General features: G+C 40.3%; 95 protein-coding genes and 5 tRNA genes (1 of these 100 running past the window's edge). 33 read left to right on the top strand and 67 right to left on the bottom strand.

What is annotated here, in order from left to right:
- Window positions 1-776 precede the first annotated feature (776 nt).
- Entirely contained in the window at window positions 777-1184 is a 408-nt protein-coding gene (locus FHW88_RS23495; RefSeq protein ID WP_090528441.1) for a LiaF transmembrane domain-containing protein, read from the top strand.
- Window positions 1185-1499: 315 nt separating this feature from the next.
- Here FHW88_RS23495 and FHW88_RS23490 read toward each other — a convergent pair whose 3' ends face one another.
- Window positions 1500-2705, bottom strand: a complete 1206-nt coding sequence (locus FHW88_RS23490; RefSeq protein WP_176628082.1) for a hypothetical protein — start codon at window positions 2703-2705, stop codon at window positions 1500-1502.
- Window positions 2706-2732: 27 nt separating this feature from the next.
- Window positions 2733-2873, bottom strand: coding sequence for a hypothetical protein (locus tag FHW88_RS23485; protein ID WP_176628081.1), 141 nt, complete (start codon window positions 2871-2873; stop codon window positions 2733-2735).
- Window positions 2874-2923: 50 nt separating this feature from the next.
- Between FHW88_RS23485 and FHW88_RS23480 the strand changes: the two genes are divergently transcribed.
- The 6 genes from FHW88_RS23480 to FHW88_RS23455 all read left to right on the top strand — a co-directional run bounded on the left by FHW88_RS23480 (window position 2924) and on the right by FHW88_RS23455 (window position 8338).
- On the top strand, window positions 2924-3778 hold the full coding sequence (locus FHW88_RS23480) for a LiaF transmembrane domain-containing protein (protein ID WP_176628080.1): 855 nt from the start codon (window positions 2924-2926) through the stop codon (window positions 3776-3778).
- Window positions 3779-3811: 33 nt separating this feature from the next.
- Window positions 3812-4147 (top strand): DUF4288 domain-containing protein, encoded by a 336-nt coding sequence (locus FHW88_RS23475; protein WP_090528450.1) that lies wholly within the window; start codon window positions 3812-3814, stop codon window positions 4145-4147.
- A gap of 27 nt (window positions 4148-4174) precedes the next feature.
- Window positions 4175-5209: a sensor histidine kinase gene (locus FHW88_RS23470; RefSeq protein WP_218117274.1), complete on the top strand. Its 1035-nt coding sequence runs from the start codon at window positions 4175-4177 to the stop codon at window positions 5207-5209.
- A complete protein-coding gene (locus FHW88_RS23465; protein ID WP_090528453.1) occupies window positions 5206-5952 on the top strand; it encodes a LytR/AlgR family response regulator transcription factor in 747 nt (248 codons plus the stop codon). The genes FHW88_RS23470 and FHW88_RS23465 overlap by 4 nt, the downstream gene beginning before the upstream one ends.
- 218 nt (window positions 5953-6170) lie before the next feature.
- The gene (locus tag FHW88_RS23460) at window positions 6171-6869 is read left to right on the top strand and encodes a L,D-transpeptidase family protein (RefSeq protein ID WP_090528456.1); all 699 of its coding nucleotides are present in this window, start codon (window positions 6171-6173) and stop codon (window positions 6867-6869) included.
- Between the two features lie 425 nt (window positions 6870-7294).
- Window positions 7295-8338: a two-component regulator propeller domain-containing protein gene (locus FHW88_RS23455; RefSeq protein WP_176628079.1), complete on the top strand. Its 1044-nt coding sequence runs from the start codon at window positions 7295-7297 to the stop codon at window positions 8336-8338.
- Window positions 8339-8382: 44 nt separating this feature from the next.
- On the opposite strand, the gene FHW88_RS23450 is transcribed toward FHW88_RS23455, so the two are convergent.
- Window positions 8383-9273 (bottom strand): flavin reductase family protein, encoded by an 891-nt coding sequence (locus tag FHW88_RS23450; RefSeq protein WP_176628078.1) that lies wholly within the window; start codon window positions 9271-9273, stop codon window positions 8383-8385.
- A gap of 367 nt (window positions 9274-9640) precedes the next feature.
- On the bottom strand, window positions 9641-10636 hold the full coding sequence (locus FHW88_RS23445) for a fumarylacetoacetate hydrolase family protein (protein ID WP_176628077.1): 996 nt from the start codon (window positions 10634-10636) through the stop codon (window positions 9641-9643).
- A gap of 695 nt (window positions 10637-11331) precedes the next feature.
- Between FHW88_RS23445 and FHW88_RS23440 the strand changes: the two genes are divergently transcribed.
- From FHW88_RS23440 to FHW88_RS23415, 6 genes are all read left to right on the top strand, one after another.
- The gene (locus FHW88_RS23440; RefSeq protein WP_176628076.1) at window positions 11332-12489 is read left to right on the top strand and encodes a homogentisate 1,2-dioxygenase; all 1158 of its coding nucleotides are present in this window, start codon (window positions 11332-11334) and stop codon (window positions 12487-12489) included.
- An 84-nt stretch (window positions 12490-12573) separates the two neighbouring features.
- On the top strand, window positions 12574-13719 hold the full coding sequence (gene hppD, locus FHW88_RS23435; protein WP_176628075.1) for a 4-hydroxyphenylpyruvate dioxygenase: 1146 nt from the start codon (window positions 12574-12576) through the stop codon (window positions 13717-13719).
- 125 nt (window positions 13720-13844) lie between these two features.
- Window positions 13845-14315, top strand: coding sequence for a YciI family protein (locus tag FHW88_RS23430; protein WP_176628074.1), 471 nt, complete (start codon window positions 13845-13847; stop codon window positions 14313-14315).
- Window positions 14316-14972, top strand: a complete 657-nt coding sequence (locus FHW88_RS23425) for a DNA alkylation repair protein (RefSeq protein ID WP_176628073.1) — start codon at window positions 14316-14318, stop codon at window positions 14970-14972.
- Window positions 14973-15415: 443 nt separating this feature from the next.
- Window positions 15416-16897 (top strand): PAS domain-containing protein, encoded by a 1482-nt coding sequence (locus FHW88_RS23420; RefSeq protein ID WP_176628072.1) that lies wholly within the window; start codon window positions 15416-15418, stop codon window positions 16895-16897.
- Between the two features lie 16 nt (window positions 16898-16913).
- On the top strand, window positions 16914-17318 hold the full coding sequence (locus tag FHW88_RS23415) for a response regulator (protein ID WP_090528481.1): 405 nt from the start codon (window positions 16914-16916) through the stop codon (window positions 17316-17318).
- A gap of 56 nt (window positions 17319-17374) precedes the next feature.
- On the opposite strand, the gene FHW88_RS23410 is transcribed toward FHW88_RS23415, so the two are convergent.
- From FHW88_RS23410 to FHW88_RS23400, 3 genes are all read right to left on the bottom strand, one after another.
- Window positions 17375-17845 (bottom strand): hypothetical protein, encoded by a 471-nt coding sequence (locus FHW88_RS23410; RefSeq protein ID WP_176628071.1) that lies wholly within the window; start codon window positions 17843-17845, stop codon window positions 17375-17377.
- A gap of 25 nt (window positions 17846-17870) precedes the next feature.
- Window positions 17871-18851 (bottom strand): type I phosphomannose isomerase catalytic subunit, encoded by a 981-nt coding sequence (locus FHW88_RS23405; protein ID WP_176628070.1) that lies wholly within the window; start codon window positions 18849-18851, stop codon window positions 17871-17873.
- A 139-nt stretch (window positions 18852-18990) separates the two neighbouring features.
- Window positions 18991-20220 carry an NADP-dependent isocitrate dehydrogenase gene (locus tag FHW88_RS23400; RefSeq protein ID WP_090529643.1) on the bottom strand — a complete coding sequence of 410 codons (1230 nt, stop codon included), beginning with the start codon at window positions 20218-20220 and terminating at the stop codon, window positions 18991-18993.
- 212 nt (window positions 20221-20432) lie between these two features.
- On the opposite strand from FHW88_RS23400, the gene FHW88_RS23395 reads away from it, so the two are divergent.
- Complete coding sequence (locus tag FHW88_RS23395; RefSeq protein ID WP_176628069.1) at window positions 20433-21143, top strand: hypothetical protein; 711 nt, start codon at window positions 20433-20435, stop codon at window positions 21141-21143.
- 82 nt (window positions 21144-21225) lie between these two features.
- The gene (locus tag FHW88_RS23390; protein WP_129571867.1) at window positions 21226-21660 is read left to right on the top strand and encodes a hypothetical protein; all 435 of its coding nucleotides are present in this window, start codon (window positions 21226-21228) and stop codon (window positions 21658-21660) included.
- A gap of 61 nt (window positions 21661-21721) precedes the next feature.
- On the opposite strand, the gene FHW88_RS23385 is transcribed toward FHW88_RS23390, so the two are convergent.
- The 4 genes from FHW88_RS23385 to FHW88_RS23370 all read right to left on the bottom strand — a co-directional run bounded on the left by FHW88_RS23385 (window position 21722) and on the right by FHW88_RS23370 (window position 26408).
- Window positions 21722-23515 (bottom strand): DNA polymerase III subunit gamma/tau, encoded by a 1794-nt coding sequence (locus FHW88_RS23385; RefSeq protein WP_176628068.1) that lies wholly within the window; start codon window positions 23513-23515, stop codon window positions 21722-21724.
- A gap of 95 nt (window positions 23516-23610) precedes the next feature.
- Window positions 23611-25062, bottom strand: a complete 1452-nt coding sequence (locus tag FHW88_RS23380; protein WP_176628067.1) for a capsule assembly Wzi family protein — start codon at window positions 25060-25062, stop codon at window positions 23611-23613.
- Between the two features lie 402 nt (window positions 25063-25464).
- Window positions 25465-25701 carry a hypothetical protein gene (locus FHW88_RS23375; RefSeq protein WP_176628066.1) on the bottom strand — a complete coding sequence of 79 codons (237 nt, stop codon included), beginning with the start codon at window positions 25699-25701 and terminating at the stop codon, window positions 25465-25467.
- A gap of 86 nt (window positions 25702-25787) precedes the next feature.
- Entirely contained in the window at window positions 25788-26408 is a 621-nt protein-coding gene (locus FHW88_RS23370) for a hypothetical protein (protein ID WP_176628065.1), read from the bottom strand.
- Window positions 26409-26556: 148 nt separating this feature from the next.
- Here FHW88_RS23370 and rpsF point away from each other — a divergent pair, with 148 nt between their 5' ends.
- The 5 genes from rpsF (at window position 26557) to FHW88_RS23345 (ending at window position 29848) form a co-directional block, all read left to right on the top strand.
- Entirely contained in the window at window positions 26557-26925 is a 369-nt protein-coding gene (gene rpsF / locus FHW88_RS23365; protein ID WP_090528512.1) for a 30S ribosomal protein S6, read from the top strand.
- Window positions 26925-27188, top strand: a complete 264-nt coding sequence (gene rpsR / locus FHW88_RS23360; RefSeq protein ID WP_022833472.1) for a 30S ribosomal protein S18 — start codon at window positions 26925-26927, stop codon at window positions 27186-27188. The genes rpsF and rpsR overlap by 1 nt, the downstream gene beginning before the upstream one ends.
- A 15-nt stretch (window positions 27189-27203) precedes the next feature.
- The gene (gene rplI, locus FHW88_RS23355; protein ID WP_090528515.1) at window positions 27204-27647 is read left to right on the top strand and encodes a 50S ribosomal protein L9; all 444 of its coding nucleotides are present in this window, start codon (window positions 27204-27206) and stop codon (window positions 27645-27647) included.
- Window positions 27648-27975: 328 nt separating this feature from the next.
- Entirely contained in the window at window positions 27976-28647 is a 672-nt protein-coding gene (mtgA, locus tag FHW88_RS23350) for a monofunctional biosynthetic peptidoglycan transglycosylase (protein ID WP_218117281.1), read from the top strand.
- A gap of 115 nt (window positions 28648-28762) precedes the next feature.
- Entirely contained in the window at window positions 28763-29848 is a 1086-nt protein-coding gene (locus tag FHW88_RS23345) for an alpha/beta hydrolase (protein ID WP_176628064.1), read from the top strand.
- 2 nt (window positions 29849-29850) lie between these two features.
- Here the strand turns inward: FHW88_RS23345 and FHW88_RS23340 are convergent, their stop codons facing one another.
- The 3 genes from FHW88_RS23340 to gyrB form a co-directional block, all read right to left on the bottom strand.
- On the bottom strand, window positions 29851-30147 hold the full coding sequence (locus FHW88_RS23340; RefSeq protein ID WP_176628063.1) for a YciI family protein: 297 nt from the start codon (window positions 30145-30147) through the stop codon (window positions 29851-29853).
- Window positions 30148-30180: 33 nt separating this feature from the next.
- On the bottom strand, window positions 30181-30792 hold the full coding sequence (locus FHW88_RS23335) for a YdeI/OmpD-associated family protein (protein WP_176628062.1): 612 nt from the start codon (window positions 30790-30792) through the stop codon (window positions 30181-30183).
- A 157-nt stretch (window positions 30793-30949) separates the two neighbouring features.
- The gene (gene gyrB / locus FHW88_RS23330; RefSeq protein ID WP_176628061.1) at window positions 30950-32908 is read right to left on the bottom strand and encodes a DNA topoisomerase (ATP-hydrolyzing) subunit B; all 1959 of its coding nucleotides are present in this window, start codon (window positions 32906-32908) and stop codon (window positions 30950-30952) included.
- A 576-nt stretch (window positions 32909-33484) separates the two neighbouring features.
- Here gyrB and FHW88_RS23325 point away from each other — a divergent pair.
- Window positions 33485-34078 carry an OmpH family outer membrane protein gene (locus tag FHW88_RS23325; protein ID WP_090528531.1) on the top strand — a complete coding sequence of 198 codons (594 nt, stop codon included), beginning with the start codon at window positions 33485-33487 and terminating at the stop codon, window positions 34076-34078.
- A gap of 124 nt (window positions 34079-34202) precedes the next feature.
- Complete coding sequence (locus tag FHW88_RS23320) at window positions 34203-34682, top strand: nucleoside deaminase (RefSeq protein WP_090528535.1); 480 nt, start codon at window positions 34203-34205, stop codon at window positions 34680-34682.
- A gap of 139 nt (window positions 34683-34821) precedes the next feature.
- Here FHW88_RS23320 and FHW88_RS23315 read toward each other — a convergent pair whose 3' ends face one another.
- From FHW88_RS23315 to FHW88_RS23305, 3 genes are all read right to left on the bottom strand, one after another.
- Window positions 34822-35229 (bottom strand): RNA-binding S4 domain-containing protein, encoded by a 408-nt coding sequence (locus FHW88_RS23315; RefSeq protein ID WP_112657759.1) that lies wholly within the window; start codon window positions 35227-35229, stop codon window positions 34822-34824.
- Between the two features lie 5 nt (window positions 35230-35234).
- Window positions 35235-36179 (bottom strand): ADP-ribosylglycohydrolase family protein, encoded by a 945-nt coding sequence (locus tag FHW88_RS23310; RefSeq protein ID WP_176628060.1) that lies wholly within the window; start codon window positions 36177-36179, stop codon window positions 35235-35237.
- Between the two features lie 76 nt (window positions 36180-36255).
- Window positions 36256-36450 (bottom strand): hypothetical protein, encoded by a 195-nt coding sequence (locus FHW88_RS23305; protein WP_090528540.1) that lies wholly within the window; start codon window positions 36448-36450, stop codon window positions 36256-36258.
- Window positions 36451-36998: 548 nt separating this feature from the next.
- Here FHW88_RS23305 and FHW88_RS23300 point away from each other — a divergent pair.
- The 8 genes from FHW88_RS23300 to miaA all read left to right on the top strand — a co-directional run bounded on the left by FHW88_RS23300 (window position 36999) and on the right by miaA (window position 45216).
- Window positions 36999-37757, top strand: a complete 759-nt coding sequence (locus FHW88_RS23300) for a DUF6602 domain-containing protein (protein ID WP_176628059.1) — start codon at window positions 36999-37001, stop codon at window positions 37755-37757.
- A 199-nt stretch (window positions 37758-37956) separates the two neighbouring features.
- Window positions 37957-38772 (top strand): 2,3,4,5-tetrahydropyridine-2,6-dicarboxylate N-succinyltransferase, encoded by an 816-nt coding sequence (locus FHW88_RS23295; RefSeq protein ID WP_090528546.1) that lies wholly within the window; start codon window positions 37957-37959, stop codon window positions 38770-38772.
- A 141-nt stretch (window positions 38773-38913) separates the two neighbouring features.
- Window positions 38914-40038: a glycosyltransferase family 4 protein gene (locus FHW88_RS23290; protein ID WP_176628058.1), complete on the top strand. Its 1125-nt coding sequence runs from the start codon at window positions 38914-38916 to the stop codon at window positions 40036-40038.
- Complete coding sequence (locus FHW88_RS23285) at window positions 40031-40600, top strand: L-threonylcarbamoyladenylate synthase (RefSeq protein WP_091166671.1); 570 nt, start codon at window positions 40031-40033, stop codon at window positions 40598-40600. Before FHW88_RS23290 ends, FHW88_RS23285 begins: the two co-directional genes overlap by 8 nt.
- 349 nt (window positions 40601-40949) lie before the next feature.
- Entirely contained in the window at window positions 40950-42362 is a 1413-nt protein-coding gene (locus tag FHW88_RS23280; RefSeq protein ID WP_176628057.1) for a CCA tRNA nucleotidyltransferase, read from the top strand.
- A 41-nt stretch (window positions 42363-42403) separates the two neighbouring features.
- Window positions 42404-43063 (top strand): IS1096 element passenger TnpR family protein, encoded by a 660-nt coding sequence (locus FHW88_RS23275; protein ID WP_090528559.1) that lies wholly within the window; start codon window positions 42404-42406, stop codon window positions 43061-43063.
- Between the two features lie 104 nt (window positions 43064-43167).
- The gene (locus FHW88_RS23270; protein ID WP_176628056.1) at window positions 43168-44256 is read left to right on the top strand and encodes a mannose-1-phosphate guanylyltransferase; all 1089 of its coding nucleotides are present in this window, start codon (window positions 43168-43170) and stop codon (window positions 44254-44256) included.
- A 36-nt stretch (window positions 44257-44292) separates the two neighbouring features.
- Window positions 44293-45216, top strand: coding sequence for a tRNA (adenosine(37)-N6)-dimethylallyltransferase MiaA (miaA, locus tag FHW88_RS23265; RefSeq protein WP_317171380.1), 924 nt, complete (start codon window positions 44293-44295; stop codon window positions 45214-45216).
- A gap of 5 nt (window positions 45217-45221) precedes the next feature.
- Here miaA and rfbA read toward each other — a convergent pair whose 3' ends face one another.
- Complete coding sequence (gene rfbA, locus FHW88_RS23260) at window positions 45222-46085, bottom strand: glucose-1-phosphate thymidylyltransferase RfbA (RefSeq protein ID WP_090528569.1); 864 nt, start codon at window positions 46083-46085, stop codon at window positions 45222-45224.
- 305 nt (window positions 46086-46390) lie between these two features.
- On the opposite strand from rfbA, the gene cysD reads away from it, so the two are divergent.
- Both cysD and cysN read left to right on the top strand, forming a co-directional pair.
- Entirely contained in the window at window positions 46391-47296 is a 906-nt protein-coding gene (cysD, locus tag FHW88_RS23255) for a sulfate adenylyltransferase subunit CysD (protein ID WP_090528572.1), read from the top strand.
- Window positions 47297-47306: 10 nt separating this feature from the next.
- On the top strand, window positions 47307-48593 hold the full coding sequence (gene cysN / locus FHW88_RS23250; protein WP_176628055.1) for a sulfate adenylyltransferase subunit CysN: 1287 nt from the start codon (window positions 47307-47309) through the stop codon (window positions 48591-48593).
- A 63-nt stretch (window positions 48594-48656) separates the two neighbouring features.
- Here cysN and rfbD read toward each other — a convergent pair whose 3' ends face one another.
- Window positions 48657-49520 (bottom strand): dTDP-4-dehydrorhamnose reductase, encoded by an 864-nt coding sequence (rfbD, locus tag FHW88_RS23245; protein ID WP_176628054.1) that lies wholly within the window; start codon window positions 49518-49520, stop codon window positions 48657-48659.
- 40 nt (window positions 49521-49560) lie between these two features.
- Window positions 49561-50115, bottom strand: coding sequence for a dTDP-4-dehydrorhamnose 3,5-epimerase (rfbC, locus tag FHW88_RS23240; protein WP_090528581.1), 555 nt, complete (start codon window positions 50113-50115; stop codon window positions 49561-49563).
- A gap of 409 nt (window positions 50116-50524) precedes the next feature.
- Between rfbC (FHW88_RS23240) and FHW88_RS23235 the strand changes: the two genes are divergently transcribed.
- The gene (locus tag FHW88_RS23235) at window positions 50525-51934 is read left to right on the top strand and encodes an endo-1,4-beta-xylanase (protein ID WP_176628053.1); all 1410 of its coding nucleotides are present in this window, start codon (window positions 50525-50527) and stop codon (window positions 51932-51934) included.
- Between the two features lie 205 nt (window positions 51935-52139).
- On the opposite strand, the gene FHW88_RS23230 is transcribed toward FHW88_RS23235, so the two are convergent.
- From FHW88_RS23230 to FHW88_RS23000, 47 genes are all read right to left on the bottom strand, one after another.
- The gene (locus FHW88_RS23230; protein ID WP_090528588.1) at window positions 52140-53084 is read right to left on the bottom strand and encodes a GDP-L-fucose synthase family protein; all 945 of its coding nucleotides are present in this window, start codon (window positions 53082-53084) and stop codon (window positions 52140-52142) included.
- 1 nt (window position 53085) lies between these two features.
- Window positions 53086-54201 carry a GDP-mannose 4,6-dehydratase gene (gmd, locus tag FHW88_RS23225; protein WP_090528591.1) on the bottom strand — a complete coding sequence of 372 codons (1116 nt, stop codon included), beginning with the start codon at window positions 54199-54201 and terminating at the stop codon, window positions 53086-53088.
- A 103-nt stretch (window positions 54202-54304) separates the two neighbouring features.
- Window positions 54305-55051 (bottom strand): WecB/TagA/CpsF family glycosyltransferase, encoded by a 747-nt coding sequence (locus FHW88_RS23220; protein ID WP_090528594.1) that lies wholly within the window; start codon window positions 55049-55051, stop codon window positions 54305-54307.
- Window positions 55052-55238: 187 nt separating this feature from the next.
- Complete coding sequence (locus tag FHW88_RS23215; protein ID WP_090528598.1) at window positions 55239-56084, bottom strand: 6-hydroxymethylpterin diphosphokinase MptE-like protein; 846 nt, start codon at window positions 56082-56084, stop codon at window positions 55239-55241.
- Between the two features lie 35 nt (window positions 56085-56119).
- The gene (locus tag FHW88_RS23210) at window positions 56120-56794 is read right to left on the bottom strand and encodes a cyclase family protein (RefSeq protein WP_090528601.1); all 675 of its coding nucleotides are present in this window, start codon (window positions 56792-56794) and stop codon (window positions 56120-56122) included.
- Between the two features lie 84 nt (window positions 56795-56878).
- Complete coding sequence (locus tag FHW88_RS23205; RefSeq protein WP_090528604.1) at window positions 56879-57331, bottom strand: YhcH/YjgK/YiaL family protein; 453 nt, start codon at window positions 57329-57331, stop codon at window positions 56879-56881.
- Between the two features lie 7 nt (window positions 57332-57338).
- Window positions 57339-58403, bottom strand: a complete 1065-nt coding sequence (locus FHW88_RS23200; RefSeq protein WP_176628052.1) for an AroB-related putative sugar phosphate phospholyase (cyclizing) — start codon at window positions 58401-58403, stop codon at window positions 57339-57341.
- A complete protein-coding gene (locus FHW88_RS23195; RefSeq protein ID WP_176628051.1) occupies window positions 58396-59157 on the bottom strand; it encodes an SDR family NAD(P)-dependent oxidoreductase in 762 nt (253 codons plus the stop codon). Before FHW88_RS23195 ends, FHW88_RS23200 begins: the two co-directional genes overlap by 8 nt.
- A gap of 9 nt (window positions 59158-59166) precedes the next feature.
- The gene (locus tag FHW88_RS23190; RefSeq protein ID WP_176628050.1) at window positions 59167-59772 is read right to left on the bottom strand and encodes an SIS domain-containing protein; all 606 of its coding nucleotides are present in this window, start codon (window positions 59770-59772) and stop codon (window positions 59167-59169) included.
- A 30-nt stretch (window positions 59773-59802) separates the two neighbouring features.
- Window positions 59803-60795, bottom strand: a complete 993-nt coding sequence (locus tag FHW88_RS23185; protein WP_090528616.1) for a Gfo/Idh/MocA family protein — start codon at window positions 60793-60795, stop codon at window positions 59803-59805.
- A gap of 8 nt (window positions 60796-60803) precedes the next feature.
- Window positions 60804-61721 carry a phosphoglycerate dehydrogenase gene (locus FHW88_RS23180; RefSeq protein WP_176628049.1) on the bottom strand — a complete coding sequence of 306 codons (918 nt, stop codon included), beginning with the start codon at window positions 61719-61721 and terminating at the stop codon, window positions 60804-60806.
- 62 nt (window positions 61722-61783) lie between these two features.
- Window positions 61784-62500, bottom strand: a complete 717-nt coding sequence (locus tag FHW88_RS23175; RefSeq protein ID WP_090528621.1) for a cytidylyltransferase domain-containing protein — start codon at window positions 62498-62500, stop codon at window positions 61784-61786.
- A 208-nt stretch (window positions 62501-62708) separates the two neighbouring features.
- A complete protein-coding gene (locus FHW88_RS23170) occupies window positions 62709-63803 on the bottom strand; it encodes a glycosyltransferase family 4 protein (protein ID WP_176628048.1) in 1095 nt (364 codons plus the stop codon).
- Window positions 63800-64480, bottom strand: coding sequence for a hypothetical protein (locus FHW88_RS23165; protein WP_176628047.1), 681 nt, complete (start codon window positions 64478-64480; stop codon window positions 63800-63802). Before FHW88_RS23165 ends, FHW88_RS23170 begins: the two co-directional genes overlap by 4 nt.
- Window positions 64481-65055: 575 nt before the next feature.
- Window positions 65056-66483 (bottom strand): oligosaccharide flippase family protein, encoded by a 1428-nt coding sequence (locus tag FHW88_RS23160; RefSeq protein ID WP_090528630.1) that lies wholly within the window; start codon window positions 66481-66483, stop codon window positions 65056-65058.
- A 62-nt stretch (window positions 66484-66545) separates the two neighbouring features.
- A complete protein-coding gene (locus tag FHW88_RS23155; RefSeq protein WP_090528633.1) occupies window positions 66546-67451 on the bottom strand; it encodes a glycosyltransferase family 2 protein in 906 nt (301 codons plus the stop codon).
- A 106-nt stretch (window positions 67452-67557) separates the two neighbouring features.
- Window positions 67558-68154: an acyltransferase gene (locus FHW88_RS23150; RefSeq protein ID WP_167516050.1), complete on the bottom strand. Its 597-nt coding sequence runs from the start codon at window positions 68152-68154 to the stop codon at window positions 67558-67560.
- Window positions 68155-68253: 99 nt separating this feature from the next.
- Complete coding sequence (locus tag FHW88_RS23145; protein ID WP_090528640.1) at window positions 68254-69171, bottom strand: NAD-dependent epimerase/dehydratase family protein; 918 nt, start codon at window positions 69169-69171, stop codon at window positions 68254-68256.
- Between the two features lie 12 nt (window positions 69172-69183).
- Window positions 69184-69717 (bottom strand): dTDP-4-dehydrorhamnose 3,5-epimerase, encoded by a 534-nt coding sequence (rfbC, locus tag FHW88_RS23140; protein WP_090528643.1) that lies wholly within the window; start codon window positions 69715-69717, stop codon window positions 69184-69186.
- 31 nt (window positions 69718-69748) lie between these two features.
- Window positions 69749-70825 (bottom strand): CDP-glucose 4,6-dehydratase, encoded by a 1077-nt coding sequence (gene rfbG / locus FHW88_RS23135; protein ID WP_090528646.1) that lies wholly within the window; start codon window positions 70823-70825, stop codon window positions 69749-69751.
- 42 nt (window positions 70826-70867) lie between these two features.
- Window positions 70868-71638 (bottom strand): glucose-1-phosphate cytidylyltransferase, encoded by a 771-nt coding sequence (gene rfbF / locus FHW88_RS23130; protein ID WP_090528649.1) that lies wholly within the window; start codon window positions 71636-71638, stop codon window positions 70868-70870.
- A 27-nt stretch (window positions 71639-71665) separates the two neighbouring features.
- Window positions 71666-72907 (bottom strand): acyltransferase family protein, encoded by a 1242-nt coding sequence (locus tag FHW88_RS23125; protein ID WP_176628046.1) that lies wholly within the window; start codon window positions 72905-72907, stop codon window positions 71666-71668.
- 87 nt (window positions 72908-72994) lie between these two features.
- Window positions 72995-75394 carry a GumC family protein gene (locus FHW88_RS23120; RefSeq protein ID WP_176628045.1) on the bottom strand — a complete coding sequence of 800 codons (2400 nt, stop codon included), beginning with the start codon at window positions 75392-75394 and terminating at the stop codon, window positions 72995-72997.
- A gap of 9 nt (window positions 75395-75403) precedes the next feature.
- Window positions 75404-76225 (bottom strand): polysaccharide biosynthesis/export family protein, encoded by an 822-nt coding sequence (locus FHW88_RS23115; protein ID WP_090528659.1) that lies wholly within the window; start codon window positions 76223-76225, stop codon window positions 75404-75406.
- Window positions 76226-76385: 160 nt separating this feature from the next.
- Window positions 76386-76697, bottom strand: a complete 312-nt coding sequence (locus tag FHW88_RS23110) for a DUF3467 domain-containing protein (protein WP_090528662.1) — start codon at window positions 76695-76697, stop codon at window positions 76386-76388.
- A gap of 225 nt (window positions 76698-76922) precedes the next feature.
- A complete protein-coding gene (rpoC, locus tag FHW88_RS23105; RefSeq protein ID WP_176628044.1) occupies window positions 76923-81212 on the bottom strand; it encodes a DNA-directed RNA polymerase subunit beta' in 4290 nt (1429 codons plus the stop codon).
- 145 nt (window positions 81213-81357) lie between these two features.
- Window positions 81358-85161, bottom strand: coding sequence for a DNA-directed RNA polymerase subunit beta (rpoB, locus tag FHW88_RS23100; protein WP_090528667.1), 3804 nt, complete (start codon window positions 85159-85161; stop codon window positions 81358-81360).
- 193 nt (window positions 85162-85354) lie between these two features.
- Window positions 85355-85738 carry a 50S ribosomal protein L7/L12 gene (gene rplL, locus FHW88_RS23095; RefSeq protein ID WP_022833154.1) on the bottom strand — a complete coding sequence of 128 codons (384 nt, stop codon included), beginning with the start codon at window positions 85736-85738 and terminating at the stop codon, window positions 85355-85357.
- Window positions 85739-85802: 64 nt separating this feature from the next.
- Entirely contained in the window at window positions 85803-86321 is a 519-nt protein-coding gene (gene rplJ / locus FHW88_RS23090) for a 50S ribosomal protein L10 (protein WP_090528670.1), read from the bottom strand.
- A 2-nt stretch (window positions 86322-86323) separates the two neighbouring features.
- Window positions 86324-87022: a 50S ribosomal protein L1 gene (rplA, locus tag FHW88_RS23085; protein WP_090528673.1), complete on the bottom strand. Its 699-nt coding sequence runs from the start codon at window positions 87020-87022 to the stop codon at window positions 86324-86326.
- Window positions 87023-87050: 28 nt separating this feature from the next.
- Window positions 87051-87491, bottom strand: coding sequence for a 50S ribosomal protein L11 (gene rplK, locus FHW88_RS23080; protein ID WP_090528676.1), 441 nt, complete (start codon window positions 87489-87491; stop codon window positions 87051-87053).
- A gap of 195 nt (window positions 87492-87686) precedes the next feature.
- Complete coding sequence (nusG, locus tag FHW88_RS23075; protein ID WP_090528679.1) at window positions 87687-88229, bottom strand: transcription termination/antitermination protein NusG; 543 nt, start codon at window positions 88227-88229, stop codon at window positions 87687-87689.
- A gap of 17 nt (window positions 88230-88246) precedes the next feature.
- Window positions 88247-88441: a preprotein translocase subunit SecE gene (gene secE / locus FHW88_RS23070; RefSeq protein WP_090529653.1), complete on the bottom strand. Its 195-nt coding sequence runs from the start codon at window positions 88439-88441 to the stop codon at window positions 88247-88249.
- A gap of 18 nt (window positions 88442-88459) precedes the next feature.
- A tRNA-Trp gene (locus FHW88_RS23065) sits at window positions 88460-88530 on the bottom strand.
- Window positions 88531-88613: 83 nt separating this feature from the next.
- Entirely contained in the window at window positions 88614-89801 is a 1188-nt protein-coding gene (tuf, locus tag FHW88_RS23060) for an elongation factor Tu (RefSeq protein ID WP_090528682.1), read from the bottom strand.
- 58 nt (window positions 89802-89859) lie between these two features.
- Window positions 89860-89931: transfer RNA gene (locus tag FHW88_RS23055), tRNA-Thr, on the bottom strand.
- A gap of 96 nt (window positions 89932-90027) precedes the next feature.
- Window positions 90028-90100 (bottom strand) — tRNA-Gly (locus tag FHW88_RS23050).
- 146 nt (window positions 90101-90246) lie between these two features.
- A tRNA-Tyr gene (locus FHW88_RS23045) sits at window positions 90247-90327 on the bottom strand.
- A gap of 65 nt (window positions 90328-90392) precedes the next feature.
- Window positions 90393-90465, bottom strand: a tRNA-Thr gene (locus FHW88_RS23040).
- 241 nt (window positions 90466-90706) lie between these two features.
- The gene (hpf, locus tag FHW88_RS23035) at window positions 90707-91054 is read right to left on the bottom strand and encodes a ribosome hibernation-promoting factor, HPF/YfiA family (protein ID WP_090528685.1); all 348 of its coding nucleotides are present in this window, start codon (window positions 91052-91054) and stop codon (window positions 90707-90709) included.
- Between the two features lie 12 nt (window positions 91055-91066).
- Window positions 91067-91978 (bottom strand): tyrosine-type recombinase/integrase, encoded by a 912-nt coding sequence (locus FHW88_RS23030; protein WP_176628043.1) that lies wholly within the window; start codon window positions 91976-91978, stop codon window positions 91067-91069.
- Between the two features lie 91 nt (window positions 91979-92069).
- On the bottom strand, window positions 92070-92261 hold the full coding sequence (gene rpsU / locus FHW88_RS23025) for a 30S ribosomal protein S21 (protein WP_090528691.1): 192 nt from the start codon (window positions 92259-92261) through the stop codon (window positions 92070-92072).
- 616 nt (window positions 92262-92877) lie between these two features.
- Complete coding sequence (locus FHW88_RS23020) at window positions 92878-94377, bottom strand: SusD/RagB family nutrient-binding outer membrane lipoprotein (protein WP_176628042.1); 1500 nt, start codon at window positions 94375-94377, stop codon at window positions 92878-92880.
- 14 nt (window positions 94378-94391) lie between these two features.
- Window positions 94392-97595 (bottom strand): SusC/RagA family TonB-linked outer membrane protein, encoded by a 3204-nt coding sequence (locus tag FHW88_RS23015; protein WP_176628041.1) that lies wholly within the window; start codon window positions 97593-97595, stop codon window positions 94392-94394.
- Window positions 97596-98174: 579 nt separating this feature from the next.
- Complete coding sequence (locus FHW88_RS23010; protein WP_176628040.1) at window positions 98175-98447, bottom strand: cytochrome b5 domain-containing protein; 273 nt, start codon at window positions 98445-98447, stop codon at window positions 98175-98177.
- Window positions 98444-99124, bottom strand: a complete 681-nt coding sequence (locus tag FHW88_RS23005) for a lycopene cyclase domain-containing protein (RefSeq protein WP_176628039.1) — start codon at window positions 99122-99124, stop codon at window positions 98444-98446. The genes FHW88_RS23010 and FHW88_RS23005 overlap by 4 nt, the downstream gene beginning before the upstream one ends.
- Window positions 99121-99496, bottom strand: partial view of a hypothetical protein gene (locus FHW88_RS23000; protein WP_090528709.1) — the 3' portion only. Its footprint extends 170 nt past the window's final position; the window shows 376 of its 546 coding nt (coding positions 171-546); its start codon lies beyond the right edge, outside the window; the stop codon is at window positions 99121-99123. The genes FHW88_RS23005 and FHW88_RS23000 overlap by 4 nt, the downstream gene beginning before the upstream one ends.

Raw genomic sequence — 99496 nt, 5'->3', positions numbered from 1 at the left:
AAACGCGATGCTGCGGCCCGTAATGGTGTCTGCTTATAGGAGATTGATTGGTATTTATCGGTGCATTAACGTAATTGAAAATCGGTGAAGGTTTTTTTAGCCATAGGCGAAAAAGATAAAATAAAAAAGTCTCCTGTTACAGAGACTTCTTTTATCTGATTCGGCAGATCATATTGCTGGCAGGTTGCTCCCCAGCAGAGCCTGTTTCCTCTTCTGATCTGCAAAGGAAAATTAAGAAAACATGGTCACGGTTTGCTTAGTCATTTATATATTATAACTTTATATAATCTATTACCACGCTTTTTAGGACTTTTTGCCTTTCTGTAGCAGATTTTCATCATAGGAGATTTCTTTTATCTGATTCGGCAGATCATATTGCTGGCAGGTTGCTCCCCAGCAGAGCCTGTTTCCTCTTCTGATCTGCAAAGGAAAATTAAGAAAACATGGTCACGGTTTGCTTAGTCATTTATATATTATAACTTTATATAATCTATTACCACGCTTTTTAGGACTTTTTGCCTTTCTGTAGCAGATTTTCATCATAGGAGATTTCTCCTCACACCACCCCATGCCCCCACCGGTTCGTCGAAATGACAATTTGATTTTTGAATAAGAACCTACTCCTTCTTTTCTTGCTTCTTTGATCTTGACTTCTTGACTCTACCTTTCACCGCCTTTATCCCCTACTTTACCGACATCTCCCCTTACATCGCCAACAATTGATTGACCCGCCTGCCCTGTTGCTGTAGTTTTGGGTAACATTAAAACTTAAAGCGATGAACAACGATATAATAAACACCGAAAACAAAAGAAATGGCAAAATCATGTTAGGAATAATTTTACTGGCCGCCGGTGGTTTATTTCTGATAGATCAGCTCAATGCCTTCCTTATTCCCGACTGGCTTTTTAGCTGGCCAATGTGGTTCATAGCCTGGGGCGCTTACATGGGTGCCAAACATGACTTTAAGAAACCATCATGGATCTTTATGATACTGTTAGGCATCATATTCCTGGTAAATGATAACGTTTATAACGCCGACCGCATAACCTGGCCAATTGCATTGATGCTGCTTGGTACCTGGATAGCCATCAAACCGGCCAAACAAACCGACCGGGACTTCTGGGAAAAGAACGAAAAAGCTAAACAACACTTCGACTTTGAACAACCCAAAACCGAAGCTTAAACTCAATCATCCATCATATATCAAAGCCGGGGCATTTTTAAAAAGCCCCGGCTTTTTGTTGATATTTCCGGGTGTTCAACTGTTTTAGGTGTAAACACTTGTATTTTTTACCGAAAGCAAACAGCATTACTAATCAACAACTTAGCTTTTTCATTTATTTTCAATTCATCAAAAATGAACACATCAACGCTGACAATCAACAACTTATTTTTTTTAAAAATAAAAAATTGAACACCCGTTTTTCAAAAGTTGAACACCCTGTTTTTTTGAAAGTGGAACACTGGTTCGTGTCCCTGAATGCATCGAATATTTATGCTACTTACTGATATAAAACCATGGCATTTTAAAAAGTCCGGGCTTTAGATTTATGTATACAGTATCCCCAACTTTGGCCTGGTAATAAAGCGATTTGGATACTTCGGTTTCTTCGCTTTCTTTCGGCCCCCATTTGCTTAGTGTTAATTCATATGAAGTATGTTTCCCCGTCAATACCCTTTGGTTAAGCACCCGTGCTGTGTACACTTTTGGTTCGGCGTAATCAAAATTACAATTGATCAGGATAGGTGCTGTAAAACCATATAACAGAACAAACATCACAGCGCTGAACCAGGTAGTTCTGTTGGCACGTGCTTTTTCCTTCGCGCTCATTATTATCCCAATAAAAGCTGCGCCTAAAACAACCATAATTACGGCTGCAGGCAAAAGTGCATCTGTTAAATGCATTAACTTAAAATCAACAAAAGTTCTTACCAGAAGCGCAAACGGCGGCAGTATAAGTGCAGTGTTCAGTGATGGATATATAGCCTGTTTTTTCTTATCGGCACTGTTAAGCGTAACCACATCTCTCTTTGAATAAAACACAAACATCACTACTAAAGGCCACACAATGCCTGTTAAAACAGCAAAATCATAAGGCCGGGGATATATAAACACCCAAAAGCACACAGCTGCTCCGGCATAATTAAAGTACGAGCAAAATCGCTTTAACCGTTTTAACTCGGCCAACCGCTCTTCGCCGGTGTAGCCGTAACTATCGTCATTTTGGATCTCCTCTATTCCTATCCGTTCCTGTTCGGCATCAAGATCCTTACAATTTGCCAATATCCATTCCAATATCTCGCGATGGTCAGAAAAGTAGCTGTAATCGCTTAAAACTATTGCTTTATTTGATTTATCGACAGGCCGTATTGTTATCCTTTTACCCTGGGCGGTATCGTAACCTTTAATATCATTCGTCAACAGTTCCCGGCTGCTAAAATATCCTACTCTTTTTATACCGTTATTGGATATAATTATCTTACTTGCTTTTAATTCGAGATAACAATAAATACCCAGCGCTATCAGCGCAATACCGATTAACGACAGCCACCAACTTTTATCGGCTATAGAAGTATAAGTCAGATAAGCCCCTCCGATGATCATCGTCGCAATAAAGATGTATAAGAATATTTTCCATCCAATACTGAGGGTGTATTCCTTTTCAAACATCGTGCCGCGGATTGGGCTAAAGTCCTGTTCCATTTTTTAATATGATAAAGTTTAGTACGGTTATTTACGATAAAAAACCGTCACAACATACAAATTTTTATTTTTGCCGGATGTTAAAAAATCAACCGCAACTTTTTCACCGCCAAAACATCCCCTTTTACCGATTTCTTTAAATACATCGCCAATTTTTGTTTGGCTCAACTATAATGTTACCTTAGTTTTGGATATGATTTCAATTTGCAGATAATACAATGAACAACGATATAGAACGTCCAAAAGATCCTAACAAGGGCAAGTCTGTTGCCGGGATCATTTTACTTGCTGTAGGCAGCATACTGCTGCTTCAGCAATTCAACCTCTTCTTTATACCACATAATATTGTTTTGTGGCCATTTTGGCTTGTCTTCTGGGGGCTTTATATTGGCTCAAAGCATCAGTACAAAAAAGCCTCATGGCTTTTGCTGGTAGGCTTAGGTGTATTGCTTCTGCTCAGCAAAAACATCAATAATTCCGACCGTATTCTTTGGCCCTTAGCTGTAATTGGATTTGGTATGTGGCTGATATTAAGGCGCAACAAACATTTTGATCCGCAGCAATGGAAAAACGATTTCAAAGGAGAAAAATGGACCAACTGGGATAAAAAGGAGCCCTTCCAATTTGAAAAAGCCGAAACTGTTGACTACACCGTAAAAGAAGAAGGCAGCGAGATCCCCCCGGTTGATCCCTACGCTCAAAAACAACAGCAATACAACACCAAATATTCCGGCGATGATTATATCGATACCGTATCCATTTTTGGCGGGGTTAACAAAACCATTCTTTCCAAACAATTCCGCGGAGGCGATATCGTAAACATATTTGGCGGCGCCGAACTTGATTTTACCCAGGCAGATATTAACGGCCGTATCATCATCGATATTACCCAGATCTTCGGCGGCACCAAAATCATAGTGCCATCAAACTGGCAGGTAGTATCCGATCTGGCTGCGGTTTTTGCCAGTGTTGATGATAAACGCATCAGAAGCACCGCAAGCGTAGGCAGCGAAAAGGTGCTGGTACTTAAAGGGGTATCCATATTCGCGGGGGTAGATATCCGCAGTTATTAATTAAGGCAGCTAATTACGAAAAGCATAAACAACATGAACTGGTACGTAGCAAAATTAGTTTTCAGGGTGATAAGCGGGGATGGCGACCATCAGGCACAATTTGATGAGCAATTAAGATTGATCAGCGCAGATAATGAACTGGTGGCTTATGAAAAAGCCAACCGGATTGGTCACGCCAACCAGGATAGCTTCAAGAATATTGAAAAGCAAACCGTTAAATGGCAATTTATTGATGTAGCCGAGCTTAACCAGCTTGGCGAACTTACCGACGGCGCCGAATTGTATTACAACATACACGAAACACCCGATGCCGACCTGTACATTGCCTGGGCGCATCATAAGTCGGCCTTATTGGGCATCAGAAATTAAAACTTAAACCACAGAAAGCAACCCGTTTTGGAAGTTCCATCAATACAAACATCAAAACTATATGCGGCATTTGTAATATGCGGTGTGGCCTGGGCTGCATTACAAACTTACATCATTCATAGTTTTGGTTTTTTATGGTTCACCGCCGCAACCGATGGCCTGTTGAGCGCCGTGTTGCTTTCATGTGCCTGCTGGCTTATCAACAATAACTTACGCTACTATCAGCCGGGTAAGGGCAGCTATATTAACCTGTTTATCTGGTGCGTAGCACTTGCAGGGATCTGCACGGCCGGCTGCCGCTACCTGTTACCGCTCATTAACAGCGACACAATTTACACCGGTTTCCTGGCCCAGTCGTTAACCATCCGCTTTTTTACCGACTTTTTAGCTATCGGCTGGATGGCCATGATCAGCTTACTGTGGTTTTCACAGCTCGACCAGAAAGAAACCCTGAAACGCAAAACCGAAGCCGAGCAGTTGGCCCGCGAGGCCGAGCTTTATAATCTGCGTCAGCAATTACAACCCCACTTCTTGTTTAACAGCTTAAACTCGATTAACGCGCTTATTGGTTTTAAGCCCGACGAAGCCCGCAGAATGATCCACCAGTTATCCGACTTCTTACGCGGAACGCTTAAAAAGGATGATCAGTTACAGGTTAGCCTTACCGAGGAATTGGCACATCTTAATTTATACCTCGATATAGAAAAAGTACGCTTTGGCCACCGTTTACAAACCGAAATAAGCTGTGACCCCAAATGCGGAACCGCCATACTGCCATCCATGCTGCTACAGCCTTTGGTTGAAAATGCCATTAAATTTGGCCTGTACGACACCATAGGCGAAGTTACAGTGAGCATTCGCGGTGAAATTGAGGATGGCTACCTGAACTTAATGGTACAGAACCCATATGACCCACAAACATCGAAACCAAAAAAAGGTACAGGTTTTGGTTTGCGGGGAGTGCAACGGCGATTATATTTGCTGTATGCCCGCAATGATTTAATGGAAACCCATGCGAGCGATGATCTGTACACTACCATTATAAAAATACCGCAACTATGAAGCGAGCTTTAATTATTGATGATGAACCTTTAGCCCGCATGGTTGTAAGGGAATACCTGCTTGATTTTAAAGACATTGAACTGATACAGGAATGTAACGACGGCTTTGAAGGCCTCAAAGCCATTCAGCAGCACCAGCCCGACCTGGTTTTTTTAGATATCCAGATGCCTAAAATTACCGGCTTCGAAATGCTTGAACTGGTTGAACAACCTCCTGCCGTAATATTTGCCACCGCATTTGACGAATACGCCATCAAAGCTTTTGAAGCCCACGCGGTTGACTATTTATTAAAACCATTCAGTAAAGAACGGTTTAATAAAGCGGTTGAAAAGTTCCTGGCCTCAGCCGCGCCAAAACCTGCCGTTAAGCAAACGGAAGAGTTGCTGGAGACCGCCGCTACCCAGTCGCCCGCCCAGCATGAGCGTATTGTGGTTAAAACCGGCACCAAGGTAAAGATCATCCCCGTTGCCGATGTTGAGTATTTACAGGCCGATGATGATTATGTAAGTGTGATCACCAAAGAAGGCTCGTACCTCAAAAACAAAACCATGAGCTTTTTTGAGCAAACCCTTGATCCTAATCATTTTGTTCGAGTTCATCGTTCCTACATCGTAGCTATACAACAAATCACCCGTATCGACCCATACGAAAAAGACGCGCACCTGGCCATCCTGAAATCAGGCGCTAAAATCCCGGTAAGTAAAACAGGGTATGTGAAGTTGAAACAGGTGCTGGGGATATAGAACCAACTGCTTACAACAAAAAAATGTCATTGCGAGGAGGGACGACGAAGCAATCGCATGCTATACAGAGCGGCTATGCATCCGTGCGATTGCCGCGCTGCGCTCGCAATGACATGGAGATTATAACCTGCATTTTTAGCCAATAAAAAAATCTCCCCTCCCGCATAATTTCCTTCCAACAACTCCGTTAACTATAATTATAGTTAAAAACCTGACCAATGCCTAAACCAATTACATTGCTGCTATTAATTATATTGGCAGCACTTCACAAAACCGAAATCCCCGACAGCAAAAGAGCTAACGATGTGCGTCTTAAAGTATGGCCTAAGCTTCAGAAAGAGCTTAAAGACAAAGGCTTTGCCCCCTATGGCTCAGTGTACCTCCGTATCATTAAAGACATCAGCGTACTTGAAGTATGGGTAAAATCGGCTAATAAATACCAGCTCTTTAAAACTTATGACGTATGCACATATTCAGGCGGGTTAGGTACCAAAACCCGCAGCGGCGACGGTAAAAGCCCGGAAGGCTTATATACCATAGAGCCCAAACAACTAAACCCGGTAAGCAACTATTACCTGGCTATTAATGTAGGCTATCCTAATGCTGTGGAAAAAGCCAAAGGTTATACCGGCAGTGCCATCATGGTACATGGGCATTGTGCTTCTATAGGTTGCTATGCCATGACCGATGCACGGATAGAAGAAATTTATACCCTGGTTTACGAGGCATTTGTAGCCGGCCAAAAGCAAGTCCGTGTTGATATTTTCCCTTTCCGGATGGATGACGCAAACTTAAAGCGCTATGCGGCTTACAGACAGGATGCCTTTTGGCGCAGCCTCAAACCGGCTTACGAATTATTTGAAAAACGACAGCTACCAGTTGATTATCATCTTAAGGGGAAGGAATACGCTTATTAACCGTTGATTTTTTGATTACGCGGATGGGGCTCAAATATTTAGCTTGTGATCGGTATTATCACCAGAAGTATTCGAAAGATTTTAATTCCCTCCCTTGGGAGGGGTGCGGCTGGATTTCGTGGTGGCAGGGAGGGGTTTATACTTCATTTCAGGCGAATAAGTCTGTGAATAAAACCCCTCCCTACACCCTCCCAGGGGAGGGAATCGCACAATCCCTCGCTTTTTCTATTTCTTCCGAACACTTCTGGCGTTAACACACGCTCAATGTCAATCCGAATAAGGATTTGCATTCCCCGGGGAGGAGACTTCGGCCACCAGGCATAACATGGAGACTTTATTTACAAAGTTTACATTTTTATTTACAATCCTGGTTCTTCTGACAGTAAGGTATCAAAGTAATTTCGCTGGATCAACTTTGATATGATATGAAAAATAAAAGAAACGTTTTGTCCTGCCTGATTATTCTGCTGGCAGGAGTAATTTATTCCCCTGCACAGGCCCAGCAAAAGCATGCCGAAAGCGTAATCCCTTTCGCCGGACCTAACCGAATCACCCGTAATATCATACAAGATAAAAAAGGCAACATTTGGATTGCTGCATTTGATGGTATTTTTCGGTACGATGGGAAATCCTTTACCAATATCACAAGTAAAGTGAGTTCGGCCCGCTTTTTTTCTGTTTTAGAAGATAGGAAAGGCAACTTGTGGTTCGGCTCTATCGGTTCAGGTGTTTACCGTTACGACGGGAAATCCTTTCGTAATTTTACAATAAAGGATGGCCTTCTCAATAATGATGTTGTAAGTATTTATGAAGATAAAAAAGGCAGCATCTGGTTCGGCGTTTGGGGTGGAACAAGCCGGTATGATGGAATATCATTTCGGAATTATATCATAAACGGATATGGGATGAATGAAGACCCAACAGGGAAAACATTTCCGGATAGGGCACCTTACGAAGTTAATTCAATTATTGAAGACAGAACGGGCAAGCTTTGGTTTGCCACAAGAGGCAACACCTTTGTGTACGACGGAAAAATATTTAACGTTTTCAGCCGTAATGGTAAACCTTTTACCAATGTTCGTTCTGTAATGGAAGATAAAAAGGGCAATATCTGGCTCGCCGGCGGTGATGGACTGTGGCGCTATGATGGTAGTTCATTTACCAATTTCACCCGGAAATTTGCGGGTTACGTTTACGAAGATAAAAAAGGAAACATTTGGACAAGTTCAGAAAGTGCTGATAACCCCAACAGGGTACTTTCTGGTTTTAGCGCTAATACAGCGGCCTGGGCGCTTTCCCGTTACGATGAAAAATCCTTGTCTGATAAAAAGCCATCAGTAACCGAAATAACTAATAAGCCAATGGTTTTTGGGATTTTAGAAGATGATAAAGGAAATATTTGGTTTGGTGCTATAGGTGGAGTGTACCGGTATGATGGAAACACTATAACAGACTTTAAAGGGATGTAGCTGATGATCCGTCTCACACTGGCAGAAGAATACGTATTCAGCTATCATTCCATCAGCAACACCATCAAAGCTTCTTCAACCCGCTCTTCTTCAAGTAAATGCTTAGCTTTCAAATGTAATTGCAGCTCACGGGTCTGGCTGTCGCCGATGGTGGCATCAAGTACTTCTTTTATCTCCGGGGTAAGCGCAAAGGCTTCGATAGCCTCATCGCCGGGTATAGCTTCGAGGTTACCCAATTGCCCGAGGTTGTTACCTGTAAGGATCCTCGAATTGCGGATAGCATAAGGCAGTGCATCAACACCTATACCCATTTTGGTATTGGGTTTGGCTACTTTAAACAGGTTATCTTTAGTAACCCGGCAATACCAGTCGCCGCCAAGCCGGGCAACCAGGTCCATTTTGGCCTGGTTTATTTTGCCATCCGCGTCTAAAACGGCATCATTAATGTGCATCATCTTGATTTCGGCGAATACAAGATTGCCGGCGCCATGGCCTTGTCCCAATTCAACAACCTCCTTAACTACACATTCCATTTGCACATATGACTCCGCCACGCGTGGCGGTTTTACCAATTGGGATGGTACAGGTGTTAAACCCGATTTAATAAACTCATTAACACCCTGCGGATACTCTACGCTTGAGAGCGAAGTTTGCTGCACCATATCATAATTAACAATATTGATCACGCATTCGGGCACTTCTTTTACATTTTCGAGCGTGTGTTTGGTGGTATTATCCCTCACCCGCCGTGATGGCGAAAAAATACATATGGGCGGATTAACGCTGAAAATATTAAAGTAACTGAAAGGGCTCAGGTTTACATTCCCGGCTTTATCAACCGTTGAGGCCAGGCAAATCGGTCGCGGAGCTACCGCAAAGTTCAGGTAGCTTTGGAGTTGAACAGGAGAAAGATCGGATATGTGGATGGTGGGCATGGACGTTTTACTTTCACCGTCATTGCGAGGTACGAAGCAATCCCCAATTGGCAGAGAAGCTATACAAGTCCCTCTGTATAGTTTGGGATTGCTTCGTACCTTATAATGACGGAATTATAAGTTATTGATTATTAAGTATATTTTCTCGATCAATTTTATAACATGGGCGTTGCCTGCGGCCCGGGCTTTCCGTTACAAGTCCTCGCCTTTCCTACCCGCAATCCCTGCACGCGCTGTGGGCTTTTCACTGCAATCCCTAACGCGGCCCCGCACGTCATAATACATTTTAAAGGTCATAACCATTTTTTCCCGGGGTTTCCTGGTGGGTTATAGCAATGACGCATTTTATGCTTACTGGTATTATTTCTTACTTCTTCAACTTCAATATCGAAAAATCACTATTGGATTTTTTAATAATATTCCCGAGCATGCCTAAACCGGTAACCTCCATTTCAACCAAATCTCCCGGCTGCAGCCATTGTGGTTCATAATCTGCATTATTAAGTACACCGGTGCCATTCAGTTCAAGAAAACAACCTGTACCAACCGTTCCTGAGCCAATTACATCGCCCGGCAAAACATCACAACCATAGGCAGCACGCTCAATGATCTCGGCAAAGGTCCAGTCCATATCGGCCATATTACCTGCGGATACCTGTTTGCCATTCACCACGCATTTCATCTCCAGGTTATAGGCATTCCCTGTATGACCAGGTTTTGCAGGTACTTTATATTGCTCCAGTTCGTCGGGCGTTACCAGCCAGGGACCAATCACCGTCGAAAAATCCTTACCCTTTGCCGGGCCAAGGTTCAGCAGCATTTCTTCCATTTGCAGGGTACGGGCGCTCATATCGTTCATGATCATGTAACCGGCAATAAAGCTATCGGCTTCGGCGGCGGTAATGTTACGGCCTTTTTTATTGAGAACAACGGCAACTTCCAGCTCAAAATCAAGCTTTTGAAAATGATCGGGCATACATTCAATTTCGCCGGGGCCTTGTACAGCGTTATGGTTAGTGAAATAAAATATAGGGTACTGATCAAACTCGGGTATCATATCCAGCTTACGGTTGCGCCTTGCCGAAGCCACATGCTGACGAAACGCATAACCATCGCGGCATGATGTTGGGTGCGGCACCGGGGCCATCAGCTCAAAAAACAGTTCCTCTTTAGCCTCTATCTTTCCCGACCGGATATCTTCGTTAACCCGTGCAGCATGCTCCATCAGTTCGGGGCCTCCCCATAAAAACTCGTTCATATTGTCGGGGATCAGCTTATCGCAGGAGTTTAAATTGTAGATATGGCCACTAACAAAAACGCCAAGATGTTCGCGGTCTTCGGTTTTATAGGATACTAATTTCATAGAGTAGCTTAATTGGTATAATCAAAGCTAATGATTTTGATTGAGGGAATTATAGTGAATGGTTGATTAAGTTGAGAGGTCCCTCTCGCGGGCGTATATAAAGATATACTGCCACCGCTCGGCTCCAGCCCATAGCCGTTAACTTAAGGAAAAAACTCTTCAAAGCGAGGGAATGTGCGACTCCCCTCTTGAGAGGGGTGGAGGGGTGTGTTATTCTACGTGCAGCTTATCGCTTGTATAACACACCCCTGCTCCCGCTCTTTCCCACTACGCCCCCTCTCAAGAGGGGATTTTAAAGCGCATGTGCTAAATTAATCTCTTAGGTTAATGGCTATGGGCTGGAGCCGAGCGGCGGCGTAAGGATTAAAAAATAACTAACCAGTCACCTAATCAACCACTCACTATTCAACCCAAAACTTGCATCCTAAATATAATCCCGCTAACTTAGTATCATGTTACGCGTACAAATGCATTTTCTGTTTTCATTGGGGTTAACCTCCATGAGCGATGCGTCATCGTTCAGAGATGCTATGCTTGCTAAGATCGTGCTGGCGCAATACTAATTTCCCCTCCTCTTTCCTCTATTATTTTTAACCAATTATTTATTAAATGGTCAGGTTATGCGTTACGGACTTTTTAGCCCGAACACAAATCAGCATTTTATACGTTTTATAGTTAACCAATTAAACCAATCCATGCCTCTATATCATAGTTTAGGATCAATTCCGCCTAAGCGGCATACGCAATTCCGTAAGCCCGATGGTAGTTTATATGCCGAAGAGCTGGTGTCAACCGAAGGTTTTTCAAGCCTTTATTCGCTGGTGTACCACGCCTATCCGCCCACCATTGTAAAAACCCTTGGCGAGCCCTACAGCGTGGAACCTAAAATAGCGCGCGAAAAACACTTGAAACATACCAGTTTGATAGGTTTCAATATCAAGCCCGAGGATGATTACCTGCAAAGCCGCAAGCCGGTACTGGTAAACAGCGATCTGCATATTTCGCTGGCAGCACCGCGCCAAAGCATGACCGACTATTTTTATAAGAACAGCCAGGCCGATGAAGTAGTTTTCATTCACGAAGGCACAGGTACTTTAAAAACAGGTTTCGGCAACATCAAGTTCCAATACGGCGATTACCTGGTGATCCCCCGCGGCACCATTTACCAGATGGAGTTTGACGGCACGGCCAACCGGCTTTTCATTGTGGAAAGCTTTAGCCCTATCCGGCCGCCAAAGCGTTATCGCAACCAGTATGGGCAATTGATGGAGCATTCGCCTTATTGTGAGCGCGATATCAAACTGCCGGCCGATCTGAAAACTTATGATGAACATGGCGATTTCAAGATCCTGATCAAAAAGCAAGGTCTTATTTATCCCTATATATATGGCACTCATCCTTTTGATTTTGTGGGCTGGGATGGATTCCATTATCCCTGGGCGCTATCTATCCATGATTTTGAACCAATAACAGGCAGGTTACATCAGCCACCACCGGTACACCAAACCTTTGAGGGTAATAACTTCGTGATCTGCTCCTTTGTGCCCCGCAAGTTTGATTACCATCCGTTATCTATCCCTGCACCTTATAACCACAGCAATGTAGACAGCGATGAGGTTTTGTACTATGTAGATGGCGATTTCATGAGCCGCAAAAGTGTAGTAAAAGGGCAGATCACCCTGCATCCGGGGGGTATCCCACACGGCCCGCACCCCGGCTCGGTTGAAAAATCAATAGGCAAGGAATCAACAGACGAACTGGCGGTGATGATAGACCCATTCAGGCCGCTGATGCTTACGGAAGACGCGATTAAGATTGAGGACGAAAATTATTATAAGAGCTGGCAAGAGTAAGGCGAAAGGTTAAAGGCGAAAGCTGAAAGGTTTTAAACTCCGGCCACTAATACAATAACTCAAAAATCATTGCAATAATTAACCATGAACACACAAACTTTAGATAAAAAAGTCTCCCCTACCGGGGGAGATTTAGAGGGGGCTGACTTCCTGCCCCTTAACGGCACCGATTATGTGGAATTTTATGTAGGCAATGCCAAGCAGGCTGCCCATTACTATAAAACCGCCTTCGGTTTTCAAAACCTGGCGTATGCCGGACCCGAAACCGGGGTGCGCGACAGGGCATCATACGTATTACAACAAGGCAAAATCAGGATTGTGCTTACCACTCCCCTGCACTCTGATCACCCTATTGCCGATCATGTTAAAAAACATGGCGATGGTGTAAAAGTGCTGGCCCTTTGGGTTGACGACGCCTATGATGCCTTTGAGCAAACCACCAAACGAGGCGCCCAGCCATACCAGCAACCGCAAACCCTGACTGATGAAAACGGCGAAGTACGTACCAGCGGCATCAAATTATACGGCGAAACCGTGCATATGTTCATCGAGCGTAAAAACTACAAAGGCTTGTTTTTACCGGGATATCAAAAGCTGGAAAATAACTACAACCCGGCAGATACCGGTCTGCTATATGTTGACCATTGCGTGGGCAACGTAGGCTGGCATAAAATGAACGAATGGGTTAACTTTTATGAAGAGGTTTTAGGTTTCCGAAATATCCTCACTTTTGATGATAAAATGATCTCGACCGAATATTCGGCTTTGATGAGCAAGGTGATGAGCAACGGAAACGGCTATGTAAAATTCCCGATCAATGAACCTGCCGAAGGTAAAAAGAAATCGCAGATTGAGGAATACCTGGAGTTTTACGAGGACGAAGGTGTACAGCACCTGGCCCTTGCCACCCATGATATTGTAGCTACTGTTACCGAACTGCAAAACCGGGGCGTTGAATTCTTAACTGTTCCTTCAACTTATTATGATGATCTGATTGACCGTGTTGGCCATATTGACGAAGACCTTGAGCCGTTGAAACGCTTAGGTATTTTGGTTGATCGCGATGACGAAGGATACCTGTTGCAGATCTTCACCAAACCTGTTGAAGACAGGCCAACCCTGTTCTTTGAAATTATTCAGCGCAAGGGTGCCAAATCATTCGGCGCAGGTAATTTTAAAGCCCTATTTGAGGCCATTGAACGTGAACAAGAAGCAAGGGGAAATCTTTGATTTCGGATTTCGGAATCTCGATTTCGGATTTTTAATATTGAAATTATGATTAGGAGCCGGGCATTGCCCGGCTTTTTATTTGGTTGGCAATAGATTATATTTGATATAATCAACAATCACTTTTTATGAAGAAAGCTTTACTTATCATTGTCGCTCTTGCGTTAAGCCTTAACTGCTTAGCCCAGAATGCTCCGGCCACCAAACCCGTTTATGATGCCACCCTGGCCAAAAAACTCGGAGCCGATGATTATGGTATGAAAAAATATGTGATGGCCTTTTTAAAAGAAGGGCCAACACAACTCGAAGATTCGGCGGCTAATATGCAGCTGCAGATGGCGCACCTTAAAAATATTGGCCGCCTTGCTGCCGAAGGTAAGCTTGTTGTTGCAGGGCCGTTTTTAGATAACCAGCCTTTACGCGGCATTTTTATTTTTAATGTAGAAACTGTGGAAGAAGCCCAAAAACTTACCGAAACCGATCCGGCCATCAAAGCAGGGGCTTTAGTGATGGAGCTGCACCCTTTTTATTGCAGCGCGGCGCTGATGCAGGTAGTGCCGATTCACAACACCCTCCAAAAGAAAAGCATGACCAATTAAATGGATGACGTACTATTTGTACTTGAACAGCTTAAAGAAAAAGCTGATGCTGCGTACTTAAAAGGCATGGCCCGTTTTGGTATTGATAATTCGAGGGCTTTAGGGGTAAAATTGCCGGAGATCCGCAAACTGGCTAAGATCATTAAAAAAGATCATGAACTGGCTTTAGCACTTTGGGATACGCAAATACATGAAGCCCGGATGCTGGCCTCCATGATAGCTGATCCTAAACAGGTTACCCCCGAACTAATGGACAGCTGGACCGGCGACTTTTATTCATGGGATATCTGCGACCAGGTTTGCGGTAACCTTTTTGACCGCACCCCATTTGCCATTGATAAAGCTGTTGAATATAGCAGTCATGAGCAGGAATTTGTAAAACGTGCCGGTTTCGTTTTAATGGCCGAATATGCAGTTCATAATAAAACGGCGCCCGACGAAATATTTACAAACCTATTTCCTATTATGGAGCGGGAAGCGTGGGATAACCGGAACTTTGTTAAAAAAGCTATTAACTGGGCTTTACGCCAAATAGGCAAACGGAATAATATATTAAAAGTTAAAGCCATTAACACTGCACAAAATATATATAACCAACCCAGCAAATCGGCCAAATGGATTGCAAAAAACGCGCTTGATGAACTAATAAGAAAATAATGATTTAATATTTTCCATAAAGTTAAATTCTCGGCAAATTGCCTGTAAAATAGGACATTATAAAACCCAATAATAGTTCACCCATATTTACTAAAATAGCGGCCGCTATTTTTTACAATTAAATTACATCAAACAATTTTGTGAAGGATACCTTCATTTTTTTAACACAAAAATGAAGTGTGAGCATATTTTTGTAAAATATCACTTAAATTAAGAGTAGATATGGCCAAATATTCTTCAAGCCGTAAATACCAGTAAAAGAATACATTATAAAGTATCAAAAATATTATATTTGAAGCAGGCCAAATGTGGAATAAATGATTGATAAGACGCCACGGCCATACAACTGATGGTTATAAATTATAAAAACTTCAAATCATGGCACATGTTTTAGTCATATGCACGTGTCAAAAACAAGTTGAATTAGTGAACAGATTGTTGATATGAGTTTTTTTGAAAAGGGCAAACTTTCCGGCGATGATGTACATCTTACCCCTTTGATCAATGATCTGGATACGGGGATCTGGAAGTACAATTTCAATACAAGGGAAGTAAAATGGTCGACGGGCTTCTATACGCTGTTAGGTTATCAAGTCAATGAAATTGAATGTGATGCTTATACTTTTTTTGAACATCTGCTTTACCACGGCGATAAACCGTTTTTTTTCAACGCCATTAACAACAGGATAGCGGAAGACACACCACCGCTCCAATTACGTTTTTTAACAAAAAAAAACGGGTACCAGTGGTTTGAAACCACTATCAGGAAACTGGACGACGAGCATGGCAGTATAGTTTACGGTTCGCTTGTAAACATCAACCGTTACAAACAAGATGACTTATTATCGGCTCATAGCCAAATCACCAATGATGATGCCTTTAAAACAGCACGCTTAGGCATCTGGGAAATTGATCCTCAAAACATCAATACCATTGTGCTGTCAAAACAAGTATATGACTTATTTGATCTTCAAAATCATTTAAAACTTAGCGTTGAAGAGTTTATTAGTTTTTTTGAGCCTCCGTACCGGCCTGTTTTACAAAATGCTATTAACCATACTGTTGAAGACAGCAGGCCCTTTGATATTGAATTGCTTTTACGTTCGGCCAAAAACAATATGTTATGGCTAAAAGTAAAGGCTGTACCTGTGATTGATCACCTGGGTAAATGCACATCAGTAAAAGGGGTTATCCAGGATATCGACAGCGAAAAAAGAAAGTTGCTGAAACTTGAACAGTCGATAAATTTACTGACCGACCAAAACCGCCGCCTGCAAAACTTCGCGTACATTGTTTCACATAATCTTCGTTCGCATACGGGCAACCTTCAATTTATGGTAAACCTGTTTGAACAAACCGAAACAACTGAAGAACGGGAGGAGATCTTTTCGCATATTAAAACCATCAGCGACAGCCTGGACCTGACCATCGAACACATAAACGAAATAGTTAAGATTCAAACCGAAATTACCAAAGAGCGGAAAGTGGTTGAGTTGGAGCCCATGTTCAAAAACATTTGCTCGGCGTTAAAAAATAATATTGAGACCATAAACGCCCACGTTGAAGGTGACTTTACGCAATGCCGCGAGATCAGTTATATACCGGCTTACATGGAAAGTATTTTACAAAACCTGCTTACCAACTCCTTAAAATACAGTCACCCCGACAGGCAGCCCATTATAAAATGCTATACCTTAACAGAAGGGAAACATATTTATCTCATTTTTGAAGATAACGGCCTTGGTATTGATCTTGACCGTTATGGCGATAAGATTTTTGGCATGTACAAAACATTTCATCAAAATACGGATGCCAAAGGCATTGGCTTATTTATAACCCGTAACCAGATTGAAGCATTAGGCGGAAGCATTAAAGTTGACAGTACAGTAAACGTTGGCACAAAATTTACTATCAGATTGGTATAATTAAAATTACCAAGAGATGATTGCAGAGCGAAGTCCGGCTAACACCTGGATTGTGGATGATGATAGTATTTACGTTTACGGCCTTAAAAAATTAATAAGCATAAAGGAACTGAATACCCAATTAAGCCATTTTGTAAATGGAGAAGAAGCCATTTGCGCATTGAAAAAAGCAAACGAAGACCATAACCTACCCGATGTAATATTACTGGATATTAATATGCCGGTTATGGATGGATGGGAGTTTATGCATGAATTTGCGAAAATAAAACCCCGAACGGGGAAAAAGATCGCTGTTTATATGGTGAGCTCATCCGTTGATCTTAACGATATCCACCGGGCTAAAAATATTTCTGAAGTTTCTGACTATCTGTTCAAACCTGTAAGAATAAATCAGTTAAAAGAGGTTTTTGACAACGTTTAACTGCAAGTGAACGAGCAAGTAAAAAAATACGGAACCTAAAAAAGGCTCCGTATTTATTATTGCTTCATTAATACCGAAGTAGAAATAAAGTATTGGGAGGTATCTTTAAATGTAAGCTGAACTTTTCCGCCTACATTGCTCACCACGCCGTATGAAACAGATTTATTAGACAAAGTAAACTTTATCCGGTTACCGCTTTGCACCCAGGAACCCGACGCAGATGCCCCCTTTTGCCCAATAATAGTGTAACTATTATCAGTCCGTGAAACATAACAATCTTCAGCGCCTACGTAAGCGGCTGTCCATGTGCCATCACCTTTCAGGGTAGTTTGGTTATCACTTATGCATGGAGATACAACGTTTGTATAGGTATCTGAGTGACCGGTGGTGATGTTTATATTCGTTTCTGATATCAGCGAATACTTACCTGCATAAGCATTTACAGGTTCACCCTTTTCTTTTTTGCAAGCATTACCCGCAAGTAATGCTACTGTGGCCAGGCTTAAAAAATATATTTGTTTTTTCATAAACGCAGGAAACAACCGTATGCTATTATTCAATATAGCTTTCCAGTATTTTAAAACCGCCTGTTGTTTCCAACTCAACTTTATCGATGCTTTTTGGTAACAGGATACATTCGCCCATTTTAACCGCGTATGCCTGGTTGTTATATTTTACAGTATAACCGCCTTCAACACAAACATGGATCACAAATGAATCAAGCGCCGAATAGTCTTTCGATATACTTTCGTCAAAATCGAGCACATTGGTAGTAAAATAAGGGCAGGTAACCAGTTTTACAGTTTCGTTCTTTTTAGGTTCGTATTGGGTTTTATATTCGGGATAATGCTTGTAATCAATAGCGGCAAGAGCTTCTTCGGTATGTAACTCACGTTTATTGCCTTTATCATCAACGCGGTCAAAATCGTAAATACGATAAGTAATATCAGATGTTTGCTGAATTTCGGCAATCAATAAACCTTTGCCAATAGTATGCACCCTGCCTGCGGGTAAAAAGAAAACATCATCAGCTACTGCATCTTCTTTGTTAAGGATATCCATGATATGACCGCTGTTTAAAGCATCGACATATTTTTGCTCGGTCATTTCCTGGTTAAAACCGGTAATCAGTGTCGACCCCGGATCGGCTTCAATGATATACCACATTTCGGTTTTACCAAATGAGTTATGGCGTACTTTGGCCAGCTTGTCATCGGGGTGTACCTGTACCGAAAGATCATCATTGGCATCAATAAATTTCACCAATAACGGAAAGATGTTGCCAAAGTGATCATAAACCTTTTTACCAACCAGCTCATCTTTGTATTGCTCTAATAAGTCGGCCAGTGATTCACCTTCCAAAGCGCCCGAAGCTACAACCGAAACATCAGATTTTACGCCTGATATTTCCCAGGTTTCGCCGCAGTTGGGCAGGCTGCCAAAATCTTTATGCAAATAGGTTTTTATCTTTTGACCGCCCCATATCTTGTCTTTATATATGGTTTTAAATTTTAATGGATATAATGCCGACATAGTGTTATGTATTTTTGCCCGCTAAGTTAGGAGTTAAATAGAAAATTGAAAACGCTAAATTGGTTTACTCAGCTTAATGTGTAACAAAAAAGCCCATACGATGATGTATGAGCTTTTTCTTATTTAAATCGCCTGGCAATTATTTACCTAAGCGTTTTTTCAGGTTCTCGTCAATTGCAGCCAAAAACTCTTCGGTGTACAGGTAATCGGTACCATGCTCCACTTTTGGTTTAATGGTGATGGCCAAATCTTTGGTCATTTTGCCGCTTTCAACAGTTTCAATACAAACTTCTTCCAAAGCCTTGCAGAAATTGATCAATTCTGTGTTCTTATCCAAGATGCCACGGAATTCCAAACCTCTTGTCCAGGCAAAAATAGAGGCAATTGGATTGGTTGAAGTTGGCTTACCGGCCTGGTGATCACGATAGTGACGGGTTACAGTACCGTGGGCAGCTTCAGCTTCCATTACAGTACCATCAGGAGTAACCAGGGTTGAGGTCATTAAACCTAATGAACCAAAGCCTTGTGCTACAGTATCTGACTGTACGTCGCCATCGTAGTTTTTACAAGCCCAAACAAAGTTACCGTTCCATTTAAGGGCCGATGCAACCATGTCGTCAATTAAGCGGTGCTCATACGTGATACCGGCTGCTTCAAACTTTTGTTTGTAATCATTTTGATAGATCTCTTCAAAAATATCTTTGAAGCGGCCATCATATTTTTTAAGAATGGTATTTTTGGTTGAAAGGTATAAAGGCCAGCCTTTCATTAAAGCCTGGTTAAAGCAGGCATGCGCAAACCCTTTGATAGACTCATCGGTATTGTACATCGTCAATGCAACACCATCACCTTTAAAATTAAATACCTCGTATGATTGCTCGGGGCCGCCATCTTCAGGAGTAAACTTAACGGTTAATTTACCTTTGCCTTTAGTTAAGAAATCGGTAGCACGGTACTGGTCGCCAAACGCGTGACGGCCAATGCAGATAGGTGCTGTCCAGTTAGGTACCAGGCGGGGTACATTGGACATAACAATAGGCTCACGAAAAACAGTGCCATCCAATATGTTACGGATAGTACCGTTTGGTGATTTCCACATTTGTTTTAACCCAAACTCTTTCACCCTTGCTTCGTCGGGAGTAATAGTAGCACATTTAATACCAACGCCGTATTGTTTAATTGCGTTAGCTGCGTCAATAGTTACCTGGTCGTCGGTTTGGTCGCGGTACTCGATACCCAGATCGTAATATTTAATATCAAGATCAAGGTACGGGGTAATCAATTTGTCTTTAATGAATTTCCAGATTATTCGGGTCATTTCATCGCCATCCAGTTCAACTACCGGATTCTCTACTTTTATTTTTGACATGCCTGATGTGGTTTTTGTTATACAAACGGCCCAAATATATAAAATTGACTTTATCAATTTTATCAAATAACGCAATGAAAAATTATAGATTTCGTTATAATGACAATTATTAACACCGGCATTGTTGTTTTTATAAACTTTGGTGCTATTTTTATAAAATAAAACGCTTACCATAAAACAAGCTCCTTTTATACAGGTGCTGCCGTTTATTTATGATAAAATCCATACTAAAAATCTCCATTATAATCCTGCTGTGTTTTGTATCTTTTTTTGCTAAAGCCCAAATAGGCTTTGATTATGCACAATATGACGTTGGCTTTGCCGCAGGTATCAACCAGGCCAGTTCTACCGATGTGCAAACCCTAAAAACAACACCTTCTATAAATCTTAACTTTACTTACAATCAAGGCCCGTTTGTAAATTATGTATTTAATGTGGAGGTAGGCCGTTTAAAAGGCGGTTCGCCGGCTACAAGTACACAAAGGCAATTTGAAAACCATTTCAGTGCTTACTCTTTCAGGGTGCAGGTACAGGCAGGCGAATTAATTGACTACTCAAGAAGTGCTGTAGCCAATGCTTTTAAAAACCTTTACCTGTCATCGGGCTTAGGATACATTAATAATAATGTTGTATACAGAACACAAGATGCGCTTTTATTAGAGCAGGGCCTGGAATTACCCTACGAACGCAAAACAAATGAAATATTTATACCACTAAGGCTGGGTTATGAGTTTAAGCTGTTTAACAGTTACAACCAGCCTGCAGTTAAAATTGACCTGGGCTACCAGTACAATTTTATTATGGGCGATAATCTTGACGCCTACGTTGCCGGCGCGCATAACGACGCGTATTCGCAGGTTACTTTAGGTTTCAAATTTGCCATTGGTGGTGTTACATCTTACCGGAAACAGATCCATTATTAAGCTTAGGCTAAATCTTTTTTGATTGATTTGCTTTTTGGCAGGATTTTTACTGCGTATATTTATATAATAAAAGCACAAACCTATGAACAACGATCAAATAGACGATGCAGGTTTCAATGATGATCTGCCTGATCGCGACGAAAACCTGAAAGATGAACTGGGCGAAACCATTGATAAGGAAGACCTGAGTTATAACCCGGACGATAATAGCTACGAATACGATGTTAAAAGCGATGACCCGGATTATGACCATCCCGATCCGTATCATACTGCCGCAAAAAACGGCGAGGATTTTAACTCCACCTATGACGAGGCAAACCCTTACGATGTAGACGGCGAATTTGACGAAGATCGTTCGCTTGAAACCGATGTAGATGAATTGGGAATGCACATTGACAACGGCGAAAGCGTTGAGATTGATCCGGTTGATGCTGCCCTTTCTCACACTCCCGAAGACGACCGCGACGACCTTGACGAAGAAGGATACCCCAAAAATGACAGGGAACCCCTGAGATAATTTATTAACTGCTGAGTTGTGGGTTTTTAATTAGGCCCGCAGCTCAGCATTTAAAACCCGGTTAATCAAAATCAAGATTAAACCGGCTTTTCAATTCCAGCAACTGCGGGTTGCGGGCTGCCATATGCTGAAACTTTTCGGGCGCGGTATAAGGCTTACGTACTACCTTTTGTTCGTCAACCCGGGCATTTACCTCGATAGTAAAATTTTTAAGTGTACTGCGCAGATAATTCAACATAACGGGCTTTTCATCCCTGAAAATATTTTCCTGCACCATATTGCCTACTATTACTTCAAAAACATAGGGCTTTAGCATGCGCGGCGCGCCCGCTGTAAGAACGGTTAGCAAAGTTTTTTTACCCTCTTTTTTTGCGAATGCAGCAAAATCGCTCCAGCATTGCAAAAAGGCGTCCATGGTAAAATCCTCTTTATCCTCTCCTTTTAAATATGGATCCTCTTCTTCAAGCAACTCTTCCTGCGTTTTAACTTCACCGGTTAATGAAGGGGTGAGCGTACTTCGCAAAGGCATTACTATCTTAGGCTTTTCAGCGGGCGATGTTATTGTTTCTTTTACCTGTACAGATGGCGTTACAACCTCTTTTGGTGGGGCACTGTATACCGGTGCGGCTTCGCTCACTATAGATACAGCAGGGCTTGCCTGCGCTCCGTCAGCAGGCGTTACTGTTGAGGTATCAGGTTTTTTTTTTAGTCCCCCGTCGGTCGCGGAAGTTACAGTGAGTGGTGTGGTTGCCAGGTTAAACACCGATGGCAGGTGGCACATCTTGAGTAATGCCAGTTCAACCTGGAGCCTCTGATTTTTGCTGAGCTTATAACTAATATCGCACTGGTTGGCAATATTCATGGCCGAGAGCAAAAACGACACCGATGCCTGCTGCGATTGCTGCAGGTATTTTGTTTTAATGCCTTCACTCACCTCAAGCAACTTTAGTGTCGATTGATCCTTCCCCACCAACAGATTTCTGAAATGTTCAGAAAGCCCGGCTATAAAATGCGCGCCATCAAACCCGCGCGAAAGGATCTCGTCAAAAAACAATAGTACTTTAGCGGTATCTTCCTTAAGCAGGCTCCCGGTTATATTAAAATAATAATCGTAATCAAGTATGTTCAGGTTATCGATAACCGAGCGATAAGTAACTTTGCCACCAGAGAAGCTAACAATTTGATCAAACATCGAAAGCGCGTCGCGCAAACCGCCATCGGCTTTCTGAGCTATGATATGCAGGCCGTCGGGCTCATAACCTATGCTTTCCTTGCCGGCAATTGATGCCAGATGGTTGGCCATATCCTCAACCCTGATGCGGTTAAAATCAAAGATCTGGCAGCGCGAAAGAATGGTTGGCAGGATCTTATGCTTTTCGGTAGTAGCTAATATAAATATGGCATAATGAGGTGGTTCCTCAAGTGTTTTCAGGAACGCGTTAAAAGCGGCCTGCGACAGCATGTGCACCTCATCAATAATATAAACCTTGTAACGTGCCGCCTGGGGCGGGATCCGTACCTGCTCAATCAAACTGCGGATATCATCAACAGAGTTGTTTGAAGCAGCGTCAAGCTCATGAACATTAAAAGAATTTCCGTTTTCAAAAGCCTTGCATGAAGCGCATTCGCCGCAGGCTTCGCCATTGGGCTGTAAATTGGTACAGTTAATGGTTTTTGCCAGGATCCGTGCGCAGGTAGTTTTGCCCACACCACGCGGCCCACAGAACAAAAATGCCTGTGCCAGCTGGTTATTTTTTATAGCGTTTTTGAGCGTATTGGTTATATGTTGCTGACCAACAACGGTTTCAAAAGTAGCCGGGCGATACTTACGGGCCGAAACAATGAAATTATCCACAAGTGCTAAGGTAGTGAGAAATTAGATTTGGTGAAAGAGCGGCTTTGCTAATTTTTTTACACACCGGCCTCTTCGCCATGTTAAACCCGGCATTATTACATAAACGCTTTTGACACCTTTAAAATAATGCCAAACGAATTGTAAAGCAGGCCCCCATGATCATATGCCAGATCATATCCAACAGAATAACCATTTTTTAACGCCCTGATTCCCTCAAAATAGGTTGAGTATTGATGCACCTTTTTAAATGCCCCATAATTGGCAGGGCTTCGTATTTTGCCTCCAACCGATCTATACAGTTCAGTGCCATTATCATAAGTTCCCATATTTTCTGAATAGGAAAACTTGCCTGTATAAAGCCAGTTAAAGGCATAAAACTGCACACCGGTATGCAACGCTAAAACCCTGTTATTTACAAAAAATTGTTTGTTATTACCTATTTGGCTGTCTCTTACATCATTTACTGTAGTTATAAAGGGGGTACCCAATCCAACTTCGTTATATGACCATCCTTCTTCGTACTCATAATTATTGTAATAATTTTCAGCACCTGATTTTGTTTTCTTGGAATCCGCCTTACCAGCCTGGTTCGCTGTGTATAAAAATTCAAATAAAAACTTCTTCCAGTAAAAATGATCCGAGTTTGGCTTGTTATTAACGAAAGTAATTCCGTTTAAGCCATCTGTGACATTAGCTAATGACCTTAAGGCACCTATATCATAAAAGTTTTGGCGATATATTGATACCGTGACCCCATCAAATCTATATTCAGCGCCCATGTCTAACGACCCTAAATGATTGCCAACTTTACTTCCCTGATATAATTTACCGGTAAGCACATACCAATACGTTTCGGATCCCGACAATTGAAAACGGCTAAACACACGTTTTTCATTTCCCCATAAGGCTTCATGATTATAGCCCGCCTGAAACTTAAATCTCCATGATGGCTTGCCTATTTTAACATACAATGTATTTTCCAGATAATAACCTTTGAAATCTGTTGGCCTTTCACCAGTTCTAACTTTAACATCTCCTAAATAACCACTTGCTAACGTCCCCTTAACTGCAAATAATTTCCCGAAAAATGGAATACTATAATAGTTGGGTATGCTTAAACTAATCTTGGGTATGCCTAAGGCATTACCTGAAATCGGAAATGACCCGGATGAAAGGGTCGAATCTACAATCCCCACAATATCCTTTGAACGGCCAGCTTTCAATTCAAAAATACCGGCGTGGGCCTTTACAAATCCCTCAACTAAAATAAACTTGCTATTATTTCCGGCATTTCCTCTACCTTCAAAGGATGCGGCCCAGTCGTAAGTTTTTGTTGTATCATAATCTTTCCGAATTTTTCCGATTAAGCTACCGGACCCACCCGATAACGGAATACTGCCAAACTGATTTGCCCTTAACCAAAATGGCACTGAATTATTGGTAGTGACAATGCCCTGGGCCTCCAGGCTAATATGCACATCCTGATTTTGTGCTTTTGCTAAAAAAAAAGATAATAATATCGGCAATAAGACGACTAATTTTTTCATAACAGACAGTTTCGGCTAACGATTAATTTCAAATAACAAAAAATGATAATTTATTAAAAATAATATTATTTTTTTATTAAAATCACATTAATAATACTATTGCTAATACAAAAACAATCGTAATGTAGCAAATAAATTACATTATTCGCATTTTAACTTCAAATTAAATTTAACTATCCGTTTAAGTCAATGAAACTCAGGTCGAAAAAAATTAAATCATGGAGAAAAAAATAGACACAAAAGAGCCTGCGTTATGATTGTTACACAATTTAATTTAACTCAGCTTAGGGAACAAGCTGCTCTGATTGCCTTTTTAAGGCAGCAACAGGAAATAAACAGGAATAAGCAAAAAGGAACTTAATATGTCGCGGTCAAACAGCTCAAGACTTAGCACATAATATATTAAATATCATCATCGGGCAAATGATCATCATCTTCGGGGTCGGGCTCACCGATACTGCTATCAACCTGTATTTCATGCAGATCTTCTTTATCCTCAAGGATATCATCAAAATCTTCATCTTCCTGGTCGTCCCAGTCGCCTTCAAGGGGATCATCCCCTCCGCCATACATTAAGATCTCATCGAAAGTAAGCGGATTGCTTGTTCCTTTTTCGGCTTGAGTAGTTGCGGGTTGCATAGCTTATGAGTTTTTAAGTAAAACCATAAGCTATGCCATAAGTTTTAGAAAAAATATTGTTTTTATCAACACAATCTCTCCCCTGTTTACAGAATATCTATCGATACTATTTCCTTTACCGTATAATACCCCTTGGCTTGCGGCAGATACACTTCCAGGTCCTTCCAGGTTATCTGCAGTTTTTTACCGGCAAGTTTAGCCGGTGAAGCATCTATAAATTTCTCAGACCCGGAAAACTGCCTGAGCCAGATAAATGATTTTTCGGCCGCCGCCTTATCTGTTATAACAATATAATTGAATCCTTTTGTATCAATCCGTTTAAATACGCCGGTAGTAACCTGCGCGCCGGTACCCTCAGCATCGTCACCCTTTCCCATTTTCATGGCCAGTTGCATAAAAGATCCACATTTTTGCTTCATCAGGTTTTTACCGATCTCCACGCCTACTTTACTCATTGCCGGTTCATCGGTTACCTCAACATTTTGCTCTTTGGCTACATCCATCAGCAAGTCGGCATGGTTTTCAAAGCACTTTTCAAAAGCATCATTGGCAGCTTGTTTGGTAGATATCTTTGCCACGTCAATTTTGGACAGTTCCTTACAAAGCGAATCAAGCAGGCGTTGCTGCGCGGGCCCTATTGTTTGTGCTTTTATTGCACCGGTTGTTGTTATAAAAAATGCGATAAAAAGGAGCAGGTTCTTTTTCATAATATTAATTTGGCTGCTAATATAGCACTGCCGGGCTAATTTGCTGTTACACACGTAGCATTTCATTTAAAAACATTTGATTGTTTCAATAATTACCCCTACATTTGCAGCCCCGTTATAGCGGGTAAATAATTAAAAATCAAGTATAATGCAACAGTACGAAATCGTGATCGTTCTAACCCCGTTGCTTTCAGAAGAGACTGCTAAAGAGGCAAATGCCAAATACAGCAAAATTCTTACTGATGGCGGAGCCGAAATTGTCCAGGAGGATAATTGGGGTTTGAGAAAATTAGCGTACCCAATCCAAAAGAAAACTACAGGGTACTATCACTTAACTGAATTTAAGGCTCCGGGTGAATTAATTAACAAATTGGAGATAGAGTTAAGGCGCGATGAGCGTGTTTTGCGTTTCCTGACCATTGCTTTGGATAAACATGCCATTGCTTACAATGACAAAAAACGCAGCGGTGCTTTTAACAAAAAACCAGCAGCTAAAGCAGAGGAGGCAGCAAACTAATGGCTAACGAACAAATTAAATACGTTACCGCTCCAAAAGTGGAGGATAACCGTAAAAAATACTGCCGTTTCAAAAAGAACGGTATCAAGTATATTGATTACAAAGACGCAAACTTTTTATTAAAGTTCATTAACGACCAGGGTAAAGTATTACCACGCCGTTTAACCGGTACTTCATTAAAGTTTCAGCGTAAAGTGGCACAGGCTGTTAAACGCGCACGCCACATCGGTTTATTACCTTACGTTACAGATTCATTAAAATAATAGGAGATTTAAGAAATGGAAGTTATTTTAAAACAAGATGTAAAAAACCTGGGTGATAAAGACGATATCGTAAATGTGAAACCAGGTTATGGCCGTAACTACCTTTTACCAAAAGGCTACGCCATATTAGCTACCGAAAGCGCACGTAAAGTTTTAGCCGAAAACCTTAAACAAGCTCAATTTAAGCAAGAAAAAATCCGCAAGGATGCTGATGCTATTGCAGCTCGTTTAGAAGGTGTTAAACTTAACATTGGTGCTAAAGCCGGCGAAACAGGCAAAATCTTCGGTGCTATCAACACTATCCAAATTGCTGATGCATTGAAAAAAGAAGGTTTTGAAGTTGACCGTCGTCGTATCACTTTTGACCAGGAGCCAAAATTTGTTGGTGAGTATGTTGCCAACATCAACCTGCATAAAGAAGTTAAAGTACAGGTTCCGTTTGAAGTAGTAGCGGAATAATTATATTTCGGAATTCGGATTTAAGATTTCGGATTTTGAAAAACTTAAAAGGTGTTTTGTTAATTCAAAACACCTTTTTTTTATGATTAGAATTAAATAAAAACAAATTCGAAATCGAAAACTCGAAATCTGAAATCAAGAATATTTATTTCGGATTTCTGGAAAAAATTTAGAATTTTAGAGGGTGTTTTGCTAAAGCGAGGCACCCTCTTCTTTTATCAGGAAATATTTTATAACTGTGTTCAAATTCTTCGGCAAAAACAACCAAAAATCAAAATCGGGCAAACGGAATTCAACATCGGATTCAAAGTTTTATGGCATCCCTAAATTGATATTCAGGATTTTTAAACTGATATTCATCCTGTTTTTTGGTTTAAGCCTTTTGGGTGTAATTGGTTACCGTTTTATAAACCCTCCTTTTACCTGGTTAATGATCGAACGCGGCTTCCAGCGTAAATCGGCAGGTAAGGAATGGAAGATAGATAAAAAGTGGAAAGATTTTGACGAGATCTCCGACAATATGAAACGCGCCGCCGTTGCTGCCGAAGACCAGACCTTTTTAGAGCACCACGGCTTCGATTTTAACGCCATCGAAAAAGCTATCGAAAAAAACTCGCACAGCAAAAAACTAATTGGCGGCAGCACCATATCACAGCAGGTAGCCAAAAATGTTTTCCTTTGGGAAGGCCGTTCCATACTCCGTAAAGGTATCGAAGCTTATTTTACCATATTGATAGAAACCTTTTGGAGCAAAAAACGCATCATGGAGGTTTACCTGAATGAGATTGAAATGGGCGATGGCATATATGGTGTTGAGGCTGCTTCGCAGGCTTATTTTCACAAACCGGCCTCCGATTTAACCCGGCAGGAAGCTGCCGCCATAGCGGTGATTTTCCCAAGCCCGCTAAAATGGTCGGCCACCAACCCAACCAAATATTTAAGGCACAGGCAATACCTCATTATGAAAAATATGAAGCGGTTGGGGCCGCTGGATTTTTAGCCCCCTGCCCCCTAAAGGGGGAATGAAAATTCCTCTCCCGGTATTCCTTTTTTATTTCAGCAACGCTGTAACCTTTTGTAAATTAAGACTATCTTAATTTATATAACCACACGCCATGTTGAAACAAAGTATCAAGACCAACCTCTGTCTGCTTGCTTTTATCTTTTTCGCAAACATTGCTGCCGCGCAGGTTAAAAGTGATACCCCCGCCCCTTTTACGGACAAAGACATGGTGCAATGGGACTATCACTCAACAGTTATTGGCGAAGATTATACCATCTACGTACATTTTCCTCCGGGTTATGATACTACTAAAACCAAATACCCGGTATTATACATGACCGATGGCGACTGGAACATGACCGTTGCCATGAACTGCTTCAACATGCTCCGGCAGGATTATGAAACCACCGAAGCACTCATTGTGGGCATTGGTTACGGCAGCCGCTCAAACCAGCGCAGCCGTGATCTTAACCCCGCAACCGGCGGACCAAAGTTCATATCATTTATTGAGCGGGAAGTAATTCCTTTTATACAAAGCAAGTACCGTGTAACCGATAATAAAGCCTTATATGGCTATTCGTTTGGAGGTATGTTCACTACTATGGTATTGTTTGAGCATCCCAACCTGTTTAACATGATTTTCATAGGCGCTCCGGGCAACAGCGGCAGTGAACTGATCCCTTCGGCTAAAAAATACTTTGCCAATAATCATGACATTAACTGCAGGGTGTTTTTAGGCGTAGGTTCTTTTGAGCTCTTAACCAGCAAAAATATTCAGGATTTTAAAATCTACATGGAAAACCAGCATTGTAAAGGGCTTGATATTGCTACCGCGATCACCCCAAATGCCGGGCATGGGGCAGCATTGGCGCAAGTAATGCAAAACGCAATAAAATTTGCTTATTGCAGACAGCATAAGGCTATTAATATACCTGCAAAGCAATTGGAACAATATGAAGGTAATTACCAGATAGCAGGCGATGAAAAAAACAAATTCAAGACTTATGTTGCTGAAGGCAAACTATATTTCGTCCAAAATGATGCAATACCTATGGTAATTATACCATATGCAAAAGCATCATTCTTTATGTACGAAAATGAACGGGCCGATATTACTTTCCATACAGAAGGCAACAAAATGTACATGGTTTTCAGCTTTCCAAATGAAAAACCAACCCGGCTCGATAAAATAAACTAAACCTATTCTCCACCGCCCAGCAGCGCCGTTAAATCTGGGTGATACACGGGAGTTAAGAACTCCGTGACGGTAAATTCAGCAAGTTTATGCTTGTAAAACGGATCTTCGGTAATGATCTTCTCTATTTGCTCCCTTGAGCCTGCAAAGGCCAGGATAGCGCCACCCGTGCGCGGCACCTTAGGCCCCCAAACAACAAATACTTTTTCATCATAATATTTATTAAGATGCTTCAGATGGATCTCCATATAAGCATCAATCTCTTCAAGAGGGGCGATATACTTAAGATCGATGAAAAACATAAGCGTTAAGTTTTAATATTCGGTATTTGGAATTTACTTGTACTTCCAGTGCCTTGATTTACCTTCAGTAAGCCACTCAGCGGCGGTTTCCATACGCTTAAGGCGGGTGGCCTCGGTTTTGGCCTCGGTTATCCATTCAATATACTCTTTTTTCTGCGAGTAGCTGAATTGGTTCAGGTTTAACCAGGCTTGCGGATGAGCTTCTAAAAATTTCACGAAGTAGTCAGGTACTACCAGCTCGTCGCGTTGGGCGGGCGACTTTTTTTGGGAAGCCGGCCTCGGTTTATTGTCCTCATTTAAAGCTATCGCCTGTTGTATAAACTCGATAAGTACTTCCTTTGGAGGTAGGTCATCAATACTGGTCAGGCGGCCGAAGCTACCTGCAGCCTGATCGGCCAGGCTCAATACCTTTTGTGGGTCGTATAATAACGATGCCTTCCAAAAACCAAATGAGCAATGTTGTTTAAAAGCAGCCATATTGCAAACCACCCCTTTATAATCAAAAAAAGGCATGCTCCATTTCATGGTTTCAATTATCATAGGCGAGGCTTCATGCACCACAGCTCTCAGATAGTTTAAAATCGGCTTCGCAAATTCGGGCGATTTTTCGATGTAGGCATCAACCCGGTTATCGTAATGTTCCATAATTAAAGTTAGCGATTACAACAACTCCGGCAAAATGGATTTAAATACGCCCCGCCAAAACCAAGCGCGGACAAGCTCCTGCAAAAAAGGCCCGCTTCAAAAAGAAGCAGGCCTTAAAAATGTATTAACCATCTCACCCCTTCAGGGGCCGGGGGGCTTACGAATCTATTTTAGCGTATTTAGCGTTGCGCTCAATGAACTCGCGGCGTGGGGCAACTTCATCACCCATCAGCATACTGAAGGTATGGTCGCACTCGGCGGCGTTTTCAATGGTAGCGCGTTTAAGCGTGCGGGTTGCCGGGTTCATGGTAGTATCCCAAAGCTGGATATCGTTCATCTCACCCAAACCTTTATAGCGCTGCACGTGCACACTGTCTTCCTTGCCGGCACCTTTAAGGCGCTGAATAGCGGCATCGCGCTGTACGTCGTTCCAGCAGTATTCATACTCCTTACCTTTTTTAACCTGGTAAAGCGGAGGCGAAGCAATATATACATAACCGGCCTCAACCAGCTCCTTCATGTAACGGAAGAAGAAGGTAAGGATCAGCGTGGTGATGTGCGAACCGTCCACGTCGGCATCCGTCATGATGATGATCTTATGGTAACGGAGCTTGCTTAAGTTAAGGGCTTTATCATCTTCAGGCGTACCGCGGCTTACGCCCAAACCGGTGAACATGTTCTTGATCTCCTCGTTTTCGTAAATTTTATGCTCCATGGCTTTCTCCACATTCAGGATCTTACCACGTAATGGTAAAATAGCCTGATACTCGCGGTTACGGCCCTGTTTGGCGGTACCACCCGCCGAGTCACCTTCCACAAGGAATAGCTCGCAAAGGGTTGGATCGCTATTGGCACAATCAGACAGTTTACCCGGCAATCCCGAGCCTGTCATCACACTCTTGCGCTGTACCATTTCGCGCGCTTTACGGGCGGCGGCACGGGCGGTAGCGGCAAGGATTACTTTATTTACAATCAGGCGGGCTTCTTTAGGGTTCTCTTCCAAAAAGTTACCCAAAATTTCACCCACAGCTACGTCAACCGCGCCCATTACCTCGTTGTTACCCAACTTACTTTTGGTTTGGCCTTCAAACTGAGGCTCCTGAACTTTTACTGATATAATAGCAGTTAATCCTTCGCGGAAGTCATCGCCGCTGATCTCAACTTTTACGTTTTTCAGCAGGCCCTCTTTATCGGCATAAGCTTTTAAGGTACGGGTTAAACCGCGACGGAAGCCCGCGACGTGCGTACCACCCTCTATGGTGTTAATGTTATTTACATATGAAAAAACATTCTCGCTGTAAGTATCATTATACTGCAGGGCAAGCTCAACCGGGATGCCGCCCTTATTACCATCTACATAAATGGGCTCAGGGATGATCGATGTACGTGTTCCGTCCAAAAACTTAACAAACTCGCGCAAACCACCTTCTGAGAAAAACTCTTCGCTACGGAAAGTACCATCTTCCTGGGTTTCACGCTCATCGGTTAAACTCAGGCGAATGCCTTTGTTCAGGAATGACAACTCACGCAAACGGGCAGCAAGCGTATCATATTTATACTCGGTAGTGGTAGTAAAAATTTCCGGATCGGGTTGAAAGGTTTGGATAGTACCCGTTTTATCAGATACGCCAATTTCCTTAACCTCAAACATCGGCTTGCCGCGTTCGTATTCCTGGGTAAAGATCTTGCCTTCACGGTGCACAAGGGTCTTCACATGGGTTGATAATGCGTTAACGCAACTTACACCCACACCGTGCAAACCACCCGACACCTTGTAGGTATCCTTGTCAAATTTACCACCGGCGTGCAAAACGGTCATTACAATTTCAAGCGCCGATTTACCCTCTTTTGTATTGATACCCGTAGGGATACCACGACCGTTATCTGATACGGTTATGGAATTGCCAACATGTATAGTAACTTTTATATCATCGCAATAACCGGCAAGGGCTTCGTCGATAGAGTTATCAACTACTTCATATACAAGGTGGTGCAAACCTTTAACACCTGTATCGCCAATGTACATCGACGGACGCTTGCGCACCGCCTCTAAACCTTCTAAAACCTGTATGTTATCTGCTGAATAATTGGATTTATCCTGAATTTCTTCGCTCATATTTATTTAATGAAACAATCTTCAAAATTACAAAAAATACCCCAAATTAACGATTATTTGTGGATAAAAGTACAGTTGTGGAGAGTTGTCTGATTCAGAATTTACAGGATTTTAGGATTAACAGAATACCTTGTCTGAACTCGAATTTTATAGAATTTAAAGGATTTATAGAATTTGTTGTATTTCCAACCCTGGCAATGCATTAATAATTTTAAAGAATCCAGTTCATAAGTTCCGAAATCAAAAATCCGATATTCAAAATCATTAATGGCGTTGCCTGCGGCCGGGCTATCCGCTCATACGCCTGCAGGCATTACACTCAGGCCGGTATCCGCTACTATCCCTAACGCAAATTTACAGACCATAAAAACCTTTGAGGCAACCCAACCTTTGCGGCCTTAGCGCCTTAGCGTGAAAAAAATCTTCGTTTTCAAATAACGGGCCGCCGCAACAAACATCATCTGCACATTCGCGTATCTGAAATCTGCACATCTGATTATCTGCACATCCGATTAGGATACTTGCAATGAAAGATTATCTTTGTCAAAATTTTATAATAATTTTCAGATTGACAGAATGAAAACCAGTGCTTCAGTTTTAACCAAACTTACTTTAGGATTAGCAATTGCAGGTAGCGTTGCGGCCTGTACTCAAAATAAAACCGCCGATAAACCGGCTGCTGCAACCACAGCAACGCCTGATAAAGAAACTATTGTTTATGTAAACTCCGACTCTTTATTAAACAAGTACGATTACTTTAAGGATATGTCAAAACGCCTTGAAGAAAAAGGCAAAGCATCACAAACCGACCTGCAAAACCGCGGTCAGGCTTTTCAGCGCCAGGTTGCCGAGTACCAGAAAAATCAGGCTACTATGCCTGCCGATCAGCGCCAGGCTACTGAGCAACAGTTACAGCGTAAACAACAGGAATTACAGGGCTACTCTCAAAACGCAGGTGCCGAATTCCAAAACGAACAAGCCTCTGAAAATGCTAAACTGTATGATAAAATTGCCGACTTTGTAAAAGGTTATGCTAAAGAAAAAGGCTACAAACTGGTGTTAACCTATTCAAAAGCTAATCCAACCGTATTGTATGGTGATCCATCTTTAGATGTTACCGTTGACGTTGCCAAACGCTTGAACGAAGCTTACGCTAAAGACAAAAAATAATATACGATTTGAAAATTTGATGATGTAGTAATTTGAAAATTACAAGTCATTTTCAAATATTCAAATTGACACATTTTCAAATTAAAACCTCAACTTCGGTTGAGGTTTTTTAATTTAGGGCAATATGGAAAATACGGCACACGAAAAATTTATGCGCATAGCCATTGAGTTGGCCGAAGACAATGTAAAGCGCGGAATGGGCGGGCCTTTTGGGGCCGTAATAGTTAAGGACGGCATGATCATAGCCCGCAGCGCCAACCGTGTTGTGCCCACTAATGACCCTACCGCACACGCCGAAGTCTCGGTGATCCGTCTGGCCTGCCAGGAACTGGGAACCTATAATTTATCAGGCTGCGAAATTTATACCAGCTGCGAGCCCTGCCCCATGTGCCTGGGTGCCATTTACTGGGCCCGTATCGATAAAATTTATTACGCCAATACCAAAGCCGATGCGGCCGCGATAGGTTTCGACGATCATTTTATTTATGATGAACTGGGCTGCACCATGGAAAAACGCAAGCTCCCTTTTGTCCAAATCCTTCGTGATGAAGCGCTAACTGCTTTTAAGCTTTGGGAAACAACCGAACATAAAGATCATTATTAAATCACCCCTCTAAACGGCGTAGCCCTCATGAGCACTAAAAACAAATTAATTGCGAATAATCTCCCCTAAAGGGAAGACTTTTAAAATACATTACCCGGCTTTTAGAAGCACTATCCCTTTAGGGGAGGGTTGGGTGGGGCTATTCCTCTTCTTTTTCTTCAAAAAAATTATCTTTCAGGTCATCAATCTCGCGCCTGTCGGCCTTCGTGGGACGGCCCGTGCCACGATCACGCTTCAGTATCGGGGCATGGAACATTGATTTAAAGGCCTGGGTTTGTTCAACAGGAGTTATATCCTCGTAAAAATTGACAGCCGTTTTGGCGTCTACCCGGTTTTCCAACAAGCCGGTTACTTTTACAACCTTGCGTTCAATGCCCTTTGCTACCTGGTAAACATCGCCAATTTTCACCTCGTATGACGGCTTGATGTTTTTACCGTCCAGCTTGATGCGGCCGGCCTTACAGGCATCAGAAGCCAGCGTACGTGTTTTAAACACGCGGATGGCCCACAGGTATTTATCTATTCTCAGTTTCTCTTTTTCGGCCATAACATTCAATTGCTTTTATATTTACTGGCCAGGCGTTCGGCCAATGCATCAATATCATTTTTCCGGGCAAGCATAAGTACCCAATGTTCGGGAATACTTTCAAAACCATAAATTAAACCAGCCAATCCACCTGTTACCGCTGCGGTGGTATCGGTATCAAGGCCCAAATTTACAGATTTTAATACGGCTTCGCTATAGTTCGTTGTGGTTAACAAACACCAAATTGCCGCTTCAAGAGTATGCAGTACGTACCCGCTACTTTGTATCTCAGTTACAGGCAGCATGTAAATATCGCCTTTCAATAACCTGTCAAACAAGGCTATCTCATCAGGGTTAATAGTTGTTCCCTCTAAAAACGAAGACACTTCAGTCTTTACTTTCTGATAAACAGATTCAGGATCATTATTTGCCAGCAAGCTACGGGCAAACTCCAGGTAATAAAAACAAGCTATTACCGAACGCACATGTCCATGTGTTATAGATGATACCTCTTTTGCGATGGCAAAACGCTCTTTTACAGGCTTATCTTTTATGTAAAATAGTAGAGGCAGAATCCGCATTAACGAACCATTGCCATTTGATGATTCATCGAACTCACCGGCCAGATCGGGCCGTACTTTGTGTAAAACCCGTTCAATAGCAACTCGGGTTGCCATGCCTACGTCAAACACCTCTCCGCGCGCAGTCCATTGTTCGTTATATAACCAGTTAACAAAACTATCGGCAATTTTTTGCAAACTATAACCATCTGCTAAAACATCGGCGAGACAAAAAGTCAACGAACTATCGTCCGACCATGTACCCGGCGGCTGTCCATAAGTACCGAAACCGGTCATATCAGTTACCGGCTTTTTAGCAATGTCTTCCCGCGATTTAAATTCAACAGGAACACCCAGTGCGTCGCCAACGGCTACACCAAATAATACGTCTTTATAAAAATTACGATTCACAGTCACAAGGGCTAATTAACACAACATTTTTTAATATGCTGGCAAATCAACAACCGCAAAACTTCGTTTTTACAATTTACTTGGGCAGGTCTTTTTTAATGAACTTATGATAAAGGTATTCGGCATAACCAACACTAACATAATCCGGAAATTTCCAGTGTGGATAATAGCGCCTTTGGATGTATTTGAGTAAACTAAAAAACAAAACGCTTAAGATAAGCAGCAGTGCCACCGAAAGCAAAATAACTGCAAATAGTACTAAAGGGGTCATATTGGGAATAATTTGTTAACAGCAATAAATTAAAAGGTTAAAACAATTATACCAATATTCAGCTAAGCTAACAGATTGATATAATAAGCAGTTATACGATAAGTAAAGTGCTAATGTTTACTGTTTTATAAACTTATTTACCAACAACATTAACAAATAACAATAAATAAACGCTCTTTTAAAATCAAGTTATTTACCCAAAAATCTATTATACCAACCCCGGAATTATACCTATAAGCGCCCGTTGAAATAAAAAAAGTAAGCCTCCCCGACACTCGCTGTCCGGAAGGCTTTTGACACCTAATTAGTTTAAACGTTGGTTTCCGTTTATGTAAAATTAAAGTTTCCTTAATGTATTTTTATGCAGTATTAACTAATTGTCCGCATATTGTATAAATGTGTAATATCAAACACATAAAGCCCCAAATACTATACGCAACTTGTTATTATACTCAAAGCTTTCTCGCTGTAGGCTCAATATAGTATTAAAATAAAAGTTGGCTTACACTAAAACTAAAAGGTATTTTTACGAAAAACAACTACACCTAATGGCAAATCCAGTAGTTACCGACCGCTTACAGCACATTTTAGATAATTTAAAAAACACCTATACGGGTACTAATAATAACCAATCGGCAACAAAAGGAGCAGCGAGAGCAACATTTGTTAAAACCTGTTTAGATAAAATCATTCCTAGTGGATTAAGGATAAGTCAAGGGGGTGAAATCATTGATACTAATGGTAAACAAACTGGCGAACTCGATATAATAATTGAAAATGGATATTTGCCAAGCCTACCTATCTCAAACGGACATGACTCAAGGGTGTTTTTCTGCGAAGGTGTAGCTGCCGTTATAGAGGTTAAATCTAATCTTTCCAACCAATGGAATGAAGTTATTAAAACGGGGACTAAACTCAATGCGCTTGAAAGGAAAATATCCGGAGCTATTTCTATGAATGCAAGTGGAGGAACTATTATTATAGTGCCCGGTGCTGACTTTAGTAGAAGTGGGTTAGGGAAACGCTCATTCACCGGTAAAAGTATGTTAATAAAGAAAATTCCCTACTTCGTTGTAGGATATAATGGATGGGCTAACCATGAAACCTTAAGACAAAAAGTTTTTGAATCCAACGGGGTAGTTTCAGGCATTTTACAAATTGATATTGAACACTTTGTAAGCAACGAAATTTTTAATTTTAATGAAGGTGGTAAAGCAATGTCTTTACTACATTTTATAAATGCCATTCACGAATCGGCTTCCTGTATTAGTAACTTAACTTCTGATTTATTAGACTACGGAAGATAATCCTTCAGTTTGCGGTCGGTGTTATTCACCGCACCACTATTATGCCCTTATTAATAGGTAGTGTCAGAGGCAACTATGTGTGATACGGTGAATAACACCGACCACAGGCCAGCAATCCCTTCTTCCTTTCATGACATTCAATCTTTTAAAACATATTTCCTTAAAAATCCTTTAATTTGCCAAAAGTTTAATTTCACCAATGCAAGATCTTAAAAAACTGATTGAAGAGGCCTGGGAAGACAGGAACCTGCTGAACTATAATGAATACACCAACGCCATTGAAACCGTTATTGACCGTTTGGACAAAGGCGAGATCCGTGTGGCCGAACCCATTGGCACACGCTGGCATGTAAATGAGTGGATTAAAAAGGCGGTTGTTTTGTATTTCCCGACCAGGCAGATGGAAGAAATTAAAACCGGCCCTTTTGTTTTTCATGACAAAATGAAACTCAAAACGGATTACAAGCAAACCGGCGTTCGCGTGGTACCTCATGGTATTGCCCGCTACGGTGCCCACCTGGCCAAAGGTGTTATCATGATGCCATCGTACGTAAACATTGGCGCTTATGTTGATGAAGGCACCATGGTTGATACCTGGGCTACTGTAGGCTCATGTGCGCAGATTGGCAAACATGTACACTTAAGCGGTGGTGTTGGTATTGGTGGTGTTTTAGAACCGCTACAGGCTGCCCCGGTTATTATTGAAGATAACTGCTTTATTGGTTCACGTGCCATTGTTGTTGAGGGCGTACATGTTGAACATGAAGCTGTATTAGGTGCAAACGTGGTATTAACCGCATCAACCAAAATCATTGATGTTACCCACAGCACCCCGGTTGAATATAAAGGCCGCGTACCTGCCCGCTCAGTAGTAATTCCGGGTTCATATACCAAAAAATTTGCTGCCGGCGAATACCAGGTGCCTTGCGCCCTCATCATCGGTACCCGCAAGGAATCAACCGACAAAAAAACGTCATTAAATGACGCCCTGCGTGAAAATAACGTAGCGGTATAATTATAGATATGAGATATCAGATGTGAGATATGAGATTTTGCATGGTAAAGATTCCGGCAATACCTTTATTTCACATCTGCTATATTCCTCTGAGAATGCAGCATTTCTCACGTCTCATATCTCACATCTCATATCTAAAACATGAAGATAGGATACGATGCTAAACGGGCTTTTTACAATAATACCGGCTTGGGTAATTACAGCCGCTGGTTAATTAAAGGCATAGCGTCGCTCAATCTATCCAACCTTTTATATTTATATACGCCAAAGGCCAAAGCCAATCCGCGGCTTAATTTTATTGGCGATTATCCCAGCATTCGGACTGTTACCCCAAAAAGCAAATGGTTCACTTCATGGTGGCGTAGTAAAGGGATTATCAAAGATTTAAAACGTGATGGTATTGAATTGTACCATGGTTTAAGTCACGAGTTGCCTTCGGGAATCGAACATACCGGTATTAAGTCTGTTGTTACCATGCATGACCTGATCTTCATGCGTTATCCGAAACATTTTGGTGCAGTTAATTACCGTATTTACCTCGCTAAGGTTAAACATGCCTGCCGCGTCGCGGATCAAATTATCGCCATAAGCCAAAAAACCAAGGATGACCTTGTCGACCTGCTCAGCATCGCCCCTCAAAAAATAGAAGTTATTTACCAGGGATGTGACCCTTCATTTGCAATTGAACAAACCGCCGCGCAAAAATCGGCAGTAAAAGAAAAATATAAGCTGCCTAACCGCTTTATATTGAGCGTTGGCACTATTGAAGAACGCAAAAACCTGCTGTTAACCGTTAAGGCGTTAAAAAATGTGGATGACATAACGCTGGTAGTAATTGGCAAAGAAACCCGATACACAGAATTGGTTAAAACATATATAACAGCTAATAACTTAAACCACCGGGTAATATTTTTAAAAGACGTTACCTTTGCAGAGTTACCTGCTGTTTATCAGCTGGCATCAGTATTTGTTTACCCATCACGGTACGAAGGATTTGGTATACCGGTGTTAGAAGCTTTAAACTGCGGCACGCCGGTTATAGCAGCAACAGGCTCCTGCCTCGAAGAAGCAGGCGGGCCGGGCAGTCTTTATGTAAACCCGGATGATGATGCCGGTCTTGCCGAAAAACTAAACCAGGTGCTTAGTGATGATGGCTTAAGGCAAACCATGATAACCAAAGGCCGCGCTCACGCAGCTAATTTTACCGATGATAAACTAAGCCGGCAATTAATGCAGCTTTACCAAAATATTTTGAACCATGCTTAGAGACGAAGTAGCCAAGGCTTTTAAAATTGTACAAGAGGGTGGCATCATCCTTTACCCTACCGATACCATTTGGGGCATAGGCTGCGATGCCACCAATACCGAAGCCATTCAAAAGATCTATCGCCTGAAACAGCGCGATGAGGCCAAAAGCATGATCATTTTGCTGGATACCGAAAACAAGCTGGAAAGCTATATTAGCGAAGTAAACCCGCTGGCCTTTGAACTGATTGAATACGCAGAAAACCCTTTAACACTGGTAATGCCGGGCGCCAAAAACATTTCTCCGGCATTAATTGCTGCTGATGGCAGTGTGGGGATCAGGGTTGTAAAAGACACCCCTTTTTGCCAGCAATTGATTCAGCGTTTACGCAAACCATTGGTGTCAACATCAGCTAATATTAGCGGCAAACCCTCGCCGCAATATTTTTCGCAAATAGACCAGGAAATTATTGACGGTGTTGATTATGTAGTTGATTTGGAGCAGCACAGCAAGGAGATCAAAACACCGTCAACCATCATGAGGTTGGCCCCTGATGGCAGGTTTGAGTTTTTGCGTCGTTAACGATGGATTAGAGGCTGGAGATTAGCGATTAGTTAAAAAGGCATTTTTGAAAATATCTTTTAACAGAAACATTTTTGGAAAATCTTTGGCGTAACCCCTCTATATATTCAATATATTGATTATCAATTATTTAAATCAAAACAATTTAAATTGTGTTAACCCTGTTAACCCCCTGTCGTGCAGAAAGCCGGAAGTATGAGGTCCAAAGTCTGAAGTCTGAAAGTTTTGTTTATTAAGTGGGAAAATACTTAGGACTTAAGACTTTCGACTTACTACTTTCGACTTAACCGGGGCATTTTACCAATTAATCTTACCTTTGTACCCTTATTAGCGTTTTAAGCATCCAACTATGCAACAACACCTCAGGCATCCCGTATTTTCTGTTATATCCCGTTTGGCGGGCGAACAAAATGTACAGGCCTATGCTATAGGTGGTTTTGTGCGCGATATTTTCCTGAACCGCCCGTCGAAAGATATTGATATCGTGATTATTGGCAACGGGATAGCTTTTGCCGAAATTGTTGCCAATACACTTAAAGTTAAACTGGCGGTTTATAAAAACTTCGGTACTGCCTCGCTCAAATACCGCGATCTGGAGATAGAGTTTGTTGGCGCCCGTAAAGAATCATACCGCCGCGACTCGCGCAAGCCAATTGTGGAGAACGGCACTTTGGAAGACGACCAGAAACGCCGCGATTTTACCATCAACGCGCTGGCCATTTCCCTCCACCCGGATACTTTTGGCGAGTTGCTTGATCCCTTTAACGGCATTGCCGACCTGCAAAACAAGCTGATCCGCACACCGCTTAATCCTAACGAAACATTTTCTGATGATCCGCTGCGCATGATGCGGGCCATCAGGTTTGCTACCCAGCTTAATTTCAGGATTGATGATATCGCTGTTGAAGCCATTAAAACCACTGCCGACAGGATCAGCATCATATCGCAGGAGCGCATTACCGATGAACTGAACAAGATCATCCTGTCGCCGGTACCATCAATCGGCTTTAATTATTTGTTTGATACCGGGCTGCTGCATAAGATCTTCCCGCAAATGGTAGCCCTTTACGGGGTTGACTATGTAGATGGTAAAGGCCATAAGGATAACTTTTACCATACCCTTCAGGTACTTGACAACATCTGCGAAACTACTGACGATCTGTGGTTACGCTGGGCTGCTATACTGCATGACATAGCCAAACCCGCCACCAAACGTTTTGAGCCCGGCCACGGCTGGACTTTTCATGGTCATGAAGACCGGGGCGCACGCATGGTGCCCAAGATCTTCACCCAGCTTAAGCTGCCGCTTAATGAAAAAATGAAGCAGGTTCAAAAGTTGGTGCAGCTGCATTTAAGGCCCATCGTACTTTCACAATCTATAGTTACCGATTCGGCAGTGCGGCGTTTGCTTTTTGAGGCAGGAGACGATATTGAAGCACTCATGTTGTTGTGTAAAGCAGACATCACCACCAAAAATGAATATAAGGTTAAAAAATATCGTAACAATTTTGAGCTTGTTCAACAAAAATTAAAAGATGTTGAAGAACGCGATAGTATCCGTAACTGGCAACCGCCGGTTACTGGTAACGATATCATGACCATGTTTGGGATAAAAGAAGGCCGCGAGGTGGGAATAATCAAAAATCAGATCCGCGAAGCCATATTGGAAGGCGAAATTCCTAACAATCGTGAGGCCGCGTTAAGCTTTACAATAAGCAAGGGCCTTGAAATTGGCTTAAAAGTTGTGACTACCCCAAATTAAATTAAAACATTATTATTTTTGTCCAAAATCTACAATAAGCAATGGCAGTATACAGGTTCAGGGTTACTTTTGAAGACTACGATGACGTTACGAGAGAAATTGATGTAAAATCAAATCAAACTTTCGAAGATCTTCACCGCGCAATTCATCAGTCAACCGGTTATAATCCGGAATTTCCTTCATCATTTTATATCAGCAATGATCAGTGGACTAAAGGTGAAGAAATAACTTACCTGCCTAACCAAAGGCGTATTGACCGTGGTGTATCATTAATGAATAAAGTAAAGCTATTGAGTTTTATTGATGATCCGCACCAAAAATTTTACTATACATTCAATTTCGACCGCCCGTTTGATTTTCATGTGGAACTAATGAAGATCATTTTAGATGAAACACCGGGCACTACCTACCCTGCCGTTGTAAAATCAGTTGGCGAAGCGCCTAAACAATTTGGCAATGCATTTAATGCTACCGTTTTACCCCCTGTTACCGAAGACTTCGACTTTTTGAACGAAATGGCCTTTAACCCGGAGGATGCCGAAGATTTTTCGGAAGTTACAGATACCGATGATCTGCCGGAAGAAAAACACACCGGCGGCGAAGAAGAAGAGGAGGAAGATGAATTCGGCAATGAATTTAGCGATGACGAAGGCTTTGATGATGATGAAAGGCCCGGCCGTAGCAGTAGCGACGATTATTAATCACAAAAAACGAGTATATAATTTATATACTCGTTTTTTATGTTAGGCTGTCTCACTTGTTTTGATACTTTAACCAGCTCATAATAATTTACCCCCATTTATCAATGAATAACAAAAATTACTATGCCATAATTATGGCCGGAGGAATTGGAAGCCGCTTTTGGCCGATAAGCCGTACATCGCACCCCAAACAGTTTATCGATATACTCGGTACCGGTAAAACCTTAATACAAAACACCTACGAACGTTTCCTGAAAGTTTGCCCCAAAGAAAATATTTACGTTGTTACTAACGAAAACTACACCAAACTGGTAAAACAACAATTGCCAGATATGGAGGATCAGCAGATCCTTACCGAACCGGTAATGCGAAACACCGCACCTTGTGTTGCCTATGGCTGTTTTAAAATTGAAAGTCTTAACCCCGATGCCGCCATTGTTGTAGCCCCTTCCGATCAGCAGATCCTGGATGAAGATGCTTTTGTTGCCGCTATCGAAAAATCATTGCAGACCGCTGCTTCAAATGATTACCTGATAACCCTGGGTATTAAACCATCAAGGCCCGATACCGGTTACGGATATATCCAATACACTGATAACGTTATCAATGATGAGTTTCATAAAGTAAAAACCTTTACCGAAAAACCAACCCTTGAAATAGCTAAAACCTTTATTCAAAGCGGCGACTTTTTATGGAATGCCGGCATCTTTGTTTGGTCGGCCAAAACTATTGTTAAGGCCTTTAGCCAGTACCTGCCCGAAATGCACGAAATATTTGCTGATGCGAAGCCGGTGTACAATTCGGATAAAGAGAAACCTCACGTTCACAATGTATACCAGCAATGCGTCAATATCTCGATAGATTACGGCATTATGGAAAAAGCAGATAATGTGTATGTATTACCTTCGGATTTTGGATGGAGCGATCTGGGTACCTGGGCATCAATATATGACCTTGCCGAAAAGGATTATGTAGGTAATGCCGTTATCCCTGCCGAAAAAGTGATCATGTATGACTCTTCAAACTGCATGGTAAATGTGCCTGGCGAAAAACTGGTAATATTGCAGGGGCTGCATGATTATATAGTAGTAGAATCGAACAACTCCCTGCTCATTTGCCCTCGCGACCAGGAACAAAACATCAAGCAGGTTGTGGCTGATGTAAAAAATAAATTTGGAGCGAAGTATATTTAGTTACCGACATTTTTGATATGAGTAAAGCTTAGGCTTATGAACATGACGCAGGGTAATAAAACCCTCATTGTAGTTGCCGGCCCCACTGCAGTAGGGAAAACAGCTGCAGCTATTAAGTTGGCGCAGCATTTCAATACTGTGGTGGTTTCTGCCGATTCGAGACAATTTTTCAGGGAGATGAGTATTGGTACTGCCAAACCTGATGAAAGCGAGTTGGCTGCGGCCAAACACTACTTTATCAATTCGCACTCCATATCCGAAAGTTTTTCTGTTGGCGATTTTGAAAAACAGGGGCTTGCGCTTTTAGACGGACTTTTTAAAGTACATGATAAGGTGATCCTGGCGGGAGGATCAGGTTTGTACATTAAAGCTATTTGTGAAGGCTTTGATGACTTGCCCGTAGCCGATATTTCAGTCCGTGAAAAACTAAACCAACAACTGGAAAGGGAAGGAATTACTACATTACAAAAACAACTACAACAGGTCGACCCGGATTATTATACCCAGGTCGACCTTAATAATCCTCAGCGTATCATCAGGGCGTTGGAAGTATTTGAAACCTCAGGTAAACCATTTTCATCTTACCGCAACGCTACTGTAAATAAAAGACCTTTTAATATTATCAAACTGGCACTTGATATGCCCCGCGAAAAACTGTATGAGCGTATAAACCTTCGCGTCGATCTGATGGTTAAACAAGGCCTTATTCAAGAAGTAAAAAGCCTCCTGCCCTACCGGGAGCTTAATGCTTTAAATACAGTAGGCTATTCTGAGCTGTTTGATCATTTTGATGGCAAGACCAGCGTTGACGAAGCGCTGCTGCTTATAAAACAAAATACCAGGCGCTTCGCCAAAAGGCAACTTACCTGGTTCAGAAAAGATAAAGATTTTGTTTGGTTTGATGCCGGTGTTCCCGATGTTATTGACCAGATGGTCAAAGCCATTGAAACTTCCGCATAATTATTTTATTGCGGCAGCAGGCTTTGTAAATATTTGCCGTAACCACTTTTGATATACTTGTTAACTAACAGCCGCAATTGATCGTCATTGATAAACCCACGGCGGTAAGCAACCTCCTCAATACACCCGATTTTTGTTGACTGGCGTTTTTCGATCACGCGCACATATTCGGTAGCATCGCTCAATGAATCAAACGTACCCGTATCTAACCAGGCTGTTCCCTTATCCATAACGCCAACATGCAGGTTACCCTGTTCAAGGTAAAACTTGTTAACATCGGTAATTTCATACTCACCGCGGGGTGAGGGTTCAAGATCTTTAGCTATTTGAATTACCGAATTATCATAAAAATAAAGGCCGGGTACTGCAAATTTCGATTTTGGCTGCAAAGGTTTCTCCTCAATTGACAAGGCCCTGAATTCGGCATCAAACTCAACCACACCGTAACGTTCAGGATCGGCCACATGATACGCAAAAATAGCTGCGCCATCTACATCATTAAAACTGCGGATCAATTCGTTAAATCCGGTACCATAAAATATATTATCGCCCAATATCAAAGCTACTTTATCATCGCCTATAAATTGCTCGCCAATAACAAAAGCCTGGGCAAGTCCGTTAGGCTTTTCCTGTATAGCATATTCAAATTTACAGCCTAACTCTGTACCATCGCCCAATAACCGCTTAAAACCGGGATTATCTTCGGCTGTAGTAATGATCAGAATTTCTTTGATATCCGCCTGCATCAAAACCGATAGCGGGTAGTATATCATAGGCTTATCATAAATAGGCATGAGTTGTTTACTGATTGCCCTGGTTATAGGATAAAGCCGGGTGCCTGACCCTCCTGCTAAAATAATGCCTTTCATATTTGATTATACTAATTTTTAAGTAAACCTCCCAAAGTTAGTATATAATAATGTTTCCGTAATATCAGGGCCCATTATTATACCGTTGAACAATGCTATCAGGTATAAAGTTGATATTTATTGTTCAATATGCAAACTTATATTTTATCTGATTATTTTGAACATAAACCATGTATCAGGCAACAAGCCTTTTTCAAAGGCAAAATCCATTTAATACCCTCAACATTAGCATAAAATTGTTATTATTGCAGTTTGAACGTTAAAAACTACTATTTAGGTGGATTTAGCGGATTTTTATTGTTAACATGCATAAATATTATCTTACTCATCTGCAGGAATTAGAATCAGAGGCCATTTACGTTATCAGGGAAGTGGTTGCACAATTTGATCGTCCTGCCATCCTGTTTTCGGGCGGGAAAGACTCTATTGTTGTAACACACCTGGCAAAAAAGGCATTCTGGCCCGCTAAAATCCCGATGCCACTAATCCATATTGATACCGGTCATAACTTTCCTGAAACTATGGAGTTTAGGGATAAGCTGGTTGAAAACCTTGGCGTACAACTTATTGTAGGCTCAGTTCAGGAATCAATTAACAAAGGCCGCGCAGTTGAGGAAAGCGGTATCAACGCCAGCCGCAACGAATTGCAGATAGTAACCCTGCTTGATACCATCGAAAGCAACAAGATAGATGCTGCTATCGGCGGTGCGCGCCGTGATGAAGAAAAGGCCCGTGCTAAAGAACGTTTCTTCAGTCACCGCGATGAGTTTGGCCAGTGGGATCCTAAAAACCAACGCCCCGAGCTCTGGAATATCTTTAACGGCCGCAAGCGCATGGGCGAACACTTCCGTGTGTTCCCGATCAGTAACTGGACCGAAATGGATATCTGGAACTACATTCTGCAAGAAAATATAGCCATACCTTCATTATACTTTGCACATCAGCGTAACGCGGTTTACCGCGATAATACCTGGCTGCCTGCTTCAGAATTCTTACAGCTTAGGGAGGGTGAAACTATCGAAAACAAACTCATGCGTTTTCGTACCCTGGGCGATATCACCATCACCGGCGGCATCGAATCAGACGCCGATACGCTGGAGAAGATAGTTGCTGAAGTATCAGCAACCCGCAGCACCGAACGCGGTAACCGAAGTGACGATAAACGCTCGGATACCTCAATGGAAGACAGGAAAAAACAAGGTTATTTTTAAATTTGATTCAATGAGCCTTCAGGCAGTCAAGCCCGGAGCAAAACATACCACCACAATGGAATTATTACGTTTTACTACAGCAGGTAGTGTTGACGATGGGAAAAGCACCCTTATAGGGCGCTTGCTATACGATTCGAAATCCATCTTTGAAGACCAGATGGAGGCTGTAAAACAATCGAGCGAACGAAAAGGGCTTCAGCATGTTGATCTTTCATTATTAACTGATGGTTTACGTTCGGAGCGTGAGCAGGGCATTACCATTGACGTGGCCTATCGCTATTTTGCCACACCCAAACGTAAATTTATTATAGCCGATACCCCCGGCCATATCCAGTATACCCGCAACATGGTTACCGGCGCTTCAACAGCAAACCTTGCCCTGGTGCTTATTGATGCCCGCAAAGGTGTGGTTGAGCAAACCTGCCGCCACTCATTTATTGCATCACTATTAAAAATACCACACATTATTGTTTGTGTAAACAAAATGGACTTGGTTGATTACAGCGAAGAGGCTTTTAACAAAGTAGTTGAACAATATGAAGCTTTTGCAGCAAAAATTGATGTCACCGATATCCGTTTTGTACCTATCAGTGCTTTAGCTGGTGACAATGTGGTTAACGATTCGGAAAACATGCCATGGTACAAAGGCGAAAGCCTGTTACATACACTGGAGACTATTCATATTGCCAGTGATGAAAACCACTCTGATGCCCGCTTCCCGGTGCAAACAGTGATCCGTCCTCATGCGGCTGAATATCATGATTACCGCGGTTATGCCGGCCGGATAGCAGGCGGCATTTTCAGGCCTGGCGATAAGATCACTGTATTGCCGTCAGGGCTAACATCGGCTATAAAATCTATCGATACCTATTCGGGTGCGGTTGAGGAAGCTTTTGCACCAATGTCGGTTTCCATTACTTTGGAGGATGATATTGATGTAAGCCGCGGCGATATGATTGTAAAAGATGACAGCGAACCGCAGGTGAGCCAGGACCTTGACGCCATGATTTGCTGGATGGCAACCCGCAGCCCGCGCCCAGGCGCTAAATATCACCTCAAAACCACCACCCGCGAGGTAATGTCGATCATTAAGGAAGTTTATTATAAACTTGATATCAATACGCTTGAAAAGCAGGAAGAAAATACTGATATTAAGATGAACGAAATGGTGAAGATCCGTTTACGCACCACTCAACCCGTAGTGTTTGACGAGTATCGCAAAAACCGTATTACCGGCTCATTGATCCTGGTTGATGAATCAACTAATGAAACGGTAGCAGCTGGGACATTCCTGTAAGCTACTAAAAAATGCCAGGTTTGTAAGAAAAGCCTGGCATTTTATTTTTTTTAAACTCATTGTTTATTGTGCGGCAGCCAATTTTTTAATACAAGCTTTTAAGCTGTCGCGCCAGTAAGGGATCTCTATATTAAACGTAGCTTTGATCTTAGCCTTATCCAGTACCGAATATGCCGGTCGTTGCGCATTCGTTGGATATTCTGATGTGCGTATTGGGAGTACTTTAACATCAGTACCTGAAATATCAAAGATGCCTTTGGCAAAGTCATACCATGAGGTTACCCCTTCATTGCTGTAATGATAAATACCATATGCTTTTTTGCCAGCTGTTATGATAGTTAAAATTGCTCCTGCCAGGTCAATAGCATATGTGGGTGTGCCCACCTGGTCTGCAATCACCTTAAGCTCATCACGGTCGGCCCCAAGCCTTAGCATGGTTTTTACAAAATTGTTGCCATACTCGGAGTATAGCCAGCTTGTACGAATTGTATAGTGTTCATCAAGAATTTCCGCAATTGCCTGTTCTCCCTCCAGTTTGGTAAGGCCATATACACTGATAGGCTCAGCAATGGCTTCTTCTGTGAGTGGCAATGCCACGTCTCCCTTAAAAATAAAATCAGTTGAGATCTGCACAAGGGTAGCACCATATGCTTTACAATGCCTGGCAAGATTTGCGGCCCCGGTTTTATTGATCGCCCGGGCCAGGTCAACTTCGTCTTCCGCTTTATCAACAGCGGTATAAGCAGCGCAATTGATAGCAAACGTTGGTTTATATTTTTCAAAAACAATATCGAGCAAATCGTCCCGCAAAATGTCTGCCTCATCTTCGGGCAGGAAATGGATATAATCTATTTTCCTTTCGCCTGCAACTTTCTTTAAGCAGTTACCCAATTGTCCTGATGCTCCAAATACGATGATATTTTGCATTTTTTAGAAGTGTTATTTTTTGATTAAACCAGGATAAAAATTAGAACCCAAAATCAGGAGCATCCTTTAAAAAGGGCAGTTCAAGGTCTTTGTCCGATACCAGCACATCGCTCCCGCTGAGCTGCCAATCAATATTTAAATCAGGATCGGCATAATGCAGACCACTTTCTGACTCTTTGTTATAGTAGTTATCACATTTATACTGGAATACAGCTTCATCGCTCAATACAATAAAGCCATGGGCAAATCCACGGGGAATAAAAAATTGCTCGTTATTCTGTTCGGTTAAATGCACTCCATGATATTGCCCATAAGTTGCCGATCCCTTGCGCAGGTCGACAGCTACGTCTAATACTTCGCCTTTGGTTACCCTAACCAACTTAGCTTGCGAAAACCGACCTTTTTGCAAGTGCAGGCCACGTAATACACCTTTAGTTGAATAGGATTGATTATCCTGTACAAAATTGACATTGAAGCCCGTAGCATCAGCAAACCGCTGTTGATTAAACGATTCAAAAAAATAACCGCGGTCATCATTAAAAATACGTGGTTTTATTAATAAACATCCCTCAAGCGGGGTCGGTATTATAGTCATATGTTTCACTTATAAACACAATAATGTGTGGTCATTGTAATTTGATATAATTGACAAAACACATTAAAATTTATGCAATATTAATTAATAGATCTATAATCAAAGCCGATAATCATTCAAAAAGTCTTTTAAAGGCTTAAATAAAACCCTGGTTGCATCAATAATAGTTATACTTCTTACAATGACAACAAACTTAAGTTCTTATTATAACAAAAAATTATGCAGCCGCAAATGTTTAAAAAAAGTAGTTAAGTTACGTTAATTTGCACCGTTTTCTTAATCAGGCTATAGTAGACTGCATGAAATACTTAAATAACATTCATAATTAATTCATACAAAAATCGTTTATTACATCTTAAATAAAGGCATTTACAAAAGAAAAAGGATTAACAAATAATTAATTGATAGCATGCAAATAAATAAATATCGTTCCCACATAATTATCTCATTACTTAGTCTTTTTTTGTTGTTCTTCTGTATCAATCTCTATTTCAAAGAGCGAGAGGTTCAACAACAGCGCACAGTAGCTGACCCTGAATTAAAATCAGCAGACAACGAGGTTAACTCAAAGGATGACAAATTAAGTGCAAGCACACAGGAACAAAAGCAACCAGAACAAAAACAACCAGAACAAAAACAACCAGAACAAAAACCTATCCGCAATGCCATTGCAAGCCTGGCAAAAAAAGAGGATATTCAGGATAGTTCAGATCCCAGCACCCTGAAAAAACTTTTAATTAAAAAAGGCATTTATTTTGGCGATTTTTTGGGGAACGAAGATGTTGAACTCGCAGCTCCGCGTCCGGCGAACTTCTTAACACAAATTAACCAGTATTTTAATTTGTATACCGTGCCTGCCTGGTTTCATCATGTGGAACTCAAAAATGGCCAGTATGATTTTAGGGGCATTGATGAAGTTGCAGACTTTGCTGTAGCGCATGGCGCCAAAATACAAATGCAAAGCCCTGTGTGGTGGTATGTGCCTGATTGGGTAAAAAAAGGAAACTTTACGCCTGATGAGCTTAAAAATATCCTAAAAAATCATATCCAGGCTGTAATGCGCCATTATAGGGATAAATATCCGGGAGCCGTGCTTTCATGGGCCATTGTCAATGAATCGATGAGTGACAGCCCCGATTTTAATCCAAAATATTCGTTGCCAAACGGACTTAGAAGTAACTTACCAATATGGAATGTAATTCACAAGCCCGGTTCAAATGACCCTACTGATTATATTCAATTAGCATTTGAATGGGCGCACGAAGCTGATCCTACAGCGAAACTTTATTGGACCGAATTTAACGTTGAATACAAAGGTTTTAAAATGGACAGATGGTTTAATATCGTTAAACAACTAAAAGATAAAGGCGTTCCTATTAATGGCGTGGGTTTCCAAACTCATTTGTATCAGGGATATAACCATCCATTTAGCGAGTTAACTGAAAACATGGACAGGTTTGCAGCTATTGGCCTTACAAGCGAAATAACTGAGTTAGACGCAATTATGTCAACTACATCACCAGTTGACCCACCTTTATTCAGGCCAACAATTATCGGTTCACCAACCCAGGTTGATTTTGATAAGCAAGGAAAATTATTTGCCGGCGTAATTTCAGCCTGCATTAAGGCTCAAAAATGCGATGCTATAATATTATGGGGCGAATGGGACCCAACCAGCTCGACAAATACTCAATACAAAAACAAATTAACAGGAAATCCCCTTGGCAAGATGCACGCCAATATATTAGATGATAATTTGAAGCCTAAACCGGCGGTTGCCGCTATGGTTAATGCTGCCCGGCAACTCATATCTAAATAACTTTTTACCTCAAAACGCCTCATGAAAACCGTGGGGCGTTTTAGCAAATTTTGGAGACATTATTATATAATCGCCATCCTAATAACAAGTCCAGAAAGCCCCCAAAATCTTCAAAAAAAAAGTTTGCCTTATAAAAAGGCAAACTTTTTTTGAAATAACTGCCGCAAGCGGCATATAGTTAAAGCGCGTTATAAAACGGAATCATTTAACGTTGAGCAAATTCACCCTCTTTGCTCAAAAAATCCTGGTAAGCAAATTTAATTCCATCTTCCAGGCCGGTATGATATTTCCATCCGGCTTCACTCAACTTGGTTACATCCATTAATTTTCTTGGTGTACCATCTGGTTTAGAAACATCGAAAGTAATCTCTCCTTCATAACCGATAATTTTTTTAACAAGCAATGCCAAATCTTTTATAGATATATCCTCACCCGTGCCAATGTTAACAAGACCGGGTTCATTATAGTTCTCCATTAAATAATAGCATGCTTCGGCAAGGTCATCGGCAAATAAAAATTCCCGTTTCGGAGAACCCGTTCCCCAAATGGTTACAAACGGCGCTTCCTGCTCTTTGGCTTCATGAAACCTACGTATCAGTGCCGGCAAAACATGCGAATTTTGAGGATGGTAATTATCATTAAACCCGTATAAATTTGTAGGCATAACTGATATGTAATTACAGCCATATTGAGCCCTGTATGCATCGCACATCTTTATTCCGGCAATTTTTGCAACTGCATAAGGCTCATTGGTTTCTTCCAACAAACCCGTTAATAAGTAATCTTCTTTTAATGGTTGAGGAGCAAGTTTAGGATAAATACAACTTGAACCAAGAAACATCAGCTTTTTTACATCATTCAAGTATGATTGATGGATGATGTTGTTTTGTATTTGCAGATTATCGTACAAAAACTCGGCGCGGTAAACATTATTGGCTACAATACCTCCTACTTTTGCTGCAGCCAAAAAAACGTAATCTGGTTTTTCCTGTTCAAAAAAATCAGCTACCGCTTTTTGGTCTCTTAGATCAAGTGCAGATGAACTACGGGTAACAAAGTTAGTAAAACCCTCCTTTTCGAGCTTTCGCTGAATGGCTGAACCAACCATCCCCCTGTGACCGGCGATGTATATTTTACTTGATTTATCCATATTATTCAAATTGGTTTTTAATGCTGTATCCTGATTCTTTCAATAACTTTTCCCTTCTGAATAAATCCACATCAGCCGCAACCATTTCTTTAACCAATCCCTGCAGGTCATATTTAGGAGCCCAACCTAATTTTGTTTTAGATTTTGTTGGATCGCCGATAAGTAAATCAACTTCTGTCGGGCGGAAATACGCTTTGTCGACCGCTACTACTTCCTTACCAATTTCGATCTGAAAATCAGGGTTATTACAGCTAACAACATATCCAACTTCGTTAACACCTTCACCTTTAAATTCAATCTCGATACCAACTTCAGCAAATGCCAACCTTACAAATTCGCGAACCCTGGTAGTTACCCCAGTGGCGATAACATAGTCTTCAGCAACTTCCTGCTGTAATATAAGGTACATGGCCTCCACATAATCCTTGGCATGTCCCCAGTCCCTTTGAGCATCCAGATTGCCCAGAAATAATTTATCCTGCAACCCCATAGCAATTTTTGCAGTTGCGCGGGTAATTTTACGGGTCACAAAAGTTTCACCACGCAATGGGCTTTCATGATTAAATAAAATACCGTTGCAGGCGTAAATTCCATAAGCTTCCCTATAGTTTACAGTTATCCAATACGCATACATTTTTGCAACTGCATACGGAGAACGAGGGTAAAATGGAGTGGTTTCTGATTGAGGAACTGCTTGTACCAGTCCATAAAGTTCAGATGTTGAAGCCTGGTATATCTTGGTTTTCTTTTCAAGCCCTAAAATCCGGATTGCTTCAAGCAATCTTAAAGTACCAATACCATCAGCATTAGCTGTATACTCGGGAGTATCAAAGCTAACCTTAACATGCGACATAGCCCCAAGATTATAGATCTCATCGGGCTGTACTTGCTGAATAATGCGGATAAGGTTAGTACTGTCGCTAAGATCACCATAATGTAGGATCATATTTTTATTATCATCGTGCGGATCCTGATATAAATGGTCAATCCTATCTGTATTAAATAACGAGCTGCGGCGTTTTATACCGTGTACCACGTATCCTTTTGACAATAGTAGTTCGGTTAGATAGGCACCGTCCTGGCCTGTTATCCCTGTGATTAAAGCAATTTTCTTCATTATATTTTCTTTTATTAAATACTACAAACGGAACCTCTATTTCAAATAATTTCTGTTAGGCAACTATTACTTAAAATTAAACAGTTAAGCAAAAAGAAGCCGGCTACGAAGGAATAACCCTCCTTTTAAATTTGATCATAAATATTTCGTACAAAAAAATCGGCCCATAATATAAGTAACGTCTCCATAAGCGCCTTGGCTCCTTCAATAATCTCAGCAGCCATTCCATTCCCAGGTTAATTGCAAGCTTACCTGGTCGTTTTACTGTTCCTGCATAAAAATCAAATACTGCCCCTATCGAGCAAATTACATTTGCATCAATTTGATCTTTTAAAGCATAGGCCCATTTTTCCTGTTTTGGGGCTGTCATACCAACAAATAGTACATCCGGCTTAAAATCATTTATGGCTTTAAGCATTTCCTTATTATCGCTGTCGCTAAATTGCGGTTTATACGGGGGCGAATATGACCCAACTTTAATATTAGGATACTCATCATTTACCCGCTTTATGATTTTTCCTAAAGTTTCATCTGTTGCACCGAGATAGAAACATGAACCATTATTCAAATTTGCCTCATTTAACAAATAGCTATGTATATCGGCTCCTGCAATTTTCTTTATTCGTTTCCCGGTCAGCAATCTTGTAGCCCAAACAATAGCAACACCGTCGGGCAGCAGTATTTCAGATTTTTTAAGAGATTCTTTAAAATCAACATCTTCTTTAGCAATACAATATGAATATTGATTAATGGTTGAAATTAAGGCTTTCTCCTTTATAGAAACCTTATTCAATGAGTCAGCATAAACAGTATAGCCAAGACAACTTATAGTGTTGAATATATTTTTCATATGGTATTTATTTTCATGCAGCTAATATTTTTTATTACTAAAGGCCGCCTTTTTTGATTAAACTTTTAACAAATTTAATTTAAAACACGGAAAATATTGAAATTAAAGCACTGTAATTTACGATAAATTATCTTTTTTGCAATTGCCAATGTGATAAATCTGTTAACTACTTATGCCCCGTAAGGTGTTATCCTTTATTTCTTGAGGGAAATAATGAGTAAAAATCAATTTTTTCAAATATTTGCAAATTCCCGCCAATTGTGGCATCCTTAATTATCCGTCCATCTTGCTCAAACGCCTTCCGAGACAATTTATAGGCAAATTCTTCGCTTTGCAAATCCGGCGCAAACCATGTCATTCCAGGTTTATAATACCCTTTTATAAAATGATTGTCTTCTTTTCCTGTACTTTTAATAGTTGCCCCTGATTTCGCATTGGTATTATATGAGTGATCTTTTCCTATAATATATAGCTCGTTAAACCCCATATAAAACGCCAGCTGCATTGCCATATAAGTAACTGACTGGCCGGTACCATATCCTTGCCTGGCGATGTTTGTAGAAAATTCAGGTGTTAATTTATCTTTTATAAAGTATTGATTTTTTCTTTTTGAAAACTTGTGTCTATAATCCCAATTGAAAAAACATGGCAACTGTAAATTATCATAGTCATCAATAAATTGAGATAACTGTGCTTCTATATCGATACATGCTAAATATGTAGGCGAAAAACCAGTTTCTTTTTCCATTAAATAAATCCGGTTTAAGCCTATAGTATATTCATTTTTCAATAGTGAAAAATCGATATGCTTCAAACTTGGGCCATTGGCAATTAAAAAACACCGTTTACCGGCATGTATATTTTTAAATTGCTCAATACCGCTCCTGTTTGCTTTTGTGAATGGAAAAGGGGCAGCCCAAATAACTTTTTGAGGTATATCAGCAATCCTTCTCCAAATCGCTTTACTTATCCGTGATAGGGTAACATCGCTCCTTTTCAGGGTTAATAAACGTTTAATATTTCCTAATGCCATAATGTTTGATCAAGCTGTAATTATTTTTTCAGTGCTTAAGATTCCCGCTTTTTTGCCAAAACTGTTACAGCACCACCATTTCCATCTTCCACAAATAAAGGGGCTACAATTACCCATTCAAATTCATGATACGCTTCGTTTAACGCCATATCCTCTATTACAAGAATACTTTTCTTATCGCCGCCCGGGCAAAGGAACTGCCTGTGGCTTTCCCTTCCCTGTGGTCGGAACTTCCATGAAGTAAGGGATATAAAATCAAAGCCTACACATCTTAGTTCAGGGTATTCGGTTCTGAAGTAATCTGCCAGTTCCGGCGCCAACCCAGGGTTATCGTTCCAGTACTTATCGTCATTCCTGTAATTTTCAAATCCAGTACGTATCAGCAAAAGCTCAACATCTTTATTAATTGGTGGTAAATTTTCAAAATCACTGATGTTTATCAATTTTGCCTCGCTGCAAAGAATCTCTACCGTAACAACGTTTTTATAAAAATATTCTTCCAGGGGTATTTCAAAAGTCTTTTTTCCGTCCTGGCAAAAATGAAAAGGCGAATCGATATGGGTACCTATATGGTTATTTGAAAATATCCAGCAAGCCGTATTTGCCGTTTCGCCTTTTAAAATTGACGAATTATCCCTTATAAATACGCGATCCTTATTTCCGTACGACGGCGTATTTTGTGAGATAATATGTGAAAGGCGGATATTCATAAGGATAGATTTATTTTAAACATGAAATTTGGGCAGCAACAATGTTGATTAATATATAGCACCTGTTAACAGATTACCAACACACTAAATAGCTACCTTAATAGTAATTTTTTTAATAAACTCTGGCTGATTAACGTAATGCTGAGGGCCGTGTCCGTCTTCGGGAAACATTATAGCAAATATTCCGTTCCCTATATCAACATGCGTACCCTGGCTTGATGGATCTTTATAGAAGGTACGGTCATGCTCTTCGCTATACGGAATATTTACATTCATACCTTCAATTGGCGACCATTTAACCCTTTCAAGGCCCCTTATAGGATATTGAATGTCAATAACGTGCTTATGAGCTTCATATCCCCTTTCAAAGTTTTCAACGGTATTATATTCGCTAACAATCGCTTTTACGTTATCGTTAATTTTATAAACACCAACTTCAATATCCGGAGTGGCGTTTTGTAAATATTGAAGACCAGCATATATATCCTCAGAAATGCCTTTATATGTATCAATATTCTTTAATTTATCAACTATCATTGTATAATTAGTTTAATTCGTTTGTAAAATACTCGTTTAGCCATCCAACAAATTGTTCATCCATCGGCCTTAAATCTTTGAATATTTTGCCGTAACCTTTATTAAGGATCAAGCCCAATGTTTTACCTACGTTCTTTTTGTCTTTGCTTAATGCTACCGTAAATTTATCAAGCGAGATATCAGTAATAGAAGTTCCCTCCCACACTTGTTTTAATAACTCCCTTATGTTTTGACGCACCGAATTATCAATGTATCCAAGCTTTACTGATACAAAATTGGCCATATCCATACCGTAACTTACAGCAATTCCGTGAGGTATCCGATAATTAGTTAATGATTCGATAGCATGCCCGAATGAATGACCGTAATTAAATACAAGGCGCTCGTTTTTGTCAAATTCATCCCGCTCAATGTAGCCCTTCTTTATTTCCAGGCTTCTGTTAATGATACCGGCTAAAACTTTTTTATCTGTTAGGGCCTGTGCATATTCATTTTTAAACCTTGTAAAATCCTCTTCGCCCGATACAATGAAATAGTGGCACATTTCGCCCATTCCTGATTTCAAATCCCACAATGAAAGGGTATCTAAAAATTCAAGGTTAATAAATATTTGGTTAGGCGGATAAAAACCTCCCAGCTGATTTTTATATTGATTAAAATTGATAGAGGTTTTACTTCCTATGCAGCTATCGCCCTGGGCAAGTAATGATGTTGGGAAAAAATACCAATCGACCCCACGGTACATGATTGACGCTATAAATGCTGTAGCATCCTGGGTTATACCGCCGCCAATGGCAACCAACCTATGATTTTTTCTGAAACCATTATCTATCAGGTTTTCAATTATAGGCATTACCCCCTGGTAACTCTTAACCTTTTCGGAGGCATCAATGCCAATGTGCCAATACAAATCAAGTACCGGCTGAAGCAGATCTTTATATAGCTCCTTTATTTTGTTATCAATGATAATTACGTCGCCTTCTTTAAGTTCCTTAAGTAAAACTCCTTGCGTATCATCTATAAACTGAACACCGTAATCGTGAACAATTGATTTTATTTTAAAATTATACATTGGTATATCCTCCGTCAACAATTATATTTTGACCTGTTAAATAACTATTTAAATTGCTGCTTAAAAAAAGTACAACGTTAGCAATTTCTACAGGTTGAGCCATCCTGTTCATAGGGATAACTTCAGTTAGTTTTTTCAAATCTTCGGCCGAGTTTGTGGTAGCTGTAAGCTCCGTAAGCGTAAAACCGGGCCCAACTGCATTTACCAGGATATCATACTTACCCAATTCAATTGCCAACGTTTTGGTAAGCCCAACAATGGCATTTTTATTGGTGGTGTAAACAGAACGCCCCGGCCTGGTAATAGTGCTCCAGATAGAGGTGATATTAACAATGCGGCCATAACCGTTTTTTTTCATCAGTTTGCTAACTTCACGGCAAAGCACGTACGGTCCCTTTACATTAACATTATGCAGCAAATCAAAATCAGCATCGGTAGTATCTACATTGAGCGCAACCTTGTTAATCCCCGCATTATTGATAAGCACATCTATCTTATCTAATTCATTCAGTTTCAACAAAAACTTTTCAACCGATTCCGGACGGGTGAAATCAAGCTGTAAATAACTGATCCTTTTAACGGTATTTTCATTATTTAACCGCTCTATTTCGGAAGCATTGGTTCCGGTTAAAATTACAGAACAACCGGCTTCAAGAAAGCGTTCGGCTATCGCGTTGCCAATGCCCCTTGTACCGCCGGTTATAAGTGCCACTTTACCAGTCAGATCAATCTTTATGTTAGATATGCTATCCATAAAGAATAATTAGTTAGCAGTAAGTGCTAAAAATTCCTCGTCGGTTGAAAGGTAGTTTACTATTATATGATTTAAGATCATATGCACATCTTCAATCGGGCCGTAATCTCCTTTAGGATTTGGTGTATACAGTGGTATAGATGATATTTCATTTAATTTTCCACCCAAAAAGCCTACGAATGCAATTGTAGTACCGCCTAATTCATTAGCAAACTCAGCAGCTTTAACCAAATTTGGTGAATTTCCACTTGCCGATATAGCGATCAAAATGTCGCCTGAAACAAACTGACCGCGCATTTGCTCAACAAAAACATCGTCAAAGTTATTGTCATTACCTATTGCGGTAATCATAGGTACGTTATCGGTTAAAGCGATAATCTTAGGGCGGAACTTTGAGAAATAACGAACAAAGAACCTGAAGTCGGCCTGCATGTGAGATGCTGTAGCGGCGCTCCCGCCATTACCAACAACATAAATGGTATTGCCGTTTTTAAAGGCAGTGATCATAGCAGTAATTACCTGCTCAAGTTTTGCAACTTCAATTTTATTTAAAATATCAGTCAAACGGGCGATATAATCACCCAGGTAGTTTTTAACTTTCTCTTGTCTTTCCATTGTAATAGATTTTTATCTTATTGTTACTAATTAAAATTCTTTTTGTTCGTATACTTTATCTATGATACGCATGAGTTTGTAAGCATCCTCCGAATTACCGATGGCTATCGGCTTATCAGCAGTAATTGAATCAAAAAAATGATCCATTTCGTAACGCCAGCTGTTGTTATCAACATACTTGGTTACTATTTCATCTTTCCAGGTAGCCGCAGGCGCCGTCGACCTGTTTTTGGCAATGGAGAGTGTTTCTTCGCCATATGACATTGATGATGTTATAAGGCCGTTTAATACCATATAACCTTTTTCAAGGAATATCTCTAACGAAAACAAATGGCGCCATTGCGACATGGTAGAGTGTAATGAAGCTACTTTGCCTGTTGCCGATTCTTTAAGGATCACAAAAGCGTTATCCTCAACATCCATGTGCCAATAAAGGTTTGAAACCTCAGCTTTAACAACATCAAAATCACCTGAAAGGTACAGGAACAAATCAAGCATATGAATACCCTGATCCATTAAGATACCACCGCCGGCTAATTCCTTTTTAGCCCTCCATTGGTTAAAATAATCGCTGGTTACACTTTTTCCGTAACGGCCACGCAACCATAACACTTTTCCATATTCACCGCTGTCAATCAGCTTTTTGATATGCATAACGCTGTCATGATGACGGTGATTAAAACCGTACATCAATTTTTTGCCGCTGGCTGCTTCGGCCTTTTGTATCTCTAATATATCAGCACCGGTAAAAGCGGGTGGTTTTTCGCAAAAAACATGCTTTCCGGCATTCAGGGCCCGTATGGTTAAATCTTTGTTTAAAAAGTTGGGGGTGCAAACTATGATCGCATCTATATCTGCATGATTTATAATTTCCTCATGGCTGATATTGGGGATACCTTTTATTTCAGTTTCTCCATTGGGCTCAGATACAGCTACTACAACGCCTTTTTTAATTTCATCGATAGCCTGGTGCCGGATTTTTCCCATTACACCATAACCTATTATACCAATTTTGTAATTCATAGTATGTATTATTTTAGTGCGTTAATTAAGTTTTTAACAGCGTCAATTTCCATTAATAGTTTTCCTTCTTCGGCATATGAACCAAGGTGAGGGGTAAGCACTACATTATCCAGATCGCATAAAGGGCCTGAATATGGCTCAGAAGAGAAAACGTCAATAGCTGCTCCGGTTAATTTATTGGCTGCAAGGGCGTTATATAAAGCGTCTTCATCAACAATACCACCGCGGGATATATTTACCAGGAACGCGCCTGTTTTCATCAAATCAATCTCTTTAGCACCTATTACCGCAGATCCGTCTTCATTGCCTGGTACATGAATTGTAACGACATCGGCTTTGGTTAACAATGTATCAAAATCAACCAATTCAACTCCGTTATCTGTTGCCCAGGCAGCATCAGCGTAAGGGTCATAACCAATCACCGGGTTCCCTACCCCCCTGAACAGTTGCGATACCAGTTTACCAATACGTCCTAAACCTACAACTCCAACAACTTTATTAAGAAAAAGGTTGCCTACCTGCTTTTTCCATACTTTATTTTTAAGATCAGCATGAGCCTGTGGTATTTTTCGCAATAATGACAGTGTCATAGCCAGTGTCAATTCTGCAACTGCCCTGGTTGGGCCATCGGGGGTATTGGTTACAATAATCCCTTTTTCGGCTGCGTATTTTAAATCTACGCTATCCATGCCTATTCCAACGCGGCTGATACATTTCAACTTAGGCAGCGCATCCATTACCCTGGCGGTAAGTGGTTCTACACCGGCTACTATACCAATGCAGTCTGCGGCCAACTCTATAACTTCATCTTCTGTTAGCTTTCTGCCGTAAGGGTTATTGATTACTTCATAACCATTTTGGAGAAGCAACTCTACAGGTTCATTTCCAACTTGGCCAAAAGACGAGGGCGAGGTTAATATTTTCATAGTATAAATTATCGTTCTTTTATTACAATTGTTATGTTGACAAAATGCAATGGTGTCCTTAATTACTTGCTCCAGTACTTGGGCGTTGCATTTTGGGTTGACTGATATTTCCTGGCAATTAATAGCGCCTCGGCAAGCCTGAAATCTTTTTCCTCGCTTACCTTCACAGCTACCAATGGGTCAAGCGGCCAAAAAAGCCTGTTCACCCCAAAATATCCGCTTCGGTTGTTTTCGTATAGTTTTCTAAAAACATTTGCGTTCCATATAGTTACAGCCCAATTACATATTGTAATCACCCTATTATTCTGCGACGGGGCAAGCGGGCCGTCAACTACAATGTTTATCGGTTCATTATCAACAAATGACTGCATTTGTGTTTGTGTACATCCAATAAGGGTGTCTGCATCTGATGCCGAATATGCCTCGAGCGCACCTTGGATATCAGCTTCCCGGATAAGAGGGCAAACAGGATTAACAAGCACCAGTGTATCCGGATTTTTGGCATTAATAAAATCATAAGTAAAATCTTCGCCGGTTGCGTCGTCTCCACCCAATAATGCGGGGCGCCGGTATACTTTACAGTTTAAACTTTCAGCTATTGCCGCAAGTGAATCATCATCGGTGTTCACATAAACCTCATCTAACAGGTTACAACTTAAAGCACTTTCAATGCTATAGGCAATCATTGGTTTACCATCCATGTACCTAAGGTTTTTTGACTGTACCCTTTTACTTCCCCCTCTTGCGGGGATATGAGCTATTACTTTTCCTAATTTCATAGAATGAGATTATAATATTATTAACGACTGACTTTTAAATCAGATTATCCTTTTTTTGATTGTTGCTTTATCGCGATTAAACTTTTAGCAACAAATATTGATGCCTTCGCAGCCTTAATAGTGTATAATACCATGGGGTTGCCGTTTATTAATTCAAAATTTTTCAGCTGCCCTTTTACTACCCGGCATTTCTACAATGTATTCTATCTTAAATTGAATCAACTAAATATTTTATATTTTTAACATAATTATCAAACTCAGCAAAAGAACTTACACTTGCTTTAAGCTTGTCTTTGTCATAGTTTGTGTTTAACATGCTATTAATTTTGGCGGTTAATGCTTCTTTATCATCAAAGTTGATAAACTCAGCTCCCTTATTTACTTCTCTCAATACCGGAATATCAGAACATAACGCCGGCGTTCCAACGTACTGTGCCTCTATAGGTGGTAAACCATACCCTTCAAATGACGAACTGTAAATCAATAGTTTTGAGGAAGCTAAATGCTTATATTTTTCGGACTCAGAAATGCCCGATTTAAAAACCAACTCAATACTGTTTTCTTTTGCCTGATTGATCAAAGCCTGATATACCTCCGGATTTAACTTTGCCGGGTTACCAATAACAAGCAACGTATATCTCGCCGGTAAAGCATTTATTATATCGTTAAGCACATTTGAGTTTTTGTGCTTTTCTCCAAAACGTCCGAAATAAATAACCTGGTTTCTTTTTTGAGTATCGATAAAACCATCTGCAACCTTTGAGTTAATACTAAGATACAGTTGTTTAAAACTTAAGTTAGGATTAAATCGGGCATAATATTCTTCAGCATACTTTGTTCCTTCCTTCGTAGTTGACAGTATTGCATCAACTGATGGCAAAATCTTATTGCTATATTTATAAGCACTCTCCGGCCTGCTGTGCGGCGTTAGTTTATTAATCCAGTTTGGACTTTCGAAATCAAGAAACCACAACTGGCATTTGGAAGCATTTTGAAACTTCTTAACAGTTGGATAGAAAAAGAACCTATCAAATACGATAGATTTTTTTGAAGCCAGGTGCGGAACAACCAGTAATAAATCGTAATTATTTACACGCGGAAAATTAAAATACTTACTCACTTTTAGGTGCAAATTTCCGCTTCCGGGGTAAATGTTAAAATCATCAAAAAACACCGGCGCCAAATTGGTATAGTAATCAACCGTATACCCGTTTGCAGCAAAGCCATGCGCCATCATCAGCGCGTGGATTCGCCCTCCAGAGTAGTTGTTTTTATAATTTAATGCAAATACAGCTACCTTCATGATTTAATAAGTTGCGTTTCTGCCTGACTATTTAACATTATCTTTTTTAACCGGGCTTTTTCATTGACTATATAAAGACAGATTGAAAAGCAGATAACGCCCGCAGCATAAGAAAATGGCCAGCTGAGTAAACTCATTAAGAGTACTGTTATTAAGAAAAAAAACTCAGTTGTTTTCTTTGACTTCCGCATGGTTTTGTATATCAGGGAAAAATATACACACAGATAAATTAGTCCAAAGCGTGCATAATCACCTATGAAACCTACATCGGATAAAAAATACCCTTCAGATGCACCTAATCGCGTTATCTTGGCTCCATATGCTGAACTGGCATCATACTGTCCATTTCCAAACAATACCTCCGAAATATTATCGGAGAAATTAAACAAGAAATAATTGGCGGCCTTTACCCTGATGTAGCTATCGCCCTGATGTATCTGATCGGCCGTTAAAGCCGTTATCTCTTCGTAGTACTTAGTTGGGATTAAGAAAATAGCCGCGACAAATAAAAGGAACATTACCACTATCGCCCTTGCTTTTTCTTTAGAGTTTATAAATAAAAGGAATATACCAACGGCACAAGCAAACAATATATAGCGCGATCCCTGTAAAAACAGGCCTGCCGTTAAAAGAATAACTAATCCGAATTGAAACACCTTAAATCCCTGGCGGATCATTCTGTCAATCAGGAAAAACAGTCCCAGATATATGTATTCCTGCCCGTCGATTCTGAATCGAACGGTTGATCTTTCAACGAGAAAATTGGAACTATTTACAATTTCAATTGGATAAACTATTACCTGTATGATTACTATCAAAGAAACCAGTGATGCCAGGATCAGTATGGTGTTATACATCATATCTATATCTGGTTTTGTTACCAACAGATAAAAATATAACAAATAAAAATACATGAACCGCTGCTCGAGAAAAGTAGTCGCGAAATCCTGATCATGAAACATTATCGCATTGAACGCGCTGATAAAAACACAACCAAGTATAAAAAAAATCGGCCTTTGAAAAATGGTAAGTTTTAACTTATTCAAATTGGCTAACACAGTACCAAATAAATAAATTATAACCAGCGCCTGACTTACGGCAATAACATTCACGCTAAAAAAGATCAACCTGAAATAGCCCGATCCCATAAAAAGTATAAGCGAAAGAAAAATAGTTTTTAATTTCATCTATTTACCGTTTAACCCCCAACACTGCCATCTACGCATTATTATATTAAAAAAACTAACCACAGTTATTGATTTTCCCGTTTAAAAAAAGCTTTAATGCTACTATTATTAAAGTACAGTATAACAAAGAATATCAAAGCACATACTCCTATTCTTAAGATCAAGCTATTATCTGGTATAAATATACCAATAGCTATTACCGCAAGTGAAGCTATTGAAGGCTTTATCATAACTGAAAACGTTAGCTTCAATGATCTGTAGAAAACCAAAAACAATAATGGCGTAATAATCAAATATGATAAAAAATATGCCAGCGCTTCGCCTTTTGCCCCATAGTACGACCCAAACCACAATACAGGAGTACATAATATAGCGTTCGCTATACCGCATATCGACAAAATCCTTTGTTTATCTGCTGCCATCCAAAGTGTTCCGACCAAACCCTGGATAGTAAATAAGAAAACAAACCAAATTTGATATTTAAAAATAAAAATAGCGGGCAGATAGTCCTTTCCGAATACAATGAGGATTATCTCCTTGCTGAAAATTGAAAAGAACACGCATATCAGCAATAAAATATTAATAAACAATGGCATCAATTGCTGAATCTTATCTTTAAAACGTTCGGCATTGTTAACCCATAACACGCTTACGTTAGGAAAAAAAGAAGAAAGTGCAAGAGTTGTAATTAATTTTACGGGCTGTGTAAGCCTGTTGCTTGTATTAAAGTATCCTAACTCAGCATTACTACTATTTATTTTCAAAAAGTTGTTTGCCAAAAAGTTTATCGGAAGATTTACCACGATTAGTATAAAGTATGGCAAAGCCTGACCAAAAATGTTTTTCACTGTCGCCGCAAAATCAACTATTTTGTTATCTAACAATTTAGCTTGTTTTAACGCAAAGTAGGCAACCACTATGTTTATAAACAACACTATAGTGTAGGTGATAAACATAGTTTGATAAGTAAACAATTTATTACTTATGACAAAAATGAAAACTACCCAAATGGCTAATGTTATTGATTTTAACACTCCGGGATAAAGCATTCTTTGATGAGCCATATAAACAGCTTCAGAAGTATCCCAAAAGTTCAACGACATTATATTAATACTTAAAATAACAAACGTAAATGCATCATAAGGAGATACCAACCAGCTGTACAGGCCTAATAAAATAATAGACCCAATAAATCCGATACCCTGCAGGTAAATACCAGCCCAAAAAATGGTATTTGATTGATTCAGATCTCTGGCTATATTCCGAATTAAAATATTCTTAATCCCGATAGAAGCTATGGTAGCAAATAACTGTCCCTGCACAAGTAGGTAACTAAATTCACCAAAGCCTTCTGATTTTAATCTCCGGGCTATATAAATTAAGCTCAGAAGGTTAAAAACCTGATAAACCAGGTTACCAAAAACCAACTCGCTAAAGTTTTTTACAACTTTTAAGGTACCTACTTTTTTAAACTTCGCTACTAAACTAACCATTATCAAATTAAAATCTTTTTTCAGGCTGTAAAAATGGGATGGATCATCGCCTTACCTATTCACTATATCTTTTTAAACAACCCTACCATTAGCCCTTTTATATATACACCAACCTTATCAGGAAAATAATCTCTGAAAATGTACCTGTATACAAACTTAGGAAGCATCCATAATTGCTTGCCAATGCCATATACCAGGTTTTTGGCGGTTCCATGTTTCTTAATCAGATAGAAATAATTACGTGCGGTATAAAACAACGCTTCATTTGATGGGAACCGCCTTCCTTTTTCACCTGCGCCATCTTTCCATATATGTTCATGCCAGCAATGAACATCAGTGGTAACCGCTATCTTAATACCATGTTTGACTGCCCGGTAAAATACATCTGTTTCGTCGCCGTATAAAAATATCTTCTCATCGTAAAGACCAACTTTTTCCCAAAACTCCTTTTTAACCATATACATTCCTCCACAAACAAAAGTCACCTCTTTATAAGCCGGGATAGAAGCATCAAGTTTGGATCCTACATAATGTTTCTTTATCACAAAATCCTTAGTTGAAATCTCACCTCCGTATTCGCGAATTATGGGCGATCTTTTTTCATAAAAAATCACCGGGCATATAACTCCATATTCAGGCTTTTCTTCCATTATTTCAGCCATACGGGTAAGGCTGCCCTTTGGAAGGTACATATCCTGAATTATAAAAATGATGTGCGTACAATCCCGGGTCATGGCATATTTTATCCCGGCATTGAAGCCACCTGCTACACCACCATCTTTCTCAAGCTCAATAATTGTTGAATTTGTGTAATAGTCCCTAACTTTCTTTTTATAGCCGGGTTTTGAACCGTTATCAACAATTACGTGTTCATACACTTCATCTTTAAACTCATTATAAAAACTGCACCACTGGTCAAATTGATAATCTTCATCATGAGCCGTTGTAACAACAAGGATTTTATTCATAAAATAATTTTTCTATTATTAATAAGGATATTTTGAAACAAACATTAAATATTATTAAAGCCAAACAAAGATTGTATTAAGCAACTTCTGCGGCTTGTAAACACGGTTAAACTTTTTCCCATAAACCCGATTCTGCATTATATTTTTTTATGATTTTGGCAGGTGCTCCAGCAATCACACAGTAATCAGGATACTTTCCACTTACAACGCTATTAGCAGCAATTACACAATGCCTGCCTGTTTCGGTGCCCGGAAGTATAACCGAGTTGTTATAAACATAAGTTTGATCACCCAACTTTACCGGAAAGGTTTTGAGTTTAGTTTTATTTATCGGAATGTTAATATCATCATGCGGATGTATTATATCAGTAATCGTTACGTTTGATGTGACAATTACATCGTTGCCAATAACTATTGAATCTGCACAGGTAATATGGCAGTTTGGATGAATTTGAGAATTATCACCTAAAACTAACTTAGGTTCAAATTCCACTCCCGCATAACGTGGCAAAAGTTCTATCCGGCTGTTAGGTAAAAGAATTGCATTATTTCCTAATGTAATTCCTTTAGCAAATACTAATATATTTTGCTTAAAAACTATGGCCTTTTTGCCAACACCGTTAAAAAAAAACTTTAAATAAAATTGTGTAAAAACGTGACGATATGTTCTTCTGATTAACATTAACCTGGAAAAATAATCCATTTTGATTAATGTCTTGAGATATCGGAAAATCTTGTGCAACATACATTGTTACGTTAATAGAACTGAATTTTAAATGTTAATTTGTAACCAGGCAATACGTTATTTAAGCAGATCAAATATCCTCGAAATTTCGGCTCTGATAGATTCTTTACCGGACAAACTGAATCCCGATTTTGTAATCATATCCGTACTTATCGAAACCTGATTTGCTTCTAAAGGCTGATCAGATTTTATTACCAGTTTGCACTCTTCATTGTACTTATCCTCATAAATCTCTTTTACTATTCCAGCGATCTCAACTATGGTAAAATTGTTTCCGGATGCTCCATTAACGATTGTATTTTCATAATCAGCAAATGATTCGCAGAGCATAATAGTAACGTTTGAAAGATCATTCAAATCGATAAAGTCCCTTGTTTGCTTTCCGGAACTCATTAATGTGATGGTCTTCTTTTCAACCGCTTCTTTGCAAAAACAATTAGGTACAAGTGTCCATCTATCAATATCTTTATTAACCGGGGCACCATAAATATTAGTAGGCCTCACAATAATGTGCTTTATTGAAGTTGTGCGGCTAAACATCTTAACATAATCTTCGGCCTGCATGTGGGTTATAGCATAATCATTTACAGGCTCAAGCACCGTTTCTTCATTCATTACTCCACTTACCTTTCCATATACCTGGAAAGTTGAAAAGTAAATGAACTTGTTTATGCCGTTGGCCTTACACAGATCAAGACAGTATTTAGTACCCAATACTGTAGTGAGCATAGCTGTTTTAGGATCCAAAGAATCAATATCATTCGCGGCAGCCAAATGGATAAACACGTCATATTGATGCTTAAGTTCTATTTTTATTGGCTGCGTAATGTCCGCCTCATAAAAAACAATTTTTTCTGACTGAACAGAAAGATTGTTTTTTCTACCCAATACCCCTACCGCTTCGCTTTTGTCAATTATTTTATTTAATAAATTTGATCCGATATAGCCTCCGCCTCCGCTTATAAGTACTTTCATAGGTATGCTTGATTATTTTTTTATAAAATCAGGATGAGAATTATCTTTTTCAGAAATTATCGGATTGGTTATGCCCCAGTTAATACCAAATAACGGATCATTCCACCTTATGCCCCTTTCGCTGCCAGGAGTATAGAAGTTTGAAACCTGGTAAAAGATCTCAGAATTATCCTCATTCGTAAGATATCCGTGCGCAAATCCTTCAGGTACATATATCATCTTGTAATTGTCTCCGGTTAATTCAACCGATATATGCTCGCAATAAGTAGCTGATTCAGGGCGGATATCAATAATAACATCAGTTATGGCGCCTCTTATACAACGTATAAGTTTGGCTTCCTCAGCGCCGTCAATTTGGAAATGCATCCCCCTGAGTGTGTTTTTGTGTATTGATTTAGAAAGGTTGCTTTGAACCATGTTATATTTCAATCCCATCTTTTTAAACTCATCAGCACAAAATGCGCGGGCAAAAAAACCACGGTCATCCTGCCTTAAAGAAAGGTCAATTATGTAAGCTCCTTTTAATTTTGTTTCGGTAAATATCATTTTTCTATTATTATATAAAACTATTATACACTTAACCTAAAAAATAGCGCTCAATTTGTTTATAGCTAACCTCTTTCATATCCAAATTATCGCGGTAAGCCTTGGTCCACTCAACGATATTTCCTAACGCGGTTTCTATTCCCCATTTAGGATACCATCCGAGCAAAGTTTTGGCTTTTGAGCAATCCAGTTTTAAATAATTGGCTTCGTGTGGGTTATTGCCGGTGTCCAATCCAAACTGAGCACCATCACCCCATAGCGAACATATCTTATCAATTATCCAGCCTACGTTCTTCGCGTCAGAGTCATCAGGGCCAAAATTCCATCCTTCAGCATACTTAACACCATCCTGATACAATTTTTCGGCTAACGTTAAATAACCTGAAAGCGGCTCAAGAACGTGTTGCCATGGCCTAATGGCATTAGGGTTTCTTATTACAACTTTTTCGTTATTAGTGATAGCACGAATAAAATCAGGTATTAAACGATCAACTGCCCAATCGCCACCGCCAATCACATTCCCAGCCCTGCCAGATGCCAGGCCAACTCCATGTTGACTATATGCCTCCGGATTGAAAAAAGAATTTCTAAAAGATGATGTCACTAATTCCGAGCAACCTTTGCTATTTGAATATGGATCATAGCCGCCCATCGGTTCATCTTCTCTGTATCCCCAAACCCATTCTTTATTTTCATAGCATTTATCAGTGGTTACATTTACTACCGCTTTTACACTTTTTGTGTTCCTTATAGCTTGTAAAAGATTTACGGTGCCCATCACGTTAACCTCGTAAGTTTCTACAGGGTTTTTATATGATTCTCTGACCAGGGGTTGAGCAGCCATATGTATAACAACTTCAGGTTTCACCTCATCCATAAATTTCGCAAGGGCGTTATAATTCCTGATGTCATTTATTTCAGAAGTTACAAGTTCGTTCACACGAGCGATAGAAAACAAACTCGGAGTTGTTGGAGAAGGCAGCGAATAACCGTAAACTTTGGCACCTAACCTATTAAGTACTAAGCATAACCACGAACCTTTAAAACCAGTGTGCCCGGTTACAAGCACTCTTCTGTTTTTATAAAAGCCGTTAAACAAATTTTCCATAGTGTATTTTTAGTATAAGTACTTATTCTATTATAGAAAAAACTACCATTTAATCCATGAGGCGGTACCTGAAGCAATCATTTCTTCGAGCTGGGCTTTATCTCTCACGGTATCCATAGGTTTCCAGAAACCGTGATGTTTGTAGGCGAACAATTGGCCGTCTTTCGCAAGATTCTCGAGTGGTGCCCGTTCAAATATTGTAGTATCATCTTCAAGATAATCGATAACTTCAGGCTGACATACAAAGAAACCACCATTACTCCATCCTCCATCTCCTTTCGGTTTCTCCTGGAACGACAAAATCTTTTGGCTGTCATCAAAGTTTATCAACCCAAAACGGCCTTCGGGTTGTACAGAAGTGAGCGTTATTAATTTGCCATGTGATTCATGAAAAGCTACCAGTTCGTTTACATCGATGTCGGCAACACCGTCACCATAGGTTAGCATAAATGGTTCGCCGTTCAGGTATTCTTTTACACGTTTTAAACGGCCACCTGTCATTGTTTCTAAACCGGTATCAACCAATGTAATATTCCATGGCTCAGCTTGGGTATCGTGAACCTTTACATCGTTATTTGCCAGGTTGATTGTTACGTTGGATTTATGCAGGTAATAATTGGCAAAATATTCCTTTATCAAGTAGCCTTTATAACCGAGGCAAACAACAAAGTCTGTAAACCCGTAGTGAGAATAAATTTTCATTATATGCCATAATATTGGCATACCCCCGATTTCAACCATTGGTTTTGGCTTAAGTATCGTTTCTTCTGATAATCGGGTTCCTAATCCACCAGCTAATATTACTACTTTCATGCTTAATTATTTAATATTATAAATTGTTTATATGGCTTTAATTTTAACTTGTTCCTCAGTTTTTTTTTTATTTTCCAGTTCTGCTTTCTTTCCCTTTAACTTTTTGGCTAATTCTCTACCGTAATCATTTATTGGGGTTTCCACATATCTATAAAACACATATGACAAGCCCAGTGTTAATGGTATAAGCAACACCCATATTTCAAACAGTTGCCATTTTTGCAACAGCAAATAAGTAACACTTAATAATAGTAAGGGATGAATCAGGTAAAGGCTATATGATATCTGGCCTAATCGAAGCCAAACAGAATGTAATAACCTCCGTTGAAACAAACTATGAAATGACAAGATGATAAAGGCCAAACTTGCAAACATTTGCACCTCATAACTTATGCTATCAACTATGTAATACAGGGCAGGCACCGGTTCAATAAAATGCTTTAGCCCATCAATACAATAAAGAATAACCATAATAAAGAACAAAACACAGGCAGATAAATTTGAGTAGTTATTTATTTTATTAACCCAAAATTTCAGATACTTATTTAAGTAAGCGCCCAAAATAAAAGGAGACACATAATGTAAAACTTTTGCATCATAGATAATCTTGGGGTTATCGCTTAATAAAGAAAAAGAAAAATGCGATACTAAGATTACTACTATTAAAAACACCGCGTTTTTATATCCATTATTGAGCCGGTCCATTAATAAAATAAAAAGCGGCAATAATATAGATATCTTTATTTCAATTATTAAACTCCATAATGTAGTATCAACATTGTGCGTACCGCCTTGTAAAAAAAGAAATTTAATAAAATTGATTACAGAAACGGGGTGCTCCCACATTTTTTTAAACCAAAAGCTAATTTCAGGGTGGCTGCTAATACCCGGGGTGTAAAAAAGCTTTCTTAAAATTATTGAGAGTACAATAACGATAATAAAAGGCACCCATAATCTAAAAAATCTCTTTACTAAATATTGCTTAAATAGCAGATAATTAACTCTGTTAAATAGTGTTCCTGATAAAACAAACCCGCTTAGTATGAAAAAAAAAACAACCGCTTCATTACCAGCTTTAAAGAACGCTAACGGAGTATAGGTAAGGATATATGCCCACTTTGAGGTGCTATACATAGTGCCCGCATCGGGCACTCCCCAGTAAGTAGCCGCAAAGAATACCGATGAGATCGATAGCAAATGCATCAAAAAAACCTGAGAACTCGCAATCCCTCTTAGTGAATCAAGCTGCTCATACCTATTCCCTGCCATAAAAAATAAATTTTAGTTATCAATAATTCGATGCTGATTATTGTTAGATAGTATTATGAGATCAACTAAATAGTTGATCTCATAATACTATTTCTTCTTCTTGATGAAGTCAAAAAAGCCCTTTTTTGAGTTTCCCTGATCTATATAATCACCATAGCCATAACCGTAACCATAGCCGTACCCGTAGCCGTAGCCGTAACCATAGTACCCGCCTTTCTTAGTCTCGATATCATTAATGACCAAATAAGCTTTTTTCATTTTATTTGATACAACAAGATCATTTATAAGACCTAATTGAGCTTTTAAAGTATAACGCTGCCGTACTATATATAAAGTGAGGTCGGCATATTTCTCAATTAACAATGCATCAGAAACCAAACCTACTGGGGCGCTATCTATAATTATATAATCAAATTTTTTCTTTAATTCTTCAATCATAGTACCAAGCTTGGCGCTGAGTAGTAATTCGGATGGATTTGGAGGAATGGCGCCTGAACTAATGATGAAACAATCTTCGCTAAACCATGTAGGTTTAATAATTGCGTCAACTTCAACCGTGTTTGATATAGCGTAATTCGTAAACCCGTAGCTATTATCAATCCCTATGTTTTGAGACAGCTTTGGTTTACGTAAATCCAACTCTATAAAAACAACCTTTTTGCCACTCAGAGCCAATACACTACCCAGGTTCAATGATATAAATGACTTCCCTTCACCACTCATGCTTGATGTTACCATTATTACCTGTGGTTTGTCAGCATTTAATAGAAACTGAGAATTTGTTCTCAATCCCCTAAATTGTTCGGAAATGATAGATCTTGATTTATTGGTAACCACTAACGATTGTTCTTCGTCATTGTGGCTAATTTCTCCAACAACCGGTATTTTAGTATGTTCCTCAACGTCATATTTGGAAATAATTTTGACGTTCAACATTTCTCTTATCCCCAGAAAAACTAACGGACAAACAAAGCCCATTATTAAACATAATACAAAAACCAGTGATATTTTTGATTTGTCAGGCTCATAGCTGCTTTTAGCCGGGTCTACCACCCTTGCTGTTGAAATGGTTGATGTTTTAGATATTGCTGTTTCTTCCCGTTTTTGCAATAAGTAAACATACAGGTCCTGCTTAACCGTTTGCTGTCTGGTATAATCTAAAAATATTCTTGCCTGTGCGGGCACATTTTCTATCTTATTTAAAGAACTATTGCTTTGATTTTGGAGATTGGCTCTGCTTACGGTTAACCCTTTTAAGTACGAATTGATATTTTTCAGTACGATAAGGCGTAGGCTCTCAATTTGACTATCAAGAGCTTGTATATAAGGGTTTTTTTCGGTGCTTGCCAAACTTTGCCGCTCGCGGTCAAGCAATAATTCATTATAGCGCCCTACAACATCAGAGATAGTTTGATTATCAGATCCTAACGCTGTAACAGGGATAACCTTTTTGTTATTTGGATTATTCAGAAACTTCAACAAATCCTGAACTACCGAAATTTGTACATCAAGTGCACTGATCTGTTTTTGGAAATCGCTTGCAGATCCTATCAAAGCTTTTGATTGTTCATCAACATCGGCAATCTTATTTGTTTTCCGGAATTGCTCAAAACTCTGTTCTACTCCTTGCAATTGCTTGCCTACCAATTCTAACCGTTCGTCAATAAATGTAAGGGTACTATCAGCAATCTGAACTTTATTATCCCTGTTGGCTTTCAGATAAATCTCCATCATCTTATTCAAGATGGCCTCACCCTTTTTTGAATTGGGATAATCTAAAGATAGATTGATCGTAGTGGTCGTTTTACTGGACAAACTTACCTGTACACCTTTAGATAGAGCTTCAACAGAAGATTCGACAGACGCAATATCCACAACGTAACCGATCTTGTCTACCGGGTTTCCTGTCGGATTGAAAACAATATCATATTGCGGTAAACTTACTTTCTGACCATACTTAGCATTTATATCAATATCTTCAACGCTGTTGTGTATATGTATCAAATCATTTTTAACTGTTACATTATACCTTCTGAGATCAATAGAATCGCGTTTATTGGTAACGTCAACTGTGAAAGGAGCTTCGTCAAAAAGTTCTGTTTTCTTAATTCTCCCATTTAATCTAATTACAACGTTTAAATTCAACGCCTTTACTACGTTGCTTACGATGTGCCTTGAGTTCAATATCTGAACTTCATTTTCGGCGTTATTAGGGATACCGAATAAAGATGATATATCAGTTAAATTACTTAAGCCGCCTGCCGCAGAACCGCCTCCCCCTGTTTTATCTTCGGGCTCAACTATCATTAAAGCATTAACTTTATAATTAGGAGTGGCATATCTTTTGTAAACTAATCCCACAGCTCCAAACACCACTATACAAATCAAAAACAGCGGCCAGTTTGTGATAACCCTTGCAATGTATTTCTTATAATCAATACCTACTTCTTCCTGAGATTTTTCAAGACTTTGGTTATTTAAATTCATTCCTGAATATTATTTTCTTGTAAATAAAACGATTAGTACTGACAGTAAGGACCCAACTAAGGTGTAATATCTTGCTTGTGAAGCATCGGTTGTTGAAACTTTACCTGGTCCGGGTTCTACATAAATTATGTCATTTTGATGCAGATAAAAGTAAGGAGAACTCATTATGTCGCTTTTTTTCAGATTAAAACGATATGGAGTTTTAGTACCATCTTTATTTTCACGTATTAATAATACGTTATCCCTTTTTGCGAAAATTGTTAAATCACCTGCTAAAGCGATAGCGTCGAGCACACTTACCTTTTCATTTGGTAAAACATACATTCCTGGTTTGAGTACTTCCCCAGTTACACTTACTTTGAAATTTGCATAACGCACTATTACTGTTGGCTCTTTGTAATATTTTATGGCCTCCGCCTTTATTACTTCAGTAGCTTCAGATGTAGTATAGCCGGCAACTTTGATTTTTCCGAGTATTGGAATGGTAATAAAACCATCTTTATCAACTAAAATACCTAACGATGGTTGCTGACTAACACTCGACAAACTTGTAGGATTTAATGAGGTGCCTGTACTTGGAAACGGAAGATTGCCAACATTAATAGCTGCAGTATTTTGAGGATCGATAGTCTGGACAACAATTGTTAGGATATCATCGGGTTGAATTACCGGAGGTTGATAATCTGCTTTAGAGATCGTTTTCATCTGACCAGAGTCAGCAAGATCTTGAAAATATTTTACCTTTTTGGCCGAATTGCAAGAAAGCAGCCCTGCAGAAATGAATAAAATGAACAGAACTAAAAATGAATTTACAATATGGGATTTTCTCATAGAACTTAGGAATTCATGTCTTTATAGGTGTAAGTTGTAAAACGTTGCAATATATACACTTTTTTCTCAAAAACAACACATTATTATTAAATTTTTCACAAACAAGGCATAAGCATAACTTTTCCTTAACCAAAATGGCATTTTAATATAATATTATCAATTATGCTTGCCCCATTGTACCGCCAAAATTCATAGGGAAACCTGGATGATCAGGCTGTACTTTGATGCGGCCGTTAATGGCTTCATACTTTTCAATGTTATCTTCCAGGGCCGAAAGAAGGCGTTTGGCATGCTCGGGGGTTAATATGATCCGCGATTTTACCCTGGCTTTGGGTACGCCTGGCATTACCCGGATAAAATCCAATACAAACTCAGAGTTTGAATGAGTAATGATAGCCAGGTTTGAGTAGATACCTTCTGCAATTTCTTCTGAAAGCTCAATGTTGAGCTGATTTTCATTTTGTTCTTCCATGCTACTAAAATAACAAAAAGACGTTCTCCATAAACAGCCTTTTTTTGAGGTGATTATTGAGCCTTGTTTTACTTTCGATAACATGGATCAACCCCATTGTGACCTTGCGCAAGGTCGAACGTAGAACAGAGATGTTTTACCTTTGTTTTAACAATTTTAAAAAAAGTTATAAAAAAAGCCTCCCGGAAACCGGGAGGCTCAATAAAATATTTAAACAGTTGAAAATTAAGCTTCCAACTCTTCTGCTTTCGAAGCCATCAGGCGGTCAAATTCTTCCTGTGAGCCTACACGGATATTTTCATACTCGCGTAAACCGGTACCTGAAGGTATTAAGTGACCTACAATAACGTTTTCTTTCAGGCCAAGCATATTATCTTTTTTACCTGCGATAGCTGCTTCGTTCAGTACTTTGGTAGTTTCCTGGAATGACGCTGCCGAGATAAACGACTTCGTACCTAACGATGCCCTGGTGATACCTTGCAGTATCGGACTTGACGTTGCAGGGATTGCGTCACGTACCTCAACCAATTTAAGGTCGCGGCGTTTCAATACCGAGTTTTCATCGCGTAAGCGGCGTAATGAAACTATCTGACCAGCTTTCAATGTAGTTGAATCGCCTGGATCAACTACAACTTTCTTGTCATAAATCTCATCGTTCTCGTTCATAAAATCCCATCCGTCAACAGCTTCACGTTCTAAGAAACGGGTATCGCCCGCGTCTTCGATCTGAACTTTCTGCATCATCTGGTGAACGATAACCTCAAAGTGCTTATCGTTGATCTTCACACCCTGTAAGCGGTAAACTTCCTGGATACCGTTAACAAGGTACTCTTGTACTGCTGCAGGGCCTTTGATAGCAAGGATATCTGAAGGTGAAATTGAACCGTCAGACAATGGCATACCGGCTTTAACAAAGTCATTATCCTGTACAAGGATGTGTTTTGAAAGCGGTACAAGGTATTTTTTAACCTGGCCGTCCTTTGACTCGATGGTGATTTCGCGGTTACCGCGTTTAACACCACCTAAAGTTACTACGCCATCAATTTCAGTTACTACAGCAGGGTTTGAAGGGTTACGTGCTTCAAATAATTCGGTTACACGTGGTAAACCACCTGTAATATCCCGAGTTTTACCGGTTGAACGAGGGATTTTAGCAATAACCTGACCTGTTTGTAACCTGTCGCCTTCATCAACAGCGATGTGTGCACCTACCGGGATGTTATACCCTTTAATGATGTTACCTTTATTATCAGCTATCTGGATAGCAGGGTTTTTAGTTTTATCCCTGGTATCGATGATCACTTTTTCACGGTGACCGGTTTGCTCGTCAGATTCTTCACGGAAAGTGATACCTTCCAATACAGCGTCAAACTGGGCAATACCTGCAAATTCAGAGATAATTACCGCGTTGTACGGATCCCATGAACAGATACGGTCGCCTTTGGTGATCTTGCTGCCATCTTTTACATACAGGTATGAACCGTATGGAATGTTATTGGTAACAATTACTTTATTGCTTCCGGCTTCGATGATACGGAACTCTCCCGAACGGCCTAATACCACATCAACAGCTCCATCTTCGGCAGTTTCGTAAGTAACGGTACGTACGTTCTCAAACTCGATGATACCATCAAACTTAGCGTTGATCTGAGATTCAGCAGCGATGTTTGACGCGGTACCACCCACGTGGAATGTACGAAGTGTTAACTGTGTACCCGGCTCACCGATTGACTGTGCAGCAATTACACCAACAGCCTCGCCTTTTTGCACGCGTTTACCGCTTGCAAGGTTACGGCCGTAGCACAATGCGCATACACCACGTTTACTTTCGCAGGTTAATACCGAACGGATCTCGATACCTTCTAACGGAGAATTCTCGATCTTTTTAGCTACCTCTTCGGTAATGTCCTGGCCAGCTACTGCTAACAGTTCGTTAGTGATAGGGTCATGAACATCATGCAAAGTGGTACGACCTAAAATACGATCATATAATGGCTCAACAATGTCCTCGTTATCTTTCAGTGCAGTTGTGTAGATACCTCTTAAAGTACCGCAATCAACCTCACCAACAATCATATCCTGGGCAACGTCATGCAACCTACGTGTTAAGTAACCAGCATCCGCTGTTTTCAACGCCGTATCCGCCAAACCTTTACGGGCACCGTGGGTAGAGATGAAGTACTCCAATACCGACAAACCTTCTTTAAAGTTTGAAAGGATCGGGTTTTCGATGATCTCACCACCTGAACCTGATTTTTGAGGCTTAGCCATCAAACCACGCATACCTGCAAGCTGACGGATCTGCTCTTTAGAACCACGGGCACCTGAGTCAAGCATCATGTAAACAGAGTTGAAGCCCTGGTTATCGTTGCTCAGGATATCCATCACGTTAGCAGTTAAGCGGTTGTTGATACGTGTCCAGATATCGATGATCTGGTTGTAGCGCTCGTTGTTGGTAATGAAACCCATGTTATAGTTGTTCATCACCTCATCAACCTGTTTAGAAGCAGTATCAATCAGGGTTACTTTTTCTGCAGGGATATTGATATCCTTCAGGTTAAATGATAAACCACCCTGGAACGCCATTTTAAATCCTAATTCCTTAATATCGTCAAGGAACTGGGCAGCACGCGCCATACCGGTGATTTTTACTACTTCACCAATGATATCACGAAGTGATTTTTTGGTAAGCAGCTCATTAATATATCCCACTTCTACAGGAACATGCTGGTTAAACAACACGCGGCCTACAGTGGTATCAATAATTTTGTTTACGATTTTGCCATCGCGCTCTTTAACTAAAGCTTTAACTTTAATGAACGCATGCAGATCAAGTTTTTTCTCGTTATAAGCGATAATTACTTCTTCTGCAGAGTAAAAAGTTAAACCTTGTCCTTTAACCACACGTGTTTCATCAGTTTTACGGCCTTTGGTTATGTAGTACAAACCAAGCACCATGTCCTGAGATGGTACAGTAATAGGCGTACCATTAGCAGGGTTAAGGATGTTGTGCGAAGCAAGCATCAGGATTTGGGCTTCCAAAATTGCCGCGTTACCAAGTGGTACGTGAACGGCCATCTGGTCACCGTCAAAATCCGCGTTGAATGCTGTACAGGTTAATGGGTGCAATTGGATCGCTTTACCTTCAACCAGTTTTGGCTGGAACGACTGGATACCTAACCTGTGCAACGTAGGCGCACGGTTTAGTAATACAGGGTGTCCCTTCAATACGTTTTCCAAAATATCCCAAACTAATGGGTCTTTACGGTCAACGATTTTTTTGGCAGATTTTACTGTTTTAACCACACCACGCTCAATCATTTTACGGATGATAAATGGTTTAAACAGCTCGGCAGCCATATCTTTTGGTAAACCGCACTCGTGTAATTTAAGGTTAGGACCTACAACAATTACCGAACGGGCAGAGTAATCCACACGTTTACCTAATAAGTTCTGACGGAAACGGCCTTGCTTACCTTTCAGGATGTCTGAAAGCGATTTCAAGGCACGGTTACCTTCAGTTTTTACCGCGTTAACTTTACGTGAGTTATCGAATAACGAATCCACAGCTTCCTGCAACATACGTTTTTCGTTACGTAAAATCACCTCTGGTGCTTTAATCTCGATCAAACGTTTTAAACGATTGTTACGGATAATAACACGACGGTAAAGGTCGTTCAAATCTGAAGTAGCGAAACGGCCACCTTCCAGTGGTACTAACGGACGCAATTCAGGCGGGATAACCGGAACGATCTTAACGATCATCCACTCAGGGTTATTCTCGATCCTGGTTTTTGCATCACGGAAAGCTTCAACAACCTGTAAACGTTTTAAGGCTTCGTTTTTACGTTGCTGAGAAGTTTCGTTTGCTGCCTGGTGACGCAAGCTGAATGATAATTCGTCAAGGTCGAGGCGTTTCAATAACTCTTCCAAAGCCTCGGCACCCATTTTGGCAACAAATTTCTGAGGATCTTTATCGTCAAGGTACTGGTTTTCTTTTGGAAGGGTATCCAATACGTCAAGGTATTCTTCTTCAGTAAGGAAATCCATTTTGTTGATTCCGTCTGCTTCTTTAATACCCGGTTGGATAACTACGTAACGCTCGTAGTATATAATAAGGTCGAGCCTTTTTGTAGGCAAGCCTAATAAATAACCAATTTTGTTTGGCAATGAGCGGAAGTACCAGATGTGTGCAACAGGCACCACCAGGTTGATGTGGCCCATACGCTCACGACGTACTTTCTTTTCGGTTACTTCAACACCGCAACGGTCACACACGATACCTTTGTAACGGATACGTTTGTATTTACCGCAATGGCACTCATAATCCTTAACCGGACCAAAAATACGCTCGCAGAACAAACCATCACGCTCGGGTTTGTAAGTACGGTAGTTAATGGTTTCCGGCTTTAAAACTTCACCGCTTGAACGCTCAAGGATAGACTCTGGAGAGGCTAAACTGATGGTAATGGTGGTAAAGTTACTTTTGATTTTATTATCCTTTTTGTAAGACATATCTCTTTTTTTGTAGGTTAAAGGTGAAAGGCGAAGGGCGAAAGGTTTTCCTTTTCTGCCGATTCCTTCTCCTGTTATCTAATGACTTTTAAAGGGTGAAAGGTAAGGGACATAACCTTTTACCTTTCACCTTTATCCTTTTACCTTATTCTAAGGTGATATCCAAACCTAAGCCGCGTAACTCGTGAACCAATACATTGAATGATTCAGGAACTGATGGCGTTGGCAGGTTTTCACCTTTAACAATAGCCTCATATGTTTTGGCGCGGCCGATAACATCATCCGATTTAACGGTTAATATCTCCTGCAGGATGTTTGATGCACCAAATGCTTCCAGTGCCCAAACCTCCATCTCACCAAAACGCTGGCCACCGAATTGTGCTTTACCGCCCAATGGTTGCTGAGTGATCAATGAGTACGGACCGATTGAACGGGCGTGCATCTTATCATCAACCATGTGACCTAATTTCAGCATGTAGATAATACCTACAGTAGTTTGCTGATCAAAACGATCACCTGTTAAACCATTGTATAAGTAAGTACGGCCTGATTCTGGTAAGTTGGCTTTCTTAATCCACTCTTCCACTTCTTCATGGCTTGCACCGTCGAAGATTGGAGTAGCAAATTTAACACCAAGCTCTTTACCGGCCCAGCCTAATACGGTTTCATAGATCTGGCCCAAGTTCATACGTGAAGGTACACCCAGTGGGTTCAACACAATATCAACCGGTGTTCCGTCTTCAAGGAAAGGCATGTCTTCGTCACGTACAATACGTGCAACGATACCTTTGTTACCGTGACGACCCGCCATTTTATCACCTACTTTAAGCTTACGCTTTTTAGCGATATAAACTTTAGCCATTTGCACGATGCCTGATGGAAGCTCATCACCCACACTGATAGCGAATTTATCACGACGGTAAGCACCCAACTCTTCATTGTACTTAATGTTGAAGTTATGAAGAAGGATCTTGATCTGATCGTTTTTATCGTCATCAGTAGTCCATTTAGTTGGGTTAATGTTATCGTAATTAAGCTCAACTAATATTTTTTGGGTGAATTTAACACCTTTAGGAACCTGTAACTCTTTATAAACGTTATAAACACCTTGCGAAGTTTTACCGTTAACAATCTCAAATAACTTGTCGATCAAGGTATTTTTCAGATCTTTTACAGCTTTATCATGCTTGTTATCCAATTTCTCTAACTGTGCTTTTTCTTCAGCTTTTGAAGTCTTTTTAGCACGGGAGAATAATTTGGTATCGATAACAACACCGGCAATTGACGGCGGGGTTTTCAATGAAGCATCTTTAACGTCGCCGGCTTTATCACCGAAGATAGCACGTAACAGTTTTTCTTCCGGTGATGGGTCTGACTCACCTTTAGGGGTGATCTTACCAATCAGGATGTCGCCTTCTTTAACCTCGGCGCCTACACGGATGATACCGTCTTCGTCAAGGTCTTTAGTAGCTTCTTCTGATACGTTAGGGATATCTGGTGTTAACTCTTCCTCACCACGTTTAGTATCACGAACTTCAAGCTCGAACTCTTCAACGTGGATTGAAGTAAAGATATCTTGTGAAACAACACGCTCAGAGATTACAATCGCATCCTCAAAGTTATATCCCTGCCAAGGCATGAACGCTACTTTAAGGTTACGGCCCAATGCAAGCTCGCCATTCTGGGTAGCGTAACCTTCGCAAAGTACTTCACCTTTTTCAACCCTCTGGCCTTTTTTAACAATAGGCTTAAGGTTCATGGTGGTGCTTTGGTTGGTTTTCTTAAACTTGGTTAATCGGTAGCTTTTGCTATCTCCTTCAAACGAGATCAAACGATCAAGTTCGTTACGGTCATATTTAATACGGATTTCGTTAGCATCAACGTACTCAACCACACCATCGCCTTCGGCGTTGATCAGGGTACGGGAGTCTTTTGCAACACGACCTTCCAAACCAGTACCAACAATTGGCGCTTCAGGGCGCAACAATGGTACGGCCTGGCGTTGCATGTTTGAACCCATCAATGCACGGTTGGCGTCATCATGCTCTAAGAACGGAATCAGCGAAGCCGCAATTGAAGTAATCTGGTTTGGAGCGATGTCCATCAAATCCAGACGCTCTGGCTCGATAACCGGGAAGTCACCTTCGAAACGTGCTTTTACACGTGGCAATTCAAACTCACCTTTGTCATCATATACCGCGTTTGCCTGGCCAATGGTTTTACCGTCTTCATCTTCAGCAGATAAATAGATAACCGGCTCATCAACCATAACTTTACCGTCAACTACACGTTTGTACGGAGTTTCGATAAAGCCTAAGTTGTTGATCTTAGCGTGTACGCAAAGTGATGAAATCAAACCAATGTTCGGACCTTCGGGAGTTTCGATAGTACACAACCTACCGTAGTGGGTATAGTGAACGTCACGAACCTCGAAGCCTGCACGCTCACGCGACAGACCGCCGGGGCCTAAGGCTGACAGACGACGCTTGTGCGTGATCTCTGCCAGTGGATTGGTTTGGTCCATGAACTGTGATAACTGGTTTGTTCCGAAGAACGAGTTGATCACAGATGATAATGTACGTGCGTTGATCAGGTCGGTTGGTGTGAACACCTCGTTGTCACGGATGTTCATACGCTCACGAATGGTACGGGCCATACGTGCCAAACCTACGCCAAACTGAGCATAAAGCTGCTCACCAACGGTACGCACACGACGGTTTGACAAGTGATCGATATCATCCACCTCAGCTTTTGAGTTGATTAATTTGATCAGATATTTAACAATCGCGATGATATCCTGCTTGGTTAAAACTTTAGTTTCTTCCGAAGTGCTCAGTTTCAATTTACGGTTGATGCGGTACCGGCCCACATCACCCAGGTCATATCTTTTATCCGAAAAGAATAAACGATCGATGATACCACGAGCTGTTTCTTCATCAGGTGGTTCAGCGTTACGTAACTGGCGGTAGATATGTTCAACCGCTTCCTTCTCAGAGTTGGAAGTATCTTTCTGTAAGGTATTGTATATAATAGTATAATCACCGCTGGTTGAAGCGTCTTCCTTGTTAAGGATAATGGTTTTAACACCCGAGTCAATGATCATATCAATATGGTCGTCTTCCAGTAAGGTTTCACGCTCAAGGATAATCTCATTACGAGGGATAGAAACTACCTCACCGGTATCTTCATCCACAAAGTCTTCGATCCAGGTTTTAAGTACCCTTGCAGCAAGCTTACGGCCAATATATTTCTTAAGGCCTGATTTGCTTACTTTAACCTCGTCGGCCAGTTCAAACAGCTCTAATATATCTTTATCAGAGTCATAACCAATGGCGCGAAGCAACGTAGTAACCGGGAATTTCTTTTTACGGTCAATGTAAGCATACATCACGTTGTTAACGTCTGTAGCAAACTCAATCCATGAACCTTTGAAAGGAATAACACGGGCCGAGTATAATTTTGTACCGTTGGTATGGCGGCTCTGACCAAAGAACACACCTGGCGAACGGTGTAACTGTGATACAATTACACGCTCGGCACCATTAATAACAAATGTACCTTTTGGCGTCATATATGGGATAGTACCCAGGTACACGTCCTGTACAATTGTTTCAAAATCTTCGTGCTCCTCATCATTACATGACAGGCGAAGCTTTGCTTTTAATGGTACGCTGTAAGTTAATCCGCGTTCGATACACTCTTGTATATCATAACGGGGCGGATCAATAAAGTAGTCAAGAAACTCCAGGACAAAGATGTTTCTTGAATCTGAAATAGGAAAGTTTTCGGCAAACACTTTAAACAGCCCTTCTTTATAACGGTTGTCGGAAGTGGTTTCCAATTGAAAAAATTCCTGGAAAGATTGTAACTGAACATCCAGAAAATCAGGGTAATCAAGTACCTTTCTACTGGTTGCAAAGTTTACTCTTTGATTATTATTGTTTGCCAAGGTATTTAAATTTTAGTTATTAATTTTTGTAGATGTGAGACTTGAGACATGAGATCTGAGATATGAAATAGCGATTTGAAAAATCTCAAATCTCATATCTAATATCTCACATCTAATTCAAAACCTTTATAAACAGCAATAGACCCCGACCGTTTATGGTCGGAGTCTTGATGCTATATTTCAGTAGGTTAAATTACTTAACCTCAACTACTGCTCCGGCTTCTTCTAATTGTTTTTTCAAAGATTCAGCTTCTTCTTTAGTTACACCAGTTTTAAGTTCTTTTGGTGCACCGTCAACAAGATCTTTAGCTTCTTTCAAACCAAGGCCAGTTAAGTCTTTTACTAATTTAACAACTGCTAATTTAGCGCCACCAGCTTCTTTCAGGATAACGTCAAATGCAGTTTGCTCAGCAGCAGCTGGAGCAGCATCGCCACCGTCAGCAGCAGGAGCAGCAACTGCTACAGCAGCAGCAGCAGGCTCAATACCATACTCATCTTTTAATATTTGAGCTAATTCGTTTACTTCTTTTACTGTTAAGTTTACCAACTGTTCAGCAAACGCTTTTAAATCCGCCATTTTATTTAAATTTTTACTTTTAATGCTTTTTGTTTGTTATTGTCGAACTTTTGTGAGGCGTTCGTTAACCTCTTTCCTGTAATGTTTTTACAAGGCCTGCAATTGTAGTTCCGCCTGATTGTAGTGCAGAAAGTACGTTTTTGGCAGGTGATTGTAGTAAGCCAACTATCTCGCCGATCAGTTGTTCTTTTGATTTCAGTTTGGTTAAAGTATCTAACTGGTTATCACCGATAAATACCGCCGAATCAATATAAGCTGCTTTTAAAATTGGTTTTTCACCTGTTTTCCTTAATTGTTTGATCAACTTTGCCGGAGCAGTTGCTGACTTTGAGAAAAGGATTGATGATGAACCTTTTAATACATCATATATAGGGCTGAAATCGCCGCCTGCAGCTTCCATAGCTTTTTTGATCAAGCTATTTTTGGTTACCTGCATCGTAATGTCGTTTTCGAAACATTTACGGCGGATGTTGTTGATCTTGGCTACAGTTAAATCAGAGGTATCAGTGATATAAAAATTACCATACTCTTTGATTTGCTCAGTTAGGGCTACAACAAGGTCGTATTTTTCTTCTTTATTCATGATTAGATCCCCGCTACTGATTTAGTTTCAACTGTAATTCCAGGCGACATAGTTGAAGAGATATGAATGCTCTTGAAATATGTTCCTTTTGCTGCAGAAGGTTTTAATTTAGAAATTGTTTGCAATACTTCTAATGCATTCTCATAAATTTTATCTGCAGAGAAAGATGCTTTTCCTATTGAAGTGTGGATGATACCGGTTTTGTCAACCTTGAAATCGATTTTACCACCTTTTACCTCAGTTACAGCTTTACCAACTTCTGGGGTAACTGTACCTGATTTAGGGTTTGGCATAAGGTTACGCGGGCCTAAAATACGACCTAAACGACCTACCTTCGCCATAACACTTGGCATAGTAATGATAATATCAACATCAGTCCATCCGCCTTCAATCTTGGCAATATAATCATCCAAACCTACGTAATCTGCACCTGCGTCTTTAGCTTCTTGTTCCTTATCAGGAGTACAAAGAACTAATACACGTACAGTTTTACCGGTTCCATGAGGTAATGTTGCAATACCACGTACCATTTGATTGGCTTTACGTGGGTCAACACCTAAACGAACGTCTATATCAACTGATGAATCAAATTTAGTAAGGGTTAATTCCTTTACCAATGCAGATGCATCCTGTAATGTGTACGATTTGTTTGCCTCAATTTTGGAGAGTGCCACTTTTTGATTTTTTGTTAATCTTGCCACTGTCTTTAAACTGATTTGTATAAATTAATTAATTCCAGGGAGCTGTACCTGATACGGTAATTCCCATGCTGCGGGCAGTACCTGCCACCATTTTCATGGCCGATTCAACTGTGAATGCATTCAAGTCAACCATTTTATCTTTTGCTATAGTCTCAACCTGTTCCCAGTTAACACTGGCAACTTTTTTACGGTTAGGCTCAGCAGAACCACTCTTTAAACCGGTAGCTTCCAATAACTGGATAGCAACGGGAGGGGTTTTGATGATAAATTCGAATGATTTGTCAACATAAACAGTAATCAAAACAGGCAATACTTTTCCAGCTTTGTCCTGGGTGCGTGCATTAAATTGTTTGCAAAACTCCATGATGTTCACACCTTTTGCACCCAATGCAGGGCCAATTGGTGGTGATGGGTTTGCGGCGCCGCCTTTAACTTGCAGCTTAACCATTGCACCGATCTCTTTTGCCATTTTAATTTACTTTAATTATAAACTCAATGTTAGTAAGTGGAAGCTAAGTAACATTTAAGATTTTTAGATTTGAGTATTGAGATGTGAGATATGAGACTCCCAAGCTAAATACCCGCTTCTTTTTTATATTATTAATTATTCAAGATCGATATAAGAAAAGGGAAACTCTCAAATCTCATATCTAACATCTCAAATCTATTCTTTCTCTACCTGCATGTAATTCAATTCAAGCGGCGTACGGCGCCCGAATATCTTTACCATTACTTTCAGTTTCTTTTTCTCTTCGTTAACTTCTTCAATAACGCCGCTGAAACCGTTGAAAGGCCCGTCCATAACTTTAACGGCCTCACCAACATAATAAGGTACATTCATGGTTTCGCCCTGTGTGCTCATCTCGTCAACCTTACCTAAAATCCGGTTAACTTCTGACTGGCGAAGCGGTATAGCGTTTCCGGCTTTATCGCCCAGAAAACCTATAACACTGTTTATATTTTTAATGATGTGTTCAGTTTCGCCATCTAAAACGGCTTCCATAAGCACATAGCCCGGAAAGTAGTTACGCTCTTTCGCGATCTTCTTTCCATCACGCATCTGGTAATACTTCTCGGTAGGTATTAATACCTGTGGTACCAAATGACTAATGCCCAAACGGCTAATTTCGGCATCTATGTATTGTTTAACTTTCTTTTCCTTACCACTAATAGCCCTAACTACATACCATTTCAATTGATCACTCATCTCCGTCTCCCCTGATATTATGTTAGTGATGTGTAAAACAGTTTAAGCAAATAATTAATGATCTGGTCCATACCTAAGATAACCAGCGCAATAATTATAGCGGCAACCAATACCAAAACAGCGCTGCTCTGAAGCTCGCGCCATGTAGGCCAGGTAACCTTTTCGGTTAACTCGATGTATGACTCTTTAATATATTCAGCTACGCCTGCCATTTTTATATTGTGCTTAAGCACGGGAACAAGGATTCGAACCCTGATCAAAGGTTTTGGAGACCTCTATTCTACCGTTGAACTATTCCCGTGTGTTATTTATAATAAGAAAACATAAGTTTGCCGTTAAAGGCTAAACTTATGTTTTCAAATTAACCTTTTTATTGAAATATTATTATTTCAAGATTTCAGTTACCTGACCAGCACCTACGGTACGACCACCTTCACGGATAGCGAAACGTAAGCCTTTTTCCATTGCGATAGCGTTGATCAGTTTTACAGTGATTGTAACGTTATCACCTGGCATAACCATTTCTACACCTGGTTCTAATGAAATCTCACCAGTAACGTCAGTGGTACGGAAATAGAATTGCGGGCGGTATTTGTTGAAGAATGGAGTGTGACGGCCACCTTCTGCTTTTGATAATACGTAAACTTCTGCTTTGAAATCGGTGTGAGGAGTTACTGAACCTGGTTTGCAGATAACCATACCACGACGGATATCAGTTTTCTCAATACCACGTAACAATAAACCTACGTTGTCACCAGCTTCACCACGGTCAAGGATTTTGCGGAACATCTCAACACCAGTTACGGTTGATTTCAAGTTCTCAGCACCCATACCCAGGATATCAACAGGCTCACCAGAGTTGATTACACCACGCTCAATACGACCGGTAGCAACAGTACCACGACCAGTGATTGAGAACACGTCTTCAACAGGCATCAAGAAAGGAAGATCTGTCAAACGTGGAGGGATTGGGATGTAGCTATCTACAGCATCCATCAACTCCATGATTTTACCAACCCAGGTAGGATCGCCGTTAAGGCCACCTAATGCAGAACCCTGGATAACTGGAATATCATCACCTGGGAATTCGTAGAACGATAATAATTCACGAACTTCCATTTCTACTAACTCTAATAATTCCGGATCATCAACCATGTCAACTTTGTTCATGAAAACAACAAGTGCAGGTACACCTACCTGACGAGCTAACAGGATGTGCTCACGAGTTTGTGGCATCGGACCATCAGTTGCAGCAACTACGATGATTGCACCGTCCATTTGCGCAGCACCAGTAACCATGTTTTTCACATAATCCGCGTGACCTGGACAGTCAACGTGTGCATAGTGACGGTTAGCTGTTGAATATTCAACGTGGGCAGTGTTGATGGTAATACCACGTTCTTTTTCTTCAGGAGCCGAGTCAATTGAATCAAATGAACGAGCTTCTGATAAACCTGCATCAGCCAAAACTTTAGTAATAGCTGCGGTAAGGGTTGTTTTACCGTGGTCAACGTGACCGATTGTACCGATGTTTAAGTGCGGCTTACTGCGGTCAAACTTTTCTTTTGCCATGATCTATAAATTATTTTTGTAGGTTAATTTTAACTTTAATGTATGTTTTATAACACCGAGCCAACAACGGGATTTGAACCCGTGACCTCTTCCTTACCAAGGAAGTGCTCTACCACTGAGCTACGTCGGCTTATTTTTTGTTCATTGGTTCACTCATTTATTAGTTCATTGATCTTTGCAGCTGCCACCAATGAACAAGTGAACTAACCGACTAATGAACCAACCGAGCGGAAGACGAGGTTCGAACTCGCGACCTATAGCTTGGAAGGCTATCGCTCTACCAACTGAGCTACTTCCGCTTATTCAGCTTTCGGTTTGCAGTTTTCAATTAGCAGCTTAACCGCTCAATGACACCCATTCCTCAAACCCTTTTAATCAAGTTAGCAGTTTATAGTTCGGTTAACAAAGCTGCTAACTGCGAACTACAAACTGCTTACTTAATAAGTGGGGGGAGAAGGATTCGAACCTTCGTAGCCGAAGCAACGGATTTACAGTCCGTCCCATTTGACCGCTCTGGTATCCCCCCGGTAGTTGTTTCCGGATTTGCGATATCCAAAATTGAAGCTAAATACCTCAATCCGAAAAAAACTGAGCCTCCTATCGGGATCGAACCAATGACCTACTGATTACAAGTCAGTTGCTCTACCAGCTGAGCTAAGGAGGCTTATATTTATTTTGCCTTTACATTATCTAAACGCTGTGTTGCTTTCGATAACGGAGCGCAAAAGTAATAAGCTTTTTGATATTTTAAAGAACTATTTTAACTTTTTTTCGAGGCGTTAAATACCTCCCCGAAAGGGACTGCAAATCTACAAAAAATAACGCCACGTCAAAATTTTTTATCAAAAAAAATCGGCAGGCTAAAAACCTGCCGATTTACGCTTAAAACAAGCCTTTTTATAATATTAAAAACCCTCCTCAACTGCCGTTAAAACAGCTTTTTTTGCTGTAGCATCAGCAAGGGCTTTCTTTTGTTTATGCTTTTCAATTTGCTTCCTCAGGCTTTCAACCGCCAGGTCGGTAGCTTCCTCAAAACTCTTACACTTCTCTTTTGCAAATATTTGATTTCCGGGTAGCAATAATTTGATCTCCGTTATCTTATTACATTCATCTTCCACATTCTCAAGCTTTAAGTAAACTTCACCGCTAATAATATGGTCATAAAACGTATCAAGCTTATCAGCTTTTTTCTGAATAAAATCTAAAAGTTTCCTGTCTGCGGTGAAATGAATTGACTGCACTGTAATTTTCATGTTTCCTCCTTTTTAAGCCTTTGGATGGGCGAGTTTATAAATAGATTTTAGTCTTTCAACTGAATTGTGCGTGTAAATTTGGGTTGCGCTCAGGTTGGCGTGCCCCAAAAGCTCCTTAATTGAATTTAAATCGGCCCCGTTATTTAGCATAGTGGTTGCAAAGGTGTGCCTGAGCACATGTGGGCTCCGTTTATTTTGGGTTGATATGTTAGATAGGTATTTATGCACTATTAAATAAATCAATTTCGGATAAGCATCGGCTCCTTTATTTGTAACGATTAATGTGAAGGAATTGTTATCAAAATTTTGATTTTTCTTTGCCTCCAGATATTCGGGCAGCAGGGCCTTCAACTCATTATTAATAGGAATAATGCGCTCTTTGTTACGCTTACCCAGTACCTTTACCACTCCCCCCTCAAAGCTAATATCCTGTTGCTTAATACCTAACAGTTCGGCAAGTCGTATGCCGGTGCCAAACAACAGCTCAATAACAAGCTTATCGCGCAGGCCCGGAAAATCATTTGTAAAAATGTCATCACTATCTAACATTTTTGTAAGGCGCGTATCTTCAACCACTACGGGCAACGTTTTAGCAACTTTTTGCGACCGCACCCTCGATACCGGGTTTGTTTCAACAACACCTTCCTGCAATAAAAATTTAAAGTATTTGCGCAATGTGGCCATTTTGCGGTTAACAGAACGACCGGTAAGTTTTTGATCAATAAGCTCAACCATCCAGTTACGGATGTCGTGGTAGCTTACCTGCGATGGATGGGTAATAACCGGCTCAGGTGCGGGATCAGCACCGCCGGGATTGTTTAAAAAGCGCATAAACTGATCCAGATCAGACTGATATGCGGAAACAGTATGCACTGAATACCGCTTTTCGTACTTGATGTACTGGATAAAACGCTCTAAAAACATAAAAAACTATTTATACATCCGGGATTATGAATGTACAAATAGTTTTAATATAGTGTCAAGAAATTAATTAATTCTTTTCAACAAAAAAGAATTAAACAGTTTCCTGGTTTAAAGTCTGTTTATAGATAGCATGTTTAACAACATGACGACGGGTTACAGATTTTTTTTCAAAAGCCTGACGACTGCGTAGTTCTCTTAAAACACCTGTTTTTTCGAATTTCTTTTTGAAGCGTTTCAATGCTTTGTCTAATGATTCGCCGTCTTTTACGTTAATAATGATCATAATTCCTAAAATACCTCCTTTCAAGGGAGGGCAAAGATAACCACAATGTTTTGAATATCAAATAGAGAGCGGGAATTATTTTTTAATTTGAAGATTACAACGATTGAAGTATGATTGCACCGATGGTATGATGAATTAAAGTACTATATCTTTTAATATAAAAACTACTTATCTAACTTTCTTAACAAACTTTACCCTCACATTCTTTTAATAGGACATTTGTAATAAATATATTGTAATATCAATCTAAATAGAATGAATTTCAACGACTACTTTCTTCATGACGCAACAGTTTTAAAGGTTATCGAATATCCAGAAACTCAAACATTCGACTTTCATATTAACTACCCTATAAATTGGGAAGAGAATATTTTTGAACCTAAGATTATAAGATTTAACAATGTTACTTTGTACCACCGCAATGAGATAAGATTTAATGGTCTTCCCACTATACTTAAAGTTGACATTATAAACGAGCATAAAATAGCGTTGATCACCAATTCAGGTGAAAGAATAATTGAATTTGAAACCTGGGTATTGATATAGATAAATCCTCCATAAACAACAAAGGCCGCCAATGGCAGCCTTTGTTGTTCTCATAACCTATAAGCAATAATTATTGTTTATCCCAATAAACCCTTGTATTAAGCGCATCCGGACCTTGACGGGCAATTACAGCATTGTAATTCGCAGTGTTAAGATCACTTTCTGTTTGTGGATATTGTTGCCTACGTGGAATTTTCTGGCCTGGGCTTAATGAACCCGGAACCGGATCAAGTAATTTAGGCAAGCCAGTACGGCGATATTCTGCCCATGACTCCCAACCGTTACCTAAGAAACCTGCAATCCATTTTTGGGTCATGATTTGATCCATAGCTGTTGCAGCCGAAAATTGAACCGATGCCTGTGCAAGATAAGCAGTTTCATTGGTAAGGCTAACGCCATTTTGCTCCAGCGACGCAGCTATACCTTTTTTATAGTAGTCTGCAGCAACTCCATCGCCACCAGCTATCCAGCCAAGATGAGCGGCTTCGGCCTGTGTAAACATAATTTGGGCATATGATGTCCAAACAGTTGGCGAAGCTTGACCAGAAACAGCTATACCTATTAATGATACGTTACCCGGTTTAGAACGTGTACCCTGATTGTAATCGCCTAAAGCATCACCATATGTACCATAGGGTAAACCTACATAAGTACCTGAGGCAGTCGGTGCCGCGTAAACAGTCAACCTCGGATCATGAAGATTAGTTAGAGTATTAACAACTAAACTACTTACCGCGTAATCGTAACGGTTACGGTAGTTATTGTAGTATGGATTTTCGTTAGTTTGAGCTGCCAGATACGCATACACAGCATTATCACTGTTTGAGTTCATTAAACCACCAGCAACGGCTTTAGCATACTCATTTTTGCCGGTAGTCGGATCAACTTTCGAAAGCCTTAAAGCCATAATTGCATGCAATGAATTGGCCCAATGTTTCCATTTGGTAACATTACCTCCAAATAATATATCTTGCTGAGCCGGGAAAGATGCACCACCATCAAACTGTGCCTGCGCTTCGTCAAGCTCTTTCATTAAAGCTGTATACACATCTTTTTGAGCGTCAAAAGCCGGCGAAAAATTAGCCTTACCATTCAAAGCTTGTGAGTAGGGTATATCGCCCCATCTATCAGTAATTGTCAAATAGATAAAGGCAGTAAGAATCCTGGCTGTAGCTATTTGATTATTAGTAGATCCATATCTTTTAACAATCTCCTGATCCTTTTTAGAAGGATCGGTATTAACTTCAATAATTGTTTTTAAATCTTTTAGCGGACCTGTATAATACCCCTGATAATCATATTGCTTTAATGAAAATAATGATTCATTGGTATAAAAGGTTTCTGCCAGGTATTGTGAATATAATTCGCCTGTAAACGAGTTAATGTTCGTTGTAGCACCTCCCCCATTTACACCGCCAAGGTATTGAATGGCACTGGACAATAAAAAACCTGGCAGCGCAACTGGCGATTGATTAGGGTTAACATTCACGTCGCCCCCGGTTTTACATGAGGCAAGGATAATTATACCCACCCCAACTATATATTTACTAATATTAGATAATCTTTTCATGATTTGTGCGCTAATTAGAACGTCAACTTGATATTAAACCCTAAATTCCTTGTGTTTGGTAACTGACCACCTTCATAGAAAGAAGTTTGCAATTGAGACGGATCTACACCTTTAAGTTTAGAATAGATCATCCACGGGTTTTGAGAAGTTATGCCAAAATAAGCCGTTTGGAACGGTAGCTTGCCCAACATCTTCTTGGGGAATGAATAACCTACGCTAACCTCCCTTAATTTTATATAAGAAGCATCATAGGTCCATTTTTCCCAGATTTGGCTGTATGACTGCTCATACAATGTACGGGTATCAACATAGGTAGTATTAGGTGAGCCATCTTCATGAACACCCGCTACTAAGACACCGCCGCCATCGGCAACATCGTTACGCTTTGGATTGCCTTTAGCATTGTTGCCTACAGTTTCGATCCCTAAGCCAGAACCGTTCAGGTTTTGCTGCGTAACCGATACAAATTTGCCGCCCTTTTGGAAATCAAGAGAGAACGCGAGTATAAAATTCTTATAGTTAAAAGAGTTGGTAAAACCACCAGTGTAACTTGGCAGCATGCTTCCTAAATTAACAGTATTGTTTACAATAGGTAAGCCGTCATCACCAACTACTATGTTACCATTTTTATCGCGGGTAAAACCTGAGCCTATGATTTGACCATAAGATTTACCTACGATGCCGTTAATGCCAAAGCTTGGTGAACCGACAAAGCCAAAGCTTTGGGTACCCGCAGCCTGGTTACCACCCGAGGCGGTATAGCCACCTAAACCATCAGGAGTAACTTTCAGGTTGTTAAGACCAGGGTACAGTGATATAACTTTATTTCTGTTAAATGAAATATTGAAATCAGCATTCCAGGTAAATTCTTTCGATTTAATTGGTGTACCACCAAGAGTTATCTCGATACCATTGTTCCTGATTTGACCAGCGTTAATTACGGCTGTAGAGTAGCCAGAAGTCCCATTTACAGGAAGTGGCAGGATCTGGTCTTTTTGAGTACGCGTATAGTAGTTGAAATCAAACCTTACCCTGTCTTTGATGAAATGCAACTCGGTACCAATTTCATATGATGTAGAGAGCGATGGTTTCAGGCCGGGATTAGGTAACGTATTGGGCACAGTTTGAATTGCCGCGTTACCTGCTTTAGTTGGCCCGTATGGCGTAGTAGTTAAATTATACGTTTGATAAATTGAATAAATAGGTGCGTCTGAACCTAATTTCGCAGCAGAAAGCCTTAATTTACCAAATGTAAGGATATCATTTTTGGGCATCAGTTCGGTAAATACAAATGAACCTGACAAACCACCGTACCAATATGAGTTGTTATTTATTGGTAAAGTTGATGAAATATCGTTACGCGCGTTGAAATCAAGATATAAAAAATCTTTATATCCAAATGAAGTAAAACCGTAATAGCTGTTTACCCTTGATAACGCTTTGTAGCTAAATGATGTAGGGGCATTCAACGAGTTTGTAAGGGTATACAAGTCAGGGATAGAAAGACCGCCATTTGTATTACCTGAAGTATAAAGGTAGCGATCCTGACGTGTTTCGGCATATAAGCCCGCTTTTACAGAAAGGTCTTTAAAATTGTGGCTATATGCTAAGTTAGCAACATAGTTATTCTCTTTGTAAGTATACTGGCTCTGAGAATATGAATCGGTATTAATAGTACCTGAACCTACGCGTGAGTTATCGTCGCGGTTTAATAAGTCTTCTCTGGCAATTAACGACAAAGAGAGATCTTTAGTAAACTGATAAGTAGCGGTTAAGTTACCAAACACACGATTATTATTTGACTGTGAGGTATTCACATAAGACTCAGTGTACGGGTTATCCCAGTAATGTGGCGTTAAGTCGTCCGGACTGGTAATGTTCCATGAAGTGTAAGTACCATCGGCCCTTTTATAATTTTTAAGTTTGTTAATTTCAACATCTCTGTGGAACCACTGGCTAAATGAACCTGCAGTTTGTGTACCGTAACCTTCCTGAGGTATGTTGTTTGAATTGATTTGGGAAAAATTGAAGTTAGCGCTTACTGTTAATTTCTTGGTTAACTTAAGCTCGCCATTTAAACCAACATTGTTACGTTTTTGATTACTATTTGGAGTAATCCCCGTACGATCTATGTTCGTGTATGATACCCTGAAGTTGTAATTATCAGCAGCTTTTGAAAACGCTGCATTGGTATTGTAGGTTACGCCTGTACGATAAAAATCACGTACGTTATTTGGCTGCGGAACAAACGGCTTTAACTTACCAAAATCGGGATTTGACGGATCCCAAAAATACCATGGAGCGTACAGGGTACCATCCATTTTAGGTCCCCAGCTTTCGTCAACTCCGTAATCATAAATTTTTACGCCGTTAAACTTGGCAAATGATGCAGGAGAACCATTATCAGGATCATAAGTATAAGTATCCCATTTGGTGCTTGTTCCACCACCATATTCATTTTGGTACTCAGGTAATTGATAAACTTTTTCAAAAGTTGTTGATTGGTTTAATGACACTCCAATACCTTTATCAACGCCCTTCTTCAGTGTCACAACAACGGCGCCTTCAGATGCCCTCTGGCCGTAAAGCGCCGTAGCAGCAGGACCTTTAAGTACTGTCAATGATTCGATATCATCATTATTAATTGCATTAGGATCGGTAACGACACCGTTAACAATATAAATTGGATTTGCTCCCGATAACGAGTTGATACCACGGATGCGGATAGTTGACGTACCAAATTTTGCACCCGAACCGCCTAAAACCTGTACGCCTGCAATTTTACCTGCAAGGGCGGTGTTAAGGTCAGATTGCTTGGTTACTGTAAGGTCGTCGCCTTTTACCTGCTGAGCAGCGTAGCCCAGTGATTTTTGCTGCCTTGAGATACCTAACGCGGTTACGATTACCTCGTTAAGGCCGCGGGCTGATGCTTCCAAAACCACTTTTAGGTTTGCTGAAGCGCCTACAGGTACATCTTGGGTAGCATAACCGATAAAACTAAATGATAGAACCGCGTTGTTTGGAACGTTAAGTGAAAACTTACCGTCTACGGTGGTTTGGGTACCGGTAGTTGTCCCTTTTATCTTCACCGATACACCCGGCAGAGGAAGGCCGTCCTCCTTGGCTGTTACCGTACCGGTAACAGTGTGATTTTGCGCAAAAAGCTGTGTTACAGCAAATACGAAACTGCACAAAATTAGTAGTAGTCGTTTTTTCATAGAAAAAATTTAGCTAATAGTTAAGGAAGCAAACTTAATAGCCAATGATAAAATAAAACAAATAATAAATGTAATATTTCTTTTACATGAATTTTTTTAACCACAGTGAAGGTTTTAGGAAATTATCAACAAGAAATTACCTTTGCTGTCGTTAATACCATATGGCCGTTAGATCCGGCCGGTAATAAGTCAGTTAATATTGTTAATTATAAGTTAGGAAAATGCGCGAGGCATTTTCCTAACTTGTTTTACAAGCTCTTGTAAATCAAAACACAATAAAGTTAACTGTTACGAGAAATCCAAAAGAAAAACTACAACTCACAGTTCCTTAAAACCTCTTTTTACAACAATAAATTGCACCATGCATAGCCCGTTGAAAAAGGCATGGCAGGAAGGAAAAAGCTTAATTTTTTCATACTTTTCGGCGAGAAATGGCCACGTAACAATATATTTACATGGTTTATTACAGAATATAGCTCATCAATCACTGCACTAAATGACTCAGGAGTGACAGAAAAAGGGCGTCACACTTCAAAAATTATTCAAAAATGGTTTAGAACATTTTGTTTAAAAAGCATATCAGTCCTTGTCTTCTTCCCCAATGGAGAGGCTGGGGGTGATGAGGCGACCTACCTTTACAAATCTCTCAAATACGGTTTCGGTATGTGGTGCGTCGGCAAGTTCATCTGTCAAATCCTGTCCGGCCCAGTGCTCATAATGTTTCCCGTTTCGCCACAGCCGGCTTTCAGTTACATCATAAATATCACCTTTATAGGCAACCCAGATCCGGGGCTTATCCTGACCGTTGCGTAAGGCCAGTTGTGATTTGGTGTATATTGGCAACTCACTCATCGGCTTAACTTCTGTTGTTTAAAATATTCAAAGAACCCGATGTTCATGAGCAGTAAAGCCATCAGGTAAAAATGATCCTCAAATGGGATAGTGCCAACCCGCTTTCCCAGGTTTTCAGCATTGTTGTACAACACTATTGGGACAGAGGTTAATATGCCGTTTACTATATAAAATGGTAAAAGTGCTACAATATAAGCCAGGTAATAACGATTAACCCAATCGGCCTTAAAAACGTATTGAATCAACACCACAAGCAATAGCAATAAGCCAAACGTAACTGCGGTATAAAGCCGGTCGTGATAAAATATCAGCATCAGGATGCTCAGCAATATTACCATACTGCTTATAATACCGGTAAGCCTGAAAGGCATCAGCCATTTAACATAGTGATTAAGGCAGGCGTAAATAAATATACAGGCAAACGGTACCGTTAAAAAGAATAGTATTTCCTCTAAAGGCAAACCAAAAAACTTAACGCCAATGATGTATGCCGAATTGAACGACCAAACACCCCTGACGGTAAAAAGCACATCCCAAAACAAAAAAAACAAACCAGTAACGGCCATGCCGGGCCATATAAATTTCCAGCTTTTGTAAAACCGCACCCTTTTATCAAACGAAAGCACAACGGGAAAAAATACCGTTAGCAGGTTGATCAGTAAATAGGTGTATCTCACGTAAGTTCGGTTAAGTGTTTATTGAGCGCCTGGCTTTGGGCAGGAGTACATCTTTTTGAATGAAGAAGGAATTTGATAATCTGAATGGTCAATTCCTTATCGGCCGAGCCATAATTCTTTTTACCCAGTTGGGCTATGATATCGTCGGTATCCGCCGCGAGGTCTTTATTAAAACCTAAAATGGAAGGCACGTTGTGTTCAACAGAAAAGCGCATGAACCTGATCTCGATATTATGCGGATCGTCAATTAATGCCTGCTTAAATACCTTTTCTGATCTGTTAAGATATTTCAATTTCAAATATGGGTTCCAGGCATGCTTGGCTTTTAAGGCAAGCAGGCCGCCTATGAAACCATTCACTATACCACTCTTT

It is taken from the genome of Mucilaginibacter sp. SG538B, from assembly GCF_013376065.1.
Taxonomy (GTDB): Bacteria; Bacteroidota; Bacteroidia; order Sphingobacteriales; family Sphingobacteriaceae; genus Mucilaginibacter; species Mucilaginibacter rubeus.
This window is presented reverse-complemented; position numbering and strand designations above follow the sequence as displayed.

Bases quoted from the DNA above. Each gene is read 5' to 3' on its own strand.
- FHW88_RS23495 (WP_090528441.1), top strand. From the start codon at position 777: ATGAACAACGATATAATAAACACCGAAAACAAAAGAAATGGCAAAATC.
- FHW88_RS23490 (WP_176628082.1), bottom strand. From the start codon at position 2,705: ATGGAACAGGACTTTAGCCCAATCCGCGGCACGATGTTTGAAAAGGAA.
- FHW88_RS23480 (WP_176628080.1), top strand. From the start codon at position 2,924: ATGAACAACGATATAGAACGTCCAAAAGATCCTAACAAGGGCAAGTCT.
- FHW88_RS23475 (WP_090528450.1), top strand. From the start codon at position 3,812: ATGAACTGGTACGTAGCAAAATTAGTTTTCAGGGTGATAAGCGGGGAT.
- FHW88_RS23465 (WP_090528453.1), top strand. From the start codon at position 5,206: ATGAAGCGAGCTTTAATTATTGATGATGAACCTTTAGCCCGCATGGTT.
- FHW88_RS23460 (WP_090528456.1), top strand. From the start codon at position 6,171: ATGCCTAAACCAATTACATTGCTGCTATTAATTATATTGGCAGCACTT.
- FHW88_RS23455 (WP_176628079.1), top strand. From the start codon at position 7,295: ATGAAAAATAAAAGAAACGTTTTGTCCTGCCTGATTATTCTGCTGGCA.
- FHW88_RS23450 (WP_176628078.1), bottom strand. From the start codon at position 9,273: ATGCCCACCATCCACATATCCGATCTTTCTCCTGTTCAACTCCAAAGC.
- FHW88_RS23445 (WP_176628077.1), bottom strand. From the start codon at position 10,636: ATGAAATTAGTATCCTATAAAACCGAAGACCGCGAACATCTTGGCGTT.
- FHW88_RS23440 (WP_176628076.1), top strand. From the start codon at position 11,332: ATGCCTCTATATCATAGTTTAGGATCAATTCCGCCTAAGCGGCATACG.
- hppD (WP_176628075.1), top strand. From the start codon at position 12,574: ATGAACACACAAACTTTAGATAAAAAAGTCTCCCCTACCGGGGGAGAT.
- FHW88_RS23430 (WP_176628074.1), top strand. From the start codon at position 13,845: ATGAAGAAAGCTTTACTTATCATTGTCGCTCTTGCGTTAAGCCTTAAC.
- FHW88_RS23425 (WP_176628073.1), top strand. From the start codon at position 14,316: ATGGATGACGTACTATTTGTACTTGAACAGCTTAAAGAAAAAGCTGAT.
- FHW88_RS23420 (WP_176628072.1), top strand. From the start codon at position 15,416: ATGAGTTTTTTTGAAAAGGGCAAACTTTCCGGCGATGATGTACATCTT.
- FHW88_RS23415 (WP_090528481.1), top strand. From the start codon at position 16,914: ATGATTGCAGAGCGAAGTCCGGCTAACACCTGGATTGTGGATGATGAT.
- FHW88_RS23410 (WP_176628071.1), bottom strand. From the start codon at position 17,845: ATGAAAAAACAAATATATTTTTTAAGCCTGGCCACAGTAGCATTACTT.
- FHW88_RS23405 (WP_176628070.1), bottom strand. From the start codon at position 18,851: ATGTCGGCATTATATCCATTAAAATTTAAAACCATATATAAAGACAAG.
- FHW88_RS23400 (WP_090529643.1), bottom strand. From the start codon at position 20,220: ATGTCAAAAATAAAAGTAGAGAATCCGGTAGTTGAACTGGATGGCGAT.
- FHW88_RS23395 (WP_176628069.1), top strand. From the start codon at position 20,433: ATGATAAAATCCATACTAAAAATCTCCATTATAATCCTGCTGTGTTTT.
- FHW88_RS23390 (WP_129571867.1), top strand. From the start codon at position 21,226: ATGAACAACGATCAAATAGACGATGCAGGTTTCAATGATGATCTGCCT.
- FHW88_RS23380 (WP_176628067.1), bottom strand. From the start codon at position 25,062: ATGAAAAAATTAGTCGTCTTATTGCCGATATTATTATCTTTTTTTTTA.
- FHW88_RS23375 (WP_176628066.1), bottom strand. From the start codon at position 25,701: ATGCAACCCGCAACTACTCAAGCCGAAAAAGGAACAAGCAATCCGCTT.
- FHW88_RS23370 (WP_176628065.1), bottom strand. From the start codon at position 26,408: ATGAAAAAGAACCTGCTCCTTTTTATCGCATTTTTTATAACAACAACC.
- rpsF (WP_090528512.1), top strand. From the start codon at position 26,557: ATGCAACAGTACGAAATCGTGATCGTTCTAACCCCGTTGCTTTCAGAA.
- rpsR (WP_022833472.1), top strand. From the start codon at position 26,925: ATGGCTAACGAACAAATTAAATACGTTACCGCTCCAAAAGTGGAGGAT.
- rplI (WP_090528515.1), top strand. From the start codon at position 27,204: ATGGAAGTTATTTTAAAACAAGATGTAAAAAACCTGGGTGATAAAGAC.
- FHW88_RS23345 (WP_176628064.1), top strand. From the start codon at position 28,763: ATGTTGAAACAAAGTATCAAGACCAACCTCTGTCTGCTTGCTTTTATC.
- FHW88_RS23340 (WP_176628063.1), bottom strand. From the start codon at position 30,147: ATGTTTTTCATCGATCTTAAGTATATCGCCCCTCTTGAAGAGATTGAT.
- FHW88_RS23335 (WP_176628062.1), bottom strand. From the start codon at position 30,792: ATGGAACATTACGATAACCGGGTTGATGCCTACATCGAAAAATCGCCC.
- gyrB (WP_176628061.1), bottom strand. From the start codon at position 32,908: ATGAGCGAAGAAATTCAGGATAAATCCAATTATTCAGCAGATAACATA.
- FHW88_RS23325 (WP_090528531.1), top strand. From the start codon at position 33,485: ATGAAAACCAGTGCTTCAGTTTTAACCAAACTTACTTTAGGATTAGCA.
- FHW88_RS23320 (WP_090528535.1), top strand. From the start codon at position 34,203: ATGGAAAATACGGCACACGAAAAATTTATGCGCATAGCCATTGAGTTG.
- FHW88_RS23315 (WP_112657759.1), bottom strand. From the start codon at position 35,229: ATGGCCGAAAAAGAGAAACTGAGAATAGATAAATACCTGTGGGCCATC.
- FHW88_RS23305 (WP_090528540.1), bottom strand. From the start codon at position 36,450: ATGACCCCTTTAGTACTATTTGCAGTTATTTTGCTTTCGGTGGCACTG.
- FHW88_RS23300 (WP_176628059.1), top strand. From the start codon at position 36,999: ATGGCAAATCCAGTAGTTACCGACCGCTTACAGCACATTTTAGATAAT.
- FHW88_RS23295 (WP_090528546.1), top strand. From the start codon at position 37,957: ATGCAAGATCTTAAAAAACTGATTGAAGAGGCCTGGGAAGACAGGAAC.
- FHW88_RS23290 (WP_176628058.1), top strand. From the start codon at position 38,914: ATGAAGATAGGATACGATGCTAAACGGGCTTTTTACAATAATACCGGC.
- FHW88_RS23285 (WP_091166671.1), top strand. From the start codon at position 40,031: ATGCTTAGAGACGAAGTAGCCAAGGCTTTTAAAATTGTACAAGAGGGT.
- FHW88_RS23280 (WP_176628057.1), top strand. From the start codon at position 40,950: ATGCAACAACACCTCAGGCATCCCGTATTTTCTGTTATATCCCGTTTG.
- FHW88_RS23275 (WP_090528559.1), top strand. From the start codon at position 42,404: ATGGCAGTATACAGGTTCAGGGTTACTTTTGAAGACTACGATGACGTT.
- FHW88_RS23270 (WP_176628056.1), top strand. From the start codon at position 43,168: ATGAATAACAAAAATTACTATGCCATAATTATGGCCGGAGGAATTGGA.
- miaA (WP_317171380.1), top strand. From the start codon at position 44,293: ATGAACATGACGCAGGGTAATAAAACCCTCATTGTAGTTGCCGGCCCC.
- rfbA (WP_090528569.1), bottom strand. From the start codon at position 46,085: ATGAAAGGCATTATTTTAGCAGGAGGGTCAGGCACCCGGCTTTATCCT.
- cysD (WP_090528572.1), top strand. From the start codon at position 46,391: ATGCATAAATATTATCTTACTCATCTGCAGGAATTAGAATCAGAGGCC.
- cysN (WP_176628055.1), top strand. From the start codon at position 47,307: ATGAGCCTTCAGGCAGTCAAGCCCGGAGCAAAACATACCACCACAATG.
- rfbD (WP_176628054.1), bottom strand. From the start codon at position 49,520: ATGCAAAATATCATCGTATTTGGAGCATCAGGACAATTGGGTAACTGC.
- rfbC (WP_090528581.1), bottom strand. From the start codon at position 50,115: ATGACTATAATACCGACCCCGCTTGAGGGATGTTTATTAATAAAACCA.
- FHW88_RS23235 (WP_176628053.1), top strand. From the start codon at position 50,525: ATGCAAATAAATAAATATCGTTCCCACATAATTATCTCATTACTTAGT.
- FHW88_RS23230 (WP_090528588.1), bottom strand. From the start codon at position 53,084: ATGGATAAATCAAGTAAAATATACATCGCCGGTCACAGGGGGATGGTT.
- gmd (WP_090528591.1), bottom strand. From the start codon at position 54,201: ATGAAGAAAATTGCTTTAATCACAGGGATAACAGGCCAGGACGGTGCC.
- FHW88_RS23220 (WP_090528594.1), bottom strand. From the start codon at position 55,051: ATGAAAAATATATTCAACACTATAAGTTGTCTTGGCTATACTGTTTAT.
- FHW88_RS23215 (WP_090528598.1), bottom strand. From the start codon at position 56,084: ATGGCATTAGGAAATATTAAACGTTTATTAACCCTGAAAAGGAGCGAT.
- FHW88_RS23210 (WP_090528601.1), bottom strand. From the start codon at position 56,794: ATGAATATCCGCCTTTCACATATTATCTCACAAAATACGCCGTCGTAC.
- FHW88_RS23205 (WP_090528604.1), bottom strand. From the start codon at position 57,331: ATGATAGTTGATAAATTAAAGAATATTGATACATATAAAGGCATTTCT.
- FHW88_RS23200 (WP_176628052.1), bottom strand. From the start codon at position 58,403: ATGTATAATTTTAAAATAAAATCAATTGTTCACGATTACGGTGTTCAG.
- FHW88_RS23195 (WP_176628051.1), bottom strand. From the start codon at position 59,157: ATGGATAGCATATCTAACATAAAGATTGATCTGACTGGTAAAGTGGCA.
- FHW88_RS23190 (WP_176628050.1), bottom strand. From the start codon at position 59,772: ATGGAAAGACAAGAGAAAGTTAAAAACTACCTGGGTGATTATATCGCC.
- FHW88_RS23185 (WP_090528616.1), bottom strand. From the start codon at position 60,795: ATGAATTACAAAATTGGTATAATAGGTTATGGTGTAATGGGAAAAATC.
- FHW88_RS23180 (WP_176628049.1), bottom strand. From the start codon at position 61,721: ATGAAAATATTAACCTCGCCCTCGTCTTTTGGCCAAGTTGGAAATGAA.
- FHW88_RS23175 (WP_090528621.1), bottom strand. From the start codon at position 62,500: ATGAAATTAGGAAAAGTAATAGCTCATATCCCCGCAAGAGGGGGAAGT.
- FHW88_RS23170 (WP_176628048.1), bottom strand. From the start codon at position 63,803: ATGAAGGTAGCTGTATTTGCATTAAATTATAAAAACAACTACTCTGGA.
- FHW88_RS23165 (WP_176628047.1), bottom strand. From the start codon at position 64,480: ATGATCCGCCAGGGATTTAAGGTGTTTCAATTCGGATTAGTTATTCTT.
- FHW88_RS23160 (WP_090528630.1), bottom strand. From the start codon at position 66,483: ATGGTTAGTTTAGTAGCGAAGTTTAAAAAAGTAGGTACCTTAAAAGTT.
- FHW88_RS23155 (WP_090528633.1), bottom strand. From the start codon at position 67,451: ATGAATAAAATCCTTGTTGTTACAACGGCTCATGATGAAGATTATCAA.
- FHW88_RS23150 (WP_167516050.1), bottom strand. From the start codon at position 68,154: ATGGATTATTTTTCCAGGTTAATGTTAATCAGAAGAACATATCGTCAC.
- FHW88_RS23145 (WP_090528640.1), bottom strand. From the start codon at position 69,171: ATGAAAGTACTTATAAGCGGAGGCGGAGGCTATATCGGATCAAATTTA.
- rfbC (WP_090528643.1), bottom strand. From the start codon at position 69,717: ATGATATTTACCGAAACAAAATTAAAAGGAGCTTACATAATTGACCTT.
- rfbG (WP_090528646.1), bottom strand. From the start codon at position 70,825: ATGGAAAATTTGTTTAACGGCTTTTATAAAAACAGAAGAGTGCTTGTA.
- rfbF (WP_090528649.1), bottom strand. From the start codon at position 71,638: ATGAAAGTAGTAATATTAGCTGGTGGATTAGGAACCCGATTATCAGAA.
- FHW88_RS23125 (WP_176628046.1), bottom strand. From the start codon at position 72,907: ATGGCAGGGAATAGGTATGAGCAGCTTGATTCACTAAGAGGGATTGCG.
- FHW88_RS23120 (WP_176628045.1), bottom strand. From the start codon at position 75,394: ATGAATTTAAATAACCAAAGTCTTGAAAAATCTCAGGAAGAAGTAGGT.
- FHW88_RS23115 (WP_090528659.1), bottom strand. From the start codon at position 76,225: ATGAGAAAATCCCATATTGTAAATTCATTTTTAGTTCTGTTCATTTTA.
- FHW88_RS23110 (WP_090528662.1), bottom strand. From the start codon at position 76,697: ATGGAAGAACAAAATGAAAATCAGCTCAACATTGAGCTTTCAGAAGAA.
- rpoC (WP_176628044.1), bottom strand. From the start codon at position 81,212: ATGTCTTACAAAAAGGATAATAAAATCAAAAGTAACTTTACCACCATT.
- rplL (WP_022833154.1), bottom strand. From the start codon at position 85,738: ATGGCGGATTTAAAAGCGTTTGCTGAACAGTTGGTAAACTTAACAGTA.
- rplJ (WP_090528670.1), bottom strand. From the start codon at position 86,321: ATGAATAAAGAAGAAAAATACGACCTTGTTGTAGCCCTAACTGAGCAA.
- rplK (WP_090528676.1), bottom strand. From the start codon at position 87,491: ATGGCAAAAGAGATCGGTGCAATGGTTAAGCTGCAAGTTAAAGGCGGC.
- nusG (WP_090528679.1), bottom strand. From the start codon at position 88,229: ATGAGTGATCAATTGAAATGGTATGTAGTTAGGGCTATTAGTGGTAAG.
- secE (WP_090529653.1), bottom strand. From the start codon at position 88,441: ATGGCAGGCGTAGCTGAATATATTAAAGAGTCATACATCGAGTTAACC.
- tuf (WP_090528682.1), bottom strand. From the start codon at position 89,801: ATGGCAAAAGAAAAGTTTGACCGCAGTAAGCCGCACTTAAACATCGGT.
- hpf (WP_090528685.1), bottom strand. From the start codon at position 91,054: ATGAAAATTACAGTGCAGTCAATTCATTTCACCGCAGACAGGAAACTT.
- FHW88_RS23030 (WP_176628043.1), bottom strand. From the start codon at position 91,978: ATGTTTTTAGAGCGTTTTATCCAGTACATCAAGTACGAAAAGCGGTAT.
- rpsU (WP_090528691.1), bottom strand. From the start codon at position 92,261: ATGATCATTATTAACGTAAAAGACGGCGAATCATTAGACAAAGCATTG.
- FHW88_RS23020 (WP_176628042.1), bottom strand. From the start codon at position 94,377: ATGAAAAGATTATCTAATATTAGTAAATATATAGTTGGGGTGGGTATA.
- FHW88_RS23015 (WP_176628041.1), bottom strand. From the start codon at position 97,595: ATGAAAAAACGACTACTACTAATTTTGTGCAGTTTCGTATTTGCTGTA.
- FHW88_RS23010 (WP_176628040.1), bottom strand. From the start codon at position 98,447: ATGAGTGAGTTGCCAATATACACCAAATCACAACTGGCCTTACGCAAC.